We start from the raw sequence: 111924 nt of genomic DNA on the forward strand, positions 1-111924 counted from the left end.
GCGCCGCACTCAACACCAAGCCCACCTACCTGGGCGCCATCAGCGAGATCACGTACGACGGCACCAGCAACGACCTGCTGACGGCTGGCCTGGGCGCCACGGGGCTAGCGGCGGCCGTGCCTCCGGCCTATGCCGACCCGCTCAAGCCCACTGCGGCCGAGCTGCGCCGCACGGCCATCCACACCAACTACCGCGCCATGCTCGACATGACGGCGGCCGGCGGCTACGGCACGCTATATGGCCCCAATGTGGACGCGCAGGGCAAGGTCACCACCGGCGAAGGCAAGGTGGCGGGCACTGAGTACATCGCGTTTGCCGATGACGGCACAGGCCGCAAGAACGTCACCCTCATGGTGCAGGTGCCTGCCAGCTTCGACCCCAAGAAGCCCTGCATGATCACCGCGACGGCATCGGGCTCGCGCGGTGTGTACGGCGGCATCTCCACCGGCGAGTGGGGCCTGAAGAAGGGCTGCGCCGTGGCGTACTCTGACAAGGGCACGGGCGGCGCACCGCACGACCTGCAGAACGACACCGTGCCGCTGATGGACGGCACACGCACCACGGCCGCCGCAGCGGGCAAGGCCGCAGCCTTCAACGCGGGCCTCACGGCCACCGAGCTGGTCGCTTTCAACACCGCCACGCCCAATCGTTTTGCGTTCAAGCACGCGCATTCGGGCCAGAACTCTGAAAAGGATTGGGGCACCACCACCTTGCAGGCCGTGGAGTTTGGCTACTACGTGCTCAACCAGCGTTACGGCGCCACCGATGCAGCGGGCCAGCGCCTCAAGACGCTGACCCCGGCCAACACCATCGTGATTGCATCCAGCATCTCCAACGGTGGCGGTTCAGCGATTGCTGCAGCCGAGCTGGACACGCAGGGCCTGATCAATGGCGTGGCCGTGTCTGAGCCCGCCATCGAGGTGCCTGCCAACCCCGGCGTCACGGTGCGCCGTGGCAGTGCTGAGGTGGCCGTCACCGGCAAGACGCTGGTGGACTTCACGACCTACGCCAACCTGTATCAGGCCTGCGCATCGCTGGCGCCGTCGGTCAGCACCAGCCCTTACGCCGCTGCTTTTGCCGCCGGCTTTGGCAGTGCGGCCCTGCCGATTGCGCCCAATCGCTGTGCCTCGCTCAAGGCGGCGGGCCTGCTCACGGCCTCCACCACGGCCACGCAGGCCGAGGAGGCTTTGCAAAAGCTGCGCGCCTACGGCTGGGAGCCGGAGTCCAACGACCTGCATGCGTCGCTGGCTGCGTTTGAAGTTGCTCCGGCGGTCGCCGTCACCTTCGCCAACAGCCTGTCGCGTGCCAGTGTCAAGGACCACCTGTGCGGCTTCAGCTACGCGGCGACAGCGGCTACGGGCGCGGTGACATCACTGGCACCCGCAGCCCTGGCTGGCATGTTTGCCACCGGCAATGGTGTGCCTCCATCGGGCGGCATCAACCTGGTCAACAACCTGGGCAAGCTGGGGCCGGCACGCGACTTCCTGTCGGTGTCGGATGCTGGCGTGGCCGACTGGAACCTGAGCGGTGCGCTGTGCCTCCGCAACCTCGTCACCGGCAACGACGCTGCTGCCAAGAAGCTGCAGGCCGGTGTGGACGAAACCCGCCGCAACGGTAACCTGCGCGGCAAGCCCGCCGTGATCGTGCATGGCCGTGCCGATGCACTGCTGCCCGTGAGCCACACCTCGCGCCCCTACGCTGCGCTGAACAAGAAGGTCGAAGGCGCCGCCAGCAAGCTCAGCTATGTGGAAGTGGCCAATGCCCAGCACTTCGACAGCTTCATCGGCTTGCCCACCGTGCTGCCGGGTTATGACAGCCGTTATGTGCCGCTGCACGTGTACCTGAACCACGCGCTCGACGCCGTGTACGACCACCTCGCCAACGGCAAGGCGCTGCCCGCCAGCCAGGTGGTGCGCACGGTGCCACGTGGCGGCACACCGGGCAGCGCCCCGGCCATCACCGCCGCCAACGTGCCGCCGCTGGCCGCCACGCCGGCTGCCGCCAACGCCATTGCCATCACGGCGGGCGCCATTTCCATCCCCGACTGACCGGGACGCTGAACGACCTATATGGAGGCCCGGGACTCGTGCACTGCCGGTGCATGTCCCCGGGCCAATCCATACGCAGTCATCACAAGGATGGAACCAATGAACACTGTGAAGAGTTGGGCACGCCGCGCGTCGGCCGCCCTGAGGTGGAGTGGCGCGCTGATGGTGGCACTGGCCGCAGGCGTTTCGGTGCCAGCGAGGGCTGCCGATGTGGTGGTGGGGCAGGTGGCCCCGCTGTCTGGCGTGCTGGCCAGCACCGGCGCGCAGATGGTGCTGGGCGGCAAGATTTATTTTGACTGGGTCAATGCACAGGGTGGCGTGCACGGCGCCAGCATTCGCCAGGCGGTGGCCGACGATGGCTACAAGGTCGCAGACACGGTGGCCCGCACCCGCGAGCTGCTGGCCAAGCCCGAGGTGGTGGCGCTCTACGGCTTTGCAGGCACGGCCAACATCACCCAGCTGCTGTCCGATGGCGTGCTGGAGCAGGGCGGCGCCGCGCTGGTGGCGCCGTACACAGGTGGCGAGTCGTTGCGCAGCCCGTTCAACCCCTGGATCTTTCATGTGCGTGCGGGTTATGTGGACGAAACCGAGCACATGGTGCAGCAGCTCACCACCCTGGGCATGAACCGCGTGGCCGTGATGTACCAGGATGACGGATTCGGCAAGGCGGGCCTGGCGGGCGTGGAGGCCGCACTGGCCAAGCGTGGCCTCAAGCTCGTGGTGTCAGCAGGCTATGAGCGCAATACCGACAAGGTGGATGACGCCGTCAAGGCCATCAAGGCTGCCGATGTGCATGCGGTCATCATGATTGCGGTGAACAAGCCTGCGGCGGCCTTCATCCAGCGCTACCGCGAGCAGGGCGGCGGCGCGCAGCTGTACAACATCTCGGTGGTGGACCCGACGGAGCTGGTCAAGCTCGCGGGCCTCAAGAACGCGCACGGCCTGGGCATCAGCCAGGTGGTGCCGTACCCCTACCGCCCGCAACTGCCCGTGGTGCGCGAGTACCAGACGTTGCTGAAGAAGTACGCGCCTGAGGCCGAGGTCAACTACACCAGCTTCGAGCAGTTTTTGGGCGCCAAGGTGCTGGTCGAGGCCCTGCGCCGCGCCGGGCCTGCGCCCACGCGCGCCAAGGTGGTGAAAGCGCTGGAGTCATTGCAAAGCTATGACCTCGGCGGCATCACGCTGGGCTATTCGCCCACCAACCGCATCGGCTCGCGCTATGTCGAGGTCACTGTCATCGGCAGCAACGGCCGCCTCATGAAATGAGCGCGGCTCAAAAAACTCTCCTGGCGTCGTTGTTGCGTCTTGCCGTACTTTCAGTACTGTCTGCAACGCAACGCCTAGCCAGGACCGCTTCGCTGAGTTTTGTGAGCCGCTACCCGTCCGCAGGTTGTTTTGTCCGCAGCCTGCATCCCTCCACCGACTCACAAGGTTGCCCACCATGACTCCGTTATCGCGCTACGCCACCTGCGCTGGCTATGAAATCCACTACATGGAGTGGGGTGCGCCGGATGCCCCGGTGGTGATCGCGTGGCACGGGCTGGCGCGCACCGGCCGCGACATGGACCCGCTGGCCGTCCACCTGGCATCGCGCTACCGCGTGATCTGTCCCGACACATTGGGTCGGGGCCTGAGCCAGTGGGCGCGCGCGCCGCAAGACGAGTACCGCCTGTCGTTCTACGCGCGCATTGCGGCCGACCTGTTTGACCAGTTGGGGATTGAGAAAGCGCACTGGGTGGGTACATCGATGGGCGGGGCCATCGGTACGGTGTGCGCATCGGGATTGTTCGAGCCGCAGCTCAAGGGCCGCATCCAGAGCCTGCTGCTCAACGACAATGCCCCGCGCCTAGCCGATGCCGCGCTGGAGCGCATCAAGGCCTATGCAGGCCATCCGCCTGCATTCGATACGGTGAAGGAGCTGGAGGCGTTCTTTCGGCAGGTATACAAGCCGTACGGCTGGCTCAGCGATGAGCAGTGGCGCCTGCTCACCGAGAGCAGCACCCGCCGCCTGCCAGACGGCCGTGTCACGCCGCATTACGACCCCGCCATGGTGCAGCAGTTCACGCACCACACCAACGACTACCTGATCTGGGACCACTACGACGCGCTCGACATTCCCGTGTTGTGCCTGCGCGGGGCCGAGTCCGACTTGGTGCTGCCAGACGTCACGGCCGAAATGTTGACCCGGGGCCCGGGATCACGCGGCCAGGCGCAGGTGGTGGAGGTGGCCGGCTGCGGCCATGCCCCGGCGCTCAATGTACCCGAGCACTACGCGCTGGTGGACGGGTTTCTGGCCAGTGCGCAAGGCGGGCAATAGCCCGTTTGCCCGTTTGCCCGTCCGCACACCCGCCCGCGCTGAGGCCGTCAGCGTGGCACGCCGGGCCCGCAACCCAGGGCTTGGCTCAGCTGCTCGGCAGGGATGGCCCAGTCGGCATCCGCCGCAATCGCCTCACGCAAGAACTTGGCCTGGGCGGGCGACCACACCGCCACATCCGGCAGCGTGAAATTGACAGCCGTCGTGCGGTGCGTTGCGATGAACGTGGTCATCGACGCCTCGTCGGACGGCAGTCCCAGTTGGTCAAACAGGTCGGACATGGTGTGAATACCGGTTTCCATGGGTGCATCCTTGGTGTGTGGGGTGAACATCGATCACGGGGCGGCTATCGCCCGCCTCCGTGGCCCAAGCGCTATTGCAGCATGGGCCGGCCCGGCGGAATGTAGGACGGTCTCGGAGTTGTTGGGCTGTCTCCATGCCGCTGAAGAACCTGTTCAAAGGCACAGGGCACAGGGCACATGAAGGGAGCTGGCCTACACCCAGTGCCAGCACCGCAGCCGCCACGCTGCAGGTGCTGCCGGGGGCTTGCCCGGGCCTTCAGAGGCCCATTTGTGCCAGCGCAGCTTGCAGGCCAGCCAGCCCACCCACACGCTGGTCGTTGATGAAAATCTGTGGCATCTGCCGCACCGAGGGGCCGCACTTGGCATAAAACGCCAGGCGCTCGGCCTCGTCATCGATCTTGATTTCTTCGTAGGGCAGCGAACGGGATTTGAGGAGCATCTTGGCCGACTCGCACTGCGGGCAGGCGGACTTGGAATACACGGTGATTTGAAGGGTCATGGTGCGAGTTTACGGGGCGTGGGGCGGGCGCCTCGGCACGGCAACTCACAGGCCCGCACCCTGACGTGGGTGGAGTGGTTTACCATTCGGTTTGTTTTGTGACTGATTGGTAATTTATGTCCTTGTTATTCCCTTGGGTGCGCCGTTCCGTGCTGCTGCTGTCCACAGCTCTGGTGCTCGCGTTGGTCGGTTGCTCCTCCACGACTCCGCCCTCCGGCATCACCCCCGTCACGCCATTTGACGTGGCACGGTACGAGGGGCGCTGGTACGAGGTGGCCCGGCTCGACCACTCTTTTGAACGTGGCATGACCGATGTGTCTGCCACCTACGAGCGCCAGAGCGATGGCAGCGTGCGCGTGCTGAACCGGGGTTTTGACACCGCCAAAAACGACTGGCGCCAAGCCGAAGGCAAGGCCAAGTTCACGGGCGATACCAACACGGCGTCGCTCAAGGTCTCGTTCTTTGGCCCGTTCTACGGCGGCTACCACGTGGCCGCGTTGGATGCCGACTACCAATGGGCGCTGGTGGTGGGGCCAGACCGCAGTTACTGCTGGATTCTGTCGCGCACCAAGCAACTGGCCCCCGCTGTGCGCGAGCAGCTCATCGCCCGCGCCCAGGCACTGGGCATCGACACACAGGCTCTCATCTGGGTGACCCACGACCGCACCGATCCGCAGCCATGAGCGCACCCATTCCCAAACTTCCCATCGCCGTCATCGGCGCAGGCCTGGCGGGCCTGTCGTGCGCACAAGCCCTGCTGCAGGCGGGGCACACGGTGCATGTGTTCGACAAGAGCCGCGGTCCCTCAGGCCGCATGAGCACGCGCCGTGCCGAAGACGCTACTGGCCCCTGGCAGTGCGACCACGGCGCGCAGTACTTCACCGCGCGCGATACGCAGTTCCGCGCTGAAGTCGCCCGCTGGCAGCAGGTCGGTGTGGCCGCACTGTGGGGCGCCCGCCTTGCCAGCTTTGACGGCACCGCGTGGACCATGCCCGCCACCCCGCTGGAGCGCTTTGTGGGCACCCCGCGCATGACATCGCCCGCTGGCTGGCTGGTGCAAAGCCTGCAGCAGGCGGGCGATAGGGCCCTTGCGCAGTGGCAAACCACCGTGCAAAAGCTGGAGCGCCATGCCGATGGCTGGGCCATTACCTCGGCCGAACACGGCCTGCACGCGCAGCACTACAGCGCCGTGCTGCTGGCCGTGCCCGCTCCGCAAGCCGTGCCCCTGCTGCAACCTGTGGCTGCCACAGGCGCCGCCGTGGCTGCCAGCGCACGCATGCGCGGCAGCTGGGCGGTGATGGTGCGTTGCCCCGCACCGGTGGCCTTGGCGTGGGACGGTGCCTTCATCAACGCCGGACCGCTGCGCTGGGTGGCGCGCGACAGCAGCAAGCCCGGCCGCACAGCCCCTGCAGGCACCGAGACTTGGTTGTTGCACGCCAGCCCCGAGTGGAGCGATGCCCACATTGAAGACACCGCCGACAGCGTGACCGCCACCTTGCTCGCCGCATTCCAGGCACTGGGAGGCCCCGCACCCACGCAGGTGCAAGCTACGGCCCACCGCTGGCGCCACGCCGACACCAAGCCCGCCCTCACGCTCGGCCACTGGTGGGATGCCGATGCGCACCTGGGCATGTGCGGCGACTGGATCAGCGGCGGCAAGGTCGAGGGCGCATGGCTCAGCGGCCAGTCGCTGGCCCGCGCCGTGGTGGGCTGATGGCGGGCTGATGGCGGGCTGATGGCGGGCTGACGGGGCCTGAGTGGCGCAGGGCAGGGCATGAGCTACACCGTCGTCTGGTTCAAACGCGATTTGCGTGTGCATGACCACGCCCCGCTGCACCACGCCGCCGCCCAGGGCCCGGTGCTGTGCCTCTACGTCATCGAGCCCAGCCTGTGGGCCCAGCCCGATGCGGCCCTGCAGCATTACCACTTTGTGCAAGAAAGCTTGCACGACCTGGCCCAGGCCCTGCAGCGGCGCGGCGCCACGCTGCAAGTGGCCGTGGGCGAGGTGGTGGACGTGCTGGCCCGCCTGCACGCGCTGGCTCCCTTCCACACCCTGGTGGCCCATGAGGAAACGGGCAACGCCCACACCTACGCACGAGACGTGGCCGTGGGGCGCTGGTGCCGCACGCAGGGCGTGGCCTGGCGCGAATGGCCCCAGCACGGCGTGGTGCGCCGCCTGCGCTCGCGCGACGAGTGGCACCAGCACTGGCAAGCCTTCATGCATACGCCCGTGGTACCCGCCCCGGCGCCAGAGGCCTTGCAAAGCCGCCCGCTGCCATGGCCCGCACAGCCCTGGCCCAGCGGGGCTGAGCTGGGCTTGGCTGCGCACGACCCACCCCAGCGCCAGCGCGGGGGGCGCAAAGAAGGCCTGCGCGTGCTGCAAGACTTTTTGGCGGAGCGCAGCCAGGGCTACCGGGGCGGCATTTCGTCGCCGCTGACAGCGCCCAGCGCCTGCTCGCGCCTGTCGCCCTACCTGGCATTGGGTTGCCTGGGCATGCGCGAGGTGGTGCAGGCCACCCAGCGGCGCCAGCAGCAACTCAAGGCAAGCACCGACTTTGGAGCTGCGTGGCAGCGCAAAGGTTTGACGGCCTTCATGAGCCGCCTGCACTGGCATTGCCATTTCATCCAGAAGCTCGAATCTGAACCCGCGCTGGAGCACCACAACCTGCACCGTGGCTACAACGGCCTGCGCGAAGGCGAATGGAACCCCGCCCACTTCGAGGCCCTGGTCGCAGGGCGCACCGGCTGGCCCATGGTCGATGCCTGCGTGGCCATGCTGCGCGAGACGGGGTGGATCAACTTTCGCATGCGGGCAATGCTCGTATCGGTGGCCTCGTACCCGCTGTGGCTGCACTGGCGGCCTGTGGGCGAATGGCTGGCCCGCCAGTTTCTGGACTACGAGCCGGGCATCCACTGGAGCCAGATGCAAATGCAGGCGGGCACCACCGGCATCAACACCACCCGCGTCTACAACCCCATCAAGCAGGCGCAAGATCACGACCCGCACGGCCAATTTGTGCGCCAGTGGCTGCCCGCGTTGCGCCGCGTGCCCGATGCCTGGCTGCTGGAGCCCTGGCGAATGCCGCCCGACGTGCAGGCCCGCTGCGGCGTGCGCGTGGGCCACGACATTGCCGTGCCGCTGGTAGACCTGGACACCGCCACCCGCACCGCCAAGGCCCGCGTGCACGGCCTGCGCGCCCAACCCGCGGTGCGCGCCGCCCAGGCCGCGATTGTGGAAAAGCACGGCTCCCGCCAGTTTCAAGATGGCGGCAGCCCGCAGGCCCGCGCCCGGGCTCGCGCACGCAACGCTGCCCAGCACCCCCAGCAGCAAACCCTGGACTTTTGAACCATGCGCATGCGCAAAAAATCCGACCTTCCGCAAAAGACCTGCCAACACTGCGGCCTGCCCTTTGCCTGGCGCAAGAAGTGGGAAAGGGTGTGGGACGAAGTGAAGTACTGCTCTGACCGCTGCCGCAGCGAGCACAAGCGCACTGACAAGTCTTCAGGGGAGGGCGCCGCATGAGCACCGTGCTGTTCTGGTTCCGCAACGACCTGCGCCTGCACGACCAACCCGCGCTGCGTGCAGCCCTCACCAGCGGTGCCACGCACCTGCTGCCCGTGGTGTGCCTGCCCGCGCCGGATGAATCCACACCTTGGGGCTTTGCCCGTGTGGGCGCACACCGCCGGGCCTTCACGGCCGCTGCGCTGTGCGGTCTGCACCAACAGACGAGCGCAATGGGCAACCCGCTGCTCGTCTGCCAGGCCCCACCCGCCACCGCCTTGCCGCAACTGGCCCAGGCGGTGGGGGCCACCACCGTTGTGTGCGAAGACATTGCCGCCCCCTACGAACAGGCCGAGGTGGCTGCACTGCGCGCCGCTGGCCTGCAGGTGCGCACCGTGTGGCAGAGCAGCCTGCTGCCCCCGTCGCGGATGCCTTGGCCTGTAGACCAGTTGCCCGGCGTGTTCACCAGCTTTCGCCAAAAGGTGGAGCGCGCAGGCATCACCCCCGCTACGCCACTGCCCGCGCCTACCCAACTGTTGCCCCCGCCCGATGTGCCCGCACCCGTGCTGCAGGCCGTGGGGGCAGAGCAGGGCGCTGCCAGCATCCAGCTACCCGCGCCGCTGCAGGGCAGCGATGCCCGCTCGTCCTTCCCCTACGGCACGCCTGGCTGTGATGGCAGCGAAGCCGCCGCGCTGGCCCACCTGGCGCAGTACCTGGCCCGCAAGCTACCCCACAGCTACAAGGACACGCGCAACGGGCTCATGGGGCTGGATTACTCCAGCAAGTTCTCGCCCTGGCTGGCCACGGGTGCGCTGTCTCCGCGCCAGATCTATGCCGACTTGAAAGCCTTTGAGCGCGACCACGGCGCGAACGATGGCACCTACTGGCTGTGGTTTGAGCTGCTGTGGCGCGACTACTTTCGGCTGCTGCACCTGCAATACGGCGCAGCGCTGTACCGGGCGCGGGGGCTGTCAAAACTGCCGCCCGCCCCACACAACCCACGCGGCTTTGATCGCTGGTGCCGGGGCGATACCGGCCAGCCCCTGGTCGATGCCGCCATGCGCGAGCTGGCCGCCACTGGCTATCTGAGCAACCGCCTGCGCCAGGTGGTTGCCAGCTACCTCATCTACGACCTGCGGGGCGACTGGCGCGCGGGCGCTGCATGGTTTGAATCGCAACTGGTGGACTACGACGTGTACAGCAACCAGGCCAACTGGCTCTACATCGCCGGGCGCGGCACCGACCCGCGCGGGGGCCGCCGCTTCAACCCCATCAAGCAGGCGCAAGACCATGATGCCGATGGCAGCTACCGCCGCCTATGGGGCACGGCATGAGCACGCAGCAACCCCGCACTCATACGTTGCGCCTGCTGCTGGGCGACCAGCTCAACCCCGAGCATTCATGGTTTACCACGCAGGACGACGGCGTGGTCTATGTGCTGATGGAAGTGCGGCAAGAAACCGACTACGTGCTGCACCACGCGCAAAAAATCCTCGCCATCTTTGCCGCCATGCGCGACCTGGCCCGCCACCTGCGCGAGGCCGGGCACCGCGTGCGCTACGTGGCGATTGACGACGCCAGCAACCGCCAGTCCATCCCCGCCAACCTGGCCGCCCTCATGGCGCACTACGGTGCGCACACGCTGCAATACCAGCACCCCGACGAATGGCGGCTGGACGAGCAGCTGCGCACCTGGGGGGCAGAGCAATCCTATGAAGTGCAGGCCGTCAGCAGCGAGCACTTCTACACCACCCGCACCGAAATGGCCGAGGTGTTCAAAGGCCGCAAGCAGTGGCTCATGGAGCACTTTTACCGCCGCATGCGCCAGCGCCACAGCGTGCTGATCGACGAGGCGGGCGAACCCGAAGGCGGGCAGTGGAACTACGACCATGACAACCGCAAGCCCTGGCCCGGCACACCGGCACTGCCGCCAGACGCCCGCCCCACGCACGACCACAGCACCCTGTGGGCCACCATCCAGGCCGCAGGCGTGCAAAGCTTTGGCAACCCGCAGGCCCACGCGCTGCGCTGGCCGCTGAACCGGGCTGAAGCGCTGGCCTGGCTGGACCACTTCATCGCCACCACGCTGCCGCACTTTGGCGCGTATGAAGACGCCATGAGCACCAAGAGCGCGCGGCTCTTTCACTCTCTGCTGTCCTTCGCGCTCAACACCAAAATGCTGCGCCCGCACGAAGTGGTGCAACGCGCCCAGGCTGCGTACCACGCAGGCACCGCACCGCTGCCTGCGGTGGAGGGCTTCATCCGCCAGATCCTCGGCTGGCGCGAATATGTGCGCGGCATTTACTGGGCCCACATGCCCGGCTACGACGAGCGCAACGCCCTGGGCCACAGCATGCCGCTGCCGGATTGGTTCTGGACGGGCAAGACCAAAATGCGCTGCATGCAGCACGCCGTGGGCCAGTCGCTAGAGCATGCGTACGCCCACCATATCCAGCGCCTCATGGTCATCGGCAACTTTGCGCTGCTGGCGGGGCTCGACCCCGCTGCCGTGCACCGCTGGTACCTGGGCGTGTACATCGACGCCTTTGAATGGGTGGAAGTGCCCAACACCGTGGGCATGAGCCAGTTTGCCGACGGCGGCCTGCTGGCTACCAAACCCTATGTGAGCAGCGCCGCCTATATCGACCGCATGAGCGACTACTGCAGCGGCTGCCACTACGACAAAAAGCAAAAAGTGGGTGAGCGGGCCTGCCCATACAACGCGCTGTACTGGGACTTTTTTGCGCGCAACGAGGGCACGCTGGGCAACAACTTCCGCTTGGGCATGGTGTACCGCCAGTTGCAGAAGATGCAGGGTCCGCAGCTGGAGGCGCTGCGTGAGCATGCGGCCAGTCTGCGAACTAGACTCGAAGCGCTTTGATCCGACCCATCACGTCACCATGCAAATCCACGAGTACCCTGTGCCGCGCCTATCTGCCCAGATCATTCAGGAGTGGGCGCCTGAGCTTGCCGCCCGGTACGGCTGCACGGTAGAAGCTTTTTTGGCAAAGCCCGGCCACATGATCTTTTTCCCCTCCCAGACGCTTCGTCTCGAACTCATGGATGAGTCTGTGGTGGAGTTCAAGTACGCGTTCGCGCTGGTGAGTGAGGCACGCCGCACCATCGCGGTTTTCACTGAGCACTGTGGACACCACGTGTTCCCGCACTACCAAACTAAAGTGCTCTGCGATGGCTCCCTGGTCTATGCGCAGGCCACACACCCCGGCGACTGGTCTTCACCATGAATTCACTTCCCCACGGCTACCGCGCCTTGGTCATCGGCTCCACGGGCGCTATCGGCAGCGCCTTCCTCGCCCACCTGCAGGCCGACCCGCGCTGCGCCCTTGCCGTAGGCCTGGGCCGCCATACCCACCCGGCGGTGGACTTGGACGACGAAGCCACCATTGCCGCCGCCGCCCAGCAGCTCAAGGCCCAGGGCCCGTGGCATTGCATCATCCACGCCGCGGGCCTGCTGCACGGCCCCCACGGCATGCCTGAAAAGCGCCTGGGCCAGTTGAACTACGCGCAGATGGAAGCCACCTTCCGCACCAACACCTTTGGCCCTGCGCTCGTGCTGGCCCACTTTGCACCGCTGCTGCCCAAGCAGGAGCGCGGCCTGCTGGCCGTGCTCTCGGCCAAGGTGGGCAGCATTGGCGACAACCGCCTGGGCGGCTGGTACAGCTACCGCGCCAGCAAGGCCGCGCTCAACATGCTGGTAAAAACCGCTGCAATCGAAGTGGCCCGAACCCACCCGCAGGCTGTGCTGGTGGCGCTGCACCCCGGCACGGTCAATTCAGCCTTGTCGGCCCCGTTCAACGGCGCAGAAATTGGCCGCCCGGCGGCGGATGCGGCGGGCGACATGCTGCGGGTGCTGGATGGACTAACGCCTGAGGAGACGGGCAGCTTCTACGCCTACAGCGGCGCGCCACTCCCCTGGTAAGCGTGGCGCGCGGTGCTATGGTTTTGATACCGCTTCCGCACCAGCAGTAAGCGCTTGCGGGCATTTTGCTCAAAGGCATGTCATGTGCCACTGTCCATGCGCGCCCTTCGTACGGCTTGCATGCAGAATGCCGCATGCATCCAACCCCATCGCCTGACACGATCCTGTTTGCCTCCCACACCACGGCCACAGCCGCGTCTGTGGCGCAGTGGGTAGAGCGCCACTACGACCTGCCCGTGCAGCAGTGCTACCTGATCCGCCGCAACCTCAATGACAACTACGCTGTGCGAACAGTGGACGGCAGCCGCTACGTGGCAAGGCTCTGCGCCATCCGACCTCGTGGTCCGTTCAATGTGGATTTTGAGCTGGCGTTGTTGGCCCACTTGGAGTCGCAGGGCGTGGGCGTGGCCTCCCCGGTGTTGGCTGCAAACGGTGCAACCAGCGTGACCCTGCCGTTCCCCGAGGGCCCGCGTGTGCTGGTGCTCTTCCGCCACTGCGAAGGCGCCGTGCCTGACACACCCGAAGACCTGCACCTGACCGGCGCCACACTGGCGCAAATTCACAGCGCTGCGCAAAGCTACACCGGCCCCGCAAGCCTGTACGTGCTGGACGGCCACCATCTGGCAGGCCGCACGCTGGACTACCTTGCCGCCCATCCCGAGCTGGCCCCATCCGCGCTGGATGCCTATCGCGAACTGACCCATCGCCTTCTGGGCGAGTTGGCGGAGGTTGAAGGCACCTTGACCCGCGTGGTGTGCCACGGCGACACGCATGGGTTCAACAACCATGTGTACACCGATGCCGAGGGCGTGCGCCGCGCCCCCTTCTTCGACTTTGATGACGCCGGGCCTGGGTTTCTGGCCTATGACCTGTGTGTGTGGCTGTGGTCGAACCTGCCGCGCAAAGCCCCCATGGAGCCTGACGAAGCCTTGCTCCAGCGTTGGCAGCAGTACCTGGCTGGCTACCGCGCAGGCGGCGGCCACGTCACCGATGCCGACCTCGCCGCCTTGCCGCTCTTTGTGCAGTTGCGGCACCTATGGAACATGGGGGAGGGCGTGGCGCGCATCCACCACTGGGGCGCCAACATGATGTCTGCCGACTGGATCAAGAAGCAGCCGGATGTGATGGCCGCCTGGGCCCGCCTGGATTTGCCCGCTTGATGGGCCTTGGCCGAGCCCCGATGGGTTGCGCTGGCACGCAGGCTCAGGTCATGTGGCGTGGGGCCACTGGATGCGTCAGTTGCTGCGCATCGCTGGGGTCTTGCTCCAGGCTGTACGGGACCGAGAGAGAGGCCACGCTGAACACAAAAACAGCGTGGCGGACACGGCCCGGGCGATGGGGAGCACAAAGTTCTTGAGGTCGGTGTTCATGGTGGTTCCTGCAGCGGTTAGAGGTGGAGAAGGGTCGGGGTCAGATGCCGCCTTGACCCTTGCCGCCATGTTGCCGGTACGAGGCTGAACCGGTGCTGAACGGGTGCTGAGCGGCGCTTGCCCACCGCCTACTTGTAGTTCTCCCGGCGCTCCCCAAACTTTCTCACCCGCTTGCGCCATGCCCTGTAGCTGCCCGGCGCCAGGTGGGTGCGCATCAGCACCTTGACTTGATCGTGGTGCAGACCATGGACGGCGCGGATTTGCGCAAAGCTCACGTGGTCGCTCAGCGCCATCTGGATGATCTCGCCCACGGTGGCGGCGTCCAGCGGTGCGCTCGGGTGGGGGCTCGGCAAGTCGGCGGCGCGCGGTGTGGTCATGGTCAGTGTGTTCAGGTGGTGGCGCGAGGGTAGTGCGCATGCTTTCACCTTGCGCTGCGGTGGCCCTTTCACCCTTGCCATGCAAGTCCTCCCTGACCCCTTGGTGCAGGCGTTCAGAGATCCACCGCCAGCCCCTCGGCCAGCGCTTCAAACACCACCCGAATCCGCCGCGATGTGCGCAGCTCGCGGTGCGACACCAGCCAGACGGGAAAACGCACCTGCGCCACATCGTCCAGCACGCGGACGATGCCCGGTGTTTCGCGGGCGATCTCGTCCATCATGGCGCCGATGCCCATGCCCTGGCGCACCAGCGCCCAGTGGGTCACGGTGTGGTCTGCGTAGCAGGTGAAGTTGTCTTCGCTCAGGTTCAAGCCGTAGTGACGCAGATAGGCAAGGTACCGGCCGGCGCGGTCTGAGCCTACAAACTCCGCATTCACCGCGTCCTCCGCGCTGCGCGGGTGGCCGTGGGCCTGCACCCAGCTCTCGGACGCGTAAAAGCACGCCCGGGCCTCGCGCACCAGGCGGGCAATCAGCTCCGGCTGCTCGGGCTGCACGTGGCGGATGGCAATGTCGGCCTCGCGGCGCTGCAGGTCGCTCAGCGCGTTGGACGGGATCACCTCCACGGCAATACCGGGCGCCTGCGCCCGCAGGCGTTGCAGGATGGGCGGCAGCAAGTGCGTCGCCACCACATCGGTGGCCGACACCGACACCACGCCCCCCACTGCTTGCGACCGCCCGCTGGCAGCCAGGCCCAGGGCCTCGGCGGCGGCGCCCATGGCGCGGGCGTGTTCCAGCAAGTCCAGCCCCGTGGGCGTGAGCACCATGGCCTTGCCCACGCGCTCAAACAGGGTCACGCCCATCTGCTGCTCAATGGCGGCCACCTGCCGGCTCAGGGTGGGCTGGGTCAGGCCCAGCTTGCGTGCGGCGGCCGACAGCGAGCCGGTCTGAGCCGTTTGCAAGAACGCCTTTAGTTGGTTCCAGTCGAGGTTATCCATGCGTAAACGTATATCTTCACTGCAATTTATCGCAGTTTCCTGCGCTTCAATGCATGGATAGCATTTGGGTGTTGCTCATTGCACCTCTGCACTTCGCCGCTCCAGCACTTCACCCGGTCTGCACACCATGTCGTCTTCTGCCATTGCTCCCGCCTCCCGCGCATTGCCCTCCGCCGCCAACCCGTCGGCTGCGTCCGCCAAAGCGCGCTTCTGGGACCGCATTGCGCCCAAGTACGCCACCGACCCCATTGCCGACCTCGCTGGGTACGAGGCCACGTTGCAGCGCGTGCAGGGCCTGCTGTCGCCCCAGCATGACGTGCTGGAGATTGGCTGTGGCACCGGCAGCACGGCGCTGCGCCTGGCACCGTTCACCCGCAGCCTGCTGGCCACCGATGTGTCGTCGCAGATGATCGCCATCGCCCACCAGCGGCTGGCCGCGCAGCCGTCGCCCGCCTTGCGCTTTGCCGTGGCCGACGCCGAGGCCATGGCCCCGGGGCCCGAGGTGTACGACGCGGTGCTGGCCTTCAACGTGCTGCACCTGATGACCGACCTGGACGACGCGCTCAGGCAGATGGTGAAGGTGCTGCGCCCGGGTGGTTTGCTGATCTCCAAGACCGCCTGCGTTGCCGAGATGAACCCGCTGATCCCCTACCTGGCTGTACCCCTGATGCGCGCCATTGGCAAGGCCCCGCCGGTGCTGTGCTTTGACGAGCAGCGGCTGCGCTCGGCCATGGTGCAACAGGGCCTGCAAATCGTCTGCACCGAGCGGCACGGCACGCGCGGCAAGGACATTCGCGCCTTTATCGTGGCCCGCAAGCCGGGCTGAGTTTCCTCCCCTGCACACAGGCTGGCGGCTTTGCAAGGCCGCCGGGCGAAGCTTTGCCTACGGGGGCGTAGCCAGGCCCCTGCGTTCATCCCATGGACTGCAGAAGGGCACCCTGGCATTCGCCCTGCTGCGGCCCCGCCGTCATCACCCACCTTGTTGCCCACACGGCCTCGCCCCCTCACCCACCACCTCCCATCACTGCCACTCACACCATGAACCATCGCAACCACCCCCTGTCTCTCACCTCTGTGGCTGGCCTTGTCGCAGCCGTGGCATTCCTCACTGGCTGCGCGTCCACCCTCGACCAGGCTGGCCTGGAGCAGCGCACGGGGCAAGCCATTGGCCGCACGGCCGGCCAGTTCACCATCACCGACCGACAGGAGGAAACCGGCGGCCGCATCAACTACACCGTCAACACCCGCGACGGCGCCAGCTACCGGTGCTACGTGTACGGAGTAACGGGCTTTCAGAAGGCCATGACCTTCGGCCAGACACCACACTCCGACGCCATCTGCACCGCCATGGTGGGCAGCGCGGGCAACGGCGGCGCCCAGGCACCGGCAGCAGCCGCCCAGTCACAGGGCCGCGGTGCGGCCAAGGAATGCAATGCACTGCTGCGCACGGCAGGGCGCTGCTGAATGGCACCGCACCGCTTTAGCCTGCGGGCCACACCCTTGTCTGCAACGGGCCTTGCACCATGACGCGATGGCACTGGGCCAGCCTGCTGCTGGCAGTCTGCTTGAGCGGTTGCGCCAGCTTGCCCGGCGCCACCACCGACACGGTGGACGGGCGCACGGTGGAATACGTGCAAGCCGGGCAGGGCACACCCGTGGTGGTGTTTGAGAACGGGCTGGGCGCCCGGCTGGACTGGTGGGCCAAGGTCTGGCCCGACACCGTGGCAGAAACCCGCGCGCTGGCCTACCACCGCGCGGGCTACGGCCGCAGCGATGCGTCCCCCCAGCCGCGCGATGGGGCGCAGGTAGTGCAAGAGCTGCGGGCCTTGCTCAGGGCCCGCCAGCTACCGCCGCCCTATGTGCTGGTCGGGCATTCGCTGGGCGGCCTGTACATGCAGCTGTACGCGCGCCAATACCCCGCAGAGGTGGCCGCCCTGGTGCTGGTGGACTCCACCCACCCCGAGCAGATGCGGGGCGCTGGCAACCCCGACCTGTGGCCGACCTGGTTGAAAGTGGCCTTCCGCCTGGGCACCTCTGACGTGGTCAAACAAGAGCTGGCAGCGCTGGACGCCACCGGGCAACGTGTTGCCAGCCTGCCGGTGAACCCATCGGTGCCCGTGTTTGTGCTCAGTGCACTGCAAACCCCTGGGGCCTCATCTGCGCTGGCCGAAGATGTGCGCCAAAAGCGCGCCGACTTCGCCCACCTCTACCCCGGCTCCACCCAGGTTTGGGTGGACAGCGGGCACGGCATCCCGCTGGAGAAGCCCGAAGCCGTGGTCAGCGCGATTCGCGCAGCACTGCAGGCGGCCCGCGCGCCACGCTGAAAGCGGTGGCGGCCACGCCAGTGGCAATTTCATCGTGGCGCGCTGGCCAGACCCCGTGCCAGAATGACCCGATGAGCACCACCACCTCCTCCTTCCATTCCAACGCCGACGTCACCCGGGTCACCACCTACACCTGGGCCGAAACCCCGGGCCAACCGGTGGGCGTCGTGCAAATCTCCCACGGCCTTGCCGAGCATGGCGAGCGCTACGACCGCTTTGCGCGGGCCCTCAACGCCGCAGGCTTCATCGTCCACGCCGTGGATCACCGCGGCCACGGGCGCACGGCAGGTGGCAAGCTGGGTGACTTTGGCAGCGCAGGCTTCAGCGGCCTCATTGCCGACGTGGCCCAGTTCGGCGCACTGCTGCGTGCGCAGCATGGGCCGCAGCAGCTGCCGCTGTTTTTATTCGGCCACTCCATGGGATCGTTCGCAGCGCAGGCGGCCATCCTCGACCATTCATCCACCTGGTCCGGCGTCATCCTGTCAGGCTCCACCGCCCTCGACCTGTTCGCCGCCGCCATGGCCAACGCCCCCGCCGATGCGCCCGCCGGGCTCGCGGCATTCAACGCAGGCTTTGAGCACCGCACCGGCTACGAATGGTTGTCACGCGACGCTGCCGAGGTGGATGCTTATGTGGACGACCCGTGGTGTGGCTGGGACGTGCCGCCCGACGTGATCCCCTCGCTCTTCGCCCCCGCGCCCCGGCTGGCGGACCCCACTCAACTCGCGCGCATCCGCAGCGACCTGCCCATCCTCATCGCATCCGGCGACGCGGACCCGCTGGCCGCAGGCGGTGTCTTGTTGGAGCAACTGGGGCAGCGGTATCGGGATGCCGGTGTGGCCGATGTGACGGTCAAGCTGTACCCGGCGGCGCGGCATGAGATCTTGAATGAGACGAATCGGGATGAGGTGATGAGGGATGTGGTGGGGTGGTTGCGGACGCGTGTTGGGGTGGCGTAGTCGATGCGCAATGCTGTTTTGGCGATTTGTTCGATGCCTGTTTTCGGCCAGAAGCAGTCGTTCAACTTAAATAAACGCGGGCTCGCTCAAAGTTTGAGCCAAGCTGGTGACTCTCCGCTCGAGCTAAGGGTTAGGCATCTGTGGCGCTGAGCTTCGTGCGGAGTTCGTCGATGGTCAGCACTGCGGCACCCCGATGAAGCATGGCGTGACAGTTCGGGCATACAGGTCGAAGATCTGCTACCGCATCAAGCTTGTACTCACCGTCAGTCAGCGCCAACGGCTTCAGGTGATGGACATGGATGAACTCTCTGCCTAAGACGCCATACCGAGATTCGAAGTTGAAGCCGCAGACGCTGCAGTCGTAGCCGTGGTGCTTCAAGCAGGCCGCTCTGGCCTTGGGATTGCGCTCGTATGCATTGACGCGAACCTGCTTCTTTGCACCTTCTGCGTACTTCTGCCCGGGCTCCAATTCGTCGGGATAGAGACGCTGCCGCTTGGCAGCAAGGATAGCGATGGTCTTTCCGTACTCGCCCAGACGGTCCCTGGCTGCGTCAAGCTCTGCCGGTGTGAACAGGCTTTGGAACCGTGGCTGCAAGACGATTGCTTCGACCGTTAGTTCAGGCCGATTCGCTTCTAATAGCGCATCCAAGCCCTTGCGTTGACCTTCGTTTCGCGGAAGCAGCATTCGCTTTGCTGTCGCCAGCCCACCGTTTCGCTTCACGGCTTGCAGGAACCGGCGCCCCCAATAGCCAACTTCCTTGCCGGCAACTTGGTAGCCCTCGATGAACGCATCGGTGAGTTCGGTTTCGAGCGACATGGCAGTGCGTAGCATTTCAGATGCCTAACGTTTGACGTGAGAGGCGCTTGGAGGCCAAAGGCCGTAAAGCGTCTCTTCGATGGATGGGTTAGACGTCATTCTTGAATGGCCACACGTTGAGGAACGAAGTGAAGTCACGCTGTCTGCTTGCGAATGTGCCACCACAGACGGCCTGTAGTTCGTCTCTTCCAAGTCCACGAGTTTCCCAGCACTTTCCCTTGCGAGTAACCCAGAAGTAGCTTTGGATCGTGTTGTTGCCTGGAGCTATCTGATCGTACCTACGAGCGAGTTCCTTTGGAGAAATGACTACGTAGTCGTACTTCCGGGTGTTGAACTGGCAAAGAACCAGCACCCACAGATCGGCTGGCGATTCGGCCAGCTTCGTTCGGTCCAACTTCCACCAACCGCCGGATTTGATTTCGTCTGTCGCGCGAGCTTCCTTCCCGGACGCAAGATGGTCTTTGGAAAACTTGACTTGTATCGAGGCCTGCTTCTGGCAGGACTTGTCCGTGACAAGAAGATCAATGCCACTATCTTTCGAAGGTATCCACACTCGGTGCTTTGGAAAGAGGCTTTCGATCTCGGAGGCGACGAGGTACTCGCCTGCGTGAACGGTGAAGATCGGCCGCATGATGACACCTAATGTAATGAAGACCGCACCAGACCGCAGGCCACATCTGGCGCGTGCGATCTAAATTGGCACAGAAGAAACGCGGAAGAGCCTTGTAGCCTAGCATCTCGGCATGTGTGCTGTACAAAATACAGTACGAAATTTAGCCGTGAAACCCGCCGCCCCTCCTGCGTTACGTTCCACACAGTTGCTGGATTAGGTCCGCGAGCGAATTCGGACTGTTGTCGGCTGCTGTTGGCCGATAGTGCGCATTGGGTGCATTGCTTGGTTGAGAACTATCGCTGCGTAGAGGCTAGAAAACGGAGCATTAGATTTCCCGCTCCACTAACCCATCTATCGACCCCGCACCCCTCGCCCCCTCCGCGCTCCCCCCGCCACCTGGCAAGCCCTCCGATACGCCCGCAGCGTCACCTCCGCCCGCTGCATCACCGTGTCTTCCACCGTGGCCGCACCTCCGGCCAGCTCATCCGCCTGTGCCTGCAGCAACTCTGCCGGGCTCATGCCCGATGCCTCACCGGTCAGTAGCGCAATGCCTTCGCTCACATGCCCCATGATGTAGACGTGGAACTGCCCGCGCTCTACCGCGTCCAGCACGCTGCGGTCCAGCATCAGGTGGCGTTGGTTGCGGGCGGGGATCAGCACGCCGTGGGTGCCGTCCAGCCCCGCCGTCGCGCAGGCGCGGAACCAGCCTTCGATCTTTTCGTTGATGCCACCCACTGGCAGCACCTCGCCGTGCTGGTTCAGTGCGCCGGTCACGGCAATGCCCTGGCGCAGGGGCAGGCCTGACAGGCTGGACAGCAGCGCGTACAGCTCGGCGCAGGAGGCCGAGTCGCCTTCCACGCCGCTGTATTCTTGCTCGAACACGATGGACGCGTTAAGTGCCAGCGGCGCCACGTGGCTGAACAGTGCGGTGAGGTAGCTGTGCAGGATGAGCACGCCCTTGTCGTGGATGGGGCCGGACATATCGACCTCGCGCTCGATGTTGAGCAGGCCCTCTTGCCCGGCAAAGGTGCGCGCGGTGATGCGGACGGGGAAGCCAAACCGGTAGTCGCCCAGGTCGATCTGCGTCATGGCGTTGATCTGGCCGGTGATGGAGCCCTGCAGCGTGATCAGGCGCTCGCCTTCGGTGATGGATTCGTGCAGTTCTTCTTCGGGCTGGTTGTGGCGCAGGGTGCGGGCGGCCAGGGCGGCTTGCACATCGGCGGCTTGCACCAGGGTGCCTGCGCGGGCCTGGCACAGGGCGGCGCTTTCGATGGCGAGTGCTTCGGTGTGGGCAAAGCGCGCGCTTTGGCGGCCTTGGTCGTCGGCCTCGCGGTGTGATTGCTCCAGCAGCAGGGCCACAGCGTTGGCGGCAAAGTGGGGCAGGCCGCGCTTTTTGCAGACTTGCGCGACCAGGATGGCCGAGGACTGGTGGGTGCCGGGAGTGGCGATGAACCGGTCTGAAAAGTCCACCTTCACGCGAAAGCGGCGGGCGGCGTCGGGGTCGGCCTCTTGCAGGGCGTAGTACTCCTCCACCGATCCGATCAGCACGATCTTCACGTCCACGTCCACCGGCTCGGGCTGCAGTGCACCGGCCCCGCCGGGCGCATGGGCGGGGCCGCCGCCACCGCTGCCGTCTTCGATCTGCAGGCGCCCACAGCGCAGAAAGCGGCGCAGGCGCGGCCACAGGCCTTCTTCGGCGGCCAGGTCGTGCAGGTGCAGCAGGATGAAGCCGCCATGCGCTTTGAGCAGGCTGCCCGCGTGGATGCTGGCGTGGTCGGCCTGCACGGTGTCGGCGTCGGCGCCGTGTTCAATGCTGCCAAAAAGGGTGCGGGCCGTGGGGTTGTCTTCGACCACCACCGGGGCGCTGGTGCGGCCGTGGTTGTCCACCACCACGTTCACCTGGCAGCGGGCCAGCAGGTCGTCCAGCGCGTCCTTGCGGTCGTCCTCGGCGTCCTGGCCTTGGTCGGTGTCGCCGGGCTCAAAGAGGTCGATGTGGTCCAGCACGGCGCGCTCTACCTGGTCTAGCCACTGCGTGAGTTTGACGGCGTCTTTGATCTGCTTGCGCAGGCCTTGGCGGATGCCGTGCAGCGCGTGTTCCACCAGGGGCTTGATGGTCTGGCGGCGCAGGGCGGCCAGAGCGTCGTCGCGCGTGCGTTCCAGCGGGCGGGTGGTTTCGAGAAACTTGGCGATCTCGGCGCGCAGCTCCAGCTCGGCGGCGTCGATCTCGGCGCGGCGCTCGCGGGGCAGGGCGCGCGCTTCGCCTTCGGTCAGCGGCTGGCCCTTGGGGCCGGTGAGGGTGAACACCATGTGCCCGGCCTCGCGGCTCAGGCGGAACTGGCGCGCCTCGGCAAAGGCGTCCAGCGCGGCAAAGGCTTCGTTCTCTTGCGCTTGCCAGGTTTTATCGATGCGCTCGGCCTCGGCCTTGAAGTCGGGGCTGGTCAGGCGCTTGGGGATGTCGGCTTGCAGGCTGCGCGCCATGTCGGCCATGCCCTGGCGCAGCAGGCGGCCCTCGCCTGCGGGCAGGCGCAGCGCGCGGGGGCGGTCGGGCTGGTCAAAGTGGTGCAGGTAGCACAGGTCGGGCGGCACCGCGCGTTTTGCGGCCTCGGCCTGCATGGCCTGGCGCAGCAATGACGCCCGCCCGCTGCCCACTTCGCCCAGCACAAACAGGTGGTAGTCCGGCTGCTGCATCGCCAGACCAAATTGCGCAGCGGCCTGGGCACGCTCCTGCCCGATCCAGGGCAGGGGCAGGTCTTGCAGCTCGGCGGTGCTGGCAAAGCCCAGCGTGGCGGGGTCAATGGTCAGACGCAACTGGTGGGGGGCAAGGGCAAATGCGGGCATTGATGTGGGTGTGGGAGGGCGAAAGGGCGTAAGGGCAGAAGGGCGGTGCGGAGGGCGTGGCAGGCAGCCGTGCAGCACCTGGCGACCAAAATATGAGCCAAAACGGGCAGATGCGCTAGTGCAATATGCCCTGGTTGCTATCAATAATGTAGTGAATGACGCCAGGCGTGCAGGCCGCCCGGAGCCATTCGCTTTCCCATTCGGATGCGCAATGGCATGGGCGTCTGCAGAGGCAACTGCATCAATGCGCAACCGGGCATACCCCGGCGGGCGCACCACCGGCCAGCGCGTGGCTGCGCGCATCGGCCAGTGCGGCGGCGGTGGGGGCTTCGGTGGGCCAGCCCGCCAGATGCTGCTGGGCCACGCGGCTCAGCGCGGTGATCCAGTGGCTGTTGTCATTCAGGCAGGGGATGTAGTGAAACTCTTTTCCGCCTGCGTGCAAAAACGCCTCGCGCACTTCCATGTTGATTTCTTCCAGCGTCTCCAGGCAGTCGCTGGTGAAGCCGGGGCACACCACGTCCACCCGCCGCGTTCCCGCCTTGCCCAGCGCCTCGATGGTGGGCTGGGTGTAGGGCTCCAGCCACTTGGCCTTGCCAAAGCGCGACTGGAAGGTGATGCGGTAGCGCTCCTCGCGCAGACCCAGGCGCTCGGCCAGCAGGCGGCCGGTTTTGCGGGCCTCGCAGTGGTAGGGGTCGCCCAAGTGCAGGGTGCGCTCGGGCACGCCATGAAAGCTCATCACCAACTGGTCGGGTTGGCCATGGTGCTTCCAGTGCGTTTCGATGGTGCGGGCCAGGGCGTCGATGTAGCCGGGGGCGTCGTGGTAGTGGTTCACAAACCGCAGCTCGGGCACGTTGCGGGTGGCAGCGGCCCAGGTGTAGACAGCGTCAAACACGCTGGCGGTGGTGGTGGCGGAGTATTGCGGGTACAGCGGCAGGATGAGGATGCGCGTGGCGCCTTCGGCCTTGAGGGCATCGAGCTGGCTGGCGATGGACGGGTTGCCGTAGCGCATGGCGTGGCGCACCAGCACCGCGTGGCCTGCCTCACCCAGCCAGCCGCGCAGCAGCGTGGCCTGCTTGGCCGTCCAGTGCGCCAGGGGCGAGCCCTCAGGCGTCCAGATGCTGGCGTATTTGGCGGCCGACTTGGCCGGGCGGGTGCGCAGGATGATGCCGTGCAGGATGGGCATCCACAGCAGCTTGGGGATCTCCACCACGCGGTGGTCACCCAGAAACTGCGCCAGATACCGGCGCACGGCGGGGGCCGTGGGTTCGTCGGGCGTGCCCAGGTTGCACAGCAGCACGGCAGTGCGGTCGGCCTGGCCGTGGGTGAAAGGGGGTTCGGGGTGGAAGGAAGGCATGCGGCATTTTCACCCACGCGCCGAGCCAGTGCGGGCCGGGAGCCTATTTGCGGCCTGGCGCACCACTGCCTGTGAGACCAGAGCGGGATACAGCGTCTTCATGCGTTGTTAGCCCCTTTTTGGGGTGCATCGGGTATTCCCTGATGTGGTTATGAAACCGGTTTCATAAACTGGCGCCACTTTGGAATAACGACTGTCCACCGTGAATTACCAGTTCCAGTTCGATGCCGTGTTTGCCGCGTGGCCCTTGCTGCTCAAGGGCACGTGGATCACCGTGCAGTTGTCCCTCACCGCCACTTTGCTGGGGCTGGTGGTGGCCATCTTTTGCGCCTGGGGCAAGACCGGCGGGCCGGGCTGGCTGCGGTTTCTGATCAACGCCTACATCGAGGTCATCCGCAACACGCCGTTTCTGGTGCAGCTGTTTTTCTTCTTCTTTGCGCTGCCGTCCATCGGCCTGCGCTGGTCGCCTTACACGGCGGCGCTCACCGCCATGGTGGTGAACCTGGGGGCCTACGCGGCCGAGATCGTGCGGGCGGGTATTGAGTCCATTCCCAAGGGGCAGATCGAGGCGGGCAAGGCGCTCAACCTCAAGCCGTGGGAGATCTTCCGGTTTGTCATCCTCAAGCCCGCGCTCAAGGCCATCTACCCGGCGCTCACCAGCCAGTTCATCTTGTTGATGCTCAGCTCGGCTGTGGTGTCGGTCATCTCGGCGGACGACCTGACCTCGGTGGCGGCCAACCTGCAGTCGCAGACCTTCCGCAGCTTCGAGATCTACATCGTGGTGACGGCCATCTACTTGGCGCTGGCGCTGAGTTTCTCGGCGCTGTTCAAGCTGATCTATCAGCGCGTCCTTAACTACCCCGACCGCCGATAAGGAGACCGACCATGCGTACCTTCGGACTCTCCGAGTTTTTATTCATCGTGCAGGCCGCGCAGTGGACGCTGGCGCTGTCGGCCATTGCCTTCGTCGGCGGTGCGCTGCTGGGGCTGGTGGTGGCGCTGTCGCGCACCTCAGAGAATGCGGCGGCGCGCAATGCGGCGCGCGTGTTCATCCAGGTGTTCCAGGGCACGCCGCTGCTGCTGCAGCTGTTCCTAATCTTTTTTGGCGCGCCGGTGCTGGGGTTTGACATCAACCCCTGGGTGGCAGCGGGCGTGGCGCTGGTGCTCAACAGCGCGGCCTTTCTGGCTGAAATCTGGCGCGGGTGCATCGAGGCGGTGCCACGCGGCCAGTGGGAAGCCGCCCAGGCGCTGAACCTCAAGTACGTGGCCCGCATGCGGTTTGTGGTGCTGCCCCAGGCTTTCAAGATTGCACTACCGCCCACGGTGGGCTACATGGTGCAGATCATCAAGGGCACGTCGCTGGCCGCCATCATCGGCTTCACCGAGATCACGCGGGCGGGGCAGATCATCAACAACGCCACGTTTCAGCCGCTGCATGTGTTCACCACCGTGGCCGCGCTGTACTTCGTGATCTGCTGGCCGCTGTCGCTGCTGGCCGCACGCATGGAGCGCAAGCGCGCCCGTGCTCTGGCGCGCTGACCCACGCGCCGCAACCCTCTTTTTTCTTTCTGTTCTCGTTCACACCAACCACCAGGAGACATGCGATGACTTTTTCTTTGCAACGCCGCACCGCCACCGCCGCTTTGGCCGCCTTGGGCCTGGGCGCCGCCCTCACGGCGTTTGCGCCGCTGGCCTCGGCACAGTCCGTGGCCGACATCAAGAAGAAGGGTGAGATCACCATCGGCATGCTGGTGGACTTTCCGCCCTACGGCACCACCAACGCACAAAACCAGCCCGATGGCTACGACGCCGACGTGGCCAAGCTGCTGGCCAAGGACCTGGGCGTGAAGGCCAACATCGTGCCCGTCACCGGCCCCAACCGCATTCCGTTTTTGCTGACCAACAAGGTCGATGTGCTGGTGGCCTCGCTGGCCATCACGCCCGAGCGTGCCAAGCAGGTGCAGTTCTCGCAGCCTTATGCGGCCGCCACCATCGTGCTGTACGGCAAGACCGGCGCCAACATCAAGAGCGCTGCCGACCTGAAGACCGTGCGCGTGGGCGTGGCCCGTGCCAGCACCCAAGACGTGGCCGTGACCAAGGCCGCGCCCGAGGGCACCGAAATCCGCCGCTTTGACGACGACGCATCGGCCATGCAGGCCCTGATCTCGGGCCAGGTCGATGCGATTGGCTGCTCGGTCACCGTGGCCGCGCAGATCGCCAAGCGCGTGCCCGCCAACACGTTTGAGAACAAGTTCAACCTGCTGCAGCAAGCCATGGGCATTGCCCTGCGCCCCGGCCAGGACGAGCTGACCAAGGCCGTGAACGACTTTGTGGCCCGCAACACCGCCAATGGCGAGCTGAACAAGCTGTACCAAAAGTGGCTGGGCGCCGACCTGCCCAAGCTGCAGTAAGCCGGCCTGAACGATAAGGAGCCATTGATGAGCGACGCAGTCACGACCGCCCCCGGCACACCGCCGATCATCCGCATGGAAGGGGTCAACAAGTGGTACGACAGCTTCCAGGTGCTCACCGACATCAACCTGTCGGTGCGGCCCGGCGAGCGCATCGTGATCTGCGGGCCATCGGGCTCGGGCAAGTCCACGCTGATTCGCTGCATCAACCGGCTGGAGACGGTGCAAAAGGGCCGCATCGAGGTTGATGGCATTGACCTGACCGCAGGCGGCAAGAACGTGGACGCCGTGCGCGCTGAAGTGGGCATGGTGTTCCAGCAATTCAACCTGTTCCCGCACCTGACCATTCTGGAAAACTGCACGCTGGCCCCCATGCGGTCGCGCGGCATGAGCAAGGCGCAGGCCGAAGAAGTGGCCATGAAGTACCTGACCCGCGTGCGAATCCCCGAGCAGGCGCACAAGCACCCGAGCCAGCTGTCGGGCGGGCAGCAGCAGCGCGTGGCCATTGCGCGGGCGCTGTGCATGGCGCCCAAGGTGATGCTGTTTGACGAGCCCACTTCGGCGCTCGACCCCGAGATGGTCAAGGAAGTGCTGGACACCATGATCAGCCTGGCCGAAGACGGCATGACCATGCTGTGCGTGACACACGAGATGGGCTTTGCCCGCAGCGTGGCCGACCGGGTGATCTTCATGGCCGACGGCAAGATCCTGGAGCAGGCGCCGCCTCAGCAGTTCTTTGGCCAGCCGCAGCACGACAAGACGCGGCAGTTCCTGGGCCAGATCCTGACTTCCCACCACGCACATTGAGACCTGGCAGGTCGTGCGGTTGATGGCCTCTGCCCTGGTGGGCGGAGCCTGAAAGAAACACATGAAGGTATTGATTTCCCTGTCCTCATTCGGCGCGGCCGAAACCGGTCGCCACGGCCAGCTGTGGTGCACCGACCTGGCCCAGCAAGCGGGTGCGGACGGCGTGGAGGTGCGTGGCGAACTGCTGCGCGACGCAGTCACCGAGCTGCCCGCACTGGCAGGCCGGGCAGCGGTGTACTCCAGCCCTGAAGGCCTGTGGACCCCGCAGGGCGCGCTGGATGAAGCAGCCCTTGCGCGTGGCGTGCAGGCCGCGCAGGTGCTGCGCGCGCCACGCCTGAAGATGTCGATTGGCGGCTTTGGCTCGCCGTCGCATGCCTCGCTGCACCGCCTCCAGGCCCTGCTGCAGGCCGCCCCGCAGGTGGAGCTGGTGATCGAGAACGACCAGACCGCCACCGCTGGCACGCTGGCGGCCATGCAGGCCTTTTTTGCAACCCAGGCGCAGGTGGGGCTCGATCTGGGCATGACCTTTGACATGGGCAACTGGCACTGGCAGGGCGAATGCCCGCTGCAGGCCGCGCAGGCACTGGCACCCTATGTGCGCTATGTGCACTGCAAGGGCGTGCAGCGCCTGCCCGCCAAGTGGGTGGCGGTGCCGCTGGCCGATTCGGTGGCGCCCTGGCGCGCCGTGTTGCGTGCCTTGCCAGCCGATGTGCCGCATGCCATTGAATACCCGCTGGTGGGTGACGACCTGGTGGCGGTCACGCGCGAACAGGTGGCCTTTATCCGCGCTGCACGGGAGGCCGCATGACCGCCCCGGCTTTTGACGTCGCACTGTTTGGCGAGGCCATGCTGCTGCTGGTGGCCAACGAGCCCGGTCCGCTGGAGAACGCCACCGGCTTTCACAAGCGCACAGCCGGGGCCGAGACCAATGTGGCCATTGGCCTGGCGCGCCTGGGCCTGAAGGTAGGCTGGGCCAGCCGCCTGGGCACCGATTCGATGGGCCGCGCGCTGCTGGCCGCCATGCAGGGCGAGGGCATTGATTGCTCGCACGTGGTGTGCGATGCCACACAGCGCACGGGCTTCCAGTTCAAGGAGCGAGTGATCGATGGCCGCGACCCGCAGGTCGAATACCACCGCAAGGGCTCCGCCGCCAGCCAGATGGGCCCCGCCGATGTGGACGAGCCCTGGCTGCAGTCCGCACGCCACCTGCATGCCACAGGCGTGTTTGCCGCCATCTCCGACACCAGCCTGCAGGCCGCCATCCGCACGCTGGAGGTGATGCGCGCTGCAGGCCGCACCATCTCGTTCGACCCCAACCTGCGTCCCACGCTGTGGTCGTCGCCCGAGACCATGCGCCACTGGATCAACACCCTGGCCACCTATGCCGACTGGGTGCTGCCGGGCATGGAAGAGGGCGTGTTTTTGACCGGCGAAACCACTCCAGAGGGCGTGGCACGCTTTTACCGTGAGCGCGGCGCCAAGCTGGTGGTGGTCAAGCTCGGGCCCGAGGGCGCGTACTACGACAGCGACGTGGCCGGCACCGGCCGCGTGCCCGGCGTGCCCGTGGCCCAGGTGGTGGACACCGTGGGCGCGGGCGACGGCTTTGCAGTGGGCGTGATCAGCGCGCTGCTGGAAGGCTTGACCGTGCCCGCCGCCGTGCGCCGTGGCGCCTGGATTGGTGCCCGCGCCGTGCAGGTGCTGGGCGACACCGAGGGGCTGCCCACCCGCGCCCAGTTGCAGGAGGCGGGCCTGTGAGCCTGCCGCTACCTTCAACAGACGGCAGCACAAGCCCAGCGCGCAAGCAAGTGCTGGTGTTTCGCGAGCTGCCGCCCGACCAGCTCGCGCGGCTGACCGCCGTGCACGATGTGACCGTGGCCGACCCGCGAAAGCCCGATGAACGTGCGCGGTTTGACGCCGCGCTGGCACTGGCGCACGGGCTCATCGGCTCCAGCTTTCCCATCGATGCCGCCGTGGTGGCACGTGCGCCCCGGCTGCAGGTGGTGTCCAGCATTTCGGTGGGCGTGGACAACTACGCTCTGGACGTGCTGCAGGCGCGCGGCATCATGCTGTGTCACACCCCCGGAGTGCTCGACGAAACAGTGGCAGACTCGGTGTTTGCCCTCCTCATGGCCACCAGCCGCAGGCTGGTGGAGCTGTCGCAGCTGGTGCGCGAGGGCCGGTGGACCAAGAACATTGGAGAAGACCTGTTTGGCAGCGATGTGCATGGCAAGACGCTGGGCCTGCTCGGATTTGGCCGCATTGGCCAGGCCCTGGCGCGCCGCGCCGCACTGGGGTTTGGCATGCCGGTGATGTACCACGCCCGCCGCCCGGTGGACCTGGCGACCCAGGCCCCTGAGCTGCAGGGCAAGGCCATCCACACGCCGCTGCCCGCGCTGCTGGCGCAATCAGACTTTGTGGTGGCCATGTTGCCCTTGTCCGACAGCACGCGGGGCATGGTCAACGCCGAACTGTTTGCGGCCATGAAGCCCGGCGCCATCTTCATCAACGGCGGCCGGGGTGCCACGGTGGTGGAACAAGACCTGCTGCACGCGTTGGACCATGGCCCGCTGCGCGCAGCGGGGCTCGATGTGTTTGCCACCGAGCCGCTGCCGTTAGCGTCGCCCCTGCGCCCCCACCCGCGCGTGACCCCGCTGCCCCACATCGGCTCGGCCACGCACGAAACGCGCCATGCCATGGCCGCGCTGGCCACCACCAACCTGCTGCAGGCCCTGGCGGGCGAACGGCCCGCCGCCGTGTACGTACCCGCATGAGCCCGCCGACACCCGCATCCTCCGCCACGCCCCGCGCCCGCCCCACCATCGCCGATGTGGCGGCGGAGGCCGGTGTGTCCAAGGCCACGGTGTCGCGCTACTTCAACCACCGTGAACGCCTGCTCAGCCCCGATATTGCGGCACGGGTAGAGGCAGCCATCGCCAAGCTGGCCTACGTGCCCAGCCCCATGGCCCAGGCGCTGAGCCATGGCCGCTCGCGGCTCATAGGCCTGGTGGTGGCCGACATCACCAACCCCTATTCGGTGGCCGTGTTGCGCGGCGCCGAGAAGGCCTGCCAGGACGCGGGCTACCTGGTCATGCTGTTCAACCTGGGCAATGACCGCGAACGCGAGCGTGCGGCCATCGATGCGCTGGCCAGCTACCAGGTGGACGGTTTCATCCTCAATACGCTGGGGCAGGGCGAGGGGCAGGCGGATGTGAACACCTTGCACGGCAAGCCCGCCGTGCTGGTGGACCGGCGCCACGCCGGGCTGGCGGCAGACTTCGTCTCGCTGGACAACCAGGGCGCCATGCGCGAAGCCTGTGCCCACCTGCAGCAGCAAGGCTGGCAGCGTCTGCTCTACATCACCCAACCCTTGCTGGGTGTGAGTTCCCGCATCGAGCGCACGGAGGCCTTTCGAGCGCTGGTGTCGTCCAAACGCTCGGCGGTGCGCGGCACGGTGCTGGAGCTGGCGGCGGAGCAGGGCGACGAGGTGCTGGACCAGGCACTCACCGATCTGCTGCGGCAGGCCCGGCCCGGCGAGCGCTGCGCGGTGGTGGCGGGCAATTCGGTGGTCACGCTGCGAGTGGCTGCGGCCGTGTCGCGCATGGGGTGGACGTTTGGACAACAGCTGGGTTTTGTGGGCTTTGACGACCCTGAATGGGCGTCGCTGATCCGGCCTGGCCTGAGCGCGGTGGCCCAGCCCACCGATGCCATCGGACAACGCGCGGCGCAGTGCCTGCTGGAGCGCATCAACGGCCTGGAAGGCCCTGCACGCGAGAGCCTGCTGCCGGGCCTGCTGGTGGTGCGCGGATCGTCGCTGGGGCCTGCGGGCGCTACAGACCCCGGTTGAACGCAGTGCACGGCGCAAAGGCCTGCGGTATGCTTTGCGGCCCTCGCCCCGGTGCATCGCCGGGGCCTCTTTTTTCGCCTTCATCCTTCAGGTGCGCCCTGTGCCAAATCCCTCTCTGGACACCTCCCGCATCCGCGCCATCTCCATCGATCTGGACGACACGCTCTGGCCCATCTGGCCCACCATCACGCGGGCTGAGAGTGTGCTGCTGGACTGGCTGACCCACCACGCGCCCGCCACGGCGGCATTGTTCTCGGACACCGAGGCACTGCGCGCGATCCGCAACCAGATGGTGACCCTGCGCCCTGACCTGAAGGGTGACCTGAGCGCGCTGCGGCGCGAGTCCATCCGGCTGGCGCTGACGCAGGCCGGTGACGAGCCCGCGCTGGCTGAACCGGCGTTTGATTTGTTCTTTGCCGAGCGGCAGCGGGTGGAGCTGTTTGACGATGCACACGACACGCTGGCTTTCTTGTCAGCGCGCTACCCGGTGGTGGCGGTGTCCAACGGCAATGCCGATATCCACCGCATCGGCATCGGCCACTACTTTCGCCACAGCATCAGCGCGTCGGACTTTGGCATCGCCAAGCCCGATGTGCGCATCTTCCATGCGGCCGCCACGGCCGTGGATGTGCTGCCCCACGAGGTGCTGCACGTGGGCGACGACGCCACGCTGGATGCGCAGGGCGCGCTGAACGCGGGCATGCAGGCGGTGTGGATCAACAGTGCCAAACACCCCTGGCCGCACGACGACACACCGCCCCATGCCACGGTGGACAGCCTTACCGCGCTGTGTCGGCTGTTGGCCTGACGGGTTCTACTGGGTTCGGTTTCTTGCCTCAGGTCAAGGTTTGGGTGCGCGGCGGTTGAAGCTGCGGCCCGATCAGGTCACACTCCATCGTCGCTCAGCGACCCATCCCACCATGCCGCGTACTCCCCCTCCATTGCCCGCCATCCGCACTATCGGCCTGATGCAGCCCATGACCTGGCTGGTGCTGGCCTGGCGCGACATGGCGCGGGCAGGCTGGATCAGTTTTGCGCATGGCCTGGCACTCACACTGTTTGGGGCCGCCATCTTTGCAGTGGCCCACCACCGCTTCTGGCTGCTGGCGGGGGCTCTGTCGGGCTTTCTGGTGGTGGCGCCGGTGTTGGCCACCAGCCTGTATGCGCTGAGCCGAGCGCTCGAGCGCGGCGAGGCCGCCAACCTGGGCGTGGTGCTCAAGACCTGGCTCAACTGGCAGAACAGCCATGTGAACAAATGGGGCAGAGACTACTGGTGCATGCTGCAGTTCGGGGCGCTGCTGGCGCTGGCCGCCTCGGGCTGGGTCATGACCTCGGCGGCGCTCATTACGCTGCTGGCGCCCGTGCCCATCGAGACGCCGCTCGACTTTCTGCGCCATGTGGTCATGGCGCGGGACGGCTGGTTGTTTGAAATCTGGCTGGCGCTGGGCAGCCTGATGGCCGCGCCCATTTTTGCATCCAGCGTGGTGGCCATGCCGCTGCTGCTGGATCGCCGCGCCACGTTGCTGCAGGCCGTGCTCACCGGCTGGCAGGCGGTCATCACCAACCCGCTGCCGATGGCGTTCTGGGCTGCCATCATCCTGGGCTTTACCTTGCTGGGCCTGGGATCGCTGCTGCTGGGCCTGATCGCTGTGATGCCCATGCTGGGCCACGCCAGCTGGCATGCTTACCGCGACCTGGTGGATGCATCCAGCCTGCCCGAGCGTGACCTGGTGGCCCCCGCTGTACCGAATGCCTCTGTGCGTCGGCCTGGAGGGACATCGTGATTTTTGGATTTACCGAGGCGCAGATCTCGGGCTTCTTCCTTACCTACGGGGTGGGGGCGTTCATTGCCTACATGCTGTTCATCATCGGGCAGCTGGCGTGGGAATCGAAGGCCGGACGCTTTGGTACGTTCGTGATCTTCCTGGGGCTGGGCGTGGGTTTTCTGGGTTTCCTGGCCAAGGTGGTGATCCAGTGGTGGCTGGAGCGATAGCCGCCTAGGCGGCCTGCTGCTCAATGCCCCGCGCTCTAGATTGCGCGCTTTGCGGGGCTTGGCACTGAGGCCTGCGCATTCATTTCTTTCCGTTGTGTTTTGTTTCATGTAGAAACTAATTGCAATGGCAGGAGGTGGTTGTGATGCTGCGTAACTCCCTGATCGTCGCCCTGCTGGGGCTGCTGGCCGAGGGGGCCGAAGCCCTGTCCCTGGGCGCGCCGCAAGGCAAGGTGTGGCTGGGGCAGCCCATCGACCTGGGCTTTGAAGTCCAGCTGGACCCAGGCATGTCGGTAGACGCCTTGTGCCCGCAAGTGCGGCTGGTGTCCGGCGATGTGGCTGTGCCGGCAGGGCGTGTCCAGGTGAGCGTGCGGCCGGGCGACCAAGAGCGCAACCCGGTGCTGCGGGTGCAGTCCTCCCACTTGGCCGACGAGCCGGTGCTGACCGCCCAGGTCTCCGTCCATTGCACGGGCCGGGTGACGCGCGAATACACCTTTCTGGCGGACCTGCCCGCCACCGTGGCAGCGGGGCTGAGGCCGGTGGCGATTCCCTGGGAGGTGCCCCTGGCAGAGGTCTCCCCCTCGCGAGCGGGTGGGGTGGGTGCCGGAGAAGCATCTTCTGCAACCGCAAGGGTACCCTCGCGGCCGCGCAAGGTGTTGTCCGCCAGCCGGGTGACCCGCAAGAGCACAAGGGTGGCTGCAAAGTCTGCTGGGGCTCCCGCCGTGCGCACCCCGCCCCCTGACGCAACGGTGGTGGCCAGTACGACCCGCGTGACGCAGCCCGCGCCCCAGGAACCACCCAGTGCCGCGCCCAGCATGGCGCCCGAGACCGCAGCAGCGCCCCCCGCACAGGCGTCGGCATCGTCCGCCGCCTCGGTGGCTCCGGCTGCGGCAACCGCTGCGCCCGGCCCGGCCAAGCCCCGGCTGGTGATGGAGCCGTTGACCGCGCTGGTCACGCCGCCCGCCTCGGGCGAAGGGGCTCCGTCCGACGGTGCGGCGCTGACGCCGCTAGCGGCTGCAACCCCAGAGGTCAACGCGCTGGACGGCGCGGGGACTGCCAGCGCGCGCATGCAGGCCTTGCAGGTGGAAGTGGACCGCATGCGCGAGCAGGCCGAGCAGGACCATCAGGCCACGCTCGCATTGCTGGCCCGCGTGGAGCAACTGAATGCAGGGCATTTCCCGGCGTCCCTGGTGTACGGGCTGCTGACGATGCTGGCCTTGACGGTGGGGGCGGCCGGTTGGCTGCTGGCACGCATGCGGCGTGCCATGGACGCATCGAACGAAGAATGGCGCAACACCTTGACGGCCTATGTGGCTCAGTCCTCTTTGCCTGCAGCGGTAGATGCCGAGGCCGAGCGCCGCATGGCGGTGCTGCCTGCCGATGACCGGCCCGCCGGGTTGCCGGGACTGCATGGTGCTGGCGTGTTGCCGGCGTAGAGTCGAGGTGGTGCGTGGCGCAGCTCAACGCGGCCAGGACCGCAGCCCCAGGTCCTGCGCCAGGCGGCGATAGTCGGCCAGGCTGCGCTGCACATAGTCGTCCAGGGCGGCGCCACTGAGCGCAAAGGGGTACAGCCCATGGCGGGCGCACAGGGCGGCATAGCCGGGTGCCGCCTGCGCTTCCTGCAAGGCAGTCGTCCAGGCGTGGGCGACGGCGTCGGGCACGCTGGCGGCCATGTAGAGGCCACGCACGGTGGTCCATTGCAGGTCAATGCCTTGCTCGCGCGCGGTGGGCAGGGCGGCCAGGGTACCGGGCAACCGCGCGGGGGCCAGCACCGCCAGGATGCGCACCGGCAGGCCTTCCGCAGCGGCCCGGGTGGCCTCGGCCGCGTCCCCGGTGAAGATGTCGATGTGGCGGCCGCCCAGCGCCTTGAGCGCTTCTCCACCGCCCTCAAACGACACAAAACGCATGCGCTTGTGGTCTTGCCCCGCCGCGCGCACCAGCAGCGCAGCCTTCACCCAGTCCTGGCTGCCCAGCGTGCCGCCGGCACCAAACACCACGCGGCCCGAATCTTTTTGCAATGCGGTGACCACGTCCTGCAGGCGCTGGTAGGGAGCGTCGCGGTGCACGGCCACCACGCCGTAGTCATTGCCCAGCGTTGCAATCCAGCGCACGGCGCTCACCGGGTGCGGGCCGAAGCGGCCCTGCGCCAGGTTGAGCAGCGAGCCGCTGGAGAACGCCACCAGCGTGCCGGCCCCTCCCAGGCGGCCCGTGGCCACCTGGTCAAACGCCACCGCACCAATGCCACCGGGAAGGTAGCGGGTGCGCAGCGGCGTGCGGCCAGGGCGCACGGCTTGCAGCGCTTGCGAGGCCAGACCACAGGTCAGGTCAAATCCGCCGCCGGGGCGTGAGGGTGCAATGCACTCCGCCGGTTCACGGGATGCGTCGGCCGCCGCCGGCAAAGGAGCCAGGCCCGCGCCAGCGCTGGCAGCGGCTGCGAACGTCTGCAGCAGCTGGCGGCGGCTGCAAGGCGCGGTCAGCAGGCGGTGCGTGGCGGGCAAGGGCTGCGGCATGGGGCGTGGAGTTTCAGTGGTTCAGCGGGCTGCGTCAGGCGCGGGGCCACCAGAGTATCGCCAGAAGCCCCGGCCCCTCGGCGCGCGCCTGCAGCCGCAGGCTGCCCCGGTGCCGCTCGGCAATCGACCGCGCAATCGCCAGCCCCAGGCCCGACCCGCCCGCCGTGGCTTGCGAGCCCCTCCGGTAGCGCTGGCCCAGGGCGTCGCGCTCCTCGGCGGGCAGGCCGGGGCCGTTGTCCTCCACGCTGATGCTCCAGCCCAGGCTGTCACCCGCAGCCGACACGGTGACAGTGCCCTGCGCAGGGGTGTAGGCGATGGCGTTGGCCGCCAGATTGGTCAGGGCCTCGCGCAGCAGGCCACTGTCGCCCACCGCCTCGATGCCAGCGGCGGGCGTATGGATGCCAAAGTCGATCTGCTTGGCGCGCGCCTGGGGCAGCAGTTCCAGCGCCACTGTGCGCAGCAGCGCGGCCAGGTCGAAAGGCGTCAGCTCCACCGCCGCCGTGTCGCTGCGGCCCAGTGCCAGCAGTTGCTGTGTGCTGCGCGTGGCGCGGGCGATTTCGCCCCCAATGGCGGCCAGCGTGTGCTGCACCTGCGTGCTGTCGCCTTCGCGGCGCGCGTAGTCGATCTGCATCTGCAGCGTGGTGAGGTGGGTGCGCAACTGGTGCGAGGCATCGTCCAGAAACTGCCGCTGCTGTGCCACCAGGTCTTGCGTGCGCGCCATCTGTTGGTTGACCGCGTCCACCAGCGGGCGGATGTCGGCGGGCAGGTCGTGGGATGCCAGCGGGGTCATGTCGTCGCCGCTGCGCGCCTGCACCTCGCGCGCCAGCCGCGTCAGCGGGCGCAACGCTACGGCCAGCAGCGCTGCTGTGCCCAGCACCATCAGGGCCAGCACCAGCGCATCGCGCTGCACCGCGCGGCGCACAAAGCGGTCGGTGAAGTCTTGGCGCGACCGGGTGCTTTCAGCCACCTGCACCAGCACGGTGGATGCGGGTTCTGCGCGGTCCAGCGCGCGGCGGTAGGCGGCCAGCCGCACGGATTCGCCAAAGTAGGTGGCGTCATAAAAGCGCGGCACGCCGGGCTCCAGCGCGCCGGCCGGCAGGGGCAGGTCGGCATTGCCCAGCTCCACCAGCCCGTCGGACGACGCCACGCGAAAGTACACGTTGCCGCTGGCCGTGAGTTCAAAGAATTCGAGCATGCTGTACGGCAGCTCGGCCGACAGGCCGCCCGAGGCGGTGGAGATGTTGGCGTCGATGGACTTGAGCGCGCCGAGCAGCGAGCGGTCGTAGGCCGCGTTGGCAGCCTCCAGCGCATCGTGCCGTGTCATCCAAAGCTCTACGCCCGTCACCATGGCCAGCAGCGGCAGCAGCAGCATGGCCAGCAGCCGCCACAGGCTGGCGCGGCGCAGTCGTGCGGTCAGGCCCATCGTTCAGTCTGCCTCTAGCGCATAGCCCAGGCCGCGCAGCGTGGTGATGCGCACACCACTGCCATCCAGCCGCTTGCGCAGGCGGTGCACAAACACCTCCACGGCTTCGGGGTGCACATCGTCATCGTCGGTGAACACGCGGTCCAGGATCTGCTGCTTGGAAAACGGCTCGCCACTGCGCTGCACCAGCACGCGCAGCACGGCATGTTCGCGCGGCGACAGGGCCAGGGGCTCGCCGCGCAGGGTGAACTGCTTGCGGGCGCTGTCGTATACCAGCGCACCGCAGGCCTGGCGCTGGTGCTCGTTGCCACGCGCGCGGCGCACCAGGGCGTGCAGGCGTGCCTCCAGCTCGGCCAGCTCGAAGGGCTTGGCCAGAAAGTCGTCGGCCCCCGCGTTGAGCGAGCGCACGCGCTCGTCCAGCGAATCACGTGCCGTCAGGATCAGCGCGGGCAGGCGCTGGTCGCGGTCGCGCAAGCGCTGCAGCACCGCCTGCCCGTCCAGCCCGGGCAGGCCCAGGTCCAGCACCAGTGCGTCGTAGTTGTCGTGCTGCTGCAGCGCGCGGTCGGCCAGGCGGCCATCGTTCACCCATTCGACCTGAATGCCCGCATGCTCCAGCGCACGGCTGAGCCAGGTGCCCAGGTTGTGGTCGTCTTCGGCCAGAAGGATGCGCATGGCTGGGATGCTAATGCCGTTCGCTGATATTTCTTTGCGTCCCAGGCGTTTGCAACTGGCGAGACCCAAGCCAGAGCCACCGTGGAACTGGCTTTGCCAGACCAGCGGTGGCGTCCCCCTCGTGGGAAGACGCGAAGCGGCTCAGGGGGTTAGTCTGGCTTCACCTTCGCGCGCAGCAGCACCTTCTTCCAGCGCTCCTGTTCAGACGCAATGAACTGCGCAAACTGCGCGGGCGTGCCGCCAATGGCCTCAGCCGCGTCCGCGTTCAGGCGCTCCAGCGAGCCGGGGGCCTTGACGGCCTTGGCGGTCTCGGCCGCCAGCTTGTCGAGGTTGGCCGGGGCCAGGTTGGCGGGCGCCAGCATGCCGTACCACTGCGTCATCTCAAAGCCCGGAAAGCCCTGTTCGGCCACCGTGGCCACGTCGGGCAGCTGGGGCAGGCGCTTGGCCGATCCGGTGGCAATGCAGCGCACCTTGCCGGCCTTGATGAAAGGCAGCAGGGCGGCAGCGCCCACGGCAGCGGCATCAAGGCGGCCCGAGAGCAGGTCGGTCATCATGGGGCCGGTGCCACGGTAGGGCACGTGCAGCATGAAGATCTCGGCGGTCATCTTGAGGTATTCAAACGCCAGGTGGCCTGCGCTGCCGTTGCCCGCCGAGCCATAGCTGAGCTTGGCCGGGTTCTTCTTGGCGTAGGCGATGAACTCCTTGAGGTTCTTGGCGGGCACGTCGGGGTGCACCACGTACAGGCTGGGCACCTTGGCCAGCAGGCTCACGGGCTTGAAGTCCTTGTTGGCGTCGTAGGGCAGCTTGTCGAAGATGAAGGGGTTGACGGCCAGTGTGCCGATGTGGCCCAGGATCAGCGTGTGCTGGTCGTCGGAGCGCGCCACTTCACCCATGGCGATGTTGCCTGCGGCGCCCGGCTTGTTGTCCACATACACGCTCTGGCCCAGCGTCTTGCCCAGCTCGGCAGCGGTGGAGCGGGCCACGATCTCCGAGCTGCCGCCCGGAGCGAACGGCACCACAAACCGCACCGACTTGGAGGGCCAGGCCGCCTGGGCCGATGCACCGGTGGGCAGCAGGCCGCCCAGGGCCAAGGCGCCGCTGGCTCCCAGCAGGTGGCGGCGGGTGGGGGACCAGAGGGCGGGGTGTTCGTGTGAAAGCATGGGGGTGTCTCCGTCAAAACAATAGGCCGAAAGGCCAAAGGGCCCAAAGGCGAACAAGGCGCATGCGGTATGCGTGTGGCCCCATGGTGCCCGGGCCGTGCTTTCGGAATGCTGTCAGCGGGCTTGGTAGTTACCCGGGGGTGGCCCGCAGGCCCTGGCGGCGTGGGGTCAGCCGGCTGCCGCGCAGGCCGCCACGGCGGTGCCGCTAAGTACCGCGCCTTCCAGCGTCGCCGGATAGGGCCCGTCCACATAGTCGCCGCAGGCCGTCAGCCCCGGCAGCACCTGCATGGCAGGCCGCTGCAGGCCGGGGGTGCACGCAAACGTGGCGCGCTTTTCGACCACGGTCTGCACGGGGCGCAGGCCGGGCAGGCCCAGCTGCGCGGCGGCTTGCTGCAGCACCTGCTGCTCGATGAGTGCCCGGTCGCCGTCGCTGGCGCTCACCACAAAGGCCAGCAAGCCCTGCTGGCCGTCAAGCTGGCCCCGGTCGAACACGAACTGTGCCGGGTGCTCTGCCGTGTTGTGCAGCGCCAGCATGGGCTGGGGTAGTTGTGCGCCGCTGGCGTGGGCGTAAACGGTGGTGATGGCCTCAAACCGCAAGGCATTGGCGGTGGCGCTCCAGCGGGCGGCAGCAGCCAGACCCGCCGTGCTGGCAAGGCCATCGACCAAGCGCGCGGCCTCCCACGACGGGCAGGCCAGAGTGATGTGGTCGAAGGCTTCGGTTGCTTCTGAGCCTTGCGCCGCACCCCCAGTCCCCGCTAACTGCCATCGTCCGCTGGGCAGGGGCACGAGCCGCTGGATGCGTTGGCCGGTGACCACCACCTGGCCACCTTGCTGCACCAGCCAGCGCCCCGCAGCCTCGGGGAACAGCGCGCCCAGGTCGGTGCGGGGCAGCAGCAGGTTGGAGCCGCCACGCCCGCTGAACAGGCTGTCCTGCAGCACCCGCAAAAACACCTGGCCGCTGGCCTCGCGTGCGGGGGTGTTGAGTGCCGACACGCACAGCGGGTCGATGAACTCGGCCATCAGCCGGGGCGTGAGCGGGGCGCACAGGTCTGCCACCGAGGTGTGGGGCGCGCAGCGAAAGCCGCGCAGCTGCCAGGCCGTGGCCGTGCGCAGCAGAGCGATCTTGTCTTGCCAGCCCCAGCCTTTGGCGCGCGCGATGCCCAGCAGCGCATCCAGCGGCGGGGGCAGGTCGGGCAGTTGCAGGCCCAGGCCATCGGGGAACTGCAAGGTCAGCGGCAGGCGCAGCAGCGCGGTGGCAGGGTCCATGCCCACCAGGCGCATCAGGCGCAGGCTCTCGGTGTAGGCACCAATCAGGATGTGCTGGCCGTTGTCCAGCGTGGCCGCTGTGCCATCGGGCAGCACGCCCGGCACGGCGCGGGCGCGGCCGCCCACCGTGCGCGCGGCCTCGAACACGGTGACCTGGCGGCCGGCCTGCCGGTGAGCGATGGCTGCAGCCATGCCGGCCCAGCCAGCCCCGATGACGGCGACTTTCTGCGGTGCCACGCCGGGCTACATCCTGCCCAGGGCTTGCATCTTCCAGGCCAGCCAGAACTTGCGCAGCGGCGTGAGGCGGATGCGCTGGTGCAGCACCTGGAAGTTTTCGTGCTCGATCTCGCGCAGCAGGGTGCGGTAGATGCTGGCCATCATCAGGCCGGGCTTTTGGGTGCGGCGGTCCGCGTCGGGCAGCAGGGCAAAGGCCTCGTCGTACAGCCGGTGGGCGCGCTCCGCCTGAAAGCGCATGAGGGCGGTGAACCTGTCGGAGTACTGGCGCTTCAAGATCTCGTGCGCCTTCACGTCGAACTGCTGCAGCTCGCTGACGGGCAGGTAAATGCGGCCCAGCATGGCGTCTTCGCCCACGTCGCGGATGATGTTTGTGAGCTGGAACGCCAGGCCCAGCCGGTGGGCGTATTCGGTGGTGCGCGGGTCGGTCTGGCCGAAGATGCGCGCGGCCACTTCACCCACGATGCCCGCCACCAGGTGGCAGTAGCCCTGCAGGCCTGCAAAGTCGAGGTAGCGCGTCTGCTCCAGGTCCATCTGGCAGCCGTCGATCACGGCCTGCAAGTGGCGCTGTTCGATGCCGTAGTCGGCCGCCAGCGGCATCAGCGCCAGCATCACGGGGTGCGTGGGCTGGCCCGCGTAGGCCTTGGTCACTTCGGCCTGCCACCAGGCCAGCTTGGTGCGGGCCACGCCCGGGTCGCTCACTTCATCGACCACATCGTCCACCTCGCGGCAAAACGCATAGAACGCCGTGATGGCCGCGCGGCGCGGGGCAGGCAGAAAGAGAAAGGCGTAATAGAAGCTGCTGCCCGAGGCCACGGCTTTTTGCTGTACGTACTGCTGCGGTGTCATGGGGCGAGATTGTCCCATGGCGCACCGGGGCGGGCCGGTTGTCGGGGTTTGAGGTGTTTTCGGGCGGGTGCGCTAGTGCAGTATGCCCTTGGTGCTATTGAAATGATAGCTTTTGAGGAGGCGTCACGGAGCCATTGGTGAGGCGGCGGGTGCAGGGGCAGGCGCCTCGGGTTGCGACATCTCGCGCATCAGCGCGTCCAGGTCGTCGCCCTGGATCGACATCTCGGGCAGCGTGGCGGGCGTGCTGCGCAGCCACTGCGTGGTGGCGGGCACGGCCATCACCAGGACGATCACGCCGGCCAGGCAGAGCAGGTAGGGCGCCAGCGCACGCGCCACCGCGCCCATGGCGGGCCGGGGAGCCACCTGGGCGCGGGACAGCACCAGCGCGTAGCCCAACGGCGGCAGCAGGAACCCCGCCTGCAGCACCAGCAGGGTGAGCGCGGCCACCCAGGCCGCGTCATCCCCCAGCGCCAGCAAAGGGGGCATGACGATGGGGATGATCAGAAAGATCAGCTCGAACGCGTCCAGCACAAACGCCGAGCCCAGCAGCACGGCCAGCACCACCCCCATGGCCAGCAGGGGCTGGCCCTGCAGGGCACGCATCCATTCGGCCACCAGCACATCGGTGCCGTAGGCGCGCAGCACCAGCGAGAACGTGACCGCCGCCACCAGCAGCGCAAACAGCGCGCCGGTGAGCGCCATGGCGTCGTCAAGCACCTGTGCCAGCCGCCGCAGCGTGAGCTGGCGCGACGCCACGCCCCACACCAGCAGCAGCACCCCGGCGGTGGCGGCGGCCTCCACCGCCCGCACGCGGCCGGTGGTGACCAGTGCCAGCAGGGCCACGATGAGCGTGGGCACCACGCCCAGCGTCCAGCGCTCGCCGCAGGTCAGCGGCACGGGTGCTGAGGACGCGGCCCCTTGATCTGCGATGCGGCCAGTGCGGCGCTGGGCGAGCCACCAGGTCACGCCCATCCACAGCACCAGCAGCAGCGCACCGGGGGGCAGGGCGGCCTGCAGCACGTCCTGGGTGTTGATGATGCGGGTGCCTGCGTGGGCGCTGGCCAGCCCCAGCTGCGTGGCCAGGGTCAGGCCCTCGGTGTGGGCGCGCAGCATGGCATCGCCCAGCAGCAACAGCACCAGCGACGGCGGCACGATGATGCCCAGCGTGCTGGCCACTGCGACCAGGGCAGTGCGGCGGGCGGGCGGCATGCCTTCGTGGGCCCAGGCCTGCCCGGCGGTGTGCGACAGGGTCACCAGGCTGGCCCCCACCGATCCGTTCATGGGCGCCATCAGCATGCCCACGCCCAGGCCCGCCATGTCGGGCGCGGCCCGTTGCCCCACCACGCGCGCTAGCACCTTGCGCAGCCCGCTGTACAGGCCGTTGACCAGTGCCAGGTGGTTGAGCAGCGCACCCACCACGGCGTACAGCACCAGCGCCTGCAGCAGGTCGTGTTCGAGCAGGCCCACCACGCGTTCCGGCAGGCTGCGCAGCACCGCGCCATCAAACGCGCCCAGCGCCAGGCCTGCCACCGCGCCCAGGGTGCTGACGCCCAGCAGCACGGCGTAGGTGGCCCAGCCGGTGGTCATCATCAGCACCAGGGCCAGCACCAGCAGCAACAGGCCGATGGCGTTCATGGGATGAGACTCATGCAGGGTCCGCCGGTGCGCCAGTGGGCGTGCGCAGCGTGTGCACGGCCCTCCACAGGTCGGCCAGTGCTTGCAGGGCCAGCAGCACGGCCAGCAACAGCAAGGCCAGCTTGATGGCGAAGTAGCCGGGGTTGGCGGTTTCAGGAAAATTCTCCAGCCCCCGCACCGACCGCCACACCGTGGGCGCGGCGTTGATGCACACAAACACCGCCCAGGGCAGCACGGCCAGGGGTGCGCCCAAAAGGCGCATGGCGCGCACCGGGCCCCGGCCCGCATGGGCAAGGTCGGGGCGGCTGACCAGGTGGGCGCCGCGCCGGTCCGCATGGCGCAGGGCCACGGCCACATACAGCGCAAACAGCACCTGCGCGAGGTCGTTGGCCTGGCTGGACCCCGCGCCCCACCCGTCGCGCAAAGGCCACTGCAAGAACAGCAGCAATACGACCAGCAGCGCCAGCGGCATCACCAGTGCGCCCGGGCGGTTGAGCCAGCGCTCCAGCGGCAAGGGGGTGGGCAGGTCCGGCGGCAGATGCATGCAGGTGGTGGGCTACGAAACGTGCCGCGAAGCGAGGTGCGAGAGGGATTGCGATAGAGGCCGGTGGGCGGCGCTGTTCAGCATTCGACCACATTCACCGCCAGCCCGCCGCGCGATGTCTCCTTGTATTTCACCTTCATGTCCGCGCCGGTCTGCATCATGGTCTTGATGACCTTGTCGAGCGAGACCACGTGCTGTCCGTCGCCGCGCAGCGCCATGCGGGCGGCGTTGATGGCCTTGATTGCGCCCATGGCGTTGCGCTCGATGCAGGGGATTTGTACGAGGCCACCCACCGGGTCGCAGGTCATGCCCAGGTTGTGCTCCATGCCGATCTCGGCGGCGTTCTCTACCTGCTCGGGCGTGCCGCCCATCACGGCGGCCAGTGCGCCGGCGGCCATGGAGCAGGCCACGCCGACTTCGCCCTGGCAGCCCACCTCGGCGCCCGAGAGCGAGGCGTTCTCCTTGTAGATGATGCCGATGGCGCCTGCGGTGAGCAAAAAGGTGGCAATGCCGTCATCGTTGGCCGGGATGGGACCCTGCAAAAAGTTGACGTAGTAGTGCAGCACGGCCGGGATCACGCCCGCTGCACCATTGGTAGGGGCCGTCACCACGCGGCCGCCCGCGGCGTTTTCTTCGTTCACGGCCATGGCGTAGAGGTTCACCCAGTCCAGCATGGACAGCGGGTCGCGCAGCGCGGCCTCGGGCGAGCGGCTCAGGTTCTTGTGCAGCTCGGCCGCGCGGCGGCGCACATGCATGGGGCCGGGCAGGGTGCCGGTACTGGCGCAGCCGCGCTGCACGGCGCCTGCCATGGTCTGCCAGATGGCCAGCAGCTGGCGCCGCACCTCAGCCGGGCTGCGCCAGTGCTGCTCGTTGGCGGCCATGAGCTGGGCCATGCTCAGGCCGGTGGCGCGGCACTGCGCCAGCAGCTCAGCCCCGGTGCGGAACGGGTGTGGCAGGCCCTGGCCGTGGCCGGCGGTGTCGGTGCCCGTGCTGGCCGGGGTGTTGAGCACCCGCTGGCCCGCTGCATCGACCACAAACCCACCGCCCACCGAGTAGTACTCGCGCGTGGCGATGTCGTTGCCCTGCGCATCCAGTGCATGGAACGCCATGCCGTTGGGGTGCAGCGGCAGGCTTTTGCGGCGAAACAGCAGGTGGTCCTTTTCGACAAACGGCACGGCGTGCGCGCTCAGCAACGCCAGCGTGCCGCTCTGGCGGATCTGTGCGATAGCGGGAGCGATCTGGTCGGGGTCGATATGGTCTGGCTCATGCCCGGCCAGGCCGAGCAGCACGGCGCGGTCGGTGCCGTGGCCCACGCCGGTGGCCGAGAGGGAGCCGAACAGCTCCACCGTGACCTGGTGCACGGCCGCCAGTCCGACGGTGTCGCGCACATGGCAGGCAAACTGCCGGGCAGCAATCATGGGGCCCACAGTGTGGGAGCTGGACGGCCCGATGCCGATCTTGAAGAGGTCGAAAACGCTGACGGACATGGTGGGGGTGACCCTGGCTCAAAAGAAGTGCCGCAGCGCTTGTGGCGCGCGGGCACGGGCCGGCAGGGTGGGGCGCTGGCCGCCGCCCTGCCACGGTGGCCGCGAGGCTAACCGGGTGCGGTGGCCGGGGCATGCTCGCTATCCCTGCCCCGGCCGGACCAAGGGCGCGGACTATCTCGGTGGTTTGCTATTAATTAGATAGCTGGTGACGTATGTAAATCAAGCGCTACAGGCCGTTTTGGCACTGCATGGTGCTCTGGCGGGCGAGTGTGTGAGCCCGCCTTGCGGCCCATGAATCTTTCTTACATGACCAGCGCGCGGCCCAGCATCACGCACCAGTCCCACCCACGGAGCTTGGGCCGGGTGTGCAGGCTGCCCCCTTTGAGGGCATCGACCTTGTCGAGGATGCGCAGGCCGCCCTGCACCACCAGCCGCAGCTCCCAGCCAGCGCGGCCGGGCAGGCGGTGCACCAAGGGGGCGCCGCTCTGCATCGTGGTGCGGGCCCAGTGGGCGCAGTCGGCAATCAGGCGGGCGTTCTCGCGGGTGCTTTGCAGCGCCAGCAGCTCGGACTGGCAGGCGCCATAGGTCGCGCAGTCGGCACGGGGCAGGTAGTGGCGGCCCCGGGGAATGTCCACGGACAGGTCCTGCCAGAAGTTGATGAGCTGCAGCGCGGTGCAGATGGCGTCGCTCTGGCGCAGCGCCTGGGCGTCGTGCACGCCATACAGGTGCAGCAGCAGCCGGCCCACGGGGTTGGCCGAGCGGCGGCAGTAGTCCAGCAGCTCGTCGCGGTCGGCGTAGCCTTCTCCGTCACGGGTTTTTTCCACGTCCTGGGCAAAGGCGCTCAGCAGGTCTTCCAGCAGCGGCACAGGCAGCTGGTGGCTGCGCAATACGCCTTGCAGTGGCAAAAACACGCTGGCCCAGCGAGGCGAGGGTGCCTGGCCCTGGGTGATCGCGCGCAGATCGGCCAGGTAGGCCGCCAGGTCTGCCAGCCGGGCGGCGGGCAGGGCATCGCCTTCGTCGGCAATGTCGTCCGCCGTGCGCGCAAAGCCGTAGATGGCGGCAATCGGCTGGCGCAGGTGGGGCGGGCACAGCAGGGATGCGACCGGAAAGTTTTCGTAATGGGTCACGGGGGGCGCCACCGCATCAGTCGCAGTGGGCTGTGGCGCGGAGGCTGCGCCGGGGTGGGGAGAGGGGCTGGGACGGTCGTTCACACCCCGGATTGTCGCTTGACAAGCTCAAGGGCTTCTCATAGATTACTAACCGGTCAGTCAGTAATCATAAAAGCCAATCAAGTGGGGGACAAGGCGGCTGGCCCCTGCACCTGTTCACAAGCGCCCTGCATGGCTGCGGGTCGCTGATTGGCGGGTGCCTGGTGTACCTTCGCTGCGCGGGCGCTCCGGCCTGCGTTTTGCTTGCTGATCCTTGTGGCCCCTTCTTTTTTCACCGGATTTCCCATGCGCACATCCTCCGCCCTGCGGCCCTTTTCACGGCATTCCAGGCTTTTGCTGGTGCTGGCCACCGCTACCGTGCTGGCCGCCTGTTCGCGTCCCGCGCCGCCCGAGGAGCCCGTGCGCTCCGTCAAGCTGATGACGGTGGGTGTGGGCGCGCTGCAGTCCAGCCTGGAGTATTCAGGCGAGGTGCGCGCGCGGGTGGAGTCGCGCCTGGGCTTTCGGGTGGCGGGCAAGATCGTGCAGCGCCAGGCAGAGTTGGGCCAGCGCGTGAAGGCGGGCCAGGTGCTGGCGCAACTGGACCCCAAGGACTACCAGCTGGCGGCTGACGCAGCGCGCGCGCAGGTGGCGTCGGCCACCACGCAGCGCGACTTGGCGGCGGCAGACCTCAAGCGCTACCAGGCGCTCAAAGACCAGAACTTCATCAGCGGTGCCGAGCTGGAACGGCGTGAGGCCACGCTCAAGGCCGCCCAGGCCACCCTCGACCAGGCGCGTGCCCAGCTGTCGTCGCAGGGCAACCAGGCTGCTTACACCACGCTGGTGGCGGATGTGTCGGGCGTGGTGACGGGTATCGATGCCGAGCCGGGCCAGGTGGTGTCGGCCGGCGCCCCGGTGGTGCGCATTGCGCAGGATGGCCCGCGCGACGTGGTGTTTGCCGTGCCGGAAGACAAGGTGGCGCAGATCACGACGGGCTCCGAGGTGGCTGTGCGCGGCTGGTCGGGTGGCAGCACGCTGACGGGCCGTGTGCGCGAGGTGGCTGCGAGCGCCGACGCGGCGACCCGCACCTTCCAGGTCAAGGTCGCCATTGACGCGGCCGACGCCCCAGCGTTGGGCGCCACCGTGTACGCCACACCCAAGGCACTGAGCCACGCCGGCATTGCCGCCATCAAGCTGCCCACCAGCGCGCTGCGGCAAGAGGGCCAGTCCACCGCCGTTTGGGTATACGACCCTGCAACCAGCACCGTCAAGTCGCAGGTGGTGCAGATCGCCACGGCCGATGGCAACGATGCCGTGGTGGCCGGGGGACTGACCCCCGGCATGCAGGTGGTGGCCACCGGCGTGCACGTGCTGTCTCCAGGTCAAAAAGTGACGGTATACCAGCCAAAAGTGGCTCAGGCGCCCGTGAATAAAGCGCAAACAGCTCCTGAATCTGTAGCAATGCCAGCGGTGCCATCGGCTCCTGCAACCGCTGCTGCACCCGCCACCGCCACGGCCTCTGCCGCCAACTGAGGCCCGCCATGACGCAAATCCAACCCAAAGAGGGGTTCAACCTCTCCAAATGGGCGCTCGACCATCCCGCGCTCACCCGCTACCTCATGGTGGTGCTGATGCTGCTGGGCTTTGCAGCCTACTTCCAGCTGGGACAGGACGAAGACCCGCCGTTCACCTTCCGCGCCATGGTGGTGCGCACCTACTGGCCCGGCGCTACGGCCCAGCAGGTGGCCGAGCAGGTCACCGACAAGATCGAGCGCACGCTGCAAGAGGTGCCCTACGCGGACAAGATCCGCAGCTACTCCAAGCCCGGCGAGTCGCAGATCATTTTCCAGATCAAGGACTCCTCCAAGCCCGGCGACGTGGCCAATGTCTGGTACAGCGTGCGCAAGAAGGTGGGCGACATGCGCTACACCTTGCCGCAGGGCATCCAGGGCCCGTTCTTCAATGACGACTTCGGGGACGTGTATGGCGTGATCTACGCGCTGGAGTCCGAGGGCTTCAGCTACGCCGAGCTCAAGCAGTTCGCCGATGACGCGCGCCAGCAGCTGCTGCGCGTGCCCGATGTGGCCAAGGTCGAGCTGTTTGGCGTGCAGGACGAAAAGCTCTTCATCGAGATCTCGCAAAAGCGCTTGTCGCAACTGGGCCTGGACATGAACCAGGTGCTCGCTCAGCTGGGCCAGCAGAACGCAGTGGAGAGCGCGGGCACCATTCAGACGCCCCAAGACCAGGTGCAGGTGCGCGTGCAGGGCCAGTTCAAGGCCATCGAGGACCTGCGCGCGATGCCGATCCGTGGCCCCTCGGGCGCGCAACTGCGCCTGGGCGACATTGCAGAAGTGCAGCGCGGCTATGTGGACCCACCGGGCGTGAAGGTGCGCCACCAGGGCCGCGAGGTAATCGCGCTGGGCGTCTCCATGGCCAAGGGCGGCGACATCATTGCGCTGGGCAAGGCGCTGCACACGGCCACCGACCGCATCGGCGCCACGCTGCCGGCCGGTGTGAAGCTGGTCAACGTGCAGGACCAGCCCAAGGCGGTGTCCACCTCGGTGAATGAATTCGTCAAGGTGCTGATCGAGGCTGTGGTCATCGTGCTGGCGGTGAGCTTTATCAGCCTGGGATTTCACAAACGCCCTGGCAACAATCCGCTGTGGAAGCGCTGGTACATCGACCCCCGCCCGGGGCTGGTGGTGGGCATCACCATCCCGCTGGTGCTGGCCGTCACGTTCCTGGCCATGTGGTACTGGGGCATCGGGTTGCACAAGATCTCGCTGGGCTCGCTGATCATCGCGCTGGGCCTGCTGGTGGACGATGCCATCATTGCGGTGGAGATGATGGTGCTCAAGCTCGAAGAGGGCTATGACAAGGTGCGCGCCGCCACCTTCGCCTACGAGATCACGGCCATGCCCATGCTCACGGGCACCTTGATCACGGCGGCGGGCTTCTTGCCCATCGGACTGGCCAAGTCCACCACGGGCGAATACACCTTTGCCATCTTTGCCGTGACGGTGATTGCGCTGGTGCTCAGCTGGTTCGTGTCGGTCTACTTTGTGCCTTACCTGGGCACGCTGCTGCTCAAGGTGCCGCCCCATGTGCTGGCCGCCCAGGCCAACAAGGGCATCACCGACGACCCGCATGAGGTGTTTGACAGCCCGTTTTACCGCAGCTTCCGCCGTCTGGTGGACTGGTGCGTGCAGCATCGCTGGATCACCATCGGGGCGACCATCCTCACTTTTGCCCTGGGCATTGTGGGCATGGGCAAGGTGCAGCAGCAGTTCTTCCCGGATTCCAGCCGGCCCGAGATCCTGGTGGACATCTGGTTCCCGGAAGGCACCTCTTTTGCGGGCAACGAGGCCGTCACCAAGCGCGTGGAGCAGCGCCTGCAGTCCGAGCCGGGCGTGAACACGGTGAGCACCTGGGTGGGCTCGGGCGTGCCGCGTTTTTATCTGCCGCTGGACCAGGTGTTCCCGCAGAGCAACGTCTCGCAGTTCATCGTGGTGCCACAGGACCTGAAGGTGCGCGAATCGCTGCGTGTGAAGCTGCCCGCGCTGCTGGCGGAAGAGTTCCCGGAAGTGCGTGGCCGCGTCAAGCTGCTGCCCAACGGGCCACCGGTGCCGTACCCCGTGCAGTTCCGCGTAGTAGGCCCCGACCCACTGGTGCTGCGTGAGCGTGCCGACGAGGTCAAGGCCCAGTTGCGCCAGAACCCTAACATGCGCGGCGTGAACGACAACTGGAACGAGTCTGTGAAGGTGCTGCGCCTGGAAGTGGATCAGGCCAAGGCGCGCGCCCTGGGTGTGACGAGCCAGTCCATCGCCCAGGCGTCCAAGACCATTCTGTCGGGCACCCAGGTGGGGCAGTACCGCGAGGGCGACAAGCTCATCGACATCCTGCTGCGCCAGCCGCTGGATGAGCGCAATGCCATCACCGACATCGCCAACGCTTACCTGCCCACGGCGTCGGGCAAGTCGATCCCGCTCACCCAGATCGCCAAGCCCGTGTTCACCTGGGAGCCCGGCGTGATGTGGCGCGAGAACCGCGATTACGCCATCACCGTGCAGGGCGACGTGACCGAGGGCCTGCAGGGCGCGACGGTGACGGCGGCGCTGCTGCCGTCCCTCAAGGAGATCGAAGCCAAGTGGCGGTCGGCGGGCCAGACGGGTTACCGCATTGAGGTGGCGGGCGCCGTGGAGGAAAGCTCCAAGGGCTCGGCGTCCATCGCGGCGGGGCTTCCCATCATGCTGTTCATCACCTTCACGCTGCTGATGCTGCAACTGCACAGCTTCAGCCGTGCCATGCTGGTGTTCCTCACCGGGCCGCTGGGCATGGCGGGTGTGGCGGCGGCGCTGCTGCTGCTCAATCGGCCGTTTGGCTTTGTGGCGCTGCTGGGCGTGATCGCGCTCATGGGCATGATCCAGCGCAACTCGGTGATCCTGATCGACCAGATTGAGCAGGACCGCGCCCGGGGTGTGCCCGCATGGGATGCGATTGTGGAATCGGCCGTGCGCCGCTTGCGCCCCATCGTGCTCACGGCCGCGGCTGCGGTGCTGGCCATGATTCCGCTGTCGCGCAGCGTGTTCTGGGGCCCGATGGCTGTGGCCATCATGGGCGGGCTGGTGGTGGCCACGGTGCTCACGCTGCTGGCACTGCCTGCGATGTACGCGGCCTGGTTCCGTGTCAAGCGGCCTGCGCCAGAGGTTCCTGGGGCTGCTTGACCGGCAGGGCGTCCGCATCAGGTAAAATAGAAGGTTGACCGATTTCACACAGGCGGCAGCTCAGCTTGCCGCCTGTTTGTTTGTAGAACCGCGCGGGTGGCGAAATTGGTAGACGCACCAGGTTTAGGTCCTGACGCCAGCAATGGTGTGGGGGTTCGAGTCCCCCCCCGCGCACCACCCATGTGAGACTTTGCGGAACACGGCGCTGCTGCGCTGCAGCCAGCACGATCCACATTCATAAGAGGAATAGCCATGGCCGTTACTGTTGAAACCCTTGAGAAGCTCGAGCGCAAGATCACGCTGAGCGTGCCCGTCACCCTGATCCAGTCCGAAGTGGACACGCGCCTCAAGCGCCTGGCCCGTACGGTCAAGATGGACGGCTTCCGTCCCGGCAAGGTGCCCATGAACGTGGTTGCCCAGCGTTATGGCTACTCGGTGCAGTACGAAGTGCTGAACGACAAGGTGGGTGAGGCTTTTGCCGTGGCTGCGAACGAAGCCAACCTGCGCGTGGCCGGTCAGCCCCGCATCACCGAAAAGGAAGGCGCTCCCGAGGGCCAGGTCACGTTTGACGCCGTCTTTGAAGTGTTCCCCGAAGTCAAGATCGCTGACCTGTCGGACGCCGAAGTCGAAAAGCTGTCCTCCGAAGTGACCGACAGCGCCATCGACAAGACCCTGGACATCCTGCGCAAGCAGCGCCGCAGCTTCGCCCAGCGCGCCCTGGACGCCGCTGCGCAAGACGGTGACCGCGTGACCGTGGACTTCGAAGGCAAGATCGACGGCGAACCCTTCGATGGCGGCAAGGCCGAAGACTTCCAGTTCCTGGTCGGCGAAGGCCAGATGCTCAAGGAGTTTGAAGACGCCGTGCGCGGCATGAAGTCTGGCGAAAGCAAGACGTTCCCCCTGGCTTTCCCCGCCGAGTACCACGGCAAGGACGTTGCTGGCAAGACCGCCGACTTCCTGGTGACCATCAAGAAGATCGAAGCAGCCCATCTGCCCGAAGTGAACGACGCCCTGGCCAAGTCGCTCGGCATCGCCGACGGTTCCGTGGAAGGCCTGCGCGCTGACATCAAGAAGAACCTGGAGCGCGAAGTCAAGTTCCGCCTGCTGGCCCGCAACAAGGCTGCCGTGATGGACGCCCTGGTGTCCAAGGCCGAGCTGGATCTGCCCAATGCCAGCATCCAGGCCGAAATCGCCCGCCTGATGGAAGGCGCTCGCGCTGAACTCAAGCAACGCGGCGTCAAGGATGCCGACAAGGCCGAGATCCCTGAAGACGTGTTCCGTCCCCAAGCTGAGCGCCGTGTGCGCCTGGGTCTGGTGCTGGCCGAGTTGGTGCGCGCCAACGAACTGCAGGCCAAGCCCGAGCAGCTCAAGGCCCATATCGACGAGCTGGCTGCCAGCTACGAGAAGCCCGAAGACGTGGTGCGCTGGTACTTCGGCGACCGCCAGCGCCTGGCTGAAGTCGAAGCCGTTGTCATTGAGAACAACGTGACCGAGTTCGTGCTGTCCAAGGCCAAGGTGGTCGAGAAGGCCATTTCCTTCGACGACCTGATGGCGCAGCAGGGCTGATAGGCCCTCGGGCCGGGTGGCCTGCTTCGTGCAACTGCCCGGTTCTGGTCGTCAAGACACACCAGGGGCTTGTGCTTTCGTGCACAAGCCCCAATTCATTTCTGGGTACAGTACCTGCTTGACTGGAGAAATACATGAGCGCATTGGAAACACAAGGCCTGGGCATGGTCCCCATGGTCATCGAGCAGTCGGGCCGTGGCGAACGGTCCTATGACATCTATTCGCGCCTGCTCAAGGAGCGCGTGATTTTTCTGGTGGGCCCGGTCAATGACCAGACGGCCAACCTGGTGGTGGCACAGCTGCTGTTCCTGGAGAGCGAAAACCCCGACAAGGACATCTCGTTCTACATCAACTCGCCCGGTGGTTCGGTGAGTGCCGGCATGGCGATCTTTGACACCATGAACTTCATCAAGCCCGATGTCTCGACCCTGTGCACGGGCATGGCGGCCAGCATGGGCGCCTTCCTGCTGGCGGCAGGCGCCAAGGGCAAGCGTTTTGCGTTGCCCAATTCCAAGGTCATGATCCACCAGCCATTGGGTGGCATGCAAGGCCAGGCGACCGAGATCGAGATCCACGCCCGCGAGATCCTCAAGACCCGCGAGCAGCTCAACAAGATCCTCGCCGAGCGCACCGGCCAGCCGCTGGAGAAGATCCAGCGCGACACGGAGCGTGACTATTTCCTCTCGGCCGACGAGGCCAAGGACTATGGTCTGGTCGATCAGGTGATCAGCCAGCGCGCCTGATCGCCGGAGGGCGGCGAAGCGGCGTTTTCCCGAGGGGAAGACGCCGTTTTTTATTTGGTTATCATCCCGACAACTTTCCGAAACAAGCAAGGCATTGCCCCCATGGCCGAGAAAAAAGGCTCTTCCAGCGAAAAAACCCTTTACTGCTCTTTCTGCGGCAAAAGCCAGCATGAAGTGAAGAAGCTGATCGCCGGTCCGTCGGTCTTTATCTGCGACGAGTGCATTGACCTGTGCAACGAGATCATCCGCGACGAACTGCCAGCTGGTGATCTGGCCCGCGAAGGCCGCAGCGACCTGCCCACGCCGGTCGAGATCAAGGCCAACCTGGACAACTATGTGATTGGCCAGGATGTTGCCAAGCGCACACTGGCCGTGGCGGTGTACAACCACTACAAGCGCCTGCGCCACAAGGACAAGGCCCACAAGGACGATGTGGAGCTGTCCAAGAGCAACATCCTGCTGATCGGCCCCACCGGCTCCGGCAAGACGCTGTTGGCACAAACCCTGGCACGCATGCTGGATGTGCCCTTCGTGATGGCCGACGCCACCACACTGACCGAGGCTGGCTATGTGGGCGAGGACGTGGAGAACATCGTCCAGAAGCTGCTGCAGAGCTGCAACTACGAAGTCGAGCGTGCCCAGCGCGGCATCGTCTACATCGACGAAATCGACAAGATCTCGCGCAAGTCCGACAACCCCAGCATCACGCGCGACGTGTCGGGCGAGGGCGTGCAGCAAGCGCTGCTCAAGCTCATCGAAGGCACCATGGCCAGCGTGCCGCCACAAGGGGGGCGCAAGCATCCGAACCAGGACTTCCTGCAGATCGACACGACCAACATCCTGTTCATCTGCGGTGGTGCCTTCGCCGGGCTGGAGAAAGTCATCGAGAACCGTACCGAGGCGTCGGGCATCGGGTTCGGTGCTTCGGTCAAGAGCAAGAAGCAGCGCTCCCTCACCGAGGTGTTCACCGAGATCGAGCCGGAAGACCTCATCAAGTTCGGCCTGATCCCTGAGCTGGTGGGCCGGATGCCTGTGGTGACGGCGCTGGCCGAGCTGAGCGAAGATGCGCTCGTGCAGATCCTGACCGAGCCCAAGAATGCGCTCGTCAAGCAGTACAGCAAGCTTTTGGCCATGGAAGGTGTAGACCTCGAAATTCGCCCGGCTGCCCTGAAAGCCATCGCACGCAAGGCGTTGGCCCGCAAGACGGGCGCGCGGGGTCTTCGCTCCATCCTGGAGCAAGCGCTGATTGGCACCATGTTCGACCTGCCCAATACCAGCAACGTCGAAAAGGTGGTGGTGGACGAGTCCACCATCGAAGAAAACAAGCCGCCGCTGCTCGTCTACCGCGAAGCAGCCAAGAAGGCCTGAAAAGGCCTGAGAAGAGGCGTGCAGAAGTCCGCTGGTGCCTCCATGGATCAGACGGATTTCTTCACGCGGTCTGAGATGACCGGAGTGGGCGCCCTGTGGCCGCCCTTCGAACCATCAACCCTTGCGCCAGTACGGCTGCGTGCGAGGGTTGAAAATCCCCACATGTGGACCCACTTCCACAGAGCACTTTGAGGATTTCCATGTCCGGACATACCCCCCTGCCAGCTACCCCCCTCGACCTGCCGCTGTTGCCTTTGCGTGACGTGGTGGTGTTCCCCCACATGGTGATCCCGCTTTTCGTGGGCCGCCCCAAGAGCATCAAGGCTCTGGAGATGGCCATGGAGGCCGACCGCCGCATCATGCTGGTGGCCCAAAAGGCCGCAGCCAAGGATGAGCCTTCGGTGGCGGACATGTTCGATGTGGGGTGTGTCTCCACCATCTTGCAGATGCTCAAGCTGCCCGACGGCACCGTGAAGGTGCTGGTGGAAGGTCAGCAGCGTGCGCTGGTGGCATCGATTGAAGATGCGGAGTCGCACTTCATGGCTACCGTGACGCCGGTGGAGGCTACGCCGGACGCCAACAAGCCCAGCGAAATTGAGGCCCTGCGGCGCGCTGTGATGCAGCAGTTTGATCAGTACGTCAAGTTGAACAAGAAGATTCCGCCGGAGATACTGACTTCCATCTCCAGCATTGACGATCCCGGCCGTCTTGCGGACACCATCGCCGCCCATCTGCCCCTCAAGCTTGAAAACAAGCAGGTGGTGCTGGACCTGTCGGACGTGAAGGCACGACTCGAAAACCTGTTCGAGCAGCTCGACCGCGAGGTGGACATCCTCAATGTGGACAAGAAGATCCGTGGCCGTGTCAAGCGCCAGATGGAGAAGAACCAGCGCGATTTCTATCTGAACGAGCAGGTCAAGGCCATCCAGAAGGAACTGGGCGAGGGCGACGAGGGGGCGGACATCGAGGAGATCGAGAAAAAGATCAAGCTCGCCAAGATGCCAGCTGAGGCGCGCAAGAAGGCAGAGGCTGAGCTCAAGAAGCTCAAGCTCATGTCGCCCATGTCGGCCGAAGCGACGGTAGTGCGCAACTACATCGACGTGCTCACCGCGCTGCCGTGGAGCAAGAAGACCAAGATCAAGCACGACCTGGTGAATGCCGAGGGCGTCCTCAACGAAGACCACTACGGTCTCGACAAGGTCAAGGACCGCATCCTGGAATACCTCGCGGTACAGCAGCGTGTGGACAAGGTGAAAGCGCCTATCCTGTGCCTGGTGGGGCCTCCTGGCGTGGGCAAGACCTCGCTGGGTCAATCCATTGCCAAAGCCACCGGACGCAAGTACGTGCGCATGGCGCTGGGCGGCATGCGCGACGAGGCCGAGATTCGCGGACACCGCCGCACCTACATCGGCGCACTGCCGGGCAAAGTGCTGCAGAGCCTTTCGAAAGTCGGCACGCGCAACCCGTTGTTCCTGCTCGACGAGATCGACAAGCTGGGCACGGATTTCCGGGGCGACCCGTCCAGCGCACTGCTGGAGGTGCTGGACCCCGAGCAGAACCACACATTCGGCGACCATTATGTCGAGGTGGACTTCGATCTGTCCGACGTGATGTTCGTTGCCACGTCGAACTCGATGAACATTCCGCCAGCGCTGCTGGACCGGATGGAAGTGATCCGCCTGTCGGGTTACACCGAGGACGAGAAGACCAGCATTGCCATGAAGTACCTGCTGCCCAAGCAGCTCAAGAACAATGGCGTGAAGGACGTAGAACTGCTCATCACCGAGCCTGCGGTGCGTGACATGGTGCGTTACTACACCCGTGAAGCGGGCGTGCGCTCGCTGGAGCGCGAGCTGTCCAAAATTTGCCGCAAGGTGGTCAAGGGCTTGCAGCTCAAGAAGCTGGAGCCTCAGGTCGTCGTCACCGCCGACAACCTGCCGGACTTTTTGGGCGTACGCAAGTACACCTACGGCCGTGCCGAACTGCAAAACCAGGTGGGGCAGGTGGTGGGCTTGGCCTGGACGGAGGTGGGGGGCGATCTGCTGACCATTGAGGCGGCCATCATGCCTGGCAAGGGAGTGATCACGCGCACAGGTTCCCTGGGCGACGTGATGAAGGAATCCGTGGAAGCAGCCCGTACGGTGGTGCGCAGCCGCGCACGCATGCTGGGCATCAAGGACGAAACGTTCGAGAAGCGCGACATCCATATCCACGTGCCCGATGGCGCCACACCCAAGGACGGCCCCAGCGCCGGGGCCGCAATGACTACGGCCTTTGTCTCGGCCCTCACCGGCATTCCTGTGCGCGGCGATGTGGCGATGACCGGCGAGATCACGCTGCGGGGCGAGGTGACAGCCATCGGCGGCCTCAAGGAAAAGCTGCTGGCCGCTTTGCGCGGTGGCATCAAGACGGTGCTGATTCCTGAAGAGAACGTGAAGGACCTCGCAGAGATCCCCGACAACGTGAAGAGCGGCTTGGAGATCGTGCCAGTGCGCTGGATCGACAAGGTACTGGAGGTGGCCCTGGAGAGCAAGCCCGTGCCGCTGACGGACGAAGAGGTCGCCGTGGCAGCAGCAGCGGTAGCTGTGTCGACGGACAAAGCCGCAGCGTCGTCCGCTACCGTCGATGGATTGAAACATTGAAGCAAAATTTTTTGGGGACCCCCAAAAAATGCGCTACAATTCATTCCATCGCAGCAAACGTTGTACAATGTAAGGCTTCGATAAATGCGGGAATAGCTCAGTTGGTAGAGCGCAACCTTGCCAAGGTTGAGGTCGAGAGTTCGAGACTCTTTTCCCGCTCCAATTTCCACAAAAAGGGAAGCAGTTGCTTCCCTTTTTTGTCAGAGGAATGAGAGTTCCTGGCGCGGTAGCAAAGCGGTTATGCCCCGGATTGCAAATCCGGTTAGTCCGGTTCGACTCCGGACCGCGCCTCCAGATACGGTCTGCGGCAATGAAGCGACGAAGCTCTCAGGGCTGAGAGCGCAGGCAGAGATCGTTTCAGGGAATGGTGGTTGGATAGAAATTTTTTGGCTTGCAATCGAATACGGCCAAAAAGAGTTATATAATTCGAGGCTTGCTGATAAGCACTAACGGAAACGTTGGGAAAATCAGAAAATGCGGGAATAGCTCAGTTGGTAGAGCGCAACCTTGCCAAGGTTGAGGTCGAGAGTTCGAGACTCTTTTCCCGCTCCATATTTGAAAAGGGAAGCTTAGGCTTCCCTTTTTTCTTGCTGGTACGGGGCGCGCTGTTTTCAAAACAGCGGTCCTGACCAGAGATACGACAGGGCATTGCGCGCATGCGCTGCCCGGGTTACGCTGCAACGCAGGTATGCGCTCAGCAGCCGGCGCCCCGATGGTGAAATTGGTAGACACTGCGGACTTAAAATCCGCCGCTTTCCTGAAAAGGGGCGTGCCGGTTCGACCCCGGCTCGGGGCACCACTACGATTCAATCATGTCAAGTTACAACGCTCCCTTTGAAATCCATGTCCACGGACAGGTCCTCCTGCGGGCTGATGTCGGTTTTGACCAGCTTCAAGAGGCGCTCAAACCGCTGTGGAAGTACGCTGGAGCACGTTCGCTGGCCGACGGTGCCGCCAGTGCCTACGAAGAAGAGCCAGGTATCAAGTACGACGCGCAAGAGCATTTGCTGCAGATGTGCTGGACGGTGCGTGGCGATGAGGACTTCCGCCAGTCGCTCGACGAGATGTGCATGAGCCTCAATGAGCTGGCCGAGCAAGGTGCAGCCATTGAGGTCACTTTCTACGACACCGACTTTGATGAAGACGAGGAAGAGCAGGGCGCAGAGTCACGCGACGACTTCGTGATGCTTTTCGTCGGCCCCACGCCCGCTGCCATCATGCAGGTGCAGCGTGACCTGCTGGTGCAAGACGTAGTGAACATGATGGAGCGCCACTTTGACGGTGCCGAGCTCGGCGGCGTGGTCGCCGAGATCGATAAGCTGTTCAGCCAGCGCTTCGACGCCCTGGTGAACTCGCTGGAGATTGGCAAGCCGCCGCGTGGCCCTGGCGGCCCCAGCGGTGGTCACGGCGGTGGTGGTGGCCGTCGCCCGCGCCACCTGCACTGATCTGCGCCGCCGGCTTGCGGCGCATGCGCTGCTTGTGGGGGCAAGCCCTGCGGCACACCTTACTCATACTTCCCAGGTAGTGGGTGATTTCTCCCGTCGCTTCAATGCGCATGTGCGTTCGCGCCACCCCATGTCCTGGCCATCGCCGCCTTGTTGCCCATGAGCACTGATCTTCCCTATCTGCGTTCCTACCCCGCTTCGTTGCAGGACCAGGCGCGTGATCTGTTGCAGCAGGGCAAGCTTGGCACGGTGCTGCTGCGCAAGTACCCGCAGGCGCATGCCGTGCGCAGCGACAAGGCGCTGTATGACTATGCGCAGGAGCTCAAGGCTCGCTATCTGCGGAACTCAGGCACGGTCAACAAGGTGCTGTTCGACAACAAGATCCACGTAGTGCGCCATGCACTGGGTTTGCACACCGCCGTGTCACGCGTGCAGGGCAATCGGTTGGCCGCCAAACATGAGATTCGCATTGCCGCGATGTTCAAGCAGGCACCCGAAGAGTTCTTGCGCATGATCGTCGTCCACGAACTGGCCCACCTGCGCGAGAAGGACCACGACAAAGCCTTCTACCAGCTCTGCACCCACATGGAGCCTCAGTACCACCAGTACGAATTCGACCTGCGCCTGTACCTTACCCATTTGGAGCAGGCGGGTACGCGGCTGTGGGGCTCTGACGCTTCCTGAGGATTCAGGACTATCAGCGCATCAGGTGCATCAGCTGATGGTGCTCCAAAAAAGATAGCCGTCAGCGCTTATAAAACCTGCACTAACGGTCTTTTTCCCATCAAGGCACTGACACGCTCTGGCAGAGCCTGGCAGGCAGGTTCAGCCAGCGCTGGGCCGCTGCCTGCATCATGGCGACAGGGCCGGTGGTGAGCAGTTGTACGGGCTCCGGGCCCTCGGGGGAGGTGGGCTGCTCGGACGGTGGTAACGCGAGCAGGTCGGCCGCCTCCAAGAGGCGCCGCGTCTGGCGTGCCACAGGTTCACCCGTCTCGATGAACTGAACCTCCGGCCCCACCAGTGCGCGCAACTCGTGGGCCACAAAAATGTAGTGCGTGCAGCCGAGCACCAGGGTGTCCATCTGCCCTGGCCCCGTGCCAAAGCTGCCCATGGCCTGCACGTAGCGTTCGCACAGCGCGCCGGTCTCTGTGGTGCTGACAGGGCTGTCAGGGGCAGCGGCGGGCAGGGCCACGCTGCGCTCAATGGCGTGCGCCAGACCGTCGCAGGGCTGCACCACAAAATGGGCCTGGTCGGCCAGCGAGGCCATGAGCTTGCCGAACTTGGCGCTGGTCAGCGTGCCCCGGGTGCCGATGACACCCACATGCCCTGTTTTGGTCACTGCCAAAGCCGGCTTCACGGCGGGCTCCAGGCCCACCAGTGGCAAGTCCGGATGGCTGCTGCGCACCTCGTGGATGGCGGCTGCCGTGGCTGTATTGCATGCCACCACCAGGGCCTTGATGTGGTGCTGCTGGCACAGATAGTCGGTGATGGCGTGGGTGCGCGCCGCCACAAAGGCGTCGCCGCGCTCGCCGTAGGGGGCATTGGCACTGTCGGCCAGGTACACGAAGCGCTCGTGGGGCATGGCGGCCAGCAGGGCGCGAAGCACGCTCAGCCCGCCGACGCCGCTGTCAAACACACCGATAGGAGAAGAGGCCTGCGGCATCAGGAAGCCCGTGGTTGGACAAAAGGCTGGATTGTAGGAAAACGGGGATGGCCTGCAGCGTGGGCTTTGGAGCTACGCCTCTGGCTGCGTCGCCGACCGCGCAGCTGCAGAGCACTGGGGGAAGGCAAAAGGCTCAGCGTGCGGGCGACTGGGTCTTGCTGCCACCGGTGGGTGCGTCCGTGACTTTCGGGTGCGACAGCAGGTAGTAGCGTTTGACCACGGCCTTCTGCCACTCTGAGCCCCCTGCGACCAGCTCGCTGCTGATGCTCACCAGCACGCCACTGGCTTGGTTGAGTTGCGCGGTGAGTGCGCACAGATACCAGGCGGCCTCTTCGCTCGCCAATTGCGTGGTCTCGGTCTGCAGGATGTTGATGCCGTGCTCACGACCATACAGGCGCGTGAGTGCGCTGCCCGTGGCAAACGATTTGCGCTTCGGGTCTTTCAGGTCGGGCACGCGTTCTACGGCCTCCCATGCCCAGCGCTTGCTTTCGGGCCACCAGGTACCCAGCAGCTCTGCATCGAACACCGTGCGCTTGCCCCCACGGAGCACGGTGAAGGTCTTGTTGAAAAAGTCCAGCGTGCGCAGTTGGCTGCCCGCCATGTGCTGGCTGTTCAGCAGCTGTTGGCGTTCGATGTGGGATGCGATGCTGGCGTCCAGCAGCGCGGCATCGCGGGTCGGCAGCGCGCCGCCAAAGGCGGTTTGCGCGTCATGCTGTGGAACCATGGGCGGGTTGGCGCTGGCCGCCAGGGGCAGGGCGCTGATCAGGGTGGTCAGCAGCAAGGCGCGCAGAGGCTGCTGAAGGGGCTGTGCAAACCCGTGGTTCAAAAGCATGGTGGAGGCAGCAAAGGCCGAGAAAGAGGAGTCGGATCGAGCCAGCATTTTTGCCGAACCGGATGCAGGGATGTGTGTCGGAGCGGCCACAAAAAACCGCCCGAAGGCGGTTCTTTGTCATTGCACCTTGTTGCAGCAGGCACCTTGCGGGCCCTGCCACAAAAACGCGCTTCAGGCCGCAGCGACGCCGATGCCCTTGAACTCTCCCGATGCGATGCGCTTTTGCCACTCGGCCGGGCCGGTGATGTGGGCGCTGGTACCACCGGCATCCACGGCCACGGTCACGGGCATGTCCACCACGTCGAATTCGTAGATGGCTTCCATGCCCAGGTCTTCAAAGCCCACGACCTTGGCGGTCTTGATGGCCTTGGAGACCAGGTAGGCGGCGCCGCCCACGGCCATCAGGTAGGCGCTCTGGTGCTTCTTGATGGCCTCGATGGCGACCGGGCCGCGCTCGGCCTTGCCCACCATGGCGATCAGCCCAGTCTGGGCCAGCATCATTTCGGTGAAACCGTCCATGCGCGTGGCGGTGGTCGGGCCTGCGGGGCCCACGGCCTCACCCTTCACGGGGTCCACAGGGCCCACGTAGTAGATGACGCGGTTGGTGAAGTCCACAGGCAGCTTCTCGCCCTTGGCCAGCATGTCCTGGATGCGCTTGTGGGCGGCGTCACGGCCGGTCAGCATCTTGCCGTTGAGCAGCAGCGTGTCACCGGGCTTCCAACTGGCGACTTCTTCCTTGGTCAGCGTGTCCAGGTTGACCTTCTTACTCTTGTTGTAGTCTGGCGCCCAGTCCACGTTGGGCCACAGGTCCAGGCTGGGGGGCGTGAGGTACACGGGGCCCGAGCCGTCCATCACGAAGTGCGCATGGCGCGTGGCGGCGCAGTTGGGGATCATCGCAATCGGCTTGCTGGCCGCGTGCGTGGGGTACATCTTGATCTTGACGTCCAGCACCGTGGTCAGGCCGCCCAGGCCTTGCGCGCCGATGCCCAGGGCGTTGACCTTTTCAAACAGCTCCAGGCGCAGCTTTTCGACATTGTCGAGTTCGGCCCCACTGGCTTGCTTGGCCTGCAGTTCGTACATGTCCAGGTCGTCCATCAGGCTTTCCTTGGCCATGAGCACCGCCTTCTCGGCCGTGCCGCCAATGCCGATGCCCAGCATGCCGGGCGGGCACCAGCCTGCGCCCATGGTGGGCACGGTCTTGAGCACCCAGTCCACCACGTTGTCGCCGGGGTTGAGCATGTACATCTTGGACTTGTTCTCCGAGCCGCCGCCCTTGGCTGCCACGGTGATGTCCACGGTGTTGCCGGGCACGATCTCGGTGAAGATCACGGCGGGGGTGTTGTCCTTGGTGTTCTTGCGGGCGAACTGCGGGTCGGCCACGACCGACGCACGCAGTGTGTTGTCGGGGTGGTTGTAGCCACGGCGCACGCCTTCGTTGATGGCGTCGTCCAGGCTGCCGGTGAAGCCTTCCCAGCGCACGTCCATGCCCACCTTCAGGAACACGTTGACGATGCCGGTGTCCTGGCAGATGGGGCGCTGGCCGGTGGCGCTCATCTTGCTGTTGGTCAGGATCTGGGCGATCGCATCCTTGGCCGCCGGGCTCTTTTCGCGCTCGTAGGCGCGGGCCAGGTGGGCGATGTAGTCGGTGGGGTGGTAGTAGCTGATGTACTGCAGCGCGCCGGCAATGGATTCGATCAGGTCTTCTTGGCGAATGGTCGTCGTGGTCATGGCGGTGGGGGTTTGAGGGAAAACGCGAACCCCGAATTATCCCCCGCCGGGCTTGCGTGGTCCTGTCAGGGGCCATGGCGGGTGGTGGCGGGTGCTAGCGGGTGCTGGCGCGCCGTGGCCCGGGGTGGGTATGCTGCGGTCTGGTGTTTCGTTCCACCCCCCATTCGCTCGTTGAGCGGCAAGGCCCACCCGTGAAAACCTCCACCCCCGCACCGACCGCAGTCCGCACCGAAAAAGACACCTTCGGCCCCATCGATGTCCCGGCCGACCGCCTGTGGGGTGCCCAGACGCAGCGCTCGCTGCACCACTTTGCGATCTCGGGCGAGCGCATGGCGCCCGAACTGATCCGCGCGCTGGCGCAGGTCAAGCGGGCCAGTGCCTATGTGAACCACGCGCTGGGCCTGCTCGATGCAGCCAAGACCACGGCCATCGTGGCGGCGGCGGACGAGGTGATTGGCGGCGGCCATCTGCAGGAGTTTCCGCTGGTGGTGTGGCAGACCGGCTCGGGCACGCAGACCAACATGAACATGAACGAGGTGCTGGCCAACCGCGCGAGCGAGCTGCTGGGTGGCCCGCGTGGCGAGGCGCGGCTGGTTCACCCCAATGACGAGGTGAACAAGAGCCAGTCAAGCAACGACGTGTTCCCCACCGCCATGCACCTGGCGGCGGTGGACGCGCTGATGCACCGACTGCTGCCCGCGCTGCACGGCCTGCGCACCACGCTGGGGGCGAAGGCCAAGGCGTTTGATGGCATCGTGAAGATTGGCCGCACACACCTGCAGGACGCAACCCCGCTCACGCTGGGCCAGGAGATCTCGGGCTGGGTGGCGCAGCTGCAGCATGGCGAACAGCATGTGCGCGCCGCGCTGCCGCACCTGTGCGAGCTGGCCCTGGGCGGCACCGCTGTGGGCACGGGGCTCAATGCGCCTTCTGGCTACGCGCAGGCCGTGGCCAAGGAGCTGGCCGACCTGACGGGCCTGCCGCTGGTTACCGCCCCTAACAAGTTCGAGGCCCTGGCCAGCTGCGATGCGCTGGTGCATGCCCATGGCGCGCTCAAGACCCTGGCGGCCAGCCTGATGAAGATTGCCAACGATGTGCGCTGGCTGGCCAGCGGCCCGCGCAGCGGGCTGGGCGAGATCACCATCCCCGAGAACGAGCCGGGCTCGTCCATCATGCCCGGCAAGGTCAACCCCACGCAGTGCGAGGCGCTGACCATGCTGTGCGCGCAGGTGCTGGGCAATGACGTGGCCATCAATATCGGCGGGGCCTCTGGCAACTTCGAGCTGAATGTGTTCCGCCCGATGGTGATTCACAACTTCTTGCAGAGCGTGCGCCTGCTGGCCGATGGCATGGCCAGCTTCAACGAGCACTGCGCCGTGGGCATCGAGCCCAACCAGGCGCGCATCAACGATCTGGTGGAGCAGTCGCTGATGCTGGTGACGGCGCTGAATCCGCACATCGGCTACGACAAGGCGGCTTTCATTGCGAAGAAGGCGCACAAGGAGGGCAGCAGCCTGCGTGCCGCTGCCATCGCGTCGGGCCATGTCACGGGCGAGCAGTTTGACCAGTGGGTGGTGCCGGGGGATATGGTCGGGCGCTGATTTCCTTCGTGCAGGCCCTATGCCCGAGGCTTGCTCAGAAACGCCAGCAGTCTGCGCTCGGCAGCGCTGAGGCCGCGGGGTGATGTGGCACCGCCAAGGCGGGCCCACACCTGCTGGCTGCGTGGGCTAGGGTCGGACGCGATCTGTGCGCCCAGCGCAAGGACGGCGGGGTGCACGTACGACTTTTTGCACACAGCGGGCGTGTTGCCCAATTGGTAGGCCACCTCGGCCAGGACGGCCTGGGCGCTGTAGCGCAGGCCCTTGTCCGAGGCGTTGGCTGCATCGGTGCCGGTACCATTACCGGTGCAGGCCAGCCGGGTCAGCTCCAGCGCCTGCGTGGTTCCGTGCCAGGTCCGAAAGTCCTTGGCGGTAAAGCGTTCGCCGTCGGCCTTGCCAGCGGTGCGGGTGATCTCGTTCAGGTAGTCATTCACGTCGCCAGAACCCAGGGTGCGCAGGTTGCCGTCCTCGTCCGCATACTGAAAAAGCTCTTGCCCCGGCAACTGCTGGCAGCGGCGCACCACGCGGGCCACCTGCGGGTCGTTCAGGGTGGTCTCTTGCTGCACCCCGCTCTTGCCGCGAAAGCGCAGCCGCAGCTCGTTGCCCTGCAGCCGCGCATGCCGCGTGCGCAGCGTTGTCAGGCCATACGAGCGGTTGGTGCTGGCGTATTCCTCATTGCCGACGCGCAGAAAAGTGGTGTCCAGCAGGCGCACCAGCGTGGCCAGCAGCCGCTCGCGCGTGAGCACCGGGCCTCGGCGGGGTGTGGCCAGGTCGCGCGCCACGCGGGCCCGGATGCGTGGCAGCGCCCGGCCAAAGGCCTGCATGTGCTCGAACTTGCCTTCGTCCCGCTGCCGGCGCCACAGGGCGTGGTAGCGGTATTGGCGCCGCCCGCGTGCATCGAGCCCGGTGGCCTGCAGGTGTCCGTTGGGCAGGGGGCAGATCCACACCTGGGTGTAGGCCGGCGGGATGGCCAGGCGCCGGATGCGATCGATCTCTGCCGGGTCTTGCAGCCATTGGCCATCAGGCAGGCGGTAGCGAAACGCCTTGGCGCCGCAGCGTACCCGGGTAATGCCCGGCAGTGTGGGGCTGACGTACACCAAGCCACCTTGCAGTCCGGGTGATGGGGAGGGCGCGGGTTCGGATGAGCGGGCCGAGGATGGGGTGCCGGGCTTGGGGGATGCGGGCATGAGGGGCAGTGGATAAAGCCGGTGAGTGGGCTTTGATCACACCCGCTGGTGCCCGCGAGCGGTGTAGGCCTGTGGCGTGCGCTGCGGTGAGCGACCCGCGCAACCGTGCTGTGGAATCCGTGCCGCGATGTGGTGCAAAAGAGGCTGTAGCGCTTATTGAATATGCGCCTGCTGCTATCAAAATAGTATCAATCTGGCGCCGTCGGGTCCAGCGCAAAGCCCACGCCATACACCGACCGGATCCAGTCGCTGCCGTCCGCACTGGCGGCCTTGAGTTTCTTGCGCAGGTTCTTGATGTGGCTGTCGATGGCGCGCTCATTCACATCCAGGGTGTCGTCATAGGCTTGGTCCAGCAACTGGGCCCGGGAGAAGATGCGCCCGGTCTGCCGCGCCAGCACCTGCAGCAGCTTGAACTCGCGGCGGGTCAGTCCCAGCGGCCTGCCGTGCAATGTGGCTTGCCAGTGCGATTCGTCCAGCATCAAGGCGGCGGTGGTTGTCTGGTGGGCTGGCGGCTCTTGTGCGGCAGCGGTGCGGCGCAGCACGGCCTTGACGCGGGCCACCACCTCGCGCGGTGAAAACGGTTTGCAGATGTAGTCGTCCGCTCCCAGCTCCAGACCGATGAGGCGGTCCACTTCTTCCACACGGGCCGTGAGCATGATGATGGGGTGCTGCGTGTGGCGCCGCGCCTGGCGCAGGATCTCCAGGCCGTCGATGCCGGGCAGCATGATGTCCAGCAGCGTGAGGTCGGGCGGCGTGGTGAGCATGCTCGCCAGCGCGGCGCGGCCCTCGGCCTGGTGCTCCACCGTGTAGCCCGCGTGGCGCAGGTAGTCCACCACGATGGCGGCGATGTCGGGTTCGTCTTCGACGACAAGGATGCGGGGGCTCATGAAGGGTTGTCCAGCAAGGGCAGTTGCAGCGTGATGCGCAGTCCGCCGAGGGGGGAGGGTTCGGCCGTCAGCGTGCCGCCGTGGGCGAGCACGATGGCGCGGCAGATCGCCAAGCCCAGGCCCGAGCCGCCGTGGTCGCGGTTGCGCGAGGTTTCGGCGCGGTACAGGCGCTCAAAGATGCGGGGCAGCTCGTGTGCGGGCACGCCGGGCGCGCTGTCGTCCAGCTGCACCTGCAGCTGCGGAACTCCATCCGCCGGTGGCAGCAGGCGTGCCGCAATGCGCAGCAGGCCGGCAGCGTCGGTGTAGCGCAGGCTGTTTTCCAGCAGGTTCAAAAACACCTGGTGCAGCTGCTGTGCGTCGCCGCGCACCAGGGGTGCGGGCTGAGCAGTGCCCTGTGCGGTCAGGGCGTCCAGACCGGTGGTGTCCACATCAATGCCAGCCTGCGCCAGACGGGGGCGCATGGAGGCCAGCGCCTCGCCCAGGAGCGACAGCGGGTGCACGGGCACCTGGGCCGAGGGCGCGCTGGTGCCCGCCGCATCCAGGCTGGCGCGCAGGTCGCCCACCAGCTGGATCAGGCGCATCACCTGCCGGTGCAGGCGCAGCGCGGTCTTGTCGTCAAAGGGGCGGATGCCGTCCTGCACGGCCTCGATCTCGGCGCGCATGGCGGCCAGGGGCGTGCGCAGCTCGTGGGCCACGTCGCCCAGCCACTGGCGGCGGCTGGCCTCGATGCTGCCCAGCTGTTCGGCCATGGTGTTGAAGGTGCGTGCGAGCTGGGCCAGCTCGTCGTTGCCGTGCACGGGCACGCGGGTGTGCAGGTGGCCCTGCGCAATGCCGCGTGCGCCGGTGGCCAGGGCCTCGACCGGGGCCAGCCAGCGCCGTGCGAGCCAGCCCGACAACAGCAATGCCAGTGCCAGCCCGGCGAGGCCCGTCCACGCCACAAAGCCCAGGTGCTGGACCAGAAAGGCCTGGTCGGCCTCGCTGCGCACGCCCTGGGGCGGTGCGAGCACGAGGTGGCCGATGACCTGGCCGCTGGCGCCGCGCAATGCCAGGCGGGCGCCCCCCGGCTGGGGCGGAGTGCCTGCGACCAGCTGATCTTGTGCATCGAGCAGGCCCAGGCGGGGGTAGATGTCATCCGGGTGGCGCTGGGGTGGCGCAGCGCCCCGGTCCATGGGGCGCAGGTCGTCGTTGGGCGGGCGTGGGGGCGGGCCATTGCCCGGGTCGGTGCCACGGCCACCCTGGCTGTCGTTGGCCGCAGGGGCACTGGCCGCGCTGGCAGGCTGCGTCAAGAGGCCGGATTGCACGGAGGGGGCAGGGGACGCAGGTGGCGCGGCAAACGGGCTACTGCGGTCGGGCGGCGGGCCATTGGGCGGGCGGAAACCGCCGGGCCCGCGCGAGCCGCCGCTCGGGTGGGTGAGCCGTCCCCACAGGGAGGGCTGCCCGCGCAGGCTGTCCCAGCCGCCCGTCTGGGTGTGGTGAGACTGCAGGCGTTCGGCCAGCCAGTCCATGCGGGCCAGCTCGATCTCGGCGACATACGGCCCCAGGCCCCGCTGCAGCCCCAGGCGTGAGAACCCCACAAAGATCAGCAGCAGCGCCAGCAGCAGCGCGGCCAGGGCGATGAAGGCTTTGCGGTGCAGCGTCAGGTGGGGCACGGGGACAAGGGAGCGCAGGGGCGGCATGGTGGGTCAGCGGGCGGGGGGCGGGCCACCCGCGCCGGGGCCACCGGGCCCGCCAGCGGGCATGGCCACCAGGGTGCCGTCCATTGTGCGGCAAGTGCCGGTCAGGGTTTTGCCATCAGGCATGGTGAGCGTGACGGAGGCGCCTTCGGTCTTGCCCTTGCAGGCGGCGTAGGCCTCAGGGGGCGGCGCGGGCGGTGTGCCGCGGGCGGGCTGGGCGTGGCTGGGGGTTGCGGCGGCCAGGGAGATCAGGGCCAGGCTGGCGAGAAGGGTGTGAATCTGGTGCATGGTGTGTTCTTGTGGAAAGCGGAAGAAGCGATGGGGAGGGGGCTCAGACCGCGATCGAGATCGTGATGCTGGCGGAGTAGCCACCGCCGGAGTTGGCCTGCATGGTGGTCATCTCCAGATCGGTGCCGTCGCTGAACACGTTGTCGGTGGCGAAGGTGATGGAGGCCAGGTTGCGCACGCTGGCGCTGTAGCCCGAATTGCTGCTGTAGATGCTGCTGAGCAGCGCGGTAGGAAAGGCCAGCTGCGTGGTCTTGATCTTGTTGGCGGCCTTCGTCGCCGATGCCAGCGTGGGGTAAATCTCCAGGTGCATGTGGGGCATGCGGCCCGCATAGCAGCCTGGCACGATGGTGGTGAAGGTCACGGTGCCATTGGCATCCGTGGCCTGCACTCCGCGCAGGTAGTTGTCGGCGATGTTGTTGGAGGAATAGACGGAGTAGTTGCCGTCCTGCGTGCAGTGCCACAGGTAGATGGCGTACCCCGACAGCGGTGCACAACTGGCCTTGGTGTTGGTGAGCGTGATGGTGATGGACAGCGGCACGCCACTGACTTGGCTGGACGAACCCACCGAGCTGCGGATGTCCGAACGCACGATGCCGCTGAGCGCGAGCACGTTGTAGGTGTTGTTGCTTGCCGTGGAGCCGTCGGCAGGGTAGGGGCCGGCGGTTTCTTCGGGCACCACGGAACAGGTGGTGGTTGTGCCGGTGCCCGTTCCCGTGCCGGTCCCAGACCCCGAACCCGACCCGGTGCCGCTGCTCGTGCCCGAACCGGAGTCTGTACCAGTGCCTGCGTCGGTGCTGGTGCTGTCCCCGCCCCCGCCGCAGCCCCACAGGGTGGCAACGCCCAGGGAGCCCAGCGCGCTCAATGCCAGGCGGCGGCTGGTGGCGGTGGGTGGAGTGGGGGAGTCCGCCGCGGCGGGTGCTGGCTCCGTGGCGGCGGTTGGGACGAGAGAGTGCAGAGGGGGCATGGATTTCTCCTTCAGGTGGGTCTGCACCGCAATGTGCCTACCGATTGAGGAGAAATCTGGGAGCGCTGCCGGGAGCTGCCTGCTGAAGTGTGATTACTTCAAATTTGATAGCTGCCAGCGCATATTCCACTATCGCTATGGGCGGTTTTGACTGATATTTTGCCCTGGGCAGACGCAGCGGCGCCGCGCCGCCCAGGGACTCCCGCCGTGCTCAGTGGCTGTCGGACGAGTGCGACATCAGACGGTCGGTCAGCGCAATCGCAAGGGCGCTGAGCAGGAACACCACATGGATGATGGTCTGCCACATCAGCACCTTGAGGTCGTAGTTGGCGGCGTTGATGAAGGTCTTGAGCAGGTGGATGGAGCTGATGCCGATGATGGCGGTGGCCAGCTTGACCTTGAGCACCGAGGCGTTCACGTGGCTCAGCCACTCGGGCTGGTCGGGGTGGTCTTCGAGGTGCAGGCGCGAGACAAAGGTCTCGTAGCCGCCCACGATCACCATGATCAGCAGGTTGGAGATCATCACCACGTCGATCAGCGCCAGCACCACCAGCATGATGATGGTCTCGTTGAGCGCGGTGACCTGGAAATCGCTCTTGTAGCCAATGCTGGACACCAGGCTTTGCAGGGCCGTCGTGTTGCCAAAGGCGGCTTCGATCAGGTGCACCAGCTCCACCCAGAAATGGAAGACGTACACCGCCTGCGCCAGGATCAGGCCCAGATACAGCGGCAATTGCAGCCACCGGCTGGCGAAGATCATCGAAGGCAGGGGGCGCAGTGGCGCGGGGGGCTTGTGTTGGGGAGAGGACATGGCACTCGCAAAGGGTTGCAGGACGCGCCATTTTAGGGGGCGCGAATGTCTTCGCGATGGCATGCTCGGCGGAGCCTGTCGTGCCCGGGCCCGTCGCCGGGAACGACCTCACCGCTGGCGTGGGGGAGGCCGCGCAGCCTGCGCCCGGCGGGCCGCGATGGCGTACTCTGTAAGCTTCGCGCCAGTCAGTGGCCTGTAAGTGCCGCGCCCGACAGTACCGGCCAATTCCAATTCCCATTAGATCCAGGAGACAACACCATGAGTGCGCCCACATCCGCCATCGAGTCCGTGCTGGTTGAGAACCGCGTGTTCCCGCCCTCGGACGCCATTGTCAAAGCCGCGCGCGTGTCCGGCATGGCGGGCTATGAGGCGCTGTGTGCCGAAGCCGAGAAGGACTTCGAGGGCTTCTGGGCGCGCCAGGCACAGGCCAACCTGCAGTGGACCAAGCCTTTCACGCGCACCTTGGACGGGTCCAACGCGCCGTTCTTTCAGTGGTTTGCCGATGGTGAACTCAACGCATCGGCCAACTGCCTCGACCGCCACATCGGCACCCCCACCGAAAACAAGACCGCCGTCATCTTCGAAGCCGACGATGGCACCGTCACCAAGATCACCTACAAAGAGCTGCTGGCCCGGGTGAGCCAGTTTGCCAACGCGCTCAAGGCCCACGGTGTGGCCAAGGGTGACCGCGTGCTGATCTACATGCCCATGACCATCGAAGGTGTGGTGGCGATGCAGGCCTGCGCCCGGATTGGCGCCACGCACAGCGTGGTGTTTGGCGGCTTCAGCGCCAAGGCCGTGCACGAGCGCATCATCGACGCCGGTGCCGTGACCGTGATCACCGCCAACTACCAGATGCGCGGCGGCAAGGAGCTGCCGCTCAAGGCCATCATTGATGAAGCCCTGGCCATGGGCGGTTGCGACACCATCCGCAACGTGTTCGTCTACCAGCGCACGGCCACGGCCTGCAACATGGTGGCCGGGCGCGACAAGACCTTTGCCGAAGCACTGGCAGGCCAAAGCACCGAATGCGCCCCGGTGGCCGTGGGTGCCGAGCACCCGCTGTTCATCCTGTACACCAGCGGCTCGACCGGCAAGCCCAAGGGCGTGCAGCACAGCACCGGCGGCTACCTGCTGTGGGCCAAGATGACCATGGACTGGACGTTCGACCTGCGCGCCGACGACGTGTTCTGGTGCACGGCCGACATTGGCTGGATCACGGGCCACACCTACGTCGCCTACGGCCCACTGGCGGCAGGCGCCACGCAGATCATCTTTGAAGGCATCCCCACCTTCCCGAACGCGGGCCGCTTCTGGCAGATGATCGAGCGCCACAAGTGCACCATCTTCTACACCGCCCCCACCGCCATCCGCTCGCTCATCAAGGCGGCCGAAGCCGACGAGGCGGTACACCCCGCGCGCTCCGACCTGTCGAGCCTGCGCATCCTGGGCAGCGTGGGCGAGCCCATCAACCCCGAAGCCTGGATGTGGTACCACAAGAACGTGGGCGGCGAGCGCTGCCCCATCGTGGACACCTTCTGGCAGACCGAAACCGGCGGCCACGTCATCACCCCGCTGCCCGGCGCTACACCGTTGGTGCCCGGCAGCTGCACCTTGCCCCTGCCCGGCATCACGGCCGCCATCGTGGACGAAATGGGCAACGACGTGCCCAATGGCTCGGGCGGCATCCTGGTCATCAAGAAGCCCTGGCCCAGCATGATCCGCACCATCTGGAATGACCCCGAGCGCTTCAAGAAGAGCTACTTCCCCGAAGAGCTCAAGGGCTACTACCTGGCGGGTGACGGCGCGGTGCGCAGTGCCGACCGGGGTTACTTCCGCATCACGGGCCGCATCGACGACGTGCTGAACGTGTCGGGCCATCGCATGGGCACGATGGAGATCGAATCTGCCCTGGTCGCCAAGACCGACCTCGTGGCCGAAGCCGCTGTGGTGGGCCGTCCTGACGATGTGACCGGCGAGGCCATCTGCGCGTTTGTGGTGCTCAAGCGCTCGCGCCCCACGGGCGAAGAAGCCAAGCAGATCGCCAACGAGCTGCGCAACTGGGTGGCCAAGGAGATTGGCCCCATTGCCAAGCCGAAGGACATCCGCTTTGGCGACAACCTGCCCAAGACCCGCAGCGGCAAGATCATGCGCCGCCTGCTGCGCAGCATCGCCAAGGGCGAGGCCATCACCCAAGACACCAGCACGCTGGAGAATCCGGCAATTCTGGATCAGTTGGCCCAGACCAACTGATCCAGAAGGCGCCGTGCAACGGCGCCAGCGCGCAGCGCTTGCCGGATTTGGGGGCACTCATATCGCGCAGCGATGTGACGTGGCCCCAAAACCCGTTGATCATCACCCCGGTATGTGATCGAAACAGCGGGCCCGCTCACCCGGCGGGCTCGCAGCGCGCTTTGTAGGACGCAATCTCCAATTACTCCTCTGGAGCGTGTGAATCCCTGCGCATGCGTTACAACGACAGCATGGCGTGGCCGGTCATCGTGGCCGGGCGCCGCTGACCGGAGATCTCACATGCAACTGCGTTCCTTCGTTTTGCTGCTGACCGTGCTGGCCATCGCCGCACTGGCTGCCCTGAACTGGCCCACGCTGGCGGCTCCCTCCCTCGTATCGCTGGGCGTGGTGTCGTTTGAGGCACCCCTTGGCCTGCTGATGCTGGCCCTCACCACGTTGTTGGGCATCTTCTTTTTGGCGTACGTGTTGTCGCTGCAGGGATCGGTGCTGCTCGAAACCCGTCGCCACACCAAAGAGCTGCAGGCGCAACGCGAGCTGGCCGACAAGGCCGAGGCGTCCCGCTTCACGGAGCTGCGTGCCTTTCTGGAGGCCCAGCACAGCCAAGCCCATGCAGCCGTACTGGCGCGTCTGGACCACCTGGAAGCCCGGCTCGCCGCGCGCGCCGAGGAATCTGACAACACCACGGCGGCTTATGTCGGGCAGCTGGAGCAGCAGCTGCGCTCCCGCCATGCGCTGGGGACGCCTGTCGTTTAGTCCCGCTCTACTGCAGGAGCCGGCGCAGGTTCCACCGCTGCAAAGCGTCCGGGCACAAAAAAGCCGCGTCACATGGTGCGCGGCTTTTTTCATGGGTTCTATCGGGCGTCAAACCCGGAACCCTTGGGCTTCAGCCAATTACTTCTGCGTCAGCACCCAGGCGGCCAGCTTCTTGGCTTCGGCGTCATTCACTTGGGCATTGGCTGGCATGGGCACCGGGCCCCACACACCAGAGCCACCCTTGATGATCTTGGCTGCCAGCTTGTCCACAGCGTCCTTCTGACCCGCGTATTTGGCTGCCACGTCCTTGTAGGCGGGGCCCACCAATTTCTTGTCCACTGCGTGGCAAGCCATGCAGTTCTTGGAGGTGGCCAAGGCCAGGTCGGCCATCGCGGGTGCCGCAACCGACAGCGTCAAGGCGAGAGTGATCAGGGAACGCTTCATGGTGGGAATTCCTGTGGTTGAGTTACAGTGCTTTTAATGCGATTGTAGTGACTTGGGTTGACACGCAGTTGTCCTTGGTCAATCCCGCTTTTCGCGGCATTTTTTGGAGAGAGCGATGTATCTGCTGGGTCTGTCCCTTCTCATTCTGGCACTCAAGTATTTCGAGATCGGCCCTGTGGCCACATGGTCGTGGTGGTGGGTGCTGGCCCCCTTTGCCGCCACGGCGCTGTGGTGGGCCTGGGCTGATTCCACCGGCTACACCAAGCGCAAGGCCATGGAGAAGATGGACCAGCGCAAAAAGGACCGCATCAACAAACACAAGGAAGCCTTGGGCATTCGCCCACGCAAGCCGCGCTGACACTGGCCCTGGCCCCGCCGCAAGGGGGTTGTGGTGGTTTGCGCGATGAGTTTGTTCTCGTCGTCTATTCAACAAAAAGCCCGCAGTACATCGCGTACTGCGGGCTTTTTGTTGTGAGCCGACCACCTGGAGAAAGACGCCTGCCGGAGCCTCAACCGTCTTCTCGCCACCGGCCGGTGCGCAGCCGCAGCGCCATCAATAGGCGTCCAGCACCGCCCCCTTGCTCGCGCTGGATGCGTTGAACGCAAACTTGGCTTGCACACCCCGGGTGTAACGCGGGGCAGGGGCCGTCCAAGCGGCGCGGCGCTTGGCGATCTCTTCGTCGGGCACATTCAGTTGCAACAGCAGCTGGCGCGCGTCAATGGTGATGCTGTCACCCTCGTTGACGAAGGCAATGGTGCCGCCCGCCGCCGCTTCAGGCGCCACGTGGCCCACCACCATGCCCCACGTGCCGCCGGAGAAGCGGCCGTCGGTGATCAGGCCCACGCTCTCGCCCAGGCCCGCGCCGATCAGCGCGCCGGTGGGTGCCAACATCTCGGGCATGCCGGGGCCGCCCTTGGGGCCCAGGTAGCGCAGCACCATCACGTCACCGGCCTTGATCTTGCCTGCGAGGATGGCTTCCAGCGCCGACTGTTCATCGTCAAACACGCGGGCCGGACCGGTGATGACGGGGTTCTTCAGGCCAGTGATCTTCGCCACCGACCCCTCGGGGCTCAGGTTGCCCTTCAAGATGGCCAGGTGGCCTTGCGCGTACATGGGGTTGCTGATGGGGCGGATCACGTCCTGGTCGGCGCGCGGCTGGTCGGGCACGTCCTTCAGCACTTCGGCAATGGTCTTACCCTCGATGGTGAGGCAGTCGCCATGCAGCAGGCCTGCATTCAGCAAAATCTTCATGACCTGCGGGATGCCGCCTGCGCGGTGCAGGTCCACAGCCAAGTACTTGCCGCTGGGCTTCAAGTCGCACAGCACGGGGGTCTTCACGCGCACGCGCTCGAAGTCGTCAATGCTCCACTCCACACCCGCTGCATGGGCAATCGCCAGAAAGTGCAGCACGGCATTGGTCGAGCCGCCGGTGGCCATGATCACGGCCACGGCGTTCTCGATGGACTTTTTGGTCACGATGTCGCGCGGCTTGATGTCCTTCTTGATGGCCTCGATCAGCACCTTGGCCGACTCCTTGGCCGAGTTCATCTTCTCGTCGTGCGGGTTGGCCATGGTGGACGAATAGGGCAGGCTGATGCCCAGGGCCTCGAACGCGCTGCTCATGGTGTTGGCGGTGTACATGCCGCCGCACGAACCCGTGCCGGGGATGGCGCGCTTCTCGATCTCCTTGAGGTCGAAGTCGCTGAGCTTGCCCGCCGCGTTTTCGCCCACGGCCTCGAACACGCTCACGATGTTCAGGTCCTTGCCCTGGTAGTGGCCGGGCAGGATGGTGCCGCCATAGACATAGATGGCGGGCACGTTGGCGCGCAGCATGCCCATCAGGCCGCCGGGCATGTTCTTGTCGCAGCCGCCGACCACCAGCACGCCGTCCATCCACTGGCCGCCAACGCAGGTTTCGATGCAGTCGCTGATGACTTCGCGGCTCACCAGGCTGTACTTCATGCCTTCGGTGCCCATGGCCATGCCGTCGCTGATGGTGGGGGTGCCGAACACCTGGGCGTTGCCACCGGCTTCTTCGATGCCTGCAATCGCCGCATCGGCCAGCTTTTGCAGGCCGCTGTTGCAGGGCGTGATGGTGCTGTGGCCATTGGCCACGCCCACCATGGGTTTCACGAAGTCGCCTTCCTCGTAGCCCATGGCGTAGTACATGGAGCGGTTGGGTGCGCGCGACTTGCCCTGGGTGATGTTGGCGCTGCGGCGGTTGATGGGCGCGGAGGGCTTGCTGGAGTCGGTCATCGTGGGGCGTCCTGGTGTCGGGGTTGGTGGGGCTGGAGCGGAATGGGTCATTCTGCCAGCGCCGTCGCACGCCGTGCGGTCTGCCCCCGCAATCCCCAAAGCCGCCGCCCCGTGGGGACCCAAAGGGCTGGGCGATAATTGACAGGTTTGCCCCCGGCACTGCTCAAGAGGTTGGTTGCACGGGAGCGAGGGGTGCTCTTCACGAATCGAGCGGAAAGTGAGCACTGCGGATCGGGATGGGCTGCAAGGCGCAAAGCGCAGCAATAGCCGGTGCTATTGCGAGCATTTGCAACGCTGCAGACCGTCCGAGGCCGCGGATGCACACGGCGCGATGATGCGTGAAGAGCATCCCAAGGGGCCTTTATTCCTGCGGCCCGCTTCCTTTTCAGCGATTTTCCAGAAGCCAGCACGATGCCCATCTACCGTTCCAAAACCTCCACCGCCGGTCGCAACATGGCAGGCGCGCGTTCCCTGTGGCGCGCCACCGGCATGAAAGACGATGACTTCAGCAAGCCGATCATCGCGGTGGTCAATTCGTTCACCCAGTTCGTGCCCGGCCACGTGCACCTGAAGGATCTGGGCCAGCTGGTGGCCCGCGAGATCGAAGCCGCTGGCGGCGTGGCCAAGGAGTTCAACACCATCGCCGTGGACGACGGCATCGCCATGGGCCACGACGGCATGCTGTATTCGCTGCCCAGCCGCGACATCATTGCCGACTCGGTCGAGTACATGGTCAACGCGCACTGCGCCGACGCCATGGTCTGCATCTCCAACTGCGACAAGATCACCCCCGGCATGCTGATGGCCGCGATGCGCCTGAACATCCCGGTGATCTTCGTCTCGGGCGGCCCGATGGAAGCGGGCAAGACCCGCCTGGCCAACCCGGTCACCAAGGTCATGGAGTTCAAGAAGCTCGACCTGGTGGACGCGATGGTGATTGCTGCCGACACCAACTACTCCGACGCCGATGTGGCCGAGGTCGAGCGCTCGGCCTGCCCCACCTGCGGTTCGTGCTCGGGCATGTTCACCGCCAATTCCATGAACTGCCTGACCGAGGCGCTGGGCCTGTCGCTGCCCGGCAACGGCACGGTGGTGGCCACCCATGCCGACCGCGAACAGCTCTTCAAGCGCGCGGGCCGCCGCATCGTGGACCTGGCCAAGCAGTATTACGAGCAGGACGACGAACGCGTGCTGCCCCGCTCGGTGGGCTTCAAGGCGTTTGAAAATGCCATGACGCTGGACATCGCCATGGGCGGCTCCACCAACACCATCCTGCACCTGCTGGCGATTGCCAAAGAGGCCGAGATCCCCTTCACCATGGCCGACATCGACCGCCTCTCGCGCGTCGTGCCGCAGCTGTGCAAGGTGGCGCCCAACACCAACAAGTACCACATCGAAGACGTGCACCGCGCAGGCGGCATCATGGCCATCCTGGGCGAGCTGGACCGTGCAGGCAAGCTGCACACCGATGTGCCTACCGTGCACGCCCCCACGCTCAAAGACGCGCTGGACCAGTGGGACATCGTGCGCACGCAGGACGACGCCGTGCGCACTTTCTACATGGCGGGCCCCGCAGGCATCCCTACGCAGGTGGCGTTCAGCCAGAACACCCGCTGGCCCAGCCTGGACCTGGACCGCGCCGAGGGCTGCATCCGCTCGTACGACCACGCCTTCAGCAAAGAAGGCGGCCTGGCCGTGCTGACCGGCAACATCGCGGTGGACGGCTGCGTGGTCAAGTCGGCCGGTGTGGACGAAAGCATTTTGGTGTTCGAAGGCACGGCCCACGTGACCGAGTCGCAGGACGAGGCCGTGGCCAATATCCTGGCCGACAAGGTCAAGGCCGGTGACGTGGTCATCGTGCGCTACGAAGGCCCCAAGGGCGGCCCCGGCATGCAGGAGATGCTTTACCCCACCAGCTACATCAAGTCCAAGGGCCTGGGCAAGGCCTGTGCGCTGCTGACGGACGGGCGCTTCTCGGGCGGTACCTCGGGCCTGTCGATTGGCCACTGCTCGCCCGAAGCCGCTGCGGGCGGTGCCATCGGCCTGGTGCAGAACGGCGACCGCATCCGCATCGACATCCCCAACCGCACGATCAATGTGCTGGTGAGCGATGAAGAACTGGCCAAGCGTCGCGAAGCACAGAACGCCAAGGGCTGGAAGCCCGCCCAGCCACGCCCGCGCAAGGTGTCGGCTGCGCTCAAGGCCTATGCCAAGCTGGTGATGTCTGCCGACAAGGGCGCCGTGCGCGATTTGTCGCTGCTGGACGACTGAGGGTGGTTTTGCGGGGCCGGGTCCCCTGCTGCCGCTTAAAAGCCGCGCCCTGAGGGCGCGGCTTTTTTATGGATGCTCTACTTTTGATAGCTGTCAGCGCATGATGGACTAGCGCTTTCTCGGCTTTTTATTCAAAAACGGGTTGTGAGGCTCCAGCGGATCGCCCTGGCGCGGCAGTTGCCACCCGGTGGTCTTGCCCGGGGCAAGCGGCACTGGGGGCGGGTGCATTCCCAGCAAGGGCACAATACCCGCCACCATGTTGACCTATCCCCACATCGACCCCGTCGCCTTGCAGATCGGCCCGCTGGCTGTGCACTGGTATGGCCTGACCTATCTTGCGGCCTTTGGCCTGTTCATGTTGCTGGGCACCCGGCGCCTGCGACACCCACCCTTTGCTTCCATCACCGGGCCCGGCGCCTGGACGCGCAAGGATGTCGAAGACATCCTCTTTCTGGGGGTGGCCGGCGTGGTCATTGGCGGGCGGCTGGGCTACTGCCTGTTCTACAAGCCGGGCTATTACCTGAGCCACCCGCTGGAGATTTTTGCCGTGTGGCAGGGCGGCATGGCCTTCCATGGCGGGCTGCTGGGCGTGGTGGTCTCCATGCTGTGGTTTGCCCATTCGCGCAAGCGCCCTTGGCTGCAAGTGGCTGATTTCGTGGCGCCCTGTGTGCCTACGGGGCTGGCGGCAGGGCGTGTGGGCAACTTCATCAACGGCGAGCTGTGGGGCCGCTTTGCCAGCCCCGACCTGCCCTGGGGCATGGTGTTTGCGCACAGCGGTTCCATGCAGCCGCGCCACCCTTCCCAGGTCTATCAGTTCCTGATGGAAGGGTTGTTGCTGTTCATCCTGCTGTGGTTGTATGCGCGCAAAGAGCGCCGCCCTGGCCAGGTGGCCGCTGCCTTCCTGTTTGGCTACGGCGTGTTCCGCTTCATTGCCGAATACTTCCGCGAGCCCGATGCCTTCCTGGGCATCCTGTCGCTGGGCATGAGCATGGGGCAGTGGCTGTGCGTGCCCATGATCGTGGGGGGCGCAGCGATGTGGCTGTGGGCACAGCAGCGGCCGGTGGGGGCGCTGGTTTCGAGATAAAAAGGGCGATAGCGCCGGTACTATCTGCCCAAGCAGCTATCAAAATGGTAGTGCTGGGGGCGAGGGGCAGGTGGGCAGAGCATCAGTGCTGCGCATCCCCCCGCCGCGCCATCGTCCACAGGGCGGCGCCCACGATGAGCGCTCCGCCCACCCAGCCCGTAACGCTGAGCTGCTCTCCCAGCCAGAACACCGCAAACAGCGCGCCAAAGGCGGGCTCGCTGCTGGTCAGCAAGCCCACCCGCGTGGGCGAGCTGTGGCGCAGCGCCCAGTTCTGGGCCACAAAGGCAAACACCGTGCAGCCCGCCACCAGGTAAATGCAGGCCCACCAGAACGCGCTGGCCTGCATGAATGACGGCAGTGGGGGCAGTTTGCCCGGCAAGGCCAGCGCCAGCAGCAGGCAGCCCACCCCAATAACGCCTGACTGCACCGCCGTGAGGGCCAGCACCGGCGCATTGCGGCTGCGGGTGAGCCGCGTGGTCTGGCACACCGTGATGGCGCGCAGCACAGCCGCCGCCAGCATCAGTGCGTCGCCCCAGCCCCACTGGCCCGTGTAACCCCCGCTGAGCAGAGCTGCGCCGAGCAATGACACGGCGGCAAAACCAAACATCGCCCGCTCGGGCCGCTGGCGCATCAGCCACCACTCGGCAAACGGTGTGAACACCACACACAGGCTGATCAAAAACGCCGCATTGCTGGCCTGCGTGAGTGCCAGGCCGAAGGTCTCGCACAGAAAGATGCCCAGCATCAGCACACCCAGTGGCAGGCCGGCCACCAGCGCATCGCGCCGCTCGGGCGTGGTGGCGCGCAGCAGGGCAGGGAGCAGCACCGCAAAGGTCAGGAGGAAGCGCACGGCCAAAAAGCCCAGCACCGGGTAGAACACCAGGGCCCCCTTGGCCACGCCGTAGCTCGTGCCCCACACCACGGCCACCAGCAGCAGGGCCAGGTCGGACAGGCGCGGGGCCAGCGGGGAGGGCGCAGACATGGGCAGGGTGTGTGACATGGGATGCAGACTGGGGTGGAAGCAGTGGGGCGCCGCTGCTTGGCAACGATGGGCTTGGGAAATTATCAATTTGCGTTGCAGGATTGATAATCGCTGCCAAAGAACTGCACTTGTTCCTCATGCGCATCAATCAACCCTTGGACAGCCTCCCCGACATGGCGGTGTTTGCCCGCGTGGTGGACGCGGGCAGCTTCTCGGCTGCTGCGCGGCAGCTGGGTATCACCCCGTCGGCGGTCAGCCGCCAGGTGGCCCGGCTGGAGGGGGCGCTGCGCGTGCGTCTGCTGGAGCGCACCACCCGCAAGCTGCGGCTGACCGACGCGGGCACGGCGGTCTACAGCCGTTGTCAGGACATGGTGTCTGCCGCCCGCGAGGTGTGGGCGCTGAGTGACACGCACTCTGCCGCGCCCTCCGGCATGGTGCGCATGAGCATGGCCAAGGCGGTGGGGCGCCAACTGGTGCACCCGCTGGTGCTGCCGTTTTTGCAGAAATACCCCCAGGTCGATGTGCAGCTGTTGATCACCGACCGCACGGTGGATCTGTTCGAGGAGCCCATCGACCTGGCCCTGCGCGTGACCGACACCCCGCCCCCGGGACTGGCAGGGCGGCCGCTGGCCACCTTGCGTCATTTGATTTGCGCCAGCCCGCGCTACCTGGCCGAGCGGGGCCACCCCCAGCACCCGCGCGACCTGGAGCAGCACGCCTGCATCACCCTGGGCGAAGACGAGCGCGACCGGCACTGGCGCTTTGAGCGGGCAGGCGAGACCGCAACGGTGGCTGTGCGCGGCCGCTATGTGGCCAACCACAGCGAGGTGCGGCTGGAGGCCGCGCTGAGCCACCTGGGCATTGCCAGCCTGCCGGGCTTTACCGCGCGCGCTGCGTTGGAGCGGGGTGACCTGGTGACCGTGTTGCCCGACTGGGAGCACAAGACCTCGTACGCGGGCACGGCCTGGGTGCTGTACCCGTCCCACCGCTTTCTGCCCGCCAAGCTGCGGGTGTGGATCGACCACCTGGTGGAAGGATTTGCAGGCGTGGAGTGAAGCGGGAGAGGGGCGCGAGGGCAGGGCGAGCCTGAGGTGGGCTCAACGGGGGTACACCCTCGACAGCTCATTTGGCCCGGGGCGGATCAACAAATGATGGCGCCTTCGGGCCAACAGCAAGGTACGCCACCCTGGCCGTTCTCTGGCACGCGGCGTTGCGCAAGCACCGCAGTTGCCATCTTTTGTGTAACCAAAGCCTGCAAATCAGGGTTTTCATCTTGTCATTTCGCGTAATTATGAGAAATTACGCACATGGCGAGGCAATCGCCACTGTTGTCAGCTGATAGAGGGGCGTTGCATGCATTCGGGTTGCACCGTCCGCCAGCTGCTGACAGCCGATGCCTCGCGGGTTGGTGTCTTGGAGCCTTGTTTCACATGCGTCCTGTCCCGAATTCACTGCACGACGAAGTCGCCTCCCGGCTGCGGGAGCAGATTTTTGCGGGCACCTTGCCGCCCGGCAGCTTTCTGGACGAGGCCGCCCTGTGCGAGCGGCTGGAAATCTCGCGCACCCCCCTGCGCGAGGCGCTCAAGGTGCTGGTGGCCGAGGGGCTGCTGCGCCACGAGCCGCGCCGGGGTTGTTTTGTGGCCGAGGTCACAGAGAGCGACCTGGACGAAATCTTCCCGGTCATTGCGCTGTTGGAAGGCCGTGCCGCGCACGAGGCCACGCGCAAGGCCGTGGCGGCCGACATTGCCGCGCTGGAGCTGCTGCACGAACGCCTGCAGCAATGCGCGGCCGACGGGCTGGTCACCGACTACTACGAAGCCAACTACGCCATCCACGAGGCCTTCATCACGCTGGCCGATAACCGCTGGCTGGCCCAGGTGATTGGCGACCTGCGCAAGATCCTGCGGCTGGCGCGCCACAAGTCGCTGCACGCCCCCGGGCGCATGCAGCAAAGCCTGGCGGAGCACCTGGCCGTGTTTGCTGCCCTCAAGGCCCGCGACTGCGATGCCGCCGAAGAAGCCATGCGCACCCATTTGTTGCGCCAGCGCGATGCGCTGCGCGACGTAGCCCGCAACCAGCAATCGAGGTTGACCCCATGATCAGCAGCACCCCCGAATGGATCGCCCGCAGCGTGTCACGCCTGCGCACTGCCGCACCCGCCGCCGACAAGGCAGGGGACAAGCTCGCCAAGGCCGCGCTCGACAAGACCGTGACCGACGTGGTCGCCAAGGTGGCGGTGCCGCGCTCCACCCACGAGCGCCTGCAGGCCACGCTGCGCCGCGGCCAGGAGGCGCTGTCGCCCCGGGCGCTGCGCCGCCTGCTGGCCGACCTGCAGGAGGTAGTGGCCTCGCAGGTGAGCGAGATCGAAGGTGGCCGCCGCGCCCAGGTGGTGGCCGAGTGGTATGCCAAGGCCGAGCCCGAGGAGCGGCGCGACATGTGGCTGCTGATGTGCGAGCAGTTTGCGCCCGACGCCACGCGCTTCAAGTCCGCCCGCCAGCGCTACGAGGCCGCAGCGGGCACGGCCGAAGAAGGGCAGGCCGAGATCAGCCTGCGCCGCGCTTTGGTGTCGCCCCGCACGCGGCTGCTGCAGCGGTTTTCGGCGTTCCCTGAAGGCATGCGCTTTCTGGTGGACATGCGCGCAGAGATCCTGCCGCTGCTCAAGGCCGACAAGCGCCTGCTGCCGCTCGATGCCGAGCTGGAGCACTTGTTCTCGACCTGGTTCGATGTGGCGTTTCTGGAGCTGCGCCGCCTGTCGTGGGACTCGCCTGCATCCCTGCTCGAAAAGCTCATCAAGTACGAGGCCGTGCACGACATCCGCAGCTGGGCCGACCTGAAGAACCGGCTGGACAGCGACCGCCGCTGCTACGGCTTCTTCCACCCGCGCCTGCCCAACGAGCCGCTGATCTTTGTGGAGGTGGCGTTGCTCGACAAAATCTCGTCCAGCATCACGCCGCTCCTGGACGAGGCCGCTGCGCCCGTGGACATCACGCGGGCCACCACGGCCATCTTCTACTCCATCAGCAACACGCAAACCGGCCTGCGTGGCGTGAGCTTTGGCGACTCGCTGATCAAGCATGTGGTGGAGACGCTCACGGCCGAGTTTCCGCGCCTGCGCACCTTTGCCACGCTGTCGCCCATCCCAGGTTTCCGCGCTTGGCTGGGCAAACATGCAGGTGCCATGCTGGACCGCCTGGACGACAAGCGCCGCAGCGAACTGGGCCGCGCGGTGGGTTTCGAGCCGCCGCAGGCTACGCATTTCCTCGGCGCGTTGGACAAGGCGCTGGAGCTGGACGCCAAATCCCCCGTGCGCCAGATGCTGCTGGAATGCGCCGCGTACTATCTGGGCCGCGAGCTGCAAGAAGGCAAGCCGGCAGACCCCGTGGCCCGCTTCCACCTGGGCAACGGCGCGCGGGTAGAGCGCCTGAACTGGGCGGGCGATCCGTCCAGCAAGGGGCAGAAACAATCGTACGGGCTCATGGTGAACTACCTGTACGACTTGAAGCGCATCGACAAGCACCGCAGCTTGCTTGCGCAGGGCAAAGTGCCAGTGTCGGGGGACATCGACAGCCTTTGCCGCGACTGACGGGGCGCCCGGCATGATGCCGGGTGAACCAGTGACAGCGTATTTTTACAACGACAGGAGACAAGGAATGACTGATTCGCGAATCCAACGCCGGGATGTCTTGCTCGGCGCAGCGGCGGCAGGTTTGGGCCTGGCCAGCGGCAGCAGCTGGGCCGACAGCAACTGGCCGACCAAGCCGGTGACGGTGGTGGTACCTTTCCCCGCCGGTGGTGGCACCGATGCGTTTGCCCGGCCGCTGGCCGCGCAGTTTTCCAAAAGCACGGGCAAGACGCTGGTGATCGACAACCGGGGGGGCGCCGGTGGCACGCTGGGCGCCAGCATTGCCTCCAAGGCTGCGCCGGACGGCTACACCCTGTTCATGGGGGCGGTGCACCACGCCATTGCACCGTCGATGTACCCCAAGCTCGACTACGACATCGAAAAAGACTTCATTCCGCTGGCGCTGCTGGCCAATGTGCCGCAGGTGGTGGTGGTCAACCCCAAGACGCCATCGGCCAACTTCAAGCAGTTTCTGGACTACGTCAAGCGCAACCCCGCCAAGCTCAATTACGGCTCGGCCGGGGCCGGCACATCGCACCACCTGGCGGGCGAGCTGTTCAAGCAGCAGACGGGCACCTTCATCACCCACATTCCGTACCGGGGCGCAGGCCCGGCGCTGCAGGACCTGATCGGCGGCAACGTGGACATGATGTTCGACGGCCTGGGGTCCTCCGCCAACCACATCAAGAGCGGCCGTATCAAGGCGCTGATGGTGTCTGGCCCCAAGCGCAACCCCGCGTTCCCGGACGTGCCCTGCGCCTCCGAAGTGGGCCTGCCCGACTACACCGTGACCACCTGGTACGGCCTGTGGGCGCCCAAAGGCACGCCGGCTGATGTGCAGGCCCGCATCGTGGACGAAATCAAGCGCCTGGGCACGGCCGAAGAGCTCAAGGCCGTGTGGGCCAGCAACGGCGCGGACTACGGCGGCATGACGCAGCAGCAGTTTGGCGCGTTTGTGAGCAGCGAGGTCAAGCGCTGGGCGGCGGTGGTGAAGGCGTCTGGCGCGAAGCTTGATTAACCCCCTGTGGCGCTTTGCGCCTTCCCCCTGAAGGGGGACGCCACCCGTGGCCTGGCAAAGCCAGTTCCACGGTGGCCCTGGCGATAGTGCAGCGCGGGAGCGAAGGTCGTGAGCGGTATGTGAAGGAAATGGATACCAGGATGTCGGGTGAAGTGTTGATGAATGCCGGTGAGGGAGGGGTGGTGCATGTCACCCTGCGCCACACCGGGCGGCTGAACGCCATGTCGCGGCCCATGTGGCGGCAGTTGCGTGTGGTGTTTGAAGACTTGCAGCGCCGTGGCGATGTGCGCTGCGTGCTCATCGCGGGCGAGGGCGGGGCGTTTTGTGCGGGCGGAGACATTTCAGAGTACCCCGGTTTCCGTTTTGATGCGGCAGCCCTGCGCGACTTTCATGAAAACGACGTGTGGGGCGGGCTCAACGCCATGCTCCAGTGCGACGTGCCCATCGTGGCCCAGATCAGCGGCGCCTGCATGGGCGCAGGGGTGGAGATTGCCAGCTGCTGCGACATCCGCGTGGCGGGCAGTGGCGCGCGGTTTGGCGCACCGATTGCCAAGCTGGGTTTCCCGATGGCCCCGCGCGAGGCGCAACTGGTAGCCGGTGCAGTGGGTGACATGACCGCACGCCAGATGCTGCTGGAGGCCGCCACTTTCAGCGCCCCCGACATGCTGGCCCGTGGCTTTCTTAGCCGCGTGGTGGTCGACGACATGGTAGCCACCGAAGCCCTGGGCAGTGCCCAGCGCATTGCCGCACTGGCGCCCCAGGCCGCCCGCATGAACAAACAGACGTTTCGTGCACTCAAAGTGCCTGTAGCGCTAGAAAATCATGCCCATTCTGCTATCGAAAACATAGTATATGGACCTGCCGACCCCTATGCCTACGCCGCCAGTGCCGAGCACCGCGAAGGGATCTCTGCCTTTCTGGACAAGCGCGCGCCGGTGTTCTGACCGACGCCTTCGTCCCCGCTTTCTCCCATTCAGCCCGTCCCAAACTCTCAACCCAGCCCCCCAGCCCATCGAAGTCTGAGCCATGAGCCAACACAACCTCTTCAGCGCCCTGCGCGCCGCGTTCCCGTCTGACCTGGACAGCACCGCCGTCGAGACCACGGCGGCGGACGGTACCCCGCTGTACTACACCTGGCGCGATCTGGACCGCGCCAGCGCCCGCATCGCTAACCTGCTCGCATCGCTCAAGCTGCCCGAAGGCAGCCGCGTGGCCGTGCAGGTCGAAAAGTCTGTCGAAGCCATGGCCCTATACCTGGCCACGCTGCGCGCGGGTTACGTGTTCTTGCCGCTCAATACCGCCTACCAAAGCGCCGAGATCGAATACTTCATCGGCAACGCCGAGCCTGCCGTGGTGGTGTGCTCGCCCGGTAATTTTGGCTGGGTCAGCAAAATCGCCTTCACCCTCGGTACGCAGCATGTGTTCACCCTGGGCGACGACCGCACTGGCAGCCTGCTGGAGCGCGCCGCCCACCACAGTGACGAGCACCAGGCCGTGCCCCGCAGCGCCGACGATCTGGCCGCCATCCTCTACACCAGCGGCACCACCGGCCGCAGCAAGGGCGCCATGCTCACGCACGGCAACATGCTCAGCAACGCGGTCATGCTCAAAGACTATTGGGGCTGGAAGAAGGGCGATGTGCTCATCCACGCATTGCCCATCTTCCACGTCCACGGCCTGTTCGTCGCTATCCACGGCGCACTGATCAACGGCAGCAAGATGATCTGGATGGCCAAGTTCGACCCCAAGGCCGTCATCGCCGCCATGCCCCGCGCAACAGTGTTCATGGGCGTGCCCACACTGTACGTGCGCATGCTGGCCGAGGCGGGGTTGAACAAAGAGGCCGTGAAGAACATGCGCCTGTTCATCGCAGGCTCTGCGCCGCTGCTCATCGAAACCTTCAAGGAATGGCAGCAACGCACTGGTCACACCATCCTGGAGCGTTACGGCATGAGCGAAACCATCATGCTCACCAGCAACCCCTACAGCGCTGATAAGCGCTACCAAGGCCAGGATGAACGCCGTGGCGGCACTGTGGGCTTCCCCCTGCCGGGTGTCAGCCTGCGCGTGCAGGGCGACGACGGCAAAGACCTGCCCGTGGGCGAGATCGGCGGCATCCAGGTTAAGGGCCCCAACGTGTTCAAGGGCTACTGGCGCATGCCCGAAAAGACGGCCGAAGAGTTCACGAAGGACGGTTACTTCAAGACCGGCGACGTGGGCAAGGTCGATGAGCGCGGTTACGTCCACATCGTGGGCCGCAGCAAAGACCTGATCATCAGCGGCGGCTACAACGTCTACCCCGCAGAGATCGAGGGCTACATCAACGAAATGCCCGGCGTAGCCGAAAGCGCCCTGGTCGGTGTGCCGCACCCGGACTTTGGCGAAGTGGGCGTGGCCGTGGTCATTGCCAAACCCGGCGCCCAACTGGATGCCGACGCCATCGTGGCCCAGCTCAAGTCGCAACTGGCCAACTTCAAAATTCCGAAGAAGTGCTTTGTGGTGGCGGAACTGCCGCGCAATACGATGGGGAAGGTGCAGAAGAATCTGCTGCGGGATCAGTACAAGGGGTTGTTTGCCTGAGCAACTGCGCAGCGGGATGCGCACATAGACAAAAAGGGGCAAGTTGCCCCTTTTTTGTTGGCGGACGCAGACGCAAACTCAGGCGCTGCGTTTGCTCTGATTTTGATAGCTGAAGGCGTTTTCAATCAGACGTCATCAGCATATTTTGGGCTGCTTTAGCAGGTGGTCTCTTCAGCGCAGCACCAGCACCGGAATGTGCGAGTGCGTCAGCACATGCTGCGTTTCGCTGCCGAGCAGCAAACGCTTGAGGCCCTTGCGGCCGTGCGAGGCCATCACGATCAGGTCGCACTTGTGCTTCTTGGCGGCAGCAATCACGGCTTCGGCCACCAGGTCGGACTTGGCGACGACAGCCTTCACGGTCACGCCTTGCGCGCCGCCTTGGGCTTTCACGCCGTCGACCATGGCCTGTGCGGCGTCGCCCCACTGGGCTTCGATGCGTTTGACGTCGTTCATGTCCACCGGCATGCCGCCTTCAAAGTAGCTGCGGGGGTAGCGGGGCACCACCTTGAGGGCGACCACGGTGGCGCCTGACAGGGCGGCCAGGGACAGGCCATGTTCCACCGCTTTGTCCGACAGAGGGGATCCGTCTGTAGCGATCAGGATGCGTTTGTACATAAAAGGGCTCCTCAAAGTGATGGAACAAGCTTAGGATGAATCATGTTCCGGGGCTTGATCCAGGTCAATGTAGTTGTCATGCCCCACAGATAGGCTTGAACCATGTCCATGTTTCAACCCGGTGCGCCGGCTTCCTCTGCGGTGCATCCTTCTGACAGCGTGGCAGATCCGTTGCCGCCGCAGCGGGTAGAGCTGCTGGATGACCCACAGGAATGGCTGGCGTTTGGCCGACCCTGCACTCCTGCAGGTAGCCCCTTGCCGGGTGGTGCCGCTGACCCTGCCACGGCCGACGCCGCCGCCACCGCGTGGGACTCCCACGTGGTGCTGGAGGGCATGCACTGCGCGGCCTGTGCCCTCACGATCGAAGACGCACTGCGGGCCGTGCCGGGCGTGTTGCAGGCCGATGTGAGCGCCGCCACGCGCCGGGCCCGCGTGGTGTGGCAGCCTGGCCAAGTGAAGCCGTCGCAGTGGATGGAAGCCGTGCGCCACGCGGGTTACCGCGCCATGCCCGCCATGGATGCGTTTGCGCGCGATCAGCGCCTGCGCGAGAGCCGCCGCGCGCTGTGGCGCTGGCTGGTGGCGGGCTTTTGCATGATGCAGGTGATGATGTATGCGTGGCCCGCCTACGTGGCGCAGCCGGGCGACCTGTCGGGCGAGATGGAGCAGCTGTTGCGCTGGGCCTCCTGGGTCATCACGCTGCCCATGGTGGTGTTTTCTTGTGGCCCCTTTTTTACCAGCGCGTTGCGCGACATTCGTCTGCGCCGCGTCAGCATGGACCTGCCTGTGGCGCTGGGCATGGCCATCACGTTCGTGGTCAGCACGGCGGGCACTTTTGACCCTGCAGGCATCTTTGGCAAGGAGGTGTACTACGACTCCTTGACCATGTTTGTGTTCTTCCTGCTCACCGGCCGCTGGCTGGAGCTGCGCCTGCGCGACCGCACGGCGGGCGCCCTGGAGGCTGTGATGAACCGCCTGCCCGACAGCGTGGAGCGGCGCGCGGCGGATGGCAGCTTCGCCCGCGTAGCCACGCGGCGCATTGGGGTGGGGGACACCATCCGCGTGCTCCCCGGAGAGGCGTTTCCGGCTGATGGCCGCATCACGGCAGGCAACACCCATGCCGATGAGGCTTTGCTGACGGGCGAATCCGCGCCCGTGGCGCGCCCTGTGGGCAGCAGCGTGACGGCGGGCAGCTACAACCTGCAGGCGTCGGTCGAGGTGCTGGTGGAAGGCACGGGTGGGCAGACCCGCTTTGCGCAAATCGTGGCGCTGATGGAAAGCGCGTCGCTGCAAAAGCCCCGGCTGGCGCAGCTGGCAGACCGCATTGCGCGGCCTTTTCTGGTGGCCGTGTTGGTGGCAGCGGCGCTGGCCGCCGCCTACTGGTGGCCGTCGGACCCAGGGCATGCGCTGATGGTGGCGGTGGCAGTGCTCATCGTCACCTGCCCGTGCGCGCTGTCGCTGGCCACCCCGGTGGCCATGCTCACCGCCGCGGGCACGCTGGCGCGCCATGGTGTGTTGGTGCGCAACCTGCAGGGGCTGGAGGCGCTGGCGCAGGTGGACACCATGGTGTTTGACAAGACCGGGACGCTGACCCGCGACGGCATGGCGCTGCAGGCGGTACACCCTGCGGCCGGTTGCAGTGCACAAGAGGCGCTGGATCTGGCGGCAGCGCTCGCGCGCCAGTCGATGCACCCGGCTTCGCGGGCGTTGGCTGCGGCGGCTTCTGCACAGCAGCTGCCATTGGGGCGTTGGCAGGTGATGGGCCTGCAAGAGGATGCAGGGCAGGGGCTGACCGCTACGGTGGAGGACGCCACCGGGGCATTGGCTGCTCGCACGATCCGCCTGGGCTCTGCCCGCCACGCGGGCGTTGCCAACGATGCTGGCGGTGCTGCGCTGCAAGTCGTGCTCTCTGAACAAGCGTCTGATGGAGCCCTGATTGAGCTGGCCCGCTTCGACCTGGTGGAGGACCTGCGGGCTGAGGCGTCGGCCGTGGTGCGGGCCTTGCAGCAGGACGGCGTGGCCGTGCAATTGCTGTCGGGTGACCGCCGGGACGCGGTGCAACGGGTGGCCACGCAGGCGGGCATTGCCCATGCCCAGGGCGAGTGCACTCCGCAGGGCAAGCTGGCAGCGCTGCAGGCACTGCAGTTGCAGGGCCATCACGTAGCCATGGTGGGCGATGGCCTCAATGATGGCCCGGTGCTTGCGGGGGCCCATGTCTCTTTTGCCTTCGGCCGGGCCGTGCCGCTGGCGCAGTCCCGGGCGGACTTTGTGGTGTTGGGCGACAGCCTGGCGCTGGTGCCGCAAACCGTGCTGCTGGCGCGCCGCACCCTGCGCGTGGTGCGGCAGAACCTGTGGTGGGCCGCTGCCTACAACGCGCTGTGTGTGCCGCTGGCAGTACTGGGCTGGATGCCGGCCTGGCTGGCCGGGCTGGGCATGGCGCTGAGTTCGCTGCTGGTGGTGCTTAACGCAGCGCGCCTGGCGCGCGACCTGCCTTCCTTGCCAGGCTCGCACAGCGCGCCGTTGCCAACAGCTGCTTTGCCTGCGCGCCCCGATACCACGGCCAGCGGCACGTCGCAGCCGTCCCTTGATCTTTCGAAGACCCCACTGGAGCCTGTCTGATGGACATCCTTTATTTGCTGATTCCTCTGTCCGTCATGCTGGTGCTCCTGATTCTGGGAGGCCTGTGGTGGGCGGTGTACCACGGCCAGTTCGAGAGCGTCGAACAAGAGGGGGAGCGCATTCTCCGAGACGGTTGACTTGTGTCAATGCCCGATAGCCGCGACTGCAACAAACTCTTACTGCAATACAAAGAGGTGCCCGATGGATTTTCCAAAAACAAATGCTGCGCACTACAACGATACGGTAGTGCGGCAGTTCTCTATCCTGGCCGTGGTGGTGGGGGTGGTCGGCATGCTGGTGGGCGTCATCATCGCCGCCCAGTTGGCCTGGCCAGAACTCAACTTTGGCATTCCGTGGCTGAGTTATGGCCGCTTGCGACCTTTGCACACCAATGCGGTGATCTTTGGTTTTGGCGGTAGCGCGCTGTTTGCTACCAGCTACTACGTGGTGCAGCGCACCTGCCAGGTCCGGCTTTTTGCGGGTCCCCTGGCCGCATTCACCTTCTGGGGCTGGGTGCTGGTCATTGCGGCTGCGGTGGTCAGCCTGCCCATGGGCTATACCCAGGGTAAGGAATACGCTGAACTCGAATGGCCCATCGACATCCTGATCACGCTGGTCTGGGTGTCCTATGCCATCGTGTTCTTCGGCACCATTGGAACCCGTAAGGTCAAGCACATCTACGTGGCCAACTGGTTCTTTGGCGCGTTCATCCTGGCTGTGGCGCTGCTGCACCTGGTGAACAGCGCAGCCATCCCTGCGGGCATGATGAAGAGCTACTCGGCCTACGCCGGTGTGCAGGACGCCATGGTGCAATGGTGGTACGGCCACAATGCCGTGGGCTTCTTCCTGACCGCTGGCTTCCTGGGCATGATGTACTACTTCATCCCCAAGCAGGCGGGCCGTCCGGTGTACTCGTATCGCCTGTCGATCGTGCACTTCTGGGCGCTGATCTTCACCTACATGTGGGCCGGCCCACACCACCTGCACTACACCGCGCTGCCTGACTGGACGCAATCGGTGGGCATGGTGTTCTCGCTCATCCTGCTTGCTCCCAGCTGGGGCGGCATGATCAACGGCATCATGACCCTTTCGGGTGCATGGCACAAGCTGCGTGACGACCCCATCCTGCGCTTCCTGATCGTGTCGCTGTCGTTCTACGGCATGTCCACGTTCGAGGGCCCGATGATGTCCATCAAGACCGTCAACGCCCTGAGCCACTACACCGACTGGACCATCGGCCACGTGCACTCCGGCGCCCTGGGCTGGGTGGGCCTGATCTCGATGGGTTCGCTGTACTACCTGGTGCCCCGCCTGTTCGGCAAGGACAAGATGCACTCTGTCAAGGCGATCGAGCTGCACTTCTGGATGGCCACCATCGGCATCGTGCTGTACATCGCCGCCATGTGGATTGCCGGCGTGATGCAAGGCCTGATGTGGCGCGCGGTCAACCCCGACGGCACGCTCACCTACACCTTCGTGGAAAGCGTGAAGGCGACCTATCCCTTCTACGTGATCCGCGTGGCCGGTGGTCTGCTGTACCTGGGCGGCATGCTGGTCATGGCCTGGAACGTGTGGCTGACTGCCATCTCGGGCCGTTCGGTCAAGGTGGCCATTCCTGCAGTGAACACGGCCCACGCCTGAGTCCGAAGGAGATCATTCATGTCTAACAACAACACATCTGCTTCGACCGGTTTCACCCATGAAAAGGTGGAGACCAATAACTTTCTGATGATCGTGCTGATCCTGATCGTGATCGCCATTGGCGGTCTGGTCGAGATCGTGCCCCTGTTCTTCCAGAAGTCCACGACCGAGGCGGTCAAGGGTGTCGAGCCTTACAACGCCCTGCAGCTGGCAGGCCGCGACATCTATATCCGCGAGGGTTGCTACAACTGCCACTCGCAGATGATCCGCCCCTTCCGCGCAGAGACGCTGCGCTATGGCCACTACTCGGTGGCGGGCGAGTTTGTGTATGACCACCCCTTCCAGTGGGGTAGCAAGCGCACGGGTCCCGACCTGCACCGCGTGGGTGGCAAGTACAGCGACGAATGGCATCGCATCCACCTGAACAACCCCCGCGATGTGGTCCCGGAGTCCAACATGCCCGCATACCCCTGGCTTGAAAAGAACCAGGTGGACCCCGCAGTGATGGCGCCCCGCATGAAGGCCCTGCGCACCGTGGGCGTGCCTTATACCGATGAGCAGATCACGGCAGCGGCGGGCGAAGTCAAGGGCAAGACGGAGCAGGATGCGCTCATCGCCTACCTGCAAGTCATGGGCCGTGCGCTCAAGTAAGCAAAGGAGATATCCCATGGACATCACCACCATGCGCATCGTCGCCACCCTGGCATCGATGGCCTGCTTCATTGGCATCTGGGTCTGGGCCTACCGAGGCCGCAACAAGGCCCGGTTCGACGAGGCAGCCCAGCTGCCTTTCGAGACAGATTGACCTTCACCAGAACGAGAACACCCCATGAGTGACTTCACCAGCAATTTCTGGTCGGTCTTTGTGACCACGCTGACCCTGGTCGGCATCATCGCCTGTGGCATCCTGCTTTGGATGGCGGGCCGCAAGAAGGTGGTGGCCACCTCCGACAACACCACTGGCCACGTTTGGGATGAGGACCTGGTCGAGATGAACAACCCCCTACCGCGCTGGTGGGTGTGGCTGTTCGTCATCACCATCGTCTTTGGCCTGGGCTACCTGGCCGCCTATCCGGGCCTGGGCAGCTTCACCGGCAAGCTCAACTGGACGCAGAAGGGCGAGTACGAAGCCGAAATGGCCAAGGCGAAGACGGAGCTGGAGCCGCTGTACGCACGCTTTGCCTCCATGAAGCCTGAAGACGTTGCCGCCGACCCCCAGGCCCATGCCATTGGCGAGCGCTTGTTCATGAACAACTGCGCACAGTGCCACGGCTCGGATGCGCGCGGCAGCAAGGGCTTCCCCAACCTGACGGACAACGACTGGCTGCACGGCGGCACGCCCGAGAAGATCCGCGAGACGCTGGAGAAGGGCCGCATCGGCAACATGCCTCCCATGGCAGCCGCAGTGGGCTCCCCGGAAGACGTGCGTAACCTGTCGCACTACGTGCTGAGCCTGTCGGGCAGCCCCCATGACTCGCTGCGCGCATCGCTGGGCAAGGCCAAGTTTGCGGCCTGCGCAGCCTGCCACGGCATGGACGGCAAGGGCAACCAGGCACTGGGCGCGCCCAACCTGACCGATGACATCTGGCTGCATGGCTGGGGCGAGGCCGCCATCACCGCCATGATCAACAACGGCAAGGTCAACCAGATGCCTGCACAGGCCGAAAAGTTGACCGAGGCGCAGATCGGCGTACTCTCTGCCTATGTGTGGGGCCTGTCGAACAAGCAGGTGGCTGCACGCTGACCTGACTGCCGGGCGGTGCGTGAGACGCACCGCCCGGGTTTCCGTTTGAAGGCACCCCTTTTGCGCCTTAATTCCGTTCACAAAGCGACACCATGAGCACACCCAGCGAGCCGGCTCGCAAGGTCATCCCGATTACGCCAGTCGCGGCAGATGCGTCTTCTGCGGGCGAGATCATCTCGCTGTACGAAGCGCAAAAGAAGATCTACCCGCGTTCCATCAGCGGCCTGTTTGCGCGCTGGCGCTGGGGCATGGTGTTTCTCACGCAGCTGGTGTTTTACGGGTTGCCGTGGTTTGAGTGGGGCCAGCGCCAGATGGTGCTGTTTGACCTGGGGGCTCGCAGGTTCTACATCTTTGGTCTGGTGCTGTATCCACAGGATTTCATCTACCTCACTGGCCTTCTGATCATTTCGGCGTTGTCGCTGTTCCTGTTCACCGCAGTGGCCGGGCGTCTGTGGTGTGGCTTTGCGTGCCCGCAGACGGTGTACACAGAAATGTTCATGTGGATCGAGCACAAGATCGAAGGCGATCGCAGTGCCCGGCTCCGCCTGGACAACGGCCCCTGGACGTTCGAGAAGATCCGCAAGAAGTTTTTCAAGCAAGTGGTGTGGATCGCGGTGGCCCTGTGGACCGGGTTTACTTTTGTGGGGTACTTCGTCCCCATTCGAGAGCTGGGCAGCGAGCTGCTGGCGTTCCAGGGCAGCTGGCAGATTTTCTGGGTGCTGTTCTACGGTTTTGCCACCTATGGCAATGCGGGCTTCATGCGCGAGCAGGTCTGCAAGTACATGTGCCCTTATGCGCGCTTTCAGAGCGCGATGTTTGATAAAGACACGCTGATCGTTACCTACGACCCTGAACGTGGCGAGCAGCGTGGTCCGCGCAAGAAGAGCATCGACTACAAAGCCCAGGGGCTGGGCGATTGCATTGACTGCTCGCTCTGTGTGCAAGTCTGTCCGGTAGGCATCGACATCCGCAAGGGCTTGCAGTACGAATGCATCGGCTGTGGCCTGTGCGTGGACGCCTGCAACACCGTGATGGACAAGATGCAGTACCCGCGTGGGCTCATCCGCTATTCGACCCAGAACGGCGTGGCCAAGCACTGGACGCAGTCGCAGATGTTGCGCCGCGTGCTGCGTCCCCGCGTGCTGATTTACAGCGCCGTGCTGGTCACCCTCTGCGTGGCCATGTTGGCCAGCCTGGTGGTGCGCACGCCGCTAAAGGTGGATGTGGTGCGGGACCGCGCTGCGCTCTCGCGCATCGTGGCAGGTGGCAAGCTGGAGAACATTTACCGGCTGCAGATCATGAATGCCACCGAGGGCGAGCAGCGTTATCGCATCAGCGCGCGGGGCCTGGATAGGCTCGAAGTGGCTTCCGAGGCTGAAGTGGACATTGGCGCGGCAGAGTCTCGCTGGGTGGCCGTGCGGTTGCAGATTCCTTATGGTTCCGCCACGCCCGGGTCACATGCCGTTCAGTTTGATGTGCAGGCCGTAGGAGCAGCGGCTCATGTGACGGAAAAATCCGTGTTCCTTGTACCGCGTTGAGCGGTATTCCGGTGGGGCCCTTCGGGGCCGCACTTTGACCGATATTGTTGAGGAGTAAAGCACCATGTCTTCAAACCCTGCCATTGCAACCCCGGCGGCAACCGTACCCTGGTGGAAGTTTGGCCATGTGTGGCTGGTGATTGCCGGGCCTCTGATCGTGATCGTGGCGGGCTTTGTGACGCTGTGGCTGGCGATTTCGCGGCCCGACCCCGTGGTGGCGGAGGACTACTACCGCCAGGGCATCGAAATCAACAAGACACTGGTGGCGCCGGAAAAGAGTCTGGCGCCGGCCCTCAAGGCCCGCAACCACGCGGCCACCCCCGTGCAGGACCAACCACGCTGAAAACCCCAGGGTCGCGCACCCGGGCGACCCCGGCAGCACCAGGAGACAGAACCGATATGTGGACGCAACGCCTGATGTGGATTGCATGGCCCGCCTTTTTGATGGCGGGTGTGCTGGAGATGCTGGTTTTTGCCATGGTGGACCCCCAGGACCTGCATTGGTTCGGGCAGCCTCTGGCGCTGTCGCGGCAGGGGGTGTACACCCTCGCATTTTTTGTGTTCTGGGCCATCACCATGGCCACCAGCGCGTTGACCACGCTGCTGTCCATGTCACCGTTTGAGGTCAACCGCTGTCCCGTGCCCGACGGGGAGCGGCCTGACGATTGCCGCAAGACATCATCTTGCTCCTGAGTCTTTTCGCCAGTTGATGCAGGCATGCGGTGCATGCCGTTTTAGAAGAGACAGGCGGATTTTGTATGGGCCCAACCCTCAGCCTAGGAGGGACCGTAATCAGTGGCAGGTCTGCTGGCTGTTCACAATGCGTCGCAGGGCATCGGTGTCAAGGATGCGCACATGGCGCTGTTTGACCTCCACGATGCCTTCTTCCACAAATTTAGAGAAGGTGCGGCTCACTGTTTCAAGTTTGAGGCCCAGGTAGCTGCCGATCTCTTCGCGCGTCATGCGCAGCACCAGTTCTGATTGCGAGAAGCCCCGTGCATGCAGGCGCTGCACCAGGTTGAGCAAGAAGGCCGCCAGCCGCTCCTCGGCACGCATGCTGCCCAGCAGCAGCATCACACCATGTTCGCGCACGATCTCGCGGCTCATGATCTTGTGCACGTGGTGCTGCAGGGCCGTGACTTCGCGGGAAAGTTCTTCGATGCGGTCGAAAGGCATGACGCAGACCTCGGCATCCTCAAGGGCCACCGCGTCACAGGTATGGTGGTCGTTCACGATGCCGTCCAGCCCGATGATCTCCCCCGCCATCTGAAAACCTGTGACTTGGTCGCGACCGTCTTCGGTGGCCACGCAGGTCTTGAAAAAACCGGTGCGGATGGCATACAGGGACGTGAAGGACTCGCCATTGCGAAACAGCGTGCCGCCGCGCTTGACCTTGCGGCGGACAGCAACGACCTCGTCAATGCGCTGCAGTTGCTCTTCGTTCAAGCCCACGGGCATGCACAGCTCGCGGAGGTTGCAGTTGGAGCAGGCGACTTTGATGGTGAGCGGGTTCATAGACACATGGGCTTGGGTTAGCGGTCAAGCATATCGCGCTTGCCGTACACGAACCTGAATACAGGGCGCGGGCAAGCGGCTGACCTTCATCAAATTGTCGCCGTATCGCTTGCGGGTTCACTTGATGCAGGTCAAGGACATGTCCCAGAGCCTACGGCACAGTCAAGGTGTACGCAAGGAAATTTCCCCATGACTGCTGTTTCGCCAGACCTTCTGCGCCGCTTTGACGTGCCAGGGCCCCGCTATACATCCTATCCAACGGCCGACCGTTTCGTGGAGGCGTTTGGTCAGGAAGACTACGTGCTGGCGCTGCAACAGCGCCGCTCGGGCACGCTGGCCAAGGCCATGCCGCTGTCCCTGTACGTGCACATCCCGTTTTGCGAATCCCTGTGCTACTACTGCGCCTGCAACAAGATCATCACCAAGCACCATGACCGCGCCGAGGTCTACTTGCGCTACCTGAGCCGCGAGATCGACCTGCACACCGCGCACTGTGGCGTGGGACAGGTGGTGAGTCAACTGCACCTGGGTGGAGGCACGCCCACCTTCCTCTCCGATGCGGGCCTGCGAGAGCTGATGGCCATGCTCAAGCGCAGCTTCACGCTGGCGCCTGGGGGGGAATACTCCATCGAGGTGGACCCTCGCACCGTCAATGCAGAGCGTCTTGCACTGTTGGCTGAGCTGGGTTTTAACCGGCTGAGTTTTGGCGTGCAGGACTTTGATGCCGAAGTGCAGAAGGCTGTGCACCGCATCCAGCCCGCCGAACAGGTGTTTGCGCTGGTGGAGTCTGCGCGTTCGTTGGGCTTTGACTCGGTGAATGTGGATTTGATCTACGGCCTGCCGCGCCAGACGCCCGAGTCTTTTGACCGCACGCTGGCCCAGGTGGCGCAACTGCGGCCTGACCGCATCGCGCTGTATGCTTACGCGCACCTGCCAGAGCGTTTCAAGCCACAGCGCCGCATCATCTCTGCGGAGTTGCCCACGGGCGCGAGCAAGCTCTCCATGTTGTCGCGCTCGCTCGATGCCTTCATGGATGCTGGATACGCGTACGTGGGCATGGACCACTTTGCGCTGCCCACCGACGCCCTTGCCGTGGCCAAGCGCCAGGGGCGCCTGCACCGCAACTTCCAGGGCTACAGCACGCAGCCGGACTGCGATTTGATCGGTCTGGGCGTATCGGCCATTGGCCGTGTGGGGGCAACCTACAGCCAGAACTCCAAGACGCTGGATGAGTACTACGACTTTCTGGACCAGGGGCGGTTGCCCGTGGTGCGCGGGTTGGCGCTCACGCGCGACGACCTGGTACGCCGTGCGGCCATCATGGCCCTGATGTGCCAAGGGGAACTGTTGTTCGAGCCGATGGAGCAGGCGTGGCTGATCGACTTCCGTCAGTATTTCGCGGCGGAGTTGGCCCAATTGGAGGGCATGCAGGGGCAAGGGCTGGTGCGCGTTGGGCCTGAGGGCATTGAAGTGACCGCGACCGGTTGGTTCTTCGTGCGGGGCATCGCCATGGTTTTTGACCGCTATCTGCAGGCAGATCGCAACCGCGCCCGGTTTTCGCGCATCATCTGATACCTATGCTTGCCACGGTTGGCTGGACTGCTCTGCTCATGGGACTCGCCGGCGGGTCCCACTGCCTGGCCATGTGCTCCGCGCCCTGTGGAGTACTTGTGGGGCAGGGCGGTGCGCCACTGGCGGAGGGCAGTGCCGAGCGGGTGGTGCGCTGGGCGCCACGTGGCGGCGTACTGCAGCGCACCGTAGCCTTTCATGCGGGGCGCCTGGTGGGCTATGCCAGCGCCGGTGCATTGGCGGCCTTGGCCATGGACAGTCTGGCATGGCTGACCCAGCAGACCACCGCGTTGCGTCCCGCCTGGACGCTGATGCACGTGGCGGTGATGGCCTGGGGGCTCATGATGATGGTGCAGTCGCGCCAGCCTGCTTGGGTGGAGCAGGCGGGTCGGTCCGTGTGGGCGCGTGTTCGACCGCTGGTCGGGGCGCCAGGCGGCGTGATGGCGGCCGGAGTCCTGTGGGCCCTGATGCCTTGCGGGTTGCTCTATTCGGCCCTGTTGGTCGCCGCGCTCAGTGGAGGGGCGCTGGAGGGGGCCCTGACCATGGCCCTGTTTGCCGTGGGCAGCGGGGTCTGGCTGGTGGGTGGCCCTTGGGCTTGGAGCAGCCTTCGCAACCGCCTGAATCTCGCACGGGCTCAGTGGGGCACGAGGGCCGCAGGCGCCATGCTGTGCGCGGTCGCTGCCTGGGCGTTGTGGATGGATCTCATTTACAAGCCGTCGCTCTGGTGCCGCTGAACGCGCTGCGCTGATTCGTCCTGTCATCCCCAATCGCCCGCTGGTTCCAAGCGGAGCGATGCCTCAGCCCAAGCTACTGCGGTGCTCCAATCAGGCCCGATTTCTGCCAAGTGTTGCCGGATCGCTGCGCGGTCTGCCGGTTCTTCGCCACGTCACTGGAACTGGTGATAATCTGCGTAACTATTGGTGGCATTGATGTCGCCATGTATCGTGCGCCTGACGTGAACTCATCCATCCTCATCGACATCAGCCAACTGCGTGTCGGCATGTACATCCAGCTCGACGTGGGCTGGATGCACCATCCGTTCCCGACCAGCAGTTTCCGGGTGGCGTCGTCGGAACAGATCGCCACCTTGCGCGAGCTGGGGTTGACCGAGGTACGTTACGTCCCCAAAAAGAGCGATCCAGAACTGCAGGAGCTGGTGCCTGCTGCCTGGAGCGTGCCCGAGATGACAGCCCCACCGCCCAACGGCCTGGATGCGCCCGGGCCTGGGACGGCCACTGTCGTAGACCCCGAGGCACAGCGTCGCCGTGAGCTGCTGGAAGCACAAAACCGGGCCTTGGCCGCCTGCAATCAGCGTTTCTCAGAAGCCACCCGTCAGTACCAGTCCATGGAGCGCACGGTTTCCGAGCACCCGGACCAGGCCAGGGCCAAGGGCGAGGCGCTGGTCTCTGGATGCGTGACCGAACTGCTGGAAAACGGCGACTCCGTCATCCGGCTGCTGTCCGAGGGCGTGGGCGAGCGCAACGGATTGCATCCGATCAATGTGATGGTGATTTCGTTGCTGCTGGGGCGGTCCCTGGGCATGAAGAGCGAGGAACTGCACGATCTGGGTGTGGCCGCATTGATCCACGACATTGGCAAGCTCAAGCTGCCGCCCAATCTGCGCCAGCCCACCCCTTCCATGATCCCCATGGAGCGGACACGCTACGAGACCCACGTGGCGGAATCCGTTGCCCTGGCCAAACGCATGGGGTTTGCCGATGCAGTGCTCACGGCCGTGGCGCGGCACCACGAAATGTGTGACGGCAGTGGTTTTCCCCAGCGCCTGAAGGGGCCCGATCTGGGGCGCATGAGCCAGGTCCTGGCGCTGGTCAACCAGTACGACCGCATGTGCAACCCGGCCATGGGAGTAACGGCGCTGACGCCCCACGAGGCGCTCTCCGTCATCTTTGCCCAGCTCAAGGCCCGTTTTGATTCGGTGGTCCTGGGGGCTTTCATTCGCATGATGGGGGTCTACCCGCCCGGCTCCATCGTGCAATTGGTCAATGACCGGTATGCCATCGTGGCCTCGGTCAACTCGTCGCGGCCGTTGCGGCCCAAGGTCATCGTGCACGACCCACGGGTGCCCAAGGAAGAGGCGCCGATCCTGGATCTGGAAACTGTCCCTGAACTGGGCATACGGCGCAGCCTCAAGCCCGCACAACTGCCGCGTGACGCGCTGGACTACCTGTCTCCCCGGCAGCGGATCTGTTACTTTTTTGAGCGAGCGGTCAGTCCCGGCCCTGACGAGGCTGCGGCGTGAACGATCTCCAATCGCTCGGGTGGCTGGATGGCCTGCAGGAGGCCGTGTGGCTCCTGGATGAGGCCAGCCAACACATCCTGCAAGCCAACGCAGGCGCCGCGCGCCTCACCGGGTTGTCTGCCGCCGCCATGCGAGGGCGGTCTGTGCTGGACTTGGCCAGCACGCCCCAGGAGCTGGCGTTCTGGTCGGAGCCAGTCGATGTGATTGCGCAGGGCGTGACTGCCCATACCAGTTTGCTGCGTGCTGATGGCAGCTTGGTGCCGGTGCAACGTTGTGTCCGGCGTGTGCCTTGGGGGGAGGGTGGTAGTACGGTGCTGCTGCTGACCATGCTGGACCGCAGCCTCCAGGAGACCACTGAGCGTGAACTGGAGACACTGTTGTCCGAGCTGCGTGCCACGCTGGATTCTGCCGCTGATGGCATGCTGGTGTGTGGACTGGATCGCCGTGTGCGCGCATTCAACCAGCGTCTGGCCCAGCTGTGGAACCTGCCGCGCCAGTTGCTGGTGGAGCGCGACGATGCGGCGGTGTACGCCTTCATGGCGGACCAGGTGTCGGACCCCCGCTTCTATGCCGAGCGCCTGGCAGCCATCGACCGCGAACCCATGCAGGAGAGCACCGACATTGTCGAGCTGCGCAACGGCGTGGTGCTGGAGATGCGCACGGTGCCGCAGTTCAGCCAGGGCCGTGCGGTGGGCCGTGTGTATTCGTTCCGGGACATCACCCGGCAGACTGAGACACAAGCCAGCCTGCGCTTGGCCGCGCGCGTGTTTGAGTCCAGCCTGGATGCGATCTTCATCGCCGACAGTCAGCACCGCATCATGCGGATGAACCCCGGGTGTGAGCGGCTGGTCGGCCCTACGGCCAAGGGTTTTGAAGGCTGTGTGGCTGCCTCGCTTTTTGGAGGAGGCTCGGACGCCTCCTTCATGGAGCAGGTGCTGCAGGGCTGGGCCAAGGATGGCTTCTGGGAGGGGGAGTTGTGGCTGCCCCGTGACAACGGCGCTTACTGCGCGGTGCAGCTGTCGTGGGTGGCCCTGCGTGATGACGAAGGGCGGCTGGTGCAGAGCATCGGCTTCATGCGCGACCTGACGCTGCAGCATGCCGCGCAAAAGCGCATTGAAGAGCTGGCCTACAGCGACGCACTGACAGGTCTTCCCAACCGTTTGCTGCTCTCGCAACGCGTGGATACCGCCATCCAGGGGGCGCGCCAGAGCGACACCGGCTTTGCGATCCTGTTCCTGGACATGGACCGCTTCAAGATCATCAATGACTCCCTGGGCCACCCTTTTGGAGACCGGGTGCTGCAGCTGGTGGCTGAACGCCTGCAGACCTGCTTGCGGCAAACCGACATGCTGTGCCGTCTGGGCGGGGATGAATTTGTCATCTACCTGCATGGGGGGGATGCATCGGTGGCCGAAAGTGTGGCGCGCCGGATTCTGGACGACATGCTCAAGCCCTTCATGCTCGACAGCATGGGCTTCTCGATCCAGTGCAGTATCGGCATTGCGCTGTACCCGCAGGATGGCGCTACGTTGGACGACCTGATCAAGCAGTCCGACACCGCGATGTACCGGGTCAAGGAGCGTGGGCGCGGCAGCTACGGCTTTTACCAGCCGCAGATGAACGCCAACCTGCTCGCGCGCATGCAGATGGAGCACGCCATGCGCCAGGCGCTGGGTTTGCAGCGCATGGCCGTGCACTACCAGCCCCAGGTCAATATGGCGACCGGGCGCATCACCGGGGCCGAGGCGCTGCTGCGCTGGACGGACCCCGAGTTTGGCGCGGTATCCCCTGCAGTGTTCATTCCGCTGGCGGAAGAATCGGGCTACATCGTGACACTGGGCGCCTGGGTGATGGAGCAGGCGGTGCGCGAGGCCGCACTCTGGATGCACAGCGGCTCGCCCATCATGATTTCCGTGAACGTGTCAGCGCTGGAGTTTCGCCAGCCCGACTTTGTGGACCGCATCACGCGCCTGCTGGCGGTGCACCAGCTGCCCCCCACCTTGCTGGAACTGGAGCTGACAGAAACCATCCTGCTGCAGGACGCACAGGAGATGGAGCAGCGTCTGCGCGTGTTGGCGGACCTGGGCATCGGCCTGGCGATCGACGATTTCGGCACCGGCTATTCGAGCCTGGCCTATTTGAAAAAACTCCCCATCCACAAGCTCAAGATCGACCAGTCTTTTGTGCGTGGTCTGCCCGACGACGACGGCGACCGGGCCATTGTCAGCGCCATCATCAGCATGGGCCGTGCCATGCACATCGAAGTGGTGGCTGAAGGGGTGGAGACTGAAACCCAGCAGGCGGTGCTGCAGCAAATGCAGTGCGAGCACTACCAGGGCTTTTTGTGCGCGCCCGGGCTGCCGGCCGACCAGTTCCGCGCCCTGCTGAGCAAGCCCTTGCCGCTCAAGGCCCAGGGGCGCCACCGGCCTTTGAACACCTGACGCCGAGCGCGCAGATGTTGCGACGCGGCGGACTGCAAAGAGTCCGCCTCTGTTTCGGCCTCAGGCGGCCGAAACGCCTTTCCACAGCATGTAAGCCGCCAGGCCAAACAGCAGCGACGCGAACACGCGCTTGAGTTGCTTGACGGGCAGGTTGTGGGCCGCTTTGGCACCCAGCGGGGCCGTCAGCACGCTACAGCTCGCAATCACGCCCAGTGCTGGCAGCCAGATGTAGCCCAGGGATGCCGGGGGCAAGCCGCTCACGTTCTGTCCGCCAATGGCGTAGCCGATCACGTTGGCCAGCGCGATGGGAAACCCCAGCGCGGCGCTGGTGGCCACCGCGTTGTGGATGGGCACATTGCACCAGGTCATGAAGGGCACGCTGACAAAGCCGCCGCCCGCGCCGACCAGGCCCGACAGAAATCCGATCACGCCGCCCGCCGCCACCTGGCCTGCGCCGCCCGGCATCTGGCGCGTGGGCGCAGGCTTTTTGTCCAGAAACATCTGCGTGGCCGAGAAGCTCACAAACAGTGCGAAGAAGATCGCCAAAAACGAGCCCTTGAGCAGCGCAAACACACCCAGGCTGGCGATGAACCCGCCCAGCACGATGCCGGGCGCCAGGCGCGTGACAATGTACCACCGCACCGCGCCACGCCGGTGGTGCGCGCGCACGCTGGAGATAGAGGTGAACATGATGGTGGCCATGGAGGTGGCAATTGCCATCTTCACAGCCAAGTCGGGCGACACCTGACGCGCGCCCAGGATGTAGGTCAGGAACGGCACCAGCAGCATGCCCCCGCCGATGCCCAGGAGTCCCGCCAGAAAGCCTGTGGCCAGGCCGAGCACACCGAGTTCAACAATCAGCAGGGGATCGAGCATGGCGGGATGTCAGTCAAAAAAGAACAACAGAGCACGCGGGAAGCCGCGAGAAAATGCCCTGCCACGTAAGCACCAGCGGGTGCTTGCGATAACAGGGCATGGGGAAGAGGGTGTCTGCGAATGCCACCGAACTCTCATCCTGAACCGGGGGTTCAGGTGGGCGAGGGCAGCCTGGCGTTGGGTTCATCTGACGCGAGATGATCACGCTCACCGGACGATGTACCAAGCCCGAGCTCAATGAGCATTGGTTCAAGGAAATATAAAGCCCGACAGCTTCGCAGACCCGACCATTGTAGGTGCTGCCAGCGGGCGCTGTGCGCTCGGGGGCATGTAAAGCCCGCAAGCGGCTGTGACGAGCGGGTAAGAGGCGCAGCGTGCCTCAGCACACCCACAGCACGCGGGGGCTAGAGCAAGCGCCCGTCATCGCCCAAAGCGTCGTCAAGGCGCTGGACCAGGCTTTGCAGGCGTTGCTGGTCGGTATCTGGCAACAGGCTTTCCTGGTGTCCCGCCATGGGTGCGCCGGGGCTGGGGCTGGGGCTTGCGGGCGGTGTGGCCACTGGCTGGTTTGCGGCCGCAAGGTCTGCCGCTTCGCGGTCGGCGATCTCGAAAGCCAGGTTCAGGGCCGCCAGCACGGCGATGCGCTCGCGTGCCCGGACCTTGCCTGCATCGCGGATGCGCGTCATGGCGGTGTCCACGCGTTCCACGGCGTCGAGCAGGCGGCTTTCGTGGCCCTCGGGGCAGGACAGCAGATAGCTTTGCTGCAGGATCTGCACCTCGATTTGCTTCATTCGGCTTCTTTCGTGAGCGGCGCGGCAGCGGGAAGGCGTTCGAGCAAGGCATCCACCCGGGCGCGTGCTGCGCTCAAGCGGGATTTGAGCGAATCGCGCTCCTGCGTCAGTGCCGCAACTTGATCAGCCAACAGGGCGTTGGTGCGCTGCAACTCTGCATGTCGCAGCAGCAGGCGTTCCACGCGCTCGGCGATCTGGTCGGTGGGGGACGGTATTGCCATACAGCCTCGGATTGTAGGCTGTGTGGCACCGAGCGGACCCTGGCCCCGGTCTGCGGTGGTGTGCCACACGCAACACAGAACAGATCACCGTGCATCACTGGCCGTGCGGGTGCCCGGATGAGTTGTTTGCCTGTTCTGCCGCAAAAAGGACGCTTGTAAACGGTCGTAAAATCTCGATGTTGGTGCTCGCGGCGTGGTTCACATGCCGCAGTTCAACGGGAAGCAGGGAGGCGCCGTACCACCGGTACCCGCCCAGCCTGCGCTGCCCCCGCAACGGTCAGCGGACGAATCGCCCGATTCTCTCTCCATCCATAAGCCACTGGGCGCCTTGAACAAGCGCCTGGGAAGGCATTGGGGGGGTGTTCCGCCAGCCCGGATACCGGCCAACACGGTGGCTGCGTGCGTCCTTTTTTTGGCGCTGCGCGGCTGTATCACCCACACGCTGGCGGGAGGCCGGCCCGGGTTGTTTGTTGACCTTGATCCCCATGAAAATCCGTACCCTTCGTGCGCGCCCTGTGGCGTTGTTGTGTCTGCCCGCCCCACGCCTGGCACTGCTGTCACTGTTGGCTGGCAGCGCCTGCGGCGCTTTCGCACAGACCGCCCCGGCCTCCGGCGAGCTGTTGGCGCAAAACCTGCGCGCACCGTCGTTGTCTGAAACCGTGGTGGCCGCCACGCGCACGCCGCAGCCGCTGGCCGACCTGGTGGCCGACATCTCCATCGTGGACCGCGAAACCATCGAAACCAGTGGCGCTACCGGCTTGGCGGACCTGCTGGCCCGCCTGCCTGGTGTGGAGTTCTCGCGCAATGGCGGCCCCGGGACCACGACCGGTGTGTTCCTGCGTGGCGCGGAGTCGCGCTTCACTGCGGTGTACATCGACGGGGTGCGCATCGACTCGCAGTCCACCGGCGGCGCACCCTGGGAGAGCATTCCGCTGGGCCTCATAGACCGCATCGAAGTGCTGCGTGGCCCGGCGGGCGCCGTGTATGGCTCGGACGCCTTGGGTGGCGTGGTGCAGATCTTCACCAAGCGCGGTGAGAACGGTACGGCGCCTTACGTGGGCATCGGCGTGGGCAGCCACAACACCACCAAGCTGGAAGCCGGGATCAGCGGTGCCAGTGGCACGCTGGACTATGCCCTGGGGCTGGCGCGAGACGACAGCAAGGGCTTCAACGCGCGCCCTGTCGCCGGGCAGAACCCGGACCGCGACGGCTACCGCTCCACGGCGGGCCATGCGCGGGTCGGCTTACAGGTGAACGCCGTGCACCGCCTCGAAGGCACGCTGATGGTCAACGACACCAACAGCGGCTACGACAGCGGCCTGGGCAAGGACGACCGCAACCTGCACACCCTGCACGCGCTGGGCCTCAACTGGACGGCCCAGTGGAACAGTGCCTACAAAACGCGCTTTTCCATCACCGACTCGCGCGACGAATACGAAACACGCCCCTCGCCCTACCTGAGCGAAACACGCCTGCGAGGCTACTTGTTCCAGAACGAATGGCGCCAGGGCGCGCATCTGGTGACGGCCGCGCTGGAGCGCCGCGAGGACCGCCTGGAGAACCAGCCCATCGACGCCAAGCGATCGCAAGACGCGCTGGCGCTGGGCTACGGTTACAACGCCGCCGGCCACACGGTGCAACTCAACCTGCGCCACGACTCCGACAGCGAGTTCGGCGGCAAGGGTACCGGCAGCGTGGCCTATGGCTATGCGATCACCCCGCAGTGGCGTGCCACGGCGTCGGTGGGAACGGCCTTCCGTGCACCCACGCTGTACCACCGGTTCAGCGAATACGGCGTGGCCACGCTGCGTCCTGAAAGCAGCCGCAATGCCGAGGTGGCGCTGCGCTACGCACAAGGCAATAGCACCTTCTCGGCCACGCTGTTTCGCAACCGCGTGAGCAACCTGATCTCCTTTGGCGGCGCGGGCACTTGTGCCTCCAGCTTTGGTTGCTATGCCAACACCGCCCGGGCCGAATACAAGGGCGTGACGTTTACTGGTTCGCACCGCCTGGGCGACGTGCAGTTGCACGGCTCCATCGACCTGCAGCGCCCGCGCGACCTGGACACCGGCAAGCAACTGGCACGCCGCGCCAAGCAGCACGCCACCTTCGGCGCCGACACGCGCCTGGCGGGCTGGACCGTGGGTGCCGAGGTGCAGGCTTCGGGCCGCCGCTTCGACACTGTGGCCAACACCAACGTGCTGGGCGGCTACACCCTGGTCAACCTGTACGCCAGCACCCGCATTGCGCGCGACTACACGCTGCTGGCCCGCATCGACAACCTGGCCGACAAGGACTACCAGCTGGCCCGCACCTATGCCACCGCAGGCCGTACGGTCTACGTGGGTGTGAAGTGGGCACCGCAGTGAACCTTGCCACGGCCACTGCTGCCCGCTGCCCGGCGCTGCTGATCGCGGCCCCGGCCTCCGGGCAGGGCAAGACCACCGTCACTGCCGCCCTGGCACGCCTGCATGCGCGCCAGGGGCGGCGTGTGCGGGTGTTCAAGTGCGGGCCGGACTTTCTGGACCCGCACTGGCACCAGCTGGCCAGCGGTGCACCCGTGCACCAGCTCGACCTGTGGATGAACGGCGAGGCCGACTGCGCGCAGCGCCTGCATGATGCGGCGTGCGAGTCGGACCTGATCCTCATCGAAGGCGTGATGGGCCTGTTTGATGGTGACCCCAGCGCGGCCGACTTGGCACGGCACTTTGGCGTGCCGGTGCTGGCGGTGGTCGATGCCTCGGCGATGGCGGGCACCTTTGGCGCGCTGGCCTACGGCCTGCGCCACTACCGGCCGGGCCTGCCCTGGGCCGGTGTGCTGGCCAACCGTGTGGGCAGCGCGCGCCATGCCGACATGCTGCGGGACGGTCTGCACGATGCCGATGACTGGATGGGCGCGCTGATGCGGGTGCAGCCCGGCAACGCTCCGACAACCGGCAAGGCCGGTGCCGCACTGCTGCCCGAACGCCACCTGGGTCTGGTGGCCGCACACGAGCTGGACGACAGCCTCCAGCGGCTGGATGCTGCGGCCGACGCGCTCGCCGCCACGCCGCTGGGCCAGATGACGCTGGATGACCTGCAGGGCTGGGCCGTGGACTTCCCTGCGCCCTTGTCGAAGATTGCCGTGCCTGCGCTGCTCGCAGGCCGCACAGTGGCCGTGGGGCGCGATGCGGCGTTCTGCTTCATTTATGCCGCCAACGTGCAGTGCCTGGAACAGATGGGCGCGCGCGTGGTGTTCTTCTCGCCGCTGCACGATGCCGCATTGCCTGATTGCGACGCGGTGTGGCTGCCTGGCGGTTACCCCGAGTTGCACACCGCGCAGATCGCTGCCAACACCAGCATGTTGGCCAGCCTGCGCGCCCATGTGGCCGCGGGCAAGCCCCTGTGGGCCGAGTGCGGCGGCATGATGGCACTGTTTGAATCCATCACCCTCGCGGACGGCAGCGTTGCCCCGCTGTGGAGCCTGCTGCCTGGCCGCGTGACCATGCAAAAGCGCCTGGCAGCGCTGGGCCCGCAGCACCTGACGGTGGCCGGGCACACGCTGCGCGGCCACACCTTTCACTATTCGACCAGCGACAGCAGCGCCCCCGTGGTGGCCCGCACGGCCCGCCCCCACGAGGCCGTGGCGCCCGACACGGGCGAAGCGCTGTACCAGCAAGGCAGCATCCACGCCAGCTACTTCCACGCGTGGTTCCCGTCCAGCCCCGAGGCGGTGGCGCACCTGCTGGGCGGTGAGGGCCACGCATGACTTCGGCCCTGCATCCGATCACCACCGAACTGATCCTGGGCGGCCAGAAGAGCGGTAAATCCCGCCGCGCCGAACTGCTGGCGCGCGATTGGCTGGCGCAGTCTGCCGACCACCGCGCCGTGCTGATCGCCACCGGCCAGGCCTGGGACGACGAGATGCGCGAGCGCATCGCCCGCCACCAGCGCGATCGCGCCGAGCGCGTGCCCGGCCTGCGAACGGTGGAAGAGCCGCGCGACGTGGCGGCAGCCCTCACGCGGCTCAGCACGCCGCAGACCCTGGTGGTGGTGGACTGCCTCACGCTGTGGCTGACCCAGTGGACCATGCCGATGGGGTTCGAAACCATGAATTCAGAGCAAAACCAGGCGCAAGCGCAAGAGTGGCATGCCCAAGCTGCTATGTTTTTAGAAGCGATTCGGCAATCCCCCGGGCCCGTTGTTCTGGTGGGCAACGAAATAGGCCTGGGGGTCATCCCGATGGGGCGCGAAGTGCGCGCCTTTGTGGATGCGCTGGGCACCCTCAACCAGCAGGTGGCGCAGGTCTGCCCCCGCGTTACGCTCATGGCCGCAGGCCTGCCTCTCAAACTGAAATGAATCTCCCCCTGAGTCGCTTCGCGCCTTCCCCCTCTTTCGCTTCGCGGGAGGGGAACGCCGTCTGTGCGGCGGGGCGGCCCTTGCACGACGGCCCTCGTCTGGATCGCGCCAGTTTCGAGCGCGGTGGGTTGCTTTGTGCGGCAACGAATTCACTGAAATAGAACTATGAAACCCACCCCCGTGCGCCGCATCCTCTGGGTGATCGCCATCCTCATCGTGCTGGGCCTGCTCATGGCCGGGCTGGCGCGGGCGCAGCCGGTGCAGGTCACCGACGACCGGGGCCGCGTGGTGACGCTGCCGCGCCCGCCCCAGCGCATCGTGAGCCTGCTGCCTTCGCTCACCGAAACGATCTGCGCGCTGGACCAATGCCACCGCCTGGTGGGCGTGGATCGTTATTCCAACTGGCCCGAGTCCGTCACCCGCCTGCTGCAGGTGGGCGGTGGGCTGGACCCCAACATCGAGGCCATCGTGGCGCTGCGGCCCGATGTGGTGCTGATGGCCACGTCGTCCCGCGCCTCGGCCCGGCTGGAGCAGCTGGGCCTGGCTGTGGTGGCGCTGGAGCCCAAGACCCACGCCGATGTGCAGCGCGTGATAGGCAAGCTGGGCCAGGTGCTGGCCGTGCCCGATGCCCAGCGCGTGTGGCGCCATATCGACGCAGCGGTCGAGGCCGCCGCGCAGTCCATGCCGCCAGCGGCACGGGGCGTGCGTGTGTACTTCGAGGTGAACCGGGGGCCGTACGGTGCAGGGGCCTCGTCGTTCATTGGCGAGACGCTGACCCGGTTGGGCGCGCGCAACATCCTGCCCGCGTCGCTCGGGCCGTTTCCCAAGCTCAACCCCGAGTTTGTGGTGCGAGCCGACCCCGACCTGATCATGGTGGGCGCGCGCAGCGTGGAGGGCCTGACCGAGCGGCCGGGCTGGAGCAGCCTGCGCGCCCTGCGCGAGCAGCGGCTGTGCGTGTTCCCGCCCGAAGATGCCGATGTGCTGGTGCGCCCCGGCCCGCGCATGGCCGAAGGCGCACGCATCATGGCCCGCTGCCTCGCCAGCAAGGCCGCGCCCGGTGCCAAGGCGCCTGCGGCGGTGCGCCCATGATGGGATCGGTGGTGCAGCGCGGTCGCTGGCTGGCGGGCCTGCTGCTGCTGGCCAGCGCGCTGCTGGTGCCGCTGGGCACCGGCGTGGGCAGCGTGGGGCTGGAGAACCTGTGGCCCGCGCTGTGGGATCACAGCGTCGACCCCGCTGGGAATGCGGCACGGGACATGGCCTGGCAGATCGTGTGGGAGATCCGGCTGCCGCGCACGCTGGGCGCTTGGTGCGCCGGTGCGCTGCTGGGGCTGGCCGGTGCTGTGGCGCAAGGCCTGTTCCGCAACCCGCTGGCTGACCCGTACCTGCTGGGCAGTGCCTCGGGCGCCTCTCTGGGCGTGGCCACGGCGCTGGCGATGATGGGCGGCGCTGCGGGCATGGTGGGCAGCGCCAAGGGCGCGGCCGTGGCCATGGTGTTTTCGGGCCACTGGCTGGTGCGCCTGGGCCTGACCGGAGCGGCGTTTGCCGGGGCGGTGCTGGCAGTGCTGCTCACGCTCGCGCTGGCGCGCGGTGTGCAGCACACATTGCGCCTGCTGCTGGCCGGGGTCATCGTGGGTGTGGTGCTGGGAGCATTCACATCGCTCATCCTGCTGCTGTCGCCCGACTCCTTGCAGGCCATGCAGGCGTTTCTGCTCGGCTCCACCGGCTTTGTAGGCTGGACCTCGTGTCTGCTGATGGCCGGAGTGTGGCTGCTGTGTGTGGTGGCCGCCTGGGCGCTGTCGCGCGTGCTGGATGGCCTGGCGCTGGGCGAGGCCACGGCCCACAGCCTGGGCTTGCCGCTGGCACCGCTGCGCGCCGCGCTGGTGGCGGTGCTGGCCCTGGCCACCGGCACAGCCGTGGCGCAGACGGGGCTGATTGCTTTTGTGGGCCTGGCCGCGCCCCACCTGGTGCGGGCCGTGGTCAAGGTGCCGCACGGCCGCCTGATGGGGCTGGCCAGCCTGATGGGCGGGGTGCTGCTGGCCGGTGCAGACCTGCTGGCGCGGGGGCTCATCGCGCCGCAAGAGCTGCCCGTGGGCGTGCTCACCGCCGTGCTGGGTGGCGGCTACCTGCTGTGGCTGATGCACCGGCGCACC

The 111924-nt window shown here is 65.8% G+C and carries 102 protein-coding genes, 5 tRNA genes and 1 riboswitch (2 of these 108 cut by a window edge); of the genes, 71 read left to right on the forward strand and 36 right to left on the reverse strand.

The window, feature by feature from the left end; all coding sequences use genetic code 11:
• From DNK89_RS16920 to DNK89_RS16930, 3 genes are all read left to right on the forward strand, one after another.
• Positions 1–2048, forward strand: the 3' portion of a protein-coding gene (locus DNK89_RS16920) for a D-(-)-3-hydroxybutyrate oligomer hydrolase (RefSeq protein WP_110961064.1). Its footprint begins 109 nt before the window's first position; the window shows 2048 of its 2157 coding nt (coding positions 110–2157); its start codon lies beyond the left edge, outside the window; it ends in the stop codon at positions 2046–2048.
• 99 nt (positions 2049–2147) lie between these two features.
• A complete protein-coding gene (locus DNK89_RS16925; protein WP_056064584.1) occupies positions 2148–3314 on the forward strand; it encodes an ABC transporter substrate-binding protein in 1167 nt (388 codons plus the stop codon).
• Between the two features lie 175 nt (positions 3315–3489).
• Complete coding sequence (locus DNK89_RS16930) at positions 3490–4365, forward strand: alpha/beta fold hydrolase (RefSeq protein ID WP_110961065.1); 876 nt, start codon at positions 3490–3492, stop codon at positions 4363–4365.
• Positions 4366–4412: 47 nt separating this feature from the next.
• Here DNK89_RS16930 and DNK89_RS16935 read toward each other — a convergent pair whose 3' ends face one another.
• The gene (locus DNK89_RS16935; protein ID WP_015014942.1) at positions 4413–4664 is read right to left on the reverse strand and encodes a DUF2789 family protein; all 252 of its coding nucleotides are present in this window, start codon (positions 4662–4664) and stop codon (positions 4413–4415) included.
• Between the two features lie 256 nt (positions 4665–4920).
• Entirely contained in the window at positions 4921–5163 is a 243-nt protein-coding gene (locus DNK89_RS16940) for a glutaredoxin (protein ID WP_110961066.1), read from the reverse strand.
• A 116-nt stretch (positions 5164–5279) separates the two neighbouring features.
• Here DNK89_RS16940 and DNK89_RS16945 point away from each other — a divergent pair, with 116 nt between their 5' ends.
• The 9 genes from DNK89_RS16945 (at position 5280) to DNK89_RS16985 (ending at position 13765) form a co-directional block, all read left to right on the forward strand.
• Complete coding sequence (locus tag DNK89_RS16945; RefSeq protein ID WP_110961067.1) at positions 5280–5846, forward strand: lipocalin family protein; 567 nt, start codon at positions 5280–5282, stop codon at positions 5844–5846.
• Positions 5843–6877, forward strand: a complete 1035-nt coding sequence (locus tag DNK89_RS16950) for an NAD(P)/FAD-dependent oxidoreductase (protein WP_110961068.1) — start codon at positions 5843–5845, stop codon at positions 6875–6877. The genes DNK89_RS16945 and DNK89_RS16950 overlap by 4 nt, the downstream gene beginning before the upstream one ends.
• A 60-nt stretch (positions 6878–6937) precedes the next feature.
• A complete protein-coding gene (locus DNK89_RS16955) occupies positions 6938–8509 on the forward strand; it encodes an FAD-binding domain-containing protein (RefSeq protein WP_110961069.1) in 1572 nt (523 codons plus the stop codon).
• Positions 8510–8518: 9 nt separating this feature from the next.
• A complete protein-coding gene (locus DNK89_RS16960; RefSeq protein WP_370220932.1) occupies positions 8519–8686 on the forward strand; it encodes a DUF2256 domain-containing protein in 168 nt (55 codons plus the stop codon).
• Positions 8683–9999 (forward strand): DASH family cryptochrome, encoded by a 1317-nt coding sequence (locus DNK89_RS16965; RefSeq protein ID WP_110961071.1) that lies wholly within the window; start codon positions 8683–8685, stop codon positions 9997–9999. Before DNK89_RS16960 ends, DNK89_RS16965 begins: the two co-directional genes overlap by 4 nt.
• Positions 9996–11546 carry a cryptochrome/photolyase family protein gene (locus DNK89_RS16970; RefSeq protein ID WP_110961314.1) on the forward strand — a complete coding sequence of 517 codons (1551 nt, stop codon included), beginning with the start codon at positions 9996–9998 and terminating at the stop codon, positions 11544–11546. Before DNK89_RS16965 ends, DNK89_RS16970 begins: the two co-directional genes overlap by 4 nt.
• Before the next feature lie 19 nt (positions 11547–11565).
• Complete coding sequence (locus DNK89_RS16975; protein ID WP_110961072.1) at positions 11566–11910, forward strand: hypothetical protein; 345 nt, start codon at positions 11566–11568, stop codon at positions 11908–11910.
• Positions 11907–12605, forward strand: coding sequence for an SDR family NAD(P)-dependent oxidoreductase (locus DNK89_RS16980; protein WP_110961073.1), 699 nt, complete (start codon positions 11907–11909; stop codon positions 12603–12605). Before DNK89_RS16975 ends, DNK89_RS16980 begins: the two co-directional genes overlap by 4 nt.
• Before the next feature lie 134 nt (positions 12606–12739).
• Positions 12740–13765, forward strand: coding sequence for a phosphotransferase enzyme family protein (locus DNK89_RS16985; RefSeq protein ID WP_110961074.1), 1026 nt, complete (start codon positions 12740–12742; stop codon positions 13763–13765).
• Positions 13766–13840: 75 nt separating this feature from the next.
• On the opposite strand, the gene DNK89_RS24925 is transcribed toward DNK89_RS16985, so the two are convergent.
• The 3 genes from DNK89_RS24925 to DNK89_RS17000 form a co-directional block, all read right to left on the reverse strand.
• The gene (locus tag DNK89_RS24925) at positions 13841–13975 is read right to left on the reverse strand and encodes a hypothetical protein (RefSeq protein WP_255575888.1); all 135 of its coding nucleotides are present in this window, start codon (positions 13973–13975) and stop codon (positions 13841–13843) included.
• A 128-nt stretch (positions 13976–14103) separates the two neighbouring features.
• Positions 14104–14352, reverse strand: coding sequence for a DUF2805 domain-containing protein (locus DNK89_RS16995; RefSeq protein WP_238990845.1), 249 nt, complete (start codon positions 14350–14352; stop codon positions 14104–14106).
• A 113-nt stretch (positions 14353–14465) separates the two neighbouring features.
• Positions 14466–15347, reverse strand: coding sequence for a LysR family transcriptional regulator (locus DNK89_RS17000; RefSeq protein WP_110961076.1), 882 nt, complete (start codon positions 15345–15347; stop codon positions 14466–14468).
• Positions 15348–15474: 127 nt separating this feature from the next.
• Here DNK89_RS17000 and DNK89_RS17005 point away from each other — a divergent pair, with 127 nt between their 5' ends.
• The 4 genes from DNK89_RS17005 (at position 15475) to DNK89_RS17020 (ending at position 18630) form a co-directional block, all read left to right on the forward strand.
• Positions 15475–16173, forward strand: coding sequence for a class I SAM-dependent methyltransferase (locus DNK89_RS17005; protein ID WP_110961077.1), 699 nt, complete (start codon positions 15475–15477; stop codon positions 16171–16173).
• Between the two features lie 212 nt (positions 16174–16385).
• On the forward strand, positions 16386–16811 hold the full coding sequence (locus DNK89_RS17010; protein ID WP_110961078.1) for a hypothetical protein: 426 nt from the start codon (positions 16386–16388) through the stop codon (positions 16809–16811).
• Between the two features lie 59 nt (positions 16812–16870).
• Positions 16871–17671 (forward strand): alpha/beta fold hydrolase, encoded by an 801-nt coding sequence (locus DNK89_RS17015; RefSeq protein ID WP_110961079.1) that lies wholly within the window; start codon positions 16871–16873, stop codon positions 17669–17671.
• A gap of 71 nt (positions 17672–17742) precedes the next feature.
• Positions 17743–18630: an alpha/beta fold hydrolase gene (locus DNK89_RS17020; RefSeq protein ID WP_110961080.1), complete on the forward strand. Its 888-nt coding sequence runs from the start codon at positions 17743–17745 to the stop codon at positions 18628–18630.
• 130 nt (positions 18631–18760) lie between these two features.
• Here the strand turns inward: DNK89_RS17020 and DNK89_RS17025 are convergent, their stop codons facing one another.
• From DNK89_RS17025 to hemH, 4 genes are all read right to left on the reverse strand, one after another.
• On the reverse strand, positions 18761–19447 hold the full coding sequence (locus DNK89_RS17025) for an HNH endonuclease (RefSeq protein ID WP_203422346.1): 687 nt from the start codon (positions 19445–19447) through the stop codon (positions 18761–18763).
• 88 nt (positions 19448–19535) lie between these two features.
• Positions 19536–20078, reverse strand: a complete 543-nt coding sequence (locus DNK89_RS17030; protein WP_110961082.1) for a hypothetical protein — start codon at positions 20076–20078, stop codon at positions 19536–19538.
• 333 nt (positions 20079–20411) lie between these two features.
• Positions 20412–22898, reverse strand: coding sequence for a Lon protease family protein (locus DNK89_RS17035; protein ID WP_110961083.1), 2487 nt, complete (start codon positions 22896–22898; stop codon positions 20412–20414).
• Between the two features lie 241 nt (positions 22899–23139).
• Entirely contained in the window at positions 23140–24252 is a 1113-nt protein-coding gene (hemH, locus tag DNK89_RS17040) for a ferrochelatase (RefSeq protein ID WP_060984968.1), read from the reverse strand.
• A gap of 202 nt (positions 24253–24454) precedes the next feature.
• On the opposite strand from hemH, the gene DNK89_RS17045 reads away from it, so the two are divergent.
• The 12 genes from DNK89_RS17045 (at position 24455) to DNK89_RS17100 (ending at position 34740) form a co-directional block, all read left to right on the forward strand.
• Positions 24455–25126: an amino acid ABC transporter permease gene (locus DNK89_RS17045; RefSeq protein WP_015014910.1), complete on the forward strand. Its 672-nt coding sequence runs from the start codon at positions 24455–24457 to the stop codon at positions 25124–25126.
• Positions 25127–25137: 11 nt separating this feature from the next.
• On the forward strand, positions 25138–25791 hold the full coding sequence (locus tag DNK89_RS17050; RefSeq protein WP_015014909.1) for an amino acid ABC transporter permease: 654 nt from the start codon (positions 25138–25140) through the stop codon (positions 25789–25791).
• Between the two features lie 65 nt (positions 25792–25856).
• A complete protein-coding gene (locus DNK89_RS17055; RefSeq protein ID WP_015014908.1) occupies positions 25857–26663 on the forward strand; it encodes a transporter substrate-binding domain-containing protein in 807 nt (268 codons plus the stop codon).
• Between the two features lie 27 nt (positions 26664–26690).
• Positions 26691–27470 carry an amino acid ABC transporter ATP-binding protein gene (locus DNK89_RS17060; protein ID WP_060984970.1) on the forward strand — a complete coding sequence of 260 codons (780 nt, stop codon included), beginning with the start codon at positions 26691–26693 and terminating at the stop codon, positions 27468–27470.
• A 61-nt stretch (positions 27471–27531) separates the two neighbouring features.
• On the forward strand, positions 27532–28278 hold the full coding sequence (locus DNK89_RS17065; protein ID WP_110961084.1) for a sugar phosphate isomerase/epimerase: 747 nt from the start codon (positions 27532–27534) through the stop codon (positions 28276–28278).
• Positions 28275–29225, forward strand: a complete 951-nt coding sequence (locus DNK89_RS17070; RefSeq protein ID WP_110961085.1) for a sugar kinase — start codon at positions 28275–28277, stop codon at positions 29223–29225. The genes DNK89_RS17065 and DNK89_RS17070 overlap by 4 nt, the downstream gene beginning before the upstream one ends.
• Complete coding sequence (locus DNK89_RS17075) at positions 29222–30241, forward strand: D-glycerate dehydrogenase (RefSeq protein ID WP_110961086.1); 1020 nt, start codon at positions 29222–29224, stop codon at positions 30239–30241. Before DNK89_RS17070 ends, DNK89_RS17075 begins: the two co-directional genes overlap by 4 nt.
• A complete protein-coding gene (locus DNK89_RS17080) occupies positions 30238–31314 on the forward strand; it encodes a LacI family DNA-binding transcriptional regulator (protein ID WP_110961087.1) in 1077 nt (358 codons plus the stop codon). The genes DNK89_RS17075 and DNK89_RS17080 overlap by 4 nt, the downstream gene beginning before the upstream one ends.
• Positions 31315–31414: 100 nt before the next feature.
• The gene (locus DNK89_RS17085) at positions 31415–32122 is read left to right on the forward strand and encodes an HAD-IA family hydrolase (protein ID WP_110961316.1); all 708 of its coding nucleotides are present in this window, start codon (positions 31415–31417) and stop codon (positions 32120–32122) included.
• 112 nt (positions 32123–32234) lie between these two features.
• Positions 32235–33098: a DUF2189 domain-containing protein gene (locus tag DNK89_RS17090; RefSeq protein WP_110961088.1), complete on the forward strand. Its 864-nt coding sequence runs from the start codon at positions 32235–32237 to the stop codon at positions 33096–33098.
• Positions 33095–33307, forward strand: a complete 213-nt coding sequence (locus DNK89_RS17095) for a DUF2788 domain-containing protein (protein WP_110961089.1) — start codon at positions 33095–33097, stop codon at positions 33305–33307. Before DNK89_RS17090 ends, DNK89_RS17095 begins: the two co-directional genes overlap by 4 nt.
• Positions 33308–33450: 143 nt before the next feature.
• On the forward strand, positions 33451–34740 hold the full coding sequence (locus tag DNK89_RS17100; RefSeq protein ID WP_110961090.1) for a FimV family protein: 1290 nt from the start codon (positions 33451–33453) through the stop codon (positions 34738–34740).
• Between the two features lie 24 nt (positions 34741–34764).
• Here the strand turns inward: DNK89_RS17100 and DNK89_RS17105 are convergent, their stop codons facing one another.
• The 10 genes from DNK89_RS17105 to hpnC form a co-directional block, all read right to left on the reverse strand.
• Entirely contained in the window at positions 34765–35814 is a 1050-nt protein-coding gene (locus DNK89_RS17105; protein ID WP_110961091.1) for a tripartite tricarboxylate transporter substrate-binding protein, read from the reverse strand.
• A 34-nt stretch (positions 35815–35848) separates the two neighbouring features.
• Positions 35849–37237: a sensor histidine kinase gene (locus DNK89_RS17110; protein WP_110961092.1), complete on the reverse strand. Its 1389-nt coding sequence runs from the start codon at positions 37235–37237 to the stop codon at positions 35849–35851.
• Positions 37238–37240: 3 nt separating this feature from the next.
• A complete protein-coding gene (locus DNK89_RS17115) occupies positions 37241–37909 on the reverse strand; it encodes a response regulator (protein ID WP_015014896.1) in 669 nt (222 codons plus the stop codon).
• Positions 37910–38058: 149 nt separating this feature from the next.
• Positions 38059–39069, reverse strand: a complete 1011-nt coding sequence (locus DNK89_RS17120; protein ID WP_060984257.1) for a tripartite tricarboxylate transporter substrate binding protein — start codon at positions 39067–39069, stop codon at positions 38059–38061.
• A 168-nt stretch (positions 39070–39237) separates the two neighbouring features.
• A complete protein-coding gene (gene hpnE, locus DNK89_RS17125) occupies positions 39238–40527 on the reverse strand; it encodes a hydroxysqualene dehydroxylase HpnE (protein ID WP_238990872.1) in 1290 nt (429 codons plus the stop codon).
• 51 nt (positions 40528–40578) lie between these two features.
• A complete protein-coding gene (hpnD, locus tag DNK89_RS17130) occupies positions 40579–41418 on the reverse strand; it encodes a presqualene diphosphate synthase HpnD (protein WP_110961094.1) in 840 nt (279 codons plus the stop codon).
• A gap of 123 nt (positions 41419–41541) precedes the next feature.
• Positions 41542–43053: a TRAP transporter large permease subunit gene (locus DNK89_RS17135; protein ID WP_110961095.1), complete on the reverse strand. Its 1512-nt coding sequence runs from the start codon at positions 43051–43053 to the stop codon at positions 41542–41544.
• A gap of 10 nt (positions 43054–43063) precedes the next feature.
• A complete protein-coding gene (locus DNK89_RS17140; RefSeq protein WP_110961096.1) occupies positions 43064–43597 on the reverse strand; it encodes a C4-dicarboxylate ABC transporter substrate-binding protein in 534 nt (177 codons plus the stop codon).
• A gap of 77 nt (positions 43598–43674) precedes the next feature.
• Positions 43675–45084, reverse strand: a complete 1410-nt coding sequence (locus tag DNK89_RS17145) for an L-serine ammonia-lyase (RefSeq protein WP_110961097.1) — start codon at positions 45082–45084, stop codon at positions 43675–43677.
• Positions 45085–45386: 302 nt separating this feature from the next.
• Entirely contained in the window at positions 45387–46211 is an 825-nt protein-coding gene (gene hpnC, locus DNK89_RS17150) for a squalene synthase HpnC (protein ID WP_238990846.1), read from the reverse strand.
• A 327-nt stretch (positions 46212–46538) separates the two neighbouring features.
• Between hpnC and DNK89_RS17155 the strand changes: the two genes are divergently transcribed.
• The 13 genes from DNK89_RS17155 (at position 46539) to DNK89_RS17215 (ending at position 59401) form a co-directional block, all read left to right on the forward strand.
• Positions 46539–47762 (forward strand): efflux RND transporter periplasmic adaptor subunit, encoded by a 1224-nt coding sequence (locus tag DNK89_RS17155; protein ID WP_110961317.1) that lies wholly within the window; start codon positions 46539–46541, stop codon positions 47760–47762.
• 8 nt (positions 47763–47770) lie between these two features.
• Complete coding sequence (locus DNK89_RS17160) at positions 47771–50953, forward strand: efflux RND transporter permease subunit (RefSeq protein WP_110961099.1); 3183 nt, start codon at positions 47771–47773, stop codon at positions 50951–50953.
• Between the two features lie 90 nt (positions 50954–51043).
• Positions 51044–51130 (forward strand) — tRNA-Leu (locus DNK89_RS17165).
• 75 nt (positions 51131–51205) lie between these two features.
• Positions 51206–52519 (forward strand): trigger factor, encoded by a 1314-nt coding sequence (gene tig / locus DNK89_RS17170; RefSeq protein ID WP_015014886.1) that lies wholly within the window; start codon positions 51206–51208, stop codon positions 52517–52519.
• Between the two features lie 134 nt (positions 52520–52653).
• Positions 52654–53262 carry an ATP-dependent Clp endopeptidase proteolytic subunit ClpP gene (clpP, locus tag DNK89_RS17175; protein ID WP_015014885.1) on the forward strand — a complete coding sequence of 203 codons (609 nt, stop codon included), beginning with the start codon at positions 52654–52656 and terminating at the stop codon, positions 53260–53262.
• A gap of 102 nt (positions 53263–53364) precedes the next feature.
• Positions 53365–54630, forward strand: coding sequence for an ATP-dependent Clp protease ATP-binding subunit ClpX (gene clpX / locus DNK89_RS17180; protein ID WP_015014884.1), 1266 nt, complete (start codon positions 53365–53367; stop codon positions 54628–54630).
• A gap of 200 nt (positions 54631–54830) precedes the next feature.
• On the forward strand, positions 54831–57272 hold the full coding sequence (gene lon, locus DNK89_RS17185; protein WP_110961100.1) for an endopeptidase La: 2442 nt from the start codon (positions 54831–54833) through the stop codon (positions 57270–57272).
• 86 nt (positions 57273–57358) lie between these two features.
• Positions 57359–57434: transfer RNA gene (locus DNK89_RS17190), tRNA-Gly, on the forward strand.
• 58 nt (positions 57435–57492) lie between these two features.
• Positions 57493–57566 (forward strand) — tRNA-Cys (locus DNK89_RS17195).
• Positions 57567–57748: 182 nt separating this feature from the next.
• Positions 57749–57824, forward strand: a tRNA-Gly gene (locus DNK89_RS17200).
• Positions 57825–57978: 154 nt separating this feature from the next.
• A tRNA-Leu gene (locus DNK89_RS17205) sits at positions 57979–58071 on the forward strand.
• Between the two features lie 13 nt (positions 58072–58084).
• The gene (locus DNK89_RS17210; protein ID WP_015014841.1) at positions 58085–58717 is read left to right on the forward strand and encodes a DUF6806 family protein; all 633 of its coding nucleotides are present in this window, start codon (positions 58085–58087) and stop codon (positions 58715–58717) included.
• A gap of 159 nt (positions 58718–58876) precedes the next feature.
• Complete coding sequence (locus DNK89_RS17215) at positions 58877–59401, forward strand: M48 family metallopeptidase (RefSeq protein WP_110961101.1); 525 nt, start codon at positions 58877–58879, stop codon at positions 59399–59401.
• A gap of 100 nt (positions 59402–59501) precedes the next feature.
• Here the strand turns inward: DNK89_RS17215 and murI are convergent, their stop codons facing one another.
• The 3 genes from murI to DNK89_RS17230 all read right to left on the reverse strand — a co-directional run bounded on the left by murI (position 59502) and on the right by DNK89_RS17230 (position 62940).
• Positions 59502–60380: a glutamate racemase gene (gene murI / locus DNK89_RS17220; protein ID WP_110961102.1), complete on the reverse strand. Its 879-nt coding sequence runs from the start codon at positions 60378–60380 to the stop codon at positions 59502–59504.
• 133 nt (positions 60381–60513) lie between these two features.
• The gene (locus DNK89_RS17225) at positions 60514–61212 is read right to left on the reverse strand and encodes a DUF6882 domain-containing protein (RefSeq protein ID WP_153064294.1); all 699 of its coding nucleotides are present in this window, start codon (positions 61210–61212) and stop codon (positions 60514–60516) included.
• A gap of 171 nt (positions 61213–61383) precedes the next feature.
• Positions 61384–62940 carry a fumarate hydratase gene (locus DNK89_RS17230; RefSeq protein WP_110961104.1) on the reverse strand — a complete coding sequence of 519 codons (1557 nt, stop codon included), beginning with the start codon at positions 62938–62940 and terminating at the stop codon, positions 61384–61386.
• Positions 62941–63131: 191 nt separating this feature from the next.
• On the opposite strand from DNK89_RS17230, the gene fumC reads away from it, so the two are divergent.
• A complete protein-coding gene (gene fumC, locus DNK89_RS17235) occupies positions 63132–64541 on the forward strand; it encodes a class II fumarate hydratase (protein WP_110961105.1) in 1410 nt (469 codons plus the stop codon).
• A gap of 17 nt (positions 64542–64558) precedes the next feature.
• On the opposite strand, the gene DNK89_RS17240 is transcribed toward fumC, so the two are convergent.
• The 6 genes from DNK89_RS17240 to DNK89_RS17265 form a co-directional block, all read right to left on the reverse strand.
• The gene (locus tag DNK89_RS17240) at positions 64559–65725 is read right to left on the reverse strand and encodes a DNA topoisomerase IB (protein WP_110961106.1); all 1167 of its coding nucleotides are present in this window, start codon (positions 65723–65725) and stop codon (positions 64559–64561) included.
• A gap of 188 nt (positions 65726–65913) precedes the next feature.
• Positions 65914–66612 carry a response regulator gene (locus DNK89_RS17245; protein WP_110961107.1) on the reverse strand — a complete coding sequence of 233 codons (699 nt, stop codon included), beginning with the start codon at positions 66610–66612 and terminating at the stop codon, positions 65914–65916.
• Entirely contained in the window at positions 66609–68288 is a 1680-nt protein-coding gene (locus DNK89_RS17250) for an ATP-binding protein (protein WP_203422349.1), read from the reverse strand. The genes DNK89_RS17245 and DNK89_RS17250 overlap by 4 nt, the downstream gene beginning before the upstream one ends.
• A 6-nt stretch (positions 68289–68294) precedes the next feature.
• Entirely contained in the window at positions 68295–68573 is a 279-nt protein-coding gene (locus DNK89_RS17255; protein ID WP_110961108.1) for a hypothetical protein, read from the reverse strand.
• A gap of 43 nt (positions 68574–68616) precedes the next feature.
• Complete coding sequence (locus DNK89_RS17260; protein WP_110961109.1) at positions 68617–69537, reverse strand: intradiol ring-cleavage dioxygenase; 921 nt, start codon at positions 69535–69537, stop codon at positions 68617–68619.
• A 211-nt stretch (positions 69538–69748) separates the two neighbouring features.
• Complete coding sequence (locus DNK89_RS17265; protein WP_060984978.1) at positions 69749–70348, reverse strand: TIGR00645 family protein; 600 nt, start codon at positions 70346–70348, stop codon at positions 69749–69751.
• A gap of 258 nt (positions 70349–70606) precedes the next feature.
• Between DNK89_RS17265 and acs the strand changes: the two genes are divergently transcribed.
• A complete protein-coding gene (gene acs / locus DNK89_RS17270) occupies positions 70607–72601 on the forward strand; it encodes an acetate--CoA ligase (protein ID WP_110961110.1) in 1995 nt (664 codons plus the stop codon).
• Positions 72602–72880: 279 nt separating this feature from the next.
• Positions 72881–73354: a LapA family protein gene (locus tag DNK89_RS17275; protein ID WP_110961111.1), complete on the forward strand. Its 474-nt coding sequence runs from the start codon at positions 72881–72883 to the stop codon at positions 73352–73354.
• 138 nt (positions 73355–73492) lie between these two features.
• Here DNK89_RS17275 and DNK89_RS17280 read toward each other — a convergent pair whose 3' ends face one another.
• Complete coding sequence (locus DNK89_RS17280) at positions 73493–73798, reverse strand: c-type cytochrome (RefSeq protein WP_015014827.1); 306 nt, start codon at positions 73796–73798, stop codon at positions 73493–73495.
• A gap of 115 nt (positions 73799–73913) precedes the next feature.
• Here DNK89_RS17280 and DNK89_RS17285 point away from each other — a divergent pair, with 115 nt between their 5' ends.
• The gene (locus DNK89_RS17285; RefSeq protein WP_015014826.1) at positions 73914–74156 is read left to right on the forward strand and encodes a TIGR04438 family Trp-rich protein; all 243 of its coding nucleotides are present in this window, start codon (positions 73914–73916) and stop codon (positions 74154–74156) included.
• 195 nt (positions 74157–74351) lie between these two features.
• Here the strand turns inward: DNK89_RS17285 and ilvD (DNK89_RS17290) are convergent, their stop codons facing one another.
• Complete coding sequence (ilvD, locus tag DNK89_RS17290; protein WP_015014825.1) at positions 74352–76055, reverse strand: dihydroxy-acid dehydratase; 1704 nt, start codon at positions 76053–76055, stop codon at positions 74352–74354.
• Positions 76056–76466: 411 nt separating this feature from the next.
• On the opposite strand from ilvD (DNK89_RS17290), the gene ilvD (DNK89_RS17295) reads away from it, so the two are divergent.
• Together ilvD (DNK89_RS17295) and lgt are read left to right on the forward strand one after the other, a co-directional pair.
• Positions 76467–78326 carry a dihydroxy-acid dehydratase gene (ilvD, locus tag DNK89_RS17295; protein ID WP_015014824.1) on the forward strand — a complete coding sequence of 620 codons (1860 nt, stop codon included), beginning with the start codon at positions 76467–76469 and terminating at the stop codon, positions 78324–78326.
• A 256-nt stretch (positions 78327–78582) separates the two neighbouring features.
• A complete protein-coding gene (lgt, locus tag DNK89_RS17300) occupies positions 78583–79410 on the forward strand; it encodes a prolipoprotein diacylglyceryl transferase (protein WP_110961112.1) in 828 nt (275 codons plus the stop codon).
• An 82-nt stretch (positions 79411–79492) separates the two neighbouring features.
• Here lgt and DNK89_RS17305 read toward each other — a convergent pair whose 3' ends face one another.
• On the reverse strand, positions 79493–80392 hold the full coding sequence (locus tag DNK89_RS17305) for a DMT family transporter (protein WP_238990847.1): 900 nt from the start codon (positions 80390–80392) through the stop codon (positions 79493–79495).
• Positions 80393–80529: 137 nt separating this feature from the next.
• On the opposite strand from DNK89_RS17305, the gene DNK89_RS17310 reads away from it, so the two are divergent.
• The 6 genes from DNK89_RS17310 to DNK89_RS17335 all read left to right on the forward strand — a co-directional run bounded on the left by DNK89_RS17310 (position 80530) and on the right by DNK89_RS17335 (position 87612).
• Complete coding sequence (locus tag DNK89_RS17310) at positions 80530–81447, forward strand: LysR family transcriptional regulator (protein ID WP_110961319.1); 918 nt, start codon at positions 80530–80532, stop codon at positions 81445–81447.
• A gap of 375 nt (positions 81448–81822) precedes the next feature.
• Entirely contained in the window at positions 81823–82491 is a 669-nt protein-coding gene (locus DNK89_RS17315; protein WP_110961114.1) for a GntR family transcriptional regulator, read from the forward strand.
• On the forward strand, positions 82488–83975 hold the full coding sequence (locus tag DNK89_RS17320; protein ID WP_110961115.1) for a malonyl-CoA decarboxylase: 1488 nt from the start codon (positions 82488–82490) through the stop codon (positions 83973–83975). Before DNK89_RS17315 ends, DNK89_RS17320 begins: the two co-directional genes overlap by 4 nt.
• A 67-nt stretch (positions 83976–84042) precedes the next feature.
• Positions 84043–85032 (forward strand): tripartite tricarboxylate transporter substrate binding protein, encoded by a 990-nt coding sequence (locus DNK89_RS17325; protein WP_015014818.1) that lies wholly within the window; start codon positions 84043–84045, stop codon positions 85030–85032.
• Between the two features lie 140 nt (positions 85033–85172).
• Positions 85173–85976, forward strand: a complete 804-nt coding sequence (locus tag DNK89_RS17330) for an enoyl-CoA hydratase/isomerase family protein (RefSeq protein ID WP_110961116.1) — start codon at positions 85173–85175, stop codon at positions 85974–85976.
• Positions 85977–86058: 82 nt separating this feature from the next.
• Positions 86059–87612, forward strand: coding sequence for a malonyl-CoA synthase (locus tag DNK89_RS17335; protein ID WP_110961117.1), 1554 nt, complete (start codon positions 86059–86061; stop codon positions 87610–87612).
• A gap of 171 nt (positions 87613–87783) precedes the next feature.
• Here the strand turns inward: DNK89_RS17335 and DNK89_RS17340 are convergent, their stop codons facing one another.
• Complete coding sequence (locus DNK89_RS17340; RefSeq protein ID WP_015014815.1) at positions 87784–88227, reverse strand: universal stress protein; 444 nt, start codon at positions 88225–88227, stop codon at positions 87784–87786.
• Between the two features lie 108 nt (positions 88228–88335).
• Here DNK89_RS17340 and DNK89_RS17345 point away from each other — a divergent pair, with 108 nt between their 5' ends.
• The 9 genes from DNK89_RS17345 (at position 88336) to DNK89_RS17385 (ending at position 96459) form a co-directional block, all read left to right on the forward strand.
• A complete protein-coding gene (locus tag DNK89_RS17345) occupies positions 88336–90843 on the forward strand; it encodes a cation-translocating P-type ATPase (RefSeq protein ID WP_238990873.1) in 2508 nt (835 codons plus the stop codon).
• Positions 90843–90980 (forward strand): cbb3-type cytochrome oxidase assembly protein CcoS, encoded by a 138-nt coding sequence (gene ccoS, locus DNK89_RS17350; protein WP_010460651.1) that lies wholly within the window; start codon positions 90843–90845, stop codon positions 90978–90980. The genes DNK89_RS17345 and ccoS overlap by 1 nt, the downstream gene beginning before the upstream one ends.
• A gap of 64 nt (positions 90981–91044) precedes the next feature.
• Entirely contained in the window at positions 91045–92484 is a 1440-nt protein-coding gene (gene ccoN, locus DNK89_RS17355) for a cytochrome-c oxidase, cbb3-type subunit I (protein ID WP_110961118.1), read from the forward strand.
• An 18-nt stretch (positions 92485–92502) separates the two neighbouring features.
• Complete coding sequence (gene ccoO / locus DNK89_RS17360) at positions 92503–93135, forward strand: cytochrome-c oxidase, cbb3-type subunit II (protein WP_060987389.1); 633 nt, start codon at positions 92503–92505, stop codon at positions 93133–93135.
• Positions 93136–93151: 16 nt separating this feature from the next.
• A complete protein-coding gene (locus DNK89_RS17365; RefSeq protein ID WP_015014811.1) occupies positions 93152–93289 on the forward strand; it encodes a CcoQ/FixQ family Cbb3-type cytochrome c oxidase assembly chaperone in 138 nt (45 codons plus the stop codon).
• A 24-nt stretch (positions 93290–93313) separates the two neighbouring features.
• Positions 93314–94228: a cytochrome-c oxidase, cbb3-type subunit III gene (gene ccoP, locus DNK89_RS17370; protein ID WP_015014810.1), complete on the forward strand. Its 915-nt coding sequence runs from the start codon at positions 93314–93316 to the stop codon at positions 94226–94228.
• A 92-nt stretch (positions 94229–94320) separates the two neighbouring features.
• Positions 94321–95766, forward strand: coding sequence for a cytochrome c oxidase accessory protein CcoG (gene ccoG, locus DNK89_RS17375; RefSeq protein ID WP_110961119.1), 1446 nt, complete (start codon positions 94321–94323; stop codon positions 95764–95766).
• A gap of 64 nt (positions 95767–95830) precedes the next feature.
• Positions 95831–96109, forward strand: coding sequence for a FixH family protein (locus DNK89_RS17380; RefSeq protein ID WP_015014808.1), 279 nt, complete (start codon positions 95831–95833; stop codon positions 96107–96109).
• 56 nt (positions 96110–96165) lie between these two features.
• Entirely contained in the window at positions 96166–96459 is a 294-nt protein-coding gene (locus tag DNK89_RS17385) for a hypothetical protein (protein ID WP_110961120.1), read from the forward strand.
• Positions 96460–96558: 99 nt separating this feature from the next.
• On the opposite strand, the gene fnr is transcribed toward DNK89_RS17385, so the two are convergent.
• Complete coding sequence (gene fnr, locus DNK89_RS17390) at positions 96559–97281, reverse strand: fumarate/nitrate reduction transcriptional regulator Fnr (protein ID WP_015014806.1); 723 nt, start codon at positions 97279–97281, stop codon at positions 96559–96561.
• A gap of 189 nt (positions 97282–97470) precedes the next feature.
• Here fnr and hemN point away from each other — a divergent pair, with 189 nt between their 5' ends.
• The 4 genes from hemN to DNK89_RS17410 all read left to right on the forward strand — a co-directional run bounded on the left by hemN (position 97471) and on the right by DNK89_RS17410 (position 103551).
• A complete protein-coding gene (hemN, locus tag DNK89_RS17395) occupies positions 97471–98853 on the forward strand; it encodes an oxygen-independent coproporphyrinogen III oxidase (protein WP_110961121.1) in 1383 nt (460 codons plus the stop codon).
• Between the two features lie 5 nt (positions 98854–98858).
• Positions 98859–99584: a sulfite exporter TauE/SafE family protein gene (locus DNK89_RS17400; protein ID WP_110961122.1), complete on the forward strand. Its 726-nt coding sequence runs from the start codon at positions 98859–98861 to the stop codon at positions 99582–99584.
• A gap of 203 nt (positions 99585–99787) precedes the next feature.
• Positions 99788–101110 (forward strand): HD-GYP domain-containing protein, encoded by a 1323-nt coding sequence (locus tag DNK89_RS17405; RefSeq protein WP_110961123.1) that lies wholly within the window; start codon positions 99788–99790, stop codon positions 101108–101110.
• Complete coding sequence (locus tag DNK89_RS17410; RefSeq protein WP_110961124.1) at positions 101107–103551, forward strand: EAL domain-containing protein; 2445 nt, start codon at positions 101107–101109, stop codon at positions 103549–103551. The genes DNK89_RS17405 and DNK89_RS17410 overlap by 4 nt, the downstream gene beginning before the upstream one ends.
• Before the next feature lie 60 nt (positions 103552–103611).
• Here the strand turns inward: DNK89_RS17410 and DNK89_RS17415 are convergent, their stop codons facing one another.
• From DNK89_RS17415 to DNK89_RS17425, 3 genes are all read right to left on the reverse strand, one after another.
• A complete protein-coding gene (locus tag DNK89_RS17415; RefSeq protein WP_110961125.1) occupies positions 103612–104427 on the reverse strand; it encodes a sulfite exporter TauE/SafE family protein in 816 nt (271 codons plus the stop codon).
• A 404-nt stretch (positions 104428–104831) separates the two neighbouring features.
• Positions 104832–105215, reverse strand: a complete 384-nt coding sequence (locus DNK89_RS17420) for a cell division protein ZapA (RefSeq protein WP_110961126.1) — start codon at positions 105213–105215, stop codon at positions 104832–104834.
• Positions 105212–105436, reverse strand: a complete 225-nt coding sequence (locus DNK89_RS17425; RefSeq protein ID WP_015014799.1) for a hypothetical protein — start codon at positions 105434–105436, stop codon at positions 105212–105214. Before DNK89_RS17425 ends, DNK89_RS17420 begins: the two co-directional genes overlap by 4 nt.
• A 163-nt stretch (positions 105437–105599) precedes the next feature.
• Positions 105600–105839: riboswitch (cobalamin riboswitch) on the forward strand.
• An 82-nt stretch (positions 105840–105921) separates the two neighbouring features.
• On the opposite strand from DNK89_RS17425, the gene DNK89_RS17430 reads away from it, so the two are divergent.
• The 5 genes from DNK89_RS17430 to DNK89_RS17450 all read left to right on the forward strand — a co-directional run.
• Positions 105922–107805: a TonB-dependent receptor domain-containing protein gene (locus tag DNK89_RS17430; protein WP_110961127.1), complete on the forward strand. Its 1884-nt coding sequence runs from the start codon at positions 105922–105924 to the stop codon at positions 107803–107805.
• A complete protein-coding gene (locus DNK89_RS17435) occupies positions 107802–109184 on the forward strand; it encodes a cobyrinate a,c-diamide synthase (RefSeq protein ID WP_110961321.1) in 1383 nt (460 codons plus the stop codon). Before DNK89_RS17430 ends, DNK89_RS17435 begins: the two co-directional genes overlap by 4 nt.
• Positions 109181–109774, forward strand: coding sequence for a bifunctional adenosylcobinamide kinase/adenosylcobinamide-phosphate guanylyltransferase (locus DNK89_RS17440; protein WP_110961128.1), 594 nt, complete (start codon positions 109181–109183; stop codon positions 109772–109774). The genes DNK89_RS17435 and DNK89_RS17440 overlap by 4 nt, the downstream gene beginning before the upstream one ends.
• A gap of 165 nt (positions 109775–109939) precedes the next feature.
• Positions 109940–110863: an ABC transporter substrate-binding protein gene (locus DNK89_RS17445; protein ID WP_110961129.1), complete on the forward strand. Its 924-nt coding sequence runs from the start codon at positions 109940–109942 to the stop codon at positions 110861–110863.
• Positions 110863–111924, forward strand: partial view of an iron ABC transporter permease gene (locus DNK89_RS17450; protein WP_110961322.1) — the 5' portion only. 21 nt of this gene lie beyond the right edge of the window; only the first 1062 of its 1083 coding nucleotides appear in the window; the start codon lies at positions 110863–110865; its stop codon lies beyond the right edge, outside the window. Before DNK89_RS17445 ends, DNK89_RS17450 begins: the two co-directional genes overlap by 1 nt.

This window comes from Acidovorax sp. ST3 (genome assembly GCF_003231145.1).
Lineage (GTDB): Bacteria > Pseudomonadota > Gammaproteobacteria > Burkholderiales > Burkholderiaceae_C > Acidovorax.

What these genes read in the sequence shown, in the direction of transcription:
- DNK89_RS16925 (WP_056064584.1), top strand. Translation starts at nt 2,148, where the DNA reads ATGAACACTGTGAAGAGTTGGGCACGCCGCGCGTCGGCCGCCCTGAGG.
- DNK89_RS16930 (WP_110961065.1), top strand. Translation starts at nt 3,490, where the DNA reads ATGACTCCGTTATCGCGCTACGCCACCTGCGCTGGCTATGAAATCCAC.
- DNK89_RS16935 (WP_015014942.1), bottom strand. Translation starts at nt 4,664, where the DNA reads ATGGAAACCGGTATTCACACCATGTCCGACCTGTTTGACCAACTGGGA.
- DNK89_RS16940 (WP_110961066.1), bottom strand. Translation starts at nt 5,163, where the DNA reads ATGACCCTTCAAATCACCGTGTATTCCAAGTCCGCCTGCCCGCAGTGC.
- DNK89_RS16945 (WP_110961067.1), top strand. Translation starts at nt 5,280, where the DNA reads ATGTCCTTGTTATTCCCTTGGGTGCGCCGTTCCGTGCTGCTGCTGTCC.
- DNK89_RS16950 (WP_110961068.1), top strand. Translation starts at nt 5,843, where the DNA reads ATGAGCGCACCCATTCCCAAACTTCCCATCGCCGTCATCGGCGCAGGC.
- DNK89_RS16955 (WP_110961069.1), top strand. Translation starts at nt 6,938, where the DNA reads ATGAGCTACACCGTCGTCTGGTTCAAACGCGATTTGCGTGTGCATGAC.
- DNK89_RS16960 (WP_370220932.1), top strand. Translation starts at nt 8,519, where the DNA reads ATGCGCAAAAAATCCGACCTTCCGCAAAAGACCTGCCAACACTGCGGC.
- DNK89_RS16965 (WP_110961071.1), top strand. Translation starts at nt 8,683, where the DNA reads ATGAGCACCGTGCTGTTCTGGTTCCGCAACGACCTGCGCCTGCACGAC.
- DNK89_RS16970 (WP_110961314.1), top strand. Translation starts at nt 9,996, where the DNA reads ATGAGCACGCAGCAACCCCGCACTCATACGTTGCGCCTGCTGCTGGGC.
- DNK89_RS16975 (WP_110961072.1), top strand. Translation starts at nt 11,566, where the DNA reads ATGCAAATCCACGAGTACCCTGTGCCGCGCCTATCTGCCCAGATCATT.
- DNK89_RS16980 (WP_110961073.1), top strand. Translation starts at nt 11,907, where the DNA reads ATGAATTCACTTCCCCACGGCTACCGCGCCTTGGTCATCGGCTCCACG.
- DNK89_RS16985 (WP_110961074.1), top strand. Translation starts at nt 12,740, where the DNA reads ATGCATCCAACCCCATCGCCTGACACGATCCTGTTTGCCTCCCACACC.
- DNK89_RS24925 (WP_255575888.1), bottom strand. Translation starts at nt 13,975, where the DNA reads ATGAACACCGACCTCAAGAACTTTGTGCTCCCCATCGCCCGGGCCGTG.
- DNK89_RS16995 (WP_238990845.1), bottom strand. Translation starts at nt 14,352, where the DNA reads ATGACCACACCGCGCGCCGCCGACTTGCCGAGCCCCCACCCGAGCGCA.
- DNK89_RS17000 (WP_110961076.1), bottom strand. Translation starts at nt 15,347, where the DNA reads ATGGATAACCTCGACTGGAACCAACTAAAGGCGTTCTTGCAAACGGCT.
- DNK89_RS17005 (WP_110961077.1), top strand. Translation starts at nt 15,475, where the DNA reads ATGTCGTCTTCTGCCATTGCTCCCGCCTCCCGCGCATTGCCCTCCGCC.
- DNK89_RS17010 (WP_110961078.1), top strand. Translation starts at nt 16,386, where the DNA reads ATGAACCATCGCAACCACCCCCTGTCTCTCACCTCTGTGGCTGGCCTT.
- DNK89_RS17015 (WP_110961079.1), top strand. Translation starts at nt 16,871, where the DNA reads ATGACGCGATGGCACTGGGCCAGCCTGCTGCTGGCAGTCTGCTTGAGC.
- DNK89_RS17020 (WP_110961080.1), top strand. Translation starts at nt 17,743, where the DNA reads ATGAGCACCACCACCTCCTCCTTCCATTCCAACGCCGACGTCACCCGG.
- DNK89_RS17025 (WP_203422346.1), bottom strand. Translation starts at nt 19,447, where the DNA reads ATGTCGCTCGAAACCGAACTCACCGATGCGTTCATCGAGGGCTACCAA.
- DNK89_RS17030 (WP_110961082.1), bottom strand. Translation starts at nt 20,078, where the DNA reads ATGCGGCCGATCTTCACCGTTCACGCAGGCGAGTACCTCGTCGCCTCC.
- DNK89_RS17035 (WP_110961083.1), bottom strand. Translation starts at nt 22,898, where the DNA reads ATGCCCGCATTTGCCCTTGCCCCCCACCAGTTGCGTCTGACCATTGAC.
- hemH (WP_060984968.1), bottom strand. Translation starts at nt 24,252, where the DNA reads ATGCCTTCCTTCCACCCCGAACCCCCTTTCACCCACGGCCAGGCCGAC.
- DNK89_RS17050 (WP_015014909.1), top strand. Translation starts at nt 25,138, where the DNA reads ATGCGTACCTTCGGACTCTCCGAGTTTTTATTCATCGTGCAGGCCGCG.
- DNK89_RS17055 (WP_015014908.1), top strand. Translation starts at nt 25,857, where the DNA reads ATGACTTTTTCTTTGCAACGCCGCACCGCCACCGCCGCTTTGGCCGCC.
- DNK89_RS17060 (WP_060984970.1), top strand. Translation starts at nt 26,691, where the DNA reads ATGAGCGACGCAGTCACGACCGCCCCCGGCACACCGCCGATCATCCGC.
- DNK89_RS17065 (WP_110961084.1), top strand. Translation starts at nt 27,532, where the DNA reads ATGAAGGTATTGATTTCCCTGTCCTCATTCGGCGCGGCCGAAACCGGT.
- DNK89_RS17070 (WP_110961085.1), top strand. Translation starts at nt 28,275, where the DNA reads ATGACCGCCCCGGCTTTTGACGTCGCACTGTTTGGCGAGGCCATGCTG.
- DNK89_RS17080 (WP_110961087.1), top strand. Translation starts at nt 30,238, where the DNA reads ATGAGCCCGCCGACACCCGCATCCTCCGCCACGCCCCGCGCCCGCCCC.
- DNK89_RS17090 (WP_110961088.1), top strand. Translation starts at nt 32,235, where the DNA reads ATGCCGCGTACTCCCCCTCCATTGCCCGCCATCCGCACTATCGGCCTG.
- DNK89_RS17100 (WP_110961090.1), top strand. Translation starts at nt 33,451, where the DNA reads ATGCTGCGTAACTCCCTGATCGTCGCCCTGCTGGGGCTGCTGGCCGAG.
- DNK89_RS17105 (WP_110961091.1), bottom strand. Translation starts at nt 35,814, where the DNA reads ATGCCGCAGCCCTTGCCCGCCACGCACCGCCTGCTGACCGCGCCTTGC.
- DNK89_RS17110 (WP_110961092.1), bottom strand. Translation starts at nt 37,237, where the DNA reads ATGGGCCTGACCGCACGACTGCGCCGCGCCAGCCTGTGGCGGCTGCTG.
- DNK89_RS17115 (WP_015014896.1), bottom strand. Translation starts at nt 37,909, where the DNA reads ATGCGCATCCTTCTGGCCGAAGACGACCACAACCTGGGCACCTGGCTC.
- DNK89_RS17120 (WP_060984257.1), bottom strand. Translation starts at nt 39,069, where the DNA reads ATGCTTTCACACGAACACCCCGCCCTCTGGTCCCCCACCCGCCGCCAC.
- hpnE (WP_238990872.1), bottom strand. Translation starts at nt 40,527, where the DNA reads ATGGCTGCAGCCATCGCTCACCGGCAGGCCGGCCGCCAGGTCACCGTG.
- hpnD (WP_110961094.1), bottom strand. Translation starts at nt 41,418, where the DNA reads ATGACACCGCAGCAGTACGTACAGCAAAAAGCCGTGGCCTCGGGCAGC.
- DNK89_RS17135 (WP_110961095.1), bottom strand. Translation starts at nt 43,053, where the DNA reads ATGAACGCCATCGGCCTGTTGCTGCTGGTGCTGGCCCTGGTGCTGATG.
- DNK89_RS17140 (WP_110961096.1), bottom strand. Translation starts at nt 43,597, where the DNA reads ATGCATCTGCCGCCGGACCTGCCCACCCCCTTGCCGCTGGAGCGCTGG.
- DNK89_RS17145 (WP_110961097.1), bottom strand. Translation starts at nt 45,084, where the DNA reads ATGTCCGTCAGCGTTTTCGACCTCTTCAAGATCGGCATCGGGCCGTCC.
- DNK89_RS17155 (WP_110961317.1), top strand. Translation starts at nt 46,539, where the DNA reads ATGCGCACATCCTCCGCCCTGCGGCCCTTTTCACGGCATTCCAGGCTT.
- DNK89_RS17160 (WP_110961099.1), top strand. Translation starts at nt 47,771, where the DNA reads ATGACGCAAATCCAACCCAAAGAGGGGTTCAACCTCTCCAAATGGGCG.
- tig (WP_015014886.1), top strand. Translation starts at nt 51,206, where the DNA reads ATGGCCGTTACTGTTGAAACCCTTGAGAAGCTCGAGCGCAAGATCACG.
- clpP (WP_015014885.1), top strand. Translation starts at nt 52,654, where the DNA reads ATGAGCGCATTGGAAACACAAGGCCTGGGCATGGTCCCCATGGTCATC.
- clpX (WP_015014884.1), top strand. Translation starts at nt 53,365, where the DNA reads ATGGCCGAGAAAAAAGGCTCTTCCAGCGAAAAAACCCTTTACTGCTCT.
- lon (WP_110961100.1), top strand. Translation starts at nt 54,831, where the DNA reads ATGTCCGGACATACCCCCCTGCCAGCTACCCCCCTCGACCTGCCGCTG.
- DNK89_RS17210 (WP_015014841.1), top strand. Translation starts at nt 58,085, where the DNA reads ATGTCAAGTTACAACGCTCCCTTTGAAATCCATGTCCACGGACAGGTC.
- DNK89_RS17215 (WP_110961101.1), top strand. Translation starts at nt 58,877, where the DNA reads ATGAGCACTGATCTTCCCTATCTGCGTTCCTACCCCGCTTCGTTGCAG.
- murI (WP_110961102.1), bottom strand. Translation starts at nt 60,380, where the DNA reads ATGCCGCAGGCCTCTTCTCCTATCGGTGTGTTTGACAGCGGCGTCGGC.
- DNK89_RS17225 (WP_153064294.1), bottom strand. Translation starts at nt 61,212, where the DNA reads ATGCTTTTGAACCACGGGTTTGCACAGCCCCTTCAGCAGCCTCTGCGC.
- DNK89_RS17230 (WP_110961104.1), bottom strand. Translation starts at nt 62,940, where the DNA reads ATGACCACGACGACCATTCGCCAAGAAGACCTGATCGAATCCATTGCC.
- DNK89_RS17240 (WP_110961106.1), bottom strand. Translation starts at nt 65,725, where the DNA reads ATGCCCGCATCCCCCAAGCCCGGCACCCCATCCTCGGCCCGCTCATCC.
- DNK89_RS17245 (WP_110961107.1), bottom strand. Translation starts at nt 66,612, where the DNA reads ATGAGCCCCCGCATCCTTGTCGTCGAAGACGAACCCGACATCGCCGCC.
- DNK89_RS17250 (WP_203422349.1), bottom strand. Translation starts at nt 68,288, where the DNA reads ATGCCGCCCCTGCGCTCCCTTGTCCCCGTGCCCCACCTGACGCTGCAC.
- DNK89_RS17255 (WP_110961108.1), bottom strand. Translation starts at nt 68,573, where the DNA reads ATGCACCAGATTCACACCCTTCTCGCCAGCCTGGCCCTGATCTCCCTG.
- DNK89_RS17260 (WP_110961109.1), bottom strand. Translation starts at nt 69,537, where the DNA reads ATGCCCCCTCTGCACTCTCTCGTCCCAACCGCCGCCACGGAGCCAGCA.
- DNK89_RS17265 (WP_060984978.1), bottom strand. Translation starts at nt 70,348, where the DNA reads ATGTCCTCTCCCCAACACAAGCCCCCCGCGCCACTGCGCCCCCTGCCT.
- acs (WP_110961110.1), top strand. Translation starts at nt 70,607, where the DNA reads ATGAGTGCGCCCACATCCGCCATCGAGTCCGTGCTGGTTGAGAACCGC.
- DNK89_RS17275 (WP_110961111.1), top strand. Translation starts at nt 72,881, where the DNA reads ATGCAACTGCGTTCCTTCGTTTTGCTGCTGACCGTGCTGGCCATCGCC.
- DNK89_RS17280 (WP_015014827.1), bottom strand. Translation starts at nt 73,798, where the DNA reads ATGAAGCGTTCCCTGATCACTCTCGCCTTGACGCTGTCGGTTGCGGCA.
- DNK89_RS17285 (WP_015014826.1), top strand. Translation starts at nt 73,914, where the DNA reads ATGTATCTGCTGGGTCTGTCCCTTCTCATTCTGGCACTCAAGTATTTC.
- ilvD (WP_015014825.1), bottom strand. Translation starts at nt 76,055, where the DNA reads ATGACCGACTCCAGCAAGCCCTCCGCGCCCATCAACCGCCGCAGCGCC.
- ilvD (WP_015014824.1), top strand. Translation starts at nt 76,467, where the DNA reads ATGCCCATCTACCGTTCCAAAACCTCCACCGCCGGTCGCAACATGGCA.
- lgt (WP_110961112.1), top strand. Translation starts at nt 78,583, where the DNA reads ATGTTGACCTATCCCCACATCGACCCCGTCGCCTTGCAGATCGGCCCG.
- DNK89_RS17305 (WP_238990847.1), bottom strand. Translation starts at nt 80,392, where the DNA reads ATGTCTGCGCCCTCCCCGCTGGCCCCGCGCCTGTCCGACCTGGCCCTG.
- DNK89_RS17310 (WP_110961319.1), top strand. Translation starts at nt 80,530, where the DNA reads ATGCGCATCAATCAACCCTTGGACAGCCTCCCCGACATGGCGGTGTTT.
- DNK89_RS17315 (WP_110961114.1), top strand. Translation starts at nt 81,823, where the DNA reads ATGCGTCCTGTCCCGAATTCACTGCACGACGAAGTCGCCTCCCGGCTG.
- DNK89_RS17320 (WP_110961115.1), top strand. Translation starts at nt 82,488, where the DNA reads ATGATCAGCAGCACCCCCGAATGGATCGCCCGCAGCGTGTCACGCCTG.
- DNK89_RS17325 (WP_015014818.1), top strand. Translation starts at nt 84,043, where the DNA reads ATGACTGATTCGCGAATCCAACGCCGGGATGTCTTGCTCGGCGCAGCG.
- DNK89_RS17330 (WP_110961116.1), top strand. Translation starts at nt 85,173, where the DNA reads ATGTCGGGTGAAGTGTTGATGAATGCCGGTGAGGGAGGGGTGGTGCAT.
- DNK89_RS17335 (WP_110961117.1), top strand. Translation starts at nt 86,059, where the DNA reads ATGAGCCAACACAACCTCTTCAGCGCCCTGCGCGCCGCGTTCCCGTCT.
- DNK89_RS17340 (WP_015014815.1), bottom strand. Translation starts at nt 88,227, where the DNA reads ATGTACAAACGCATCCTGATCGCTACAGACGGATCCCCTCTGTCGGAC.
- DNK89_RS17345 (WP_238990873.1), top strand. Translation starts at nt 88,336, where the DNA reads ATGTTTCAACCCGGTGCGCCGGCTTCCTCTGCGGTGCATCCTTCTGAC.
- ccoS (WP_010460651.1), top strand. Translation starts at nt 90,843, where the DNA reads ATGGACATCCTTTATTTGCTGATTCCTCTGTCCGTCATGCTGGTGCTC.
- ccoN (WP_110961118.1), top strand. Translation starts at nt 91,045, where the DNA reads ATGGATTTTCCAAAAACAAATGCTGCGCACTACAACGATACGGTAGTG.
- ccoO (WP_060987389.1), top strand. Translation starts at nt 92,503, where the DNA reads ATGTCTAACAACAACACATCTGCTTCGACCGGTTTCACCCATGAAAAG.
- DNK89_RS17365 (WP_015014811.1), top strand. Translation starts at nt 93,152, where the DNA reads ATGGACATCACCACCATGCGCATCGTCGCCACCCTGGCATCGATGGCC.
- ccoP (WP_015014810.1), top strand. Translation starts at nt 93,314, where the DNA reads ATGAGTGACTTCACCAGCAATTTCTGGTCGGTCTTTGTGACCACGCTG.
- ccoG (WP_110961119.1), top strand. Translation starts at nt 94,321, where the DNA reads ATGAGCACACCCAGCGAGCCGGCTCGCAAGGTCATCCCGATTACGCCA.
- DNK89_RS17380 (WP_015014808.1), top strand. Translation starts at nt 95,831, where the DNA reads ATGTCTTCAAACCCTGCCATTGCAACCCCGGCGGCAACCGTACCCTGG.
- DNK89_RS17385 (WP_110961120.1), top strand. Translation starts at nt 96,166, where the DNA reads ATGTGGACGCAACGCCTGATGTGGATTGCATGGCCCGCCTTTTTGATG.
- fnr (WP_015014806.1), bottom strand. Translation starts at nt 97,281, where the DNA reads ATGAACCCGCTCACCATCAAAGTCGCCTGCTCCAACTGCAACCTCCGC.
- hemN (WP_110961121.1), top strand. Translation starts at nt 97,471, where the DNA reads ATGACTGCTGTTTCGCCAGACCTTCTGCGCCGCTTTGACGTGCCAGGG.
- DNK89_RS17400 (WP_110961122.1), top strand. Translation starts at nt 98,859, where the DNA reads ATGCTTGCCACGGTTGGCTGGACTGCTCTGCTCATGGGACTCGCCGGC.
- DNK89_RS17405 (WP_110961123.1), top strand. Translation starts at nt 99,788, where the DNA reads ATGTATCGTGCGCCTGACGTGAACTCATCCATCCTCATCGACATCAGC.
- DNK89_RS17415 (WP_110961125.1), bottom strand. Translation starts at nt 104,427, where the DNA reads ATGCTCGATCCCCTGCTGATTGTTGAACTCGGTGTGCTCGGCCTGGCC.
- DNK89_RS17420 (WP_110961126.1), bottom strand. Translation starts at nt 105,215, where the DNA reads ATGAAGCAAATCGAGGTGCAGATCCTGCAGCAAAGCTATCTGCTGTCC.
- DNK89_RS17425 (WP_015014799.1), bottom strand. Translation starts at nt 105,436, where the DNA reads ATGGCAATACCGTCCCCCACCGACCAGATCGCCGAGCGCGTGGAACGC.
- DNK89_RS17430 (WP_110961127.1), top strand. Translation starts at nt 105,922, where the DNA reads ATGAAAATCCGTACCCTTCGTGCGCGCCCTGTGGCGTTGTTGTGTCTG.
- DNK89_RS17440 (WP_110961128.1), top strand. Translation starts at nt 109,181, where the DNA reads ATGACTTCGGCCCTGCATCCGATCACCACCGAACTGATCCTGGGCGGC.
- DNK89_RS17445 (WP_110961129.1), top strand. Translation starts at nt 109,940, where the DNA reads ATGAAACCCACCCCCGTGCGCCGCATCCTCTGGGTGATCGCCATCCTC.